Source organism: Streptomyces rhizosphaerihabitans, from assembly GCF_025399795.1.
GTDB lineage: Bacteria > Actinomycetota > Actinomycetes > Streptomycetales > Streptomycetaceae > Streptomyces > Streptomyces rhizosphaerihabitans.
Genome location: NZ_JAODTZ010000026.1, coordinates 1 through 115,343, shown reverse-complemented (window position 1 = coordinate 115,343; position 115,343 = coordinate 1). Strand labels below are relative to the sequence as shown.

Annotated in this window: 88 protein-coding genes and 9 pseudogenes; 40 read left to right on the top strand and 57 right to left on the bottom strand. The window is 69.5% G+C overall.

The features are described 5' to 3' along the window. Positions 1 to 22: 22 nt before the first annotated feature. A complete protein-coding gene (locus N4G66_RS25100) occupies positions 23 to 169 on the bottom strand; it encodes a hypothetical protein (protein WP_261706444.1) in 147 nt (48 codons plus the stop codon). A gap of 133 nt (positions 170 to 302) precedes the next feature. After that, the gene (locus N4G66_RS25095) at positions 303 to 890 is read right to left on the bottom strand and encodes a histidine phosphatase family protein (RefSeq protein ID WP_261706443.1); all 588 of its coding nucleotides are present in this window, start codon (positions 888 to 890) and stop codon (positions 303 to 305) included. Between the two features lie 481 nt (positions 891 to 1,371). Here N4G66_RS25095 and N4G66_RS25090 point away from each other — a divergent pair, with 481 nt between their 5' ends. Together N4G66_RS25090 and N4G66_RS25085 are read left to right on the top strand one after the other, a co-directional pair. Next, on the top strand, positions 1,372 to 2,097 hold the full coding sequence (locus tag N4G66_RS25090) for a GntR family transcriptional regulator (RefSeq protein WP_261706442.1): 726 nt from the start codon (positions 1,372 to 1,374) through the stop codon (positions 2,095 to 2,097). A gap of 14 nt (positions 2,098 to 2,111) precedes the next feature. Next, positions 2,112 to 2,345: pseudogene (locus N4G66_RS25085) on the top strand (alpha/beta fold hydrolase); the annotation flags it as partial. A gap of 108 nt (positions 2,346 to 2,453) precedes the next feature. Here the strand turns inward: N4G66_RS25085 and N4G66_RS25080 are convergent. After that, complete coding sequence (locus tag N4G66_RS25080; protein ID WP_261706441.1) at positions 2,454 to 3,338, bottom strand: class I SAM-dependent methyltransferase; 885 nt, start codon at positions 3,336 to 3,338, stop codon at positions 2,454 to 2,456. A 187-nt stretch (positions 3,339 to 3,525) separates the two neighbouring features. Between N4G66_RS25080 and N4G66_RS25075 the strand changes: the two genes are divergently transcribed. Beyond that, positions 3,526 to 5,112: an alpha-amylase family glycosyl hydrolase gene (locus N4G66_RS25075; protein WP_261706440.1), complete on the top strand. Its 1,587-nt coding sequence runs from the start codon at positions 3,526 to 3,528 to the stop codon at positions 5,110 to 5,112. A gap of 102 nt (positions 5,113 to 5,214) precedes the next feature. Here N4G66_RS25075 and N4G66_RS25070 read toward each other — a convergent pair whose 3' ends face one another. The 5 genes from N4G66_RS25070 to N4G66_RS25050 form a co-directional block, all read right to left on the bottom strand. Next, a complete protein-coding gene (locus N4G66_RS25070; RefSeq protein WP_391858878.1) occupies positions 5,215 to 6,531 on the bottom strand; it encodes an RNA polymerase sigma factor in 1,317 nt (438 codons plus the stop codon). Further along, positions 6,528 to 6,869, bottom strand: a complete 342-nt coding sequence (locus tag N4G66_RS25065; RefSeq protein ID WP_261706439.1) for a YciI family protein — start codon at positions 6,867 to 6,869, stop codon at positions 6,528 to 6,530. Before N4G66_RS25065 ends, N4G66_RS25070 begins: the two co-directional genes overlap by 4 nt. Beyond that, positions 6,866 to 7,615 (bottom strand): nuclear transport factor 2 family protein, encoded by a 750-nt coding sequence (locus N4G66_RS25060; RefSeq protein ID WP_261706438.1) that lies wholly within the window; start codon positions 7,613 to 7,615, stop codon positions 6,866 to 6,868. The genes N4G66_RS25065 and N4G66_RS25060 overlap by 4 nt, the downstream gene beginning before the upstream one ends. A gap of 213 nt (positions 7,616 to 7,828) precedes the next feature. Then, positions 7,829 to 9,082, bottom strand: coding sequence for a cytochrome P450 family protein (locus N4G66_RS25055; protein ID WP_261706437.1), 1,254 nt, complete (start codon positions 9,080 to 9,082; stop codon positions 7,829 to 7,831). 78 nt (positions 9,083 to 9,160) lie between these two features. Further along, positions 9,161 to 9,994: an alpha/beta fold hydrolase gene (locus N4G66_RS25050; RefSeq protein WP_261706436.1), complete on the bottom strand. Its 834-nt coding sequence runs from the start codon at positions 9,992 to 9,994 to the stop codon at positions 9,161 to 9,163. A 132-nt stretch (positions 9,995 to 10,126) separates the two neighbouring features. On the opposite strand from N4G66_RS25050, the gene N4G66_RS25045 reads away from it, so the two are divergent. Further along, a complete protein-coding gene (locus tag N4G66_RS25045; protein ID WP_261706435.1) occupies positions 10,127 to 10,576 on the top strand; it encodes a MarR family transcriptional regulator in 450 nt (149 codons plus the stop codon). Between the two features lie 127 nt (positions 10,577 to 10,703). Here N4G66_RS25045 and N4G66_RS25040 read toward each other — a convergent pair whose 3' ends face one another. Then, positions 10,704 to 11,369, bottom strand: coding sequence for an SDR family NAD(P)-dependent oxidoreductase (locus N4G66_RS25040; RefSeq protein ID WP_261706434.1), 666 nt, complete (start codon positions 11,367 to 11,369; stop codon positions 10,704 to 10,706). A 711-nt stretch (positions 11,370 to 12,080) separates the two neighbouring features. Between N4G66_RS25040 and rho the strand changes: the two genes are divergently transcribed. Both rho and N4G66_RS25030 read left to right on the top strand, forming a co-directional pair. Next, positions 12,081 to 13,256: a transcription termination factor Rho gene (gene rho, locus N4G66_RS25035; protein WP_391858877.1), complete on the top strand. Its 1,176-nt coding sequence runs from the start codon at positions 12,081 to 12,083 to the stop codon at positions 13,254 to 13,256. A gap of 89 nt (positions 13,257 to 13,345) precedes the next feature. After that, positions 13,346 to 14,254, top strand: a pseudogene (locus N4G66_RS25030) (serine hydrolase); the annotation flags it as partial. Positions 14,255 to 14,265: 11 nt separating this feature from the next. Here N4G66_RS25030 and N4G66_RS45705 read toward each other — a convergent pair. The 13 genes from N4G66_RS45705 to N4G66_RS24965 form a co-directional block, all read right to left on the bottom strand. Continuing rightward, on the bottom strand, positions 14,266 to 15,726 hold the full coding sequence (locus N4G66_RS45705; protein ID WP_315903688.1) for a glycosyltransferase 87 family protein: 1,461 nt from the start codon (positions 15,724 to 15,726) through the stop codon (positions 14,266 to 14,268). 170 nt (positions 15,727 to 15,896) lie between these two features. Further along, positions 15,897 to 17,303 (bottom strand): polyprenol phosphomannose-dependent alpha 1,6 mannosyltransferase MptB, encoded by a 1,407-nt coding sequence (gene mptB / locus N4G66_RS25020; RefSeq protein WP_261706431.1) that lies wholly within the window; start codon positions 17,301 to 17,303, stop codon positions 15,897 to 15,899. A gap of 315 nt (positions 17,304 to 17,618) precedes the next feature. Continuing rightward, positions 17,619 to 18,569, bottom strand: a complete 951-nt coding sequence (locus tag N4G66_RS25015; RefSeq protein ID WP_261706430.1) for a glutaminase — start codon at positions 18,567 to 18,569, stop codon at positions 17,619 to 17,621. A 369-nt stretch (positions 18,570 to 18,938) separates the two neighbouring features. Further along, positions 18,939 to 19,973, bottom strand: a complete 1,035-nt coding sequence (locus N4G66_RS25010) for an asparaginase (RefSeq protein ID WP_261706429.1) — start codon at positions 19,971 to 19,973, stop codon at positions 18,939 to 18,941. Next, positions 19,970 to 20,647: a FadR/GntR family transcriptional regulator gene (locus tag N4G66_RS25005; RefSeq protein WP_261706470.1), complete on the bottom strand. Its 678-nt coding sequence runs from the start codon at positions 20,645 to 20,647 to the stop codon at positions 19,970 to 19,972. Before N4G66_RS25005 ends, N4G66_RS25010 begins: the two co-directional genes overlap by 4 nt. 226 nt (positions 20,648 to 20,873) lie before the next feature. After that, positions 20,874 to 21,710, bottom strand: coding sequence for an undecaprenyl-diphosphate phosphatase (locus N4G66_RS25000; protein ID WP_261706428.1), 837 nt, complete (start codon positions 21,708 to 21,710; stop codon positions 20,874 to 20,876). Positions 21,711 to 21,793: 83 nt separating this feature from the next. Continuing rightward, complete coding sequence (gene crcB, locus N4G66_RS24995; RefSeq protein WP_261706427.1) at positions 21,794 to 22,168, bottom strand: fluoride efflux transporter CrcB; 375 nt, start codon at positions 22,166 to 22,168, stop codon at positions 21,794 to 21,796. Next, positions 22,165 to 22,575: a DUF190 domain-containing protein gene (locus N4G66_RS24990; protein ID WP_261706426.1), complete on the bottom strand. Its 411-nt coding sequence runs from the start codon at positions 22,573 to 22,575 to the stop codon at positions 22,165 to 22,167. Before N4G66_RS24990 ends, crcB (N4G66_RS24995) begins: the two co-directional genes overlap by 4 nt. After that, the gene (gene crcB, locus N4G66_RS24985) at positions 22,572 to 23,036 is read right to left on the bottom strand and encodes a fluoride efflux transporter CrcB (RefSeq protein WP_261706425.1); all 465 of its coding nucleotides are present in this window, start codon (positions 23,034 to 23,036) and stop codon (positions 22,572 to 22,574) included. Before crcB (N4G66_RS24985) ends, N4G66_RS24990 begins: the two co-directional genes overlap by 4 nt. Before the next feature lie 203 nt (positions 23,037 to 23,239). Further along, positions 23,240 to 24,220: an SMP-30/gluconolactonase/LRE family protein gene (locus N4G66_RS24980; RefSeq protein WP_261706424.1), complete on the bottom strand. Its 981-nt coding sequence runs from the start codon at positions 24,218 to 24,220 to the stop codon at positions 23,240 to 23,242. Between the two features lie 4 nt (positions 24,221 to 24,224). Beyond that, complete coding sequence (locus tag N4G66_RS24975; RefSeq protein WP_261706423.1) at positions 24,225 to 24,512, bottom strand: ArsR/SmtB family transcription factor; 288 nt, start codon at positions 24,510 to 24,512, stop codon at positions 24,225 to 24,227. Positions 24,513 to 24,656: 144 nt separating this feature from the next. Beyond that, positions 24,657 to 26,216: a glycoside hydrolase family 53 protein gene (locus tag N4G66_RS24970; RefSeq protein ID WP_261706469.1), complete on the bottom strand. Its 1,560-nt coding sequence runs from the start codon at positions 26,214 to 26,216 to the stop codon at positions 24,657 to 24,659. 735 nt (positions 26,217 to 26,951) lie between these two features. Beyond that, on the bottom strand, positions 26,952 to 28,973 hold the full coding sequence (locus tag N4G66_RS24965; protein ID WP_261706422.1) for a beta-galactosidase: 2,022 nt from the start codon (positions 28,971 to 28,973) through the stop codon (positions 26,952 to 26,954). A gap of 309 nt (positions 28,974 to 29,282) precedes the next feature. Here N4G66_RS24965 and N4G66_RS24960 point away from each other — a divergent pair, with 309 nt between their 5' ends. The 6 genes from N4G66_RS24960 to N4G66_RS24935 all read left to right on the top strand — a co-directional run bounded on the left by N4G66_RS24960 (position 29,283) and on the right by N4G66_RS24935 (position 34,609). Continuing rightward, positions 29,283 to 30,605, top strand: a complete 1,323-nt coding sequence (locus tag N4G66_RS24960; protein ID WP_261706421.1) for an ABC transporter substrate-binding protein — start codon at positions 29,283 to 29,285, stop codon at positions 30,603 to 30,605. Continuing rightward, complete coding sequence (locus tag N4G66_RS24955) at positions 30,602 to 31,525, top strand: carbohydrate ABC transporter permease (protein ID WP_261706420.1); 924 nt, start codon at positions 30,602 to 30,604, stop codon at positions 31,523 to 31,525. The genes N4G66_RS24960 and N4G66_RS24955 overlap by 4 nt, the downstream gene beginning before the upstream one ends. Continuing rightward, positions 31,522 to 32,427, top strand: a complete 906-nt coding sequence (locus N4G66_RS24950) for a carbohydrate ABC transporter permease (protein ID WP_261706419.1) — start codon at positions 31,522 to 31,524, stop codon at positions 32,425 to 32,427. The genes N4G66_RS24955 and N4G66_RS24950 overlap by 4 nt, the downstream gene beginning before the upstream one ends. Next, positions 32,424 to 33,455, top strand: coding sequence for a LacI family DNA-binding transcriptional regulator (locus tag N4G66_RS24945; protein WP_261706418.1), 1,032 nt, complete (start codon positions 32,424 to 32,426; stop codon positions 33,453 to 33,455). The genes N4G66_RS24950 and N4G66_RS24945 overlap by 4 nt, the downstream gene beginning before the upstream one ends. A 239-nt stretch (positions 33,456 to 33,694) precedes the next feature. Then, complete coding sequence (locus tag N4G66_RS24940) at positions 33,695 to 34,045, top strand: VOC family protein (RefSeq protein ID WP_261706417.1); 351 nt, start codon at positions 33,695 to 33,697, stop codon at positions 34,043 to 34,045. A 165-nt stretch (positions 34,046 to 34,210) separates the two neighbouring features. Beyond that, the gene (locus N4G66_RS24935) at positions 34,211 to 34,609 is read left to right on the top strand and encodes a MarR family winged helix-turn-helix transcriptional regulator (RefSeq protein WP_261706416.1); all 399 of its coding nucleotides are present in this window, start codon (positions 34,211 to 34,213) and stop codon (positions 34,607 to 34,609) included. A 58-nt stretch (positions 34,610 to 34,667) separates the two neighbouring features. Here N4G66_RS24935 and pqqB read toward each other — a convergent pair whose 3' ends face one another. The 3 genes from pqqB to N4G66_RS24920 all read right to left on the bottom strand — a co-directional run bounded on the left by pqqB (position 34,668) and on the right by N4G66_RS24920 (position 39,341). Continuing rightward, positions 34,668 to 35,561: a pyrroloquinoline quinone biosynthesis protein PqqB gene (gene pqqB, locus N4G66_RS24930; protein ID WP_261706415.1), complete on the bottom strand. Its 894-nt coding sequence runs from the start codon at positions 35,559 to 35,561 to the stop codon at positions 34,668 to 34,670. A gap of 167 nt (positions 35,562 to 35,728) precedes the next feature. After that, complete coding sequence (locus N4G66_RS24925) at positions 35,729 to 36,145, bottom strand: SseB family protein (RefSeq protein ID WP_261706414.1); 417 nt, start codon at positions 36,143 to 36,145, stop codon at positions 35,729 to 35,731. Positions 36,146 to 36,371: 226 nt separating this feature from the next. Beyond that, the gene (locus N4G66_RS24920; protein WP_261706413.1) at positions 36,372 to 39,341 is read right to left on the bottom strand and encodes a carbohydrate binding domain-containing protein; all 2,970 of its coding nucleotides are present in this window, start codon (positions 39,339 to 39,341) and stop codon (positions 36,372 to 36,374) included. A 439-nt stretch (positions 39,342 to 39,780) separates the two neighbouring features. Between N4G66_RS24920 and N4G66_RS24915 the strand changes: the two genes are divergently transcribed. Continuing rightward, positions 39,781 to 40,800, top strand: a complete 1,020-nt coding sequence (locus tag N4G66_RS24915) for a permease (RefSeq protein ID WP_261706412.1) — start codon at positions 39,781 to 39,783, stop codon at positions 40,798 to 40,800. Then, positions 40,797 to 41,717 carry a TIGR03943 family putative permease subunit gene (locus N4G66_RS24910; RefSeq protein ID WP_261706411.1) on the top strand — a complete coding sequence of 307 codons (921 nt, stop codon included), beginning with the start codon at positions 40,797 to 40,799 and terminating at the stop codon, positions 41,715 to 41,717. The genes N4G66_RS24915 and N4G66_RS24910 overlap by 4 nt, the downstream gene beginning before the upstream one ends. A 237-nt stretch (positions 41,718 to 41,954) precedes the next feature. Here the strand turns inward: N4G66_RS24910 and N4G66_RS24905 are convergent, their stop codons facing one another. Continuing rightward, the gene (locus N4G66_RS24905) at positions 41,955 to 42,728 is read right to left on the bottom strand and encodes a TetR/AcrR family transcriptional regulator (protein ID WP_261706410.1); all 774 of its coding nucleotides are present in this window, start codon (positions 42,726 to 42,728) and stop codon (positions 41,955 to 41,957) included. Positions 42,729 to 43,011: 283 nt separating this feature from the next. Here N4G66_RS24905 and N4G66_RS24900 point away from each other — a divergent pair, with 283 nt between their 5' ends. The 3 genes from N4G66_RS24900 to N4G66_RS24890 all read left to right on the top strand — a co-directional run bounded on the left by N4G66_RS24900 (position 43,012) and on the right by N4G66_RS24890 (position 48,327). Beyond that, the gene (locus tag N4G66_RS24900) at positions 43,012 to 44,724 is read left to right on the top strand and encodes an MFS transporter (RefSeq protein WP_261706409.1); all 1,713 of its coding nucleotides are present in this window, start codon (positions 43,012 to 43,014) and stop codon (positions 44,722 to 44,724) included. Between the two features lie 353 nt (positions 44,725 to 45,077). Beyond that, entirely contained in the window at positions 45,078 to 46,190 is a 1,113-nt protein-coding gene (locus N4G66_RS24895) for an aminotransferase class V-fold PLP-dependent enzyme (protein ID WP_261706408.1), read from the top strand. 625 nt (positions 46,191 to 46,815) lie between these two features. Further along, complete coding sequence (locus tag N4G66_RS24890) at positions 46,816 to 48,327, top strand: DUF4246 domain-containing protein (RefSeq protein WP_261706407.1); 1,512 nt, start codon at positions 46,816 to 46,818, stop codon at positions 48,325 to 48,327. A 339-nt stretch (positions 48,328 to 48,666) separates the two neighbouring features. On the opposite strand, the gene N4G66_RS24885 is transcribed toward N4G66_RS24890, so the two are convergent. Continuing rightward, positions 48,667 to 50,304, bottom strand: a complete 1,638-nt coding sequence (locus N4G66_RS24885; protein ID WP_261706406.1) for a caspase family protein — start codon at positions 50,302 to 50,304, stop codon at positions 48,667 to 48,669. 66 nt (positions 50,305 to 50,370) lie between these two features. On the opposite strand from N4G66_RS24885, the gene N4G66_RS24880 reads away from it, so the two are divergent. Further along, positions 50,371 to 50,781 (top strand): effector-associated constant component EACC1, encoded by a 411-nt coding sequence (locus N4G66_RS24880; RefSeq protein ID WP_261706405.1) that lies wholly within the window; start codon positions 50,371 to 50,373, stop codon positions 50,779 to 50,781. A gap of 308 nt (positions 50,782 to 51,089) precedes the next feature. On the opposite strand, the gene N4G66_RS24870 is transcribed toward N4G66_RS24880, so the two are convergent. Next, positions 51,090 to 51,500 carry a pentapeptide repeat-containing protein gene (locus N4G66_RS24870; protein ID WP_261706404.1) on the bottom strand — a complete coding sequence of 137 codons (411 nt, stop codon included), beginning with the start codon at positions 51,498 to 51,500 and terminating at the stop codon, positions 51,090 to 51,092. 198 nt (positions 51,501 to 51,698) lie between these two features. Here N4G66_RS24870 and N4G66_RS24865 point away from each other — a divergent pair. After that, a pseudogene (locus tag N4G66_RS24865) lies at positions 51,699 to 51,903 on the top strand (IS701 family transposase); the annotation flags it as partial. A gap of 171 nt (positions 51,904 to 52,074) precedes the next feature. On the opposite strand, the gene N4G66_RS24860 reads toward N4G66_RS24865, so the two are convergent. Further along, on the bottom strand, positions 52,075 to 52,908 hold the full coding sequence (locus N4G66_RS24860; protein ID WP_261706403.1) for a hypothetical protein: 834 nt from the start codon (positions 52,906 to 52,908) through the stop codon (positions 52,075 to 52,077). Positions 52,909 to 53,118: 210 nt separating this feature from the next. Next, entirely contained in the window at positions 53,119 to 53,274 is a 156-nt protein-coding gene (locus tag N4G66_RS24855; RefSeq protein WP_261706402.1) for a hypothetical protein, read from the bottom strand. A gap of 835 nt (positions 53,275 to 54,109) precedes the next feature. On the opposite strand from N4G66_RS24855, the gene N4G66_RS24850 reads away from it, so the two are divergent. Further along, a complete protein-coding gene (locus N4G66_RS24850; protein ID WP_261706401.1) occupies positions 54,110 to 55,768 on the top strand; it encodes a ricin-type beta-trefoil lectin domain protein in 1,659 nt (552 codons plus the stop codon). 472 nt (positions 55,769 to 56,240) lie between these two features. Here the strand turns inward: N4G66_RS24850 and N4G66_RS24845 are convergent, their stop codons facing one another. Beyond that, complete coding sequence (locus tag N4G66_RS24845; RefSeq protein WP_261706400.1) at positions 56,241 to 58,055, bottom strand: cellulase family glycosylhydrolase; 1,815 nt, start codon at positions 58,053 to 58,055, stop codon at positions 56,241 to 56,243. A gap of 748 nt (positions 58,056 to 58,803) precedes the next feature. Between N4G66_RS24845 and N4G66_RS24840 the strand changes: the two genes are divergently transcribed. Further along, positions 58,804 to 60,936 carry a glycoside hydrolase family 6 protein gene (locus tag N4G66_RS24840; RefSeq protein WP_261706399.1) on the top strand — a complete coding sequence of 711 codons (2,133 nt, stop codon included), beginning with the start codon at positions 58,804 to 58,806 and terminating at the stop codon, positions 60,934 to 60,936. A gap of 265 nt (positions 60,937 to 61,201) precedes the next feature. Here N4G66_RS24840 and N4G66_RS24835 read toward each other — a convergent pair whose 3' ends face one another. Both N4G66_RS24835 and N4G66_RS24830 read right to left on the bottom strand, forming a co-directional pair. Then, the gene (locus tag N4G66_RS24835; RefSeq protein WP_261706398.1) at positions 61,202 to 63,658 is read right to left on the bottom strand and encodes a S8 family serine peptidase; all 2,457 of its coding nucleotides are present in this window, start codon (positions 63,656 to 63,658) and stop codon (positions 61,202 to 61,204) included. Between the two features lie 234 nt (positions 63,659 to 63,892). After that, positions 63,893 to 65,554, bottom strand: a complete 1,662-nt coding sequence (locus N4G66_RS24830; protein WP_261706397.1) for a phospholipase — start codon at positions 65,552 to 65,554, stop codon at positions 63,893 to 63,895. Between the two features lie 188 nt (positions 65,555 to 65,742). Between N4G66_RS24830 and N4G66_RS24825 the strand changes: the two genes are divergently transcribed. After that, positions 65,743 to 66,450, top strand: a complete 708-nt coding sequence (locus N4G66_RS24825) for a hypothetical protein (RefSeq protein ID WP_261706396.1) — start codon at positions 65,743 to 65,745, stop codon at positions 66,448 to 66,450. Between the two features lie 81 nt (positions 66,451 to 66,531). Here the strand turns inward: N4G66_RS24825 and N4G66_RS24820 are convergent. Then, positions 66,532 to 66,874: pseudogene (locus N4G66_RS24820) on the bottom strand (acyl-CoA dehydrogenase); the annotation flags it as partial. 504 nt (positions 66,875 to 67,378) lie between these two features. Here N4G66_RS24820 and N4G66_RS24815 point away from each other — a divergent pair. Continuing rightward, a complete protein-coding gene (locus N4G66_RS24815; RefSeq protein ID WP_261706395.1) occupies positions 67,379 to 69,544 on the top strand; it encodes an ATP-binding SpoIIE family protein phosphatase in 2,166 nt (721 codons plus the stop codon). A gap of 170 nt (positions 69,545 to 69,714) precedes the next feature. On the opposite strand, the gene N4G66_RS24810 is transcribed toward N4G66_RS24815, so the two are convergent. Next, the gene (locus N4G66_RS24810) at positions 69,715 to 70,899 is read right to left on the bottom strand and encodes a type III polyketide synthase (protein ID WP_261706394.1); all 1,185 of its coding nucleotides are present in this window, start codon (positions 70,897 to 70,899) and stop codon (positions 69,715 to 69,717) included. A gap of 354 nt (positions 70,900 to 71,253) precedes the next feature. Here N4G66_RS24810 and N4G66_RS24805 point away from each other — a divergent pair, with 354 nt between their 5' ends. Next, a complete protein-coding gene (locus N4G66_RS24805) occupies positions 71,254 to 71,769 on the top strand; it encodes a CBS domain-containing protein (RefSeq protein WP_261706468.1) in 516 nt (171 codons plus the stop codon). 132 nt (positions 71,770 to 71,901) lie between these two features. On the opposite strand, the gene N4G66_RS24800 is transcribed toward N4G66_RS24805, so the two are convergent. After that, on the bottom strand, positions 71,902 to 72,039 hold the full coding sequence (locus N4G66_RS24800) for a hypothetical protein (RefSeq protein ID WP_261706393.1): 138 nt from the start codon (positions 72,037 to 72,039) through the stop codon (positions 71,902 to 71,904). Positions 72,040 to 72,263: 224 nt separating this feature from the next. Between N4G66_RS24800 and N4G66_RS24795 the strand changes: the two genes are divergently transcribed. The 3 genes from N4G66_RS24795 to N4G66_RS24785 all read left to right on the top strand — a co-directional run bounded on the left by N4G66_RS24795 (position 72,264) and on the right by N4G66_RS24785 (position 74,721). Next, on the top strand, positions 72,264 to 72,524 hold the full coding sequence (locus tag N4G66_RS24795; protein ID WP_391858880.1) for an SHOCT domain-containing protein: 261 nt from the start codon (positions 72,264 to 72,266) through the stop codon (positions 72,522 to 72,524). Positions 72,525 to 72,603: 79 nt separating this feature from the next. Beyond that, positions 72,604 to 73,020: a DUF6153 family protein gene (locus tag N4G66_RS24790; protein ID WP_261706392.1), complete on the top strand. Its 417-nt coding sequence runs from the start codon at positions 72,604 to 72,606 to the stop codon at positions 73,018 to 73,020. 75 nt (positions 73,021 to 73,095) lie between these two features. Further along, entirely contained in the window at positions 73,096 to 74,721 is a 1,626-nt protein-coding gene (locus N4G66_RS24785; protein WP_261706391.1) for a multicopper oxidase family protein, read from the top strand. A gap of 1,858 nt (positions 74,722 to 76,579) precedes the next feature. Here N4G66_RS24785 and N4G66_RS24780 read toward each other — a convergent pair. From N4G66_RS24780 to N4G66_RS24770, 3 genes are all read right to left on the bottom strand, one after another. After that, positions 76,580 to 78,202 carry an IS1182 family transposase gene (locus N4G66_RS24780; protein WP_261706390.1) on the bottom strand — a complete coding sequence of 541 codons (1,623 nt, stop codon included), beginning with the start codon at positions 78,200 to 78,202 and terminating at the stop codon, positions 76,580 to 76,582. A gap of 417 nt (positions 78,203 to 78,619) precedes the next feature. After that, on the bottom strand, positions 78,620 to 79,039 hold the full coding sequence (locus tag N4G66_RS24775) for a roadblock/LC7 domain-containing protein (protein ID WP_261706389.1): 420 nt from the start codon (positions 79,037 to 79,039) through the stop codon (positions 78,620 to 78,622). Beyond that, positions 79,039 to 81,177, bottom strand: coding sequence for a nitrate- and nitrite sensing domain-containing protein (locus tag N4G66_RS24770; protein ID WP_261706388.1), 2,139 nt, complete (start codon positions 81,175 to 81,177; stop codon positions 79,039 to 79,041). Before N4G66_RS24770 ends, N4G66_RS24775 begins: the two co-directional genes overlap by 1 nt. A gap of 360 nt (positions 81,178 to 81,537) precedes the next feature. On the opposite strand from N4G66_RS24770, the gene N4G66_RS24765 reads away from it, so the two are divergent. Beyond that, a complete protein-coding gene (locus N4G66_RS24765; RefSeq protein ID WP_261706387.1) occupies positions 81,538 to 81,675 on the top strand; it encodes a hypothetical protein in 138 nt (45 codons plus the stop codon). 255 nt (positions 81,676 to 81,930) lie between these two features. On the opposite strand, the gene N4G66_RS24760 is transcribed toward N4G66_RS24765, so the two are convergent. Then, positions 81,931 to 83,004: a hypothetical protein gene (locus N4G66_RS24760; protein ID WP_261706386.1), complete on the bottom strand. Its 1,074-nt coding sequence runs from the start codon at positions 83,002 to 83,004 to the stop codon at positions 81,931 to 81,933. 435 nt (positions 83,005 to 83,439) lie between these two features. On the opposite strand from N4G66_RS24760, the gene N4G66_RS24755 reads away from it, so the two are divergent. Together N4G66_RS24755 and N4G66_RS24750 are read left to right on the top strand one after the other, a co-directional pair. After that, the gene (locus tag N4G66_RS24755) at positions 83,440 to 83,580 is read left to right on the top strand and encodes a hypothetical protein (protein ID WP_261706385.1); all 141 of its coding nucleotides are present in this window, start codon (positions 83,440 to 83,442) and stop codon (positions 83,578 to 83,580) included. Between the two features lie 28 nt (positions 83,581 to 83,608). Next, complete coding sequence (locus tag N4G66_RS24750; RefSeq protein ID WP_261706384.1) at positions 83,609 to 84,142, top strand: GNAT family N-acetyltransferase; 534 nt, start codon at positions 83,609 to 83,611, stop codon at positions 84,140 to 84,142. 187 nt (positions 84,143 to 84,329) lie between these two features. Here N4G66_RS24750 and N4G66_RS24745 read toward each other — a convergent pair whose 3' ends face one another. Next, entirely contained in the window at positions 84,330 to 84,794 is a 465-nt protein-coding gene (locus N4G66_RS24745; protein WP_261706383.1) for a hypothetical protein, read from the bottom strand. A 260-nt stretch (positions 84,795 to 85,054) separates the two neighbouring features. Here N4G66_RS24745 and N4G66_RS24740 point away from each other — a divergent pair, with 260 nt between their 5' ends. Together N4G66_RS24740 and N4G66_RS24735 are read left to right on the top strand one after the other, a co-directional pair. Then, positions 85,055 to 85,552 (top strand): DUF485 domain-containing protein, encoded by a 498-nt coding sequence (locus tag N4G66_RS24740; RefSeq protein ID WP_261706382.1) that lies wholly within the window; start codon positions 85,055 to 85,057, stop codon positions 85,550 to 85,552. Beyond that, the gene (locus N4G66_RS24735; RefSeq protein WP_261706381.1) at positions 85,549 to 87,165 is read left to right on the top strand and encodes a sodium/solute symporter; all 1,617 of its coding nucleotides are present in this window, start codon (positions 85,549 to 85,551) and stop codon (positions 87,163 to 87,165) included. Before N4G66_RS24740 ends, N4G66_RS24735 begins: the two co-directional genes overlap by 4 nt. Before the next feature lie 150 nt (positions 87,166 to 87,315). On the opposite strand, the gene N4G66_RS24730 is transcribed toward N4G66_RS24735, so the two are convergent. From N4G66_RS24730 to N4G66_RS24705, 6 genes are all read right to left on the bottom strand, one after another. After that, on the bottom strand, positions 87,316 to 89,736 hold the full coding sequence (locus N4G66_RS24730) for a SpoIIE family protein phosphatase (protein WP_261706380.1): 2,421 nt from the start codon (positions 89,734 to 89,736) through the stop codon (positions 87,316 to 87,318). Positions 89,737 to 90,055: 319 nt separating this feature from the next. Then, positions 90,056 to 91,333: an ABC transporter substrate-binding protein gene (locus N4G66_RS24725; protein WP_261706379.1), complete on the bottom strand. Its 1,278-nt coding sequence runs from the start codon at positions 91,331 to 91,333 to the stop codon at positions 90,056 to 90,058. A gap of 5 nt (positions 91,334 to 91,338) precedes the next feature. After that, complete coding sequence (locus tag N4G66_RS24720; RefSeq protein ID WP_261706378.1) at positions 91,339 to 92,487, bottom strand: branched-chain amino acid ABC transporter permease; 1,149 nt, start codon at positions 92,485 to 92,487, stop codon at positions 91,339 to 91,341. Next, positions 92,484 to 93,374 (bottom strand): branched-chain amino acid ABC transporter permease, encoded by an 891-nt coding sequence (locus tag N4G66_RS24715; protein ID WP_261706377.1) that lies wholly within the window; start codon positions 93,372 to 93,374, stop codon positions 92,484 to 92,486. The genes N4G66_RS24720 and N4G66_RS24715 overlap by 4 nt, the downstream gene beginning before the upstream one ends. After that, positions 93,371 to 94,177 (bottom strand): ABC transporter ATP-binding protein, encoded by an 807-nt coding sequence (locus N4G66_RS24710; RefSeq protein WP_261706376.1) that lies wholly within the window; start codon positions 94,175 to 94,177, stop codon positions 93,371 to 93,373. The genes N4G66_RS24715 and N4G66_RS24710 overlap by 4 nt, the downstream gene beginning before the upstream one ends. Then, complete coding sequence (locus N4G66_RS24705; RefSeq protein ID WP_261706375.1) at positions 94,174 to 94,932, bottom strand: ABC transporter ATP-binding protein; 759 nt, start codon at positions 94,930 to 94,932, stop codon at positions 94,174 to 94,176. The genes N4G66_RS24710 and N4G66_RS24705 overlap by 4 nt, the downstream gene beginning before the upstream one ends. Before the next feature lie 188 nt (positions 94,933 to 95,120). On the opposite strand from N4G66_RS24705, the gene N4G66_RS24700 reads away from it, so the two are divergent. Both N4G66_RS24700 and N4G66_RS24695 read left to right on the top strand, forming a co-directional pair. Beyond that, the gene (locus N4G66_RS24700; RefSeq protein WP_261706374.1) at positions 95,121 to 96,416 is read left to right on the top strand and encodes a PucR family transcriptional regulator; all 1,296 of its coding nucleotides are present in this window, start codon (positions 95,121 to 95,123) and stop codon (positions 96,414 to 96,416) included. Then, complete coding sequence (locus N4G66_RS24695; RefSeq protein WP_261706373.1) at positions 96,413 to 97,078, top strand: TetR/AcrR family transcriptional regulator; 666 nt, start codon at positions 96,413 to 96,415, stop codon at positions 97,076 to 97,078. Before N4G66_RS24700 ends, N4G66_RS24695 begins: the two co-directional genes overlap by 4 nt. Before the next feature lie 280 nt (positions 97,079 to 97,358). Here the strand turns inward: N4G66_RS24695 and N4G66_RS24690 are convergent, their stop codons facing one another. The 5 genes from N4G66_RS24690 to N4G66_RS24670 form a co-directional block, all read right to left on the bottom strand. Continuing rightward, on the bottom strand, positions 97,359 to 98,141 hold the full coding sequence (locus N4G66_RS24690) for an SDR family oxidoreductase (RefSeq protein WP_261706372.1): 783 nt from the start codon (positions 98,139 to 98,141) through the stop codon (positions 97,359 to 97,361). Between the two features lies 1 nt (position 98,142). After that, entirely contained in the window at positions 98,143 to 99,411 is a 1,269-nt protein-coding gene (locus tag N4G66_RS24685) for an acyl-CoA dehydrogenase family protein (RefSeq protein ID WP_261706371.1), read from the bottom strand. Positions 99,412 to 99,643: 232 nt separating this feature from the next. Further along, positions 99,644 to 100,288: a TetR/AcrR family transcriptional regulator gene (locus tag N4G66_RS24680; RefSeq protein ID WP_261706370.1), complete on the bottom strand. Its 645-nt coding sequence runs from the start codon at positions 100,286 to 100,288 to the stop codon at positions 99,644 to 99,646. A gap of 238 nt (positions 100,289 to 100,526) precedes the next feature. Then, positions 100,527 to 101,174 carry an HAD family hydrolase gene (locus tag N4G66_RS24675; protein WP_261706369.1) on the bottom strand — a complete coding sequence of 216 codons (648 nt, stop codon included), beginning with the start codon at positions 101,172 to 101,174 and terminating at the stop codon, positions 100,527 to 100,529. 71 nt (positions 101,175 to 101,245) lie between these two features. Next, complete coding sequence (locus tag N4G66_RS24670) at positions 101,246 to 102,445, bottom strand: acetyl-CoA C-acyltransferase (RefSeq protein ID WP_261706368.1); 1,200 nt, start codon at positions 102,443 to 102,445, stop codon at positions 101,246 to 101,248. A gap of 450 nt (positions 102,446 to 102,895) precedes the next feature. Between N4G66_RS24670 and N4G66_RS24665 the strand changes: the two genes are divergently transcribed. Then, positions 102,896 to 103,276 (top strand): alpha/beta fold hydrolase, encoded by a 381-nt coding sequence (locus tag N4G66_RS24665; RefSeq protein ID WP_261706367.1) that lies wholly within the window; start codon positions 102,896 to 102,898, stop codon positions 103,274 to 103,276. A gap of 75 nt (positions 103,277 to 103,351) precedes the next feature. Here N4G66_RS24665 and N4G66_RS24660 read toward each other — a convergent pair whose 3' ends face one another. Then, positions 103,352 to 104,464, bottom strand: coding sequence for a catalase family protein (locus tag N4G66_RS24660; RefSeq protein WP_261706366.1), 1,113 nt, complete (start codon positions 104,462 to 104,464; stop codon positions 103,352 to 103,354). Positions 104,465 to 104,664: 200 nt separating this feature from the next. Between N4G66_RS24660 and N4G66_RS24655 the strand changes: the two are divergent. The 4 genes and pseudogenes from N4G66_RS24655 to N4G66_RS24640 all read left to right on the top strand — a co-directional run. Continuing rightward, positions 104,665 to 104,878: pseudogene (locus tag N4G66_RS24655) on the top strand (IS701 family transposase); the annotation flags it as partial. A gap of 2,205 nt (positions 104,879 to 107,083) precedes the next feature. Then, a complete protein-coding gene (locus N4G66_RS24650) occupies positions 107,084 to 107,215 on the top strand; it encodes a hypothetical protein (RefSeq protein WP_261706365.1) in 132 nt (43 codons plus the stop codon). Between the two features lie 1,797 nt (positions 107,216 to 109,012). Then, positions 109,013 to 109,354 (top strand): peptidoglycan-binding domain-containing protein, encoded by a 342-nt coding sequence (locus N4G66_RS24645; RefSeq protein WP_261706364.1) that lies wholly within the window; start codon positions 109,013 to 109,015, stop codon positions 109,352 to 109,354. A gap of 775 nt (positions 109,355 to 110,129) precedes the next feature. Further along, a pseudogene (locus tag N4G66_RS24640) lies at positions 110,130 to 110,411 on the top strand (NUDIX domain-containing protein); the annotation flags it as partial. Positions 110,412 to 110,662: 251 nt separating this feature from the next. Here N4G66_RS24640 and N4G66_RS24635 read toward each other — a convergent pair. Continuing rightward, the gene (locus N4G66_RS24635; protein ID WP_261706363.1) at positions 110,663 to 111,583 is read right to left on the bottom strand and encodes a helix-turn-helix transcriptional regulator; all 921 of its coding nucleotides are present in this window, start codon (positions 111,581 to 111,583) and stop codon (positions 110,663 to 110,665) included. 244 nt (positions 111,584 to 111,827) lie between these two features. Here N4G66_RS24635 and N4G66_RS24630 point away from each other — a divergent pair, with 244 nt between their 5' ends. After that, the gene (locus N4G66_RS24630; protein WP_261706362.1) at positions 111,828 to 112,349 is read left to right on the top strand and encodes a hypothetical protein; all 522 of its coding nucleotides are present in this window, start codon (positions 111,828 to 111,830) and stop codon (positions 112,347 to 112,349) included. A gap of 43 nt (positions 112,350 to 112,392) precedes the next feature. Here N4G66_RS24630 and N4G66_RS24625 read toward each other — a convergent pair. From N4G66_RS24625 to N4G66_RS24615, 3 pseudogenes are all read right to left on the bottom strand, one after another. Next, positions 112,393 to 113,165, bottom strand: a pseudogene (locus N4G66_RS24625) (enoyl-CoA hydratase/isomerase family protein). Beyond that, positions 113,162 to 113,574, bottom strand: a pseudogene (locus N4G66_RS24620) (Zn-ribbon domain-containing OB-fold protein). The pseudogenes N4G66_RS24625 and N4G66_RS24620 overlap by 4 nt, the downstream one beginning before the upstream one ends. A 94-nt stretch (positions 113,575 to 113,668) precedes the next feature. Further along, a pseudogene (locus N4G66_RS24615) lies at positions 113,669 to 114,734 on the bottom strand (thiolase C-terminal domain-containing protein); the annotation flags it as partial. Positions 114,735 to 115,343 lie beyond the last annotated feature (609 nt).

Below are 115,343 nucleotides of genomic sequence, written 5' to 3'. Positions count from 1 at the left end.
GCCGGAGCAGGCCACGGCCCCCTCATTTGCCCACCGGCACGCGCACGAGCCTGCCGTCGCCGCCGGCTCCCGGGGCGAGGGTGCCCAGAGAACAACTCGCGCTGGTGGCGGCGAGGGTGCAGGTGCCCGTGCTGGAAGTCGCCGAGACGCTGAAGTCGATCTGGCCCATGAAGCGGTCTGCGCCGAGCAGTTCGCGCTCGGTGAGGATCTTGTCGATGACTGCGGATGTCGCCGCCGATGAGGCCCAGGGCCATGAACAGGCCGAGGCGGCCGGCGCGCTCGGCGCTCGCGGGAGGGTGCCCCTACGGGACGTTCCACGCGGCGACGAAGGGCTGCTCCTCCTCGGTGGCCAGGAAGCTGAGAGTGCCTGGATGCGGGTGGCCGAGCAGTCGGCCGGCGGACGCGTCGAGGCCGAGCCAGCGCACGGTGAGCACCCGCGCCAGATGACCGTGCGCGACAACGGCGACGTCGCCATCGGCCAACAACGGCCGGATCCGGTCCAGCACCGCGTCCGTGCGCGCGCCCACCTGCTGGAGTTGTTCGCCGGGATGGGCCGCGTCGCCGGGCATGACGCCGTCCCGCCACAGGTCCCATCCAGGCCTCGCCTCCTGGATCTGCGCCGCGGTCAGGCCCTCATAGCCGCCGTAGTCCCACTCCAACAGGTCGGGATCGGCCCGTACGTCGGTCAGGGCCGCCAACTCGGCCGTCCGCACAGCACGGCTCAACGGGCTGCTGAACACGGCGGCCAGATGGCGTCGGGCAAGTCTCGGAGCGAGCGACTTGGCTGTGGCCTCGCCTGCGTCGGTAAGCGGAATGTCAGTGCGGCCGGCGTGCCGGCCCGACAGGCTCCATTCGGTCTGACCGTGCCTGATCAGTATCAGTTCACCCATGGCGGCGCACGATATCTGATCATGCGGCACGGCCCTCGACTCCGGCGGCACGACAGGCACTGTTCGCCGCGTGGTGTTCGCCCGCCGTTTCCCGCGCGGCGGGCGAGTTCACGGCGCGTTGCTGTCATACGGCTCCCGTCGGCTCCAACAGGCGGGTCAACGGCCCGTACAGGCTCAGCCCGAGGACTTTCGGACACTGCGGGTTCGACGGCTCTCGCAATCTCGTGGGCCCGGAAGCGGGGTCTTGGCGGGGTGCGTGATGAGCCGCGCGGGCCCGCGCATCGCAGTCGACCCAAGGGAGTCGGCGCTCGTCGACGCCCCGTGTGGCACGTTCCGGGAGCGGCCCGTGCCGACCGGGGGCGCGGGCTGAAATCGGCCGAAGTACCCGGACACCCTTTCCTGGTGGTTTAGACCAATGCTAGATGTGGTGGCGCACCGAGTCCACACGGCTACGTTTTGTCACCACGCAGGAGGCGCGGACATGGCCCGCACCACCCATCCGTCCGACCACGAACCGCTCTACGCGCGGATCGCCGCGCAACTGCTCGGCGAGCTGCGCGACGGGATCATCCCGCCCGGCGAACGCCTGCCGGGAGAACGTGAGTTGGCCACCCGGTTCGGCGTCAGCCGGGAGACCGTACGGCAGGCGTTGCAGATGCTGCGACGCGACGGTCAGGTCTCCACCGACCGGCGTGGCAGCCATGCGACGCTGTCCGGCACCGGCGCCGAGCACGTCCCGTCGCTCGACTTCCCCGTCGGCGCTCACACCGGCGAACCCGACGGGTGCAGGCGAACCACCGTGACCTGGGAGGCTCCCCCACCGGAACATGCCGAAGCCCTCGGACTCGCCCCGCTGCGGGCGACGTTGGTCCACCGCTACGAGTCGGCCGCCACCGACGGCAGCGGGCTGCGCTCGGCCGTGACCTCCTTCTCCGCGATCGCGGTGACCGAGGTCGAGGAGCTCGCCCGCTACCGCGACCGCGCGGACGGCCACGCCTCGGCACAGCTGTCACGTGCCTACGACTGGATGCGCAAGGCGGGTCTGACCCTGCACCACCGGGACGCGATCACCCGGCTCCCGCAGTCGGTGCGGGTCACCCGGCGCGTTCACGACCAGTACGACCGGCCACTGGAGATCACCGACCTGACCGTGGACGCCCAACAGGACGCACTGGTCTACGAGTTCACGCTCCCGGCGGCCAAGTGAGCTCCCGGGTTCCATTCTCGGAGACCGACTTCGCCGAGGACCTCGCCGAGATCGACGTCCCGACGCTCATCGCGCACGGCAACGGCAACAGCAACGGCAACGACATCGTGCCGATCGCCGCCGCCCTCAAGACGGCCCAGCTGGTCAAGGACGCGGAACTGAAGGTGTATCCGGGCGCACCGCACGGCCTGGTGGGCGAGTCCGAGCGGGCCTTCGACGCCGATCCGCTCGAGTTCGTCCGCGCCTGACGGGCGACCGCCCGCGCGGACATCGGTCTCACGCCCCTCGGTGCGCCGCCGAGGGGCGTGAACCGGCGTCCTCCCCGGACGGGAGAGCCTCCGGAGCCGGCCCGCCCGTCATGCGCCTCCGGCCGACCGTCCCGAGGTGCCCTCGCGCGTGGCCACGACCGAGGTGTCCTCGTCGCGCGTGGCCACGACCATCCGGGCCCGCGGGCTGCCGTCCCGTCGACGGCCGAACTCGGTCAGCGCGTGAAGCTCCGTCCGGAATCCGGCCCGCGCCAGCTCCCGCTCCACGTCGTCGAGCCGGAACGCGCGGTAGTACATGACGAAGGTCGGACGCCGGACGGCGTTGCGCACCCGCATCACCGTGTCGAAGCCCAGCAGGGCCCAGTACCAGGGCGAGCCGGGCCGCGGCGGAGCCATGACCGGGAACGCGAAACGGCCACCGGGACGCAGGACGGCATGGACCCCGGCGAACAGACCAGGCAGTTCGCGCGGCAGAAAGTGCCCGAAGGCACCGAAGCTCACGACCAGGTCGAACGCGGGCGCGAAGGGGAGGGCGCGGGCGTCTCCGCGCACCCAGGCGACCGACGGCGGCCCGTCGTCGCGCCTCGCCGCCGAGGACGGTCCCCCGCCGGCGCACCTCACCGCCGGGGACAGCGAGTCGTCGGCGCACCTCACCGCCGAGGACAGCGAGTCGTCGGCGCCGAACCGCGAGCGTCCGACCGTCAGCATGCCCGTACTGATGTCGACGCCGGTGACGCTCTCCCGGCACAGGTCGCGCAGGACCTCCATGCCCGCGCCGGTACCGCAGCAGAGGTCGAGTCCCGCGCCGAACGGTCCGATCGGCGCGAGGGCCCGGCCCACCGCTTCGAGGATCGCGTCCGGAGTCCGGAACGGCGTGTGGTCGAACTTGGGCGAGAGCAGGTCGTAGCCGTGTTCGATCGACGAGAGGGCCTGTACGGCCAGTTCGCGGAGGGTAGGACCTTGCGGGGTGAACATCTCGCCGAGCTTAGGGGCTGCGGTTCGGATCGGGTCGCAGAGTGCGGAGGGTGCAGAGGGGCGCAAAGGGCGCGGAGGATGCCTGCTCGGCTGGAGTGCCCCCGCGCCCGCGGCATGATTCGAACGACAGTCGAACGGCAGCCTGTGGGGCAGCGGACACCGGGTGCGCTGATCTATCGTCCCGGACATGACCTCGTTCCGCCCCGCCCCCGCCTGGCTGGCCGACGCCGTCTTTTACCAGATCTACCCGCAGTCGTTCGCCGACTCGAACGGCGACGGCATCGGCGACTTCGACGGAATCACCGCACACCTCGACCACCTCGCATGGCTCGGCGTCAACACCGTTTGGCTCAACCCGTGTTTCGTGTCCCCGTTCGGCGACGCCGGATACGACGTCGCCGACTACCTGGACGTCGCTCCCCGCTACGGCTCGTCCGACGACCTCGCCCGCCTCGTCGACGAGGCGGGCCGCCACGGCATCCGTGTTCTCCTCGACCTCGTGGCGGGTCACACCTCCGACCAACACCCCTGGTTCCGCGCCGCGATGGACGATCCGGCCGACGACCGGTACATCTGGGCGCCCGAGGGCTCGCCGGACGGCTTCGTCCCCTCCCCCGGGACGCGCCCGGGGGCGTATCTGCCGAATTTCTTCGCGTTCCAGCCCGCCCTCAACTTCGGTTACGGGCGCACCCATCCGGCCGAACCCTGGCGCGGGCCGGTCGACTCGGAGGGCCCGCGCGCCAACCGCGCCGAACTACGCAGGGTCATGGACCACTGGCTGGGTCTCGGACTGTCCGGCTTCCGTGTGGACATGGCCGCCTCGCTCGTGAAGGACGATCCGGGCAAGAAGGAAACAGCAGCGATCTGGACGGAGTTGCGCCACTGGCTGGACGGCACCCATCCGGACGCCGTGCTGCTCTCGGAGTGGGGCGAACCCGAGGTGTCCGTCCCCGCGGGGTTCCACGCGGACTTCTTCCTCCAGTTCGGCGGCCCCACCGACGGGCTCGCCCTGCGCTCGCTCTGGAGCAACGGCGAGGGCACGGTCAACGAGGCCTGGGACCCGCTCGACTGCTTCTTCGACGCCGAGGGCCGAGGCTCCCCGCGCCCCTTCGTGGAAGCCTGGCGCGGTGCGGCCTCCACGCTCGGTGAGGACGGGTTCATCGCGCTCCCCACCTCCAACCACGACTTCTCGCGGCTCAACTGCGGCCCCCGCACGGCCGGTCAGCTGCCCGCCGCCTTCGCCTTCCAGCTGACCTGGCCGACCCTTCCGGCGATCTACTACGGCGACGAGATCGGCATGCGCCACCTTCCGGGACTTCCCGGGAAGGAGGGCAGCGTGCTGGGACCGCGCTACAACCGCGCTGGTTCCCGTACCCCGATGCAGTGGGACGCCGGCCCCAACGCCGGATTCTCCACGGCTCCCGCCGACCGCCTCTACCTCCCCCTCGACCCGTCCCCGGACCGCCCGACGGTCGCCGCCCAACTGGCCGACGACACCTCGCTCCTTCATCTCGTACGCCGCCTGATCGCGTTGCGCGCCGGCACGCCGGAGCTGGGGCCGGGCGGCTCGGTGGAGGTGGTACACGCCGGGTATCCGTTCGTGTACGTGCGGGGCGGCCGGTACCTCGTCGTGGTCAACCCCCGCCGAGAGCAAGCGAGTTGTCGCTACGACGGCGCCGAGGGCGGCCGCCCGCTGGAAGCCACCGGCATCCGGATCGACGCCGGCACCATCAGCGCGCGGGGATTCGGCTACGGCATCTTCGAACTCGCATAAGGCCCACCGACGTAGGCCCCCCACCGGCCCAGGGCCCCACCGGCGTCGGGGCCCCACCGGCGTCGGGGCCTCCGGCGCAGGGGTCCCACCGACGAAGGGCCCCTACACCGATCGGCACTCCGCGAGCCGCTTCTCCAGAAATCTCCGCTCGGCCGCGTTCTCCACCAGATCGAGTGCCCTCTCGTAGGCCTCGGCGGCCTCCGTCGTGCGTCCGGCCCGGCGCAGCAGGTCCGCGCGGGTGGCGGGCAGCAGGTGGTACGCGTCCAGCTCGCCCTCCCCCTCCAGTTCGGCGACCAGGGCCAGCCCGGCGTCGGTGCCTTCGGCCATGCCCACGGCGACCGCTCGGTTGAGCCGGACCACGGCGGAGGGCACGAAGCGTCGGAGCTCGCCGTAGAGGGCCGCGATGTCGGCCCAGTCCGTCTCCTCGGCCGTGCCCGCGGTGGTGTGGCAGGCCGCGATCGCGGCCTGGATCTGGTACGGGCCCGGGCGCCCGCGGCGCAGGGCGGTCTCCAGCAGTGCGGCACCCTCCTCGGCCTCGGACCTGTCCCAGGCAGTACGGTCCTGGTCCTCCAGGGTCACCAGATCGCCGGAGGCGTCGACGCGCGTTCCGCGCCGGGCGTCGTGCAGCAGCAACAGCGCCAGCAGACCGACGACTTCCGGCTCGTCGGGCATCAGACGGGCCAGGACGCGGGCAAGACGGATCGCCTCGGCGCAGAGGTTCGTGCGCACCAGATCGGCACCGGCCGTGGCGGCGTACCCCTCGTTGAAGAGCAGGTAGAGGACGCCGAGGACGCCCGTGGTGCGTTCGGGCAGGAGGTGCGCGGGCGGTACGCGGTACGGGATGCCCGCGTTGCGGATCTTCCGTTTGGCACGCACCAGCCGCTGCGCCATGGTCGCCTCGGGGACGAGGAAGGCGTGCGCGATCTCGGGAGTGGTCAGCCCGGCCAGGGCACGCAGGGTGAGCGCCACCCGGGCCTCGATGGGCAGCGCCGGGTGGCAGCAGGTGAAGATCAGCCGCAGCCGGTCGTCGCGGACTCCGCTCCCGTCGTCGAATTCCGAGTCGTAACGGCCGTCGCAGGGGTCGTGGGGACCATAGGCGCTGTACGGGTCATAGGTGCCGTACGGGTCGTACGGCTCCTCGTCGCGTGTCGACACCGCCACCTCCCGCAGCTTCTGCGCACCGACCGCCTCCCGGCGCAGCACGTCCAGGGCGCGGTTGCGCGCGGTCGTGGTCAGCCAGGCGCCGGGGCGGCGCGGTACTCCGTCGCGCCGCCACCGGTCGAGTGCCTGGGCGAAGGCGTCCTGCGCGCACTCCTCGGCGAGGTCCCAGTCGCCGGTCACCCGGATCAGGGTGGCGACGACCTGGCCCCACTCCTCGCGGAACGCGGCGGCGACCGCCTCCTCGACTTCGTCGTTCACTCCCAGAGCGGCCGCACCTCCACGGAACCGCCGCCCAGCGCCGCCGGGTGCCGGGACGCGAGCGCGATGGCCTCGTCGAGGTCGGCGACCTCGATGATGTCGATGCCCGCGACGTACTCCTTCGATTCGACGAAGGGGCCGTCGCTGAGCAGGACCTCGTCGCCCTGGACCCGGACGGTGGTGGCGTCGCTCGCAGGTCGTAGCCGGGCGCCGCCCTTCACGAGGTCACGGTCGCGCACCTCTTGGAGGTACGAGGTGAACCGGGGGTCGTCGGCGATCTCCTCGGGACCGGGTTCCTCGCCACCGACCGGCGTGCAGAGGAACAGGGCGTACTTCATGGCCGGAGCTCCCCGGTCCCCGGCATGTCGGCGGGCGACGACGGCACCGACGTGTGCTGATGGACGATCTGCCAGCGGTCGCCGGCCGCGCGGTAGCCCGTGGTGACGCGTGCGGTGGTGTCCAGGGTTCCGCCGTCCACGAGCGGGGCGCGCAGGCGCACCAGGGCATGGCTGAACGCGACGCTCTCGTCGATGCGCAGACGGAAGTCGAGCACCTCGCGGTCGACGGGTCCTGCGAGCGTGGAGAACCACTGCTCCTCCGCCTTGCGCAGGGCGTCGGCGCCACTCCGCTCCAGGCCGCTCACGGGGTGGAAGACCTCGACGTCGGGGGCGTAGCAGGCCATCGCCCGCTCGATGTCACGCTCGCGGACGGCCTCGGTGAGCTCCGCGTCGAGGCGGCGGATCTCCGCTTCGGCGTCCCCGTCGTCCCAGAACGCGCGGACCTCCATGGCGCCGATGGTCGCGACCGGGTGTTTCGCGGCGGCCTCGATCGCCTCCTCCATGTCGGCGCAGTCGAGGATGTCGAAGCCGGCGACGTACTCCTTCGTCTCGGCGAACGGCCCGTCGGTGCGCAGCACTTCGCCGTCGCGCACCCGGACGGTGACCGCCTCGGCGGGCAGCCGGAGCCGGTGACCGTGCAGCCGTACGCCGCGCTCGGCGCCCAGCTCCTCGACCCAGGGTTCGACGGGCGCCATGCCGGAGGCGTCAGCTGTGTCGTCGCCGCAGACCAGCAGCATGTACTTCATGGTTCCTCCCGGTGCTCATGAGCTTCCTACACCCCACCGACGAACGGCGCCGCGGCGAATCGACAGGCCGTGCCGATTTTTGTTCGCGGGTGGCCAGGACACGTGCGGCGAGGCACACGCGGCCGGACCGGTTCACCGGATTCGGGCACGCGTGGGGCCCGGGACGCGAGCCCCGGCCCGGCGCGTCCTCGTACCCGGCCGGGGTACCCGGCGTCAGAGGCGGGAGGCTCCCGGCCGCACGGGAAGGGCCCGGACGCTGTTGCCCACGAAGCTGGCGTGCCGGGTGAGCTCCGCCTCGGACACGGCGAGGTCGAGGTCGGGGAAGCGGGTGAACAGCCGCTCCAGGGCGATGGTGGCCTCCATTCGGGCGAGCGGCGCGCCCAGGCAGTAGTGGGCGCCGTGCCCGAGGGAGAGGTGTCGGACGGCGCCGGGCCGCGCGGCGCGGGTGATGTCGAAGCGGTCGGCGTCGGGACCGTGCGCGGCCCGGTCGCGGCCCGCGGCCGAGTAGCCGGCGAGGACGGGCGTGCCCCGGGGAATGACGGTCCCGTCGACGGTCAGGTCCCGCACCGGGTAGCGGAACGGGAAGTAGCTGACGGGCGCGTCCCACCGCAGGGTCTCCTCGACGACGTCCGCCCAGCTCGACTCGCCCTTCCGGACCGCCTCCAGCTGGTCCCGGTGCCCGCACAACGCGCGTACGGCGTTGGTGATCAGGTTCAGTGTGGTCTCGTGCCCGGCGATGATCATGAGGACCAGGGTGCCGATGAGTTCCTGCTGGCTGAGCCTGTCGCCCTCCTCGTCCCGGGCGGCGATCAGCGCGCTGGTGAGGTCGTCGCCGGGGTTCTCGGCACGCGCGGCGGCGACGGCGCTCAGCACGGCCACCAGTTCGCGGTTCGCGGCGACGGCCTGCTCGGGGCCGATGTCGGTGGCGACGACCTGGTTCGACAGATGGTGGAGCCGGTCGAGGTACTCGGCGTCGACACCGAGGAGTTCGCCGATGACGCCCATCGGCAGCGGGAGCGCGAAGTGCCGGCGCAGGTCGGCCACTCCCCCGCCCTCCTGTGCCGCCGCGTGCAGGCCGTCGAGCAGCCCGGAGGTCAACTCCTCGATGCGGGGACGCAGTTGCTCGACGCGTCGGACGGTGAACGCCTTGCTGACGAGGGATCGCAGCCGCCGGTGGTCGTCACCGTCGGCGGTCGTCATCCCCTGCACGGTGGCGAAGGTCAGCAGCGGCCAGCCGGCGGCTATGTTTCCCTCGCGCAGTGCCGTGAAGTGCTGGGCCCCCTTGGCGACATCAGGGTGCGCGAGGAACTCCTTCAAAGCCTCGTGCCCGAGCACCGCCGCGCCTTCCACCGCGCCGGGCATCACCACCGTCGCGACGGCGCCCCGCGCGAGCAGCCGCTCGTTGTCGGCGTGCGGGCAGCCGCCCGCCGGGTCCATGCGGTGCGGCGTGACGGGCGAGGTGTCCACCGTGTTCTCCTTGCTGCTGGGCCGGGTTGGCGGTCGTACGACACCGTCGGGCGCCGTACGACGATCGATTGTGCCTGCTCAGAGCAGCGTGCGCAGCAGCTCGGCGAAGCCCTTCGGGTGGGTCAGGTTGCCGTTGTGGCCACCGGGGAAGTGGACCGGTCGGGCACCGAGTCCGGCGGCCAGCTCCTCGGCGCAGCGGTAGTCGAACACCTGGGGCGGTGTGGTGCGTCCCGCCGCCGGCACGACACGGACCGGCCCGCCCTTGAGCGCGCCGATCTCGTCCGGCCCGAGTTCGGCCCTGCTCATGGTGAGTGCGTCGTGGTCGATGAAGAACGTGAAGTTCGCCTCCCGGGAGGCGTCCAACGGGACCGTCCTGGCGCCCGGTTCGACTTCCTGGCGTGCCGGGTCGATACCGAGTATCTCGCCGATCCTGCGTACCCCGGCAACCCATCCGTCACGGTGGAAGACCTCCCGCATCTCGTCCAACTCCCGCCGCGCGCGGATCCTTTCGGCGTCGGGCAGCATGCCGGGGATGGCCGGCTCATGGGCGACCAGGACGCTCAGCCGCTCGGGATGCCGCTGGGCGAGGCGGAGTCCGATGACGGCACCCATGCTGCAGCCGAGCATCAGCGCGGGCCCGTCAGCGAGGTGGAGCAGCAGCCGGTGCACGTCGTCCACGTGCTCGTCGAGTGTGGCGCCGCGGGCCGGATCGTCGAGAAGGCTGCGGGACAGACCACGCCGGTCGTACGTGACGACGGTGTACGCGTCGACGAGGTGGTCGACCATCGCGTCGCTGCGGTTGGCGTCGCCCTCACCGCTCTGCGAGACGAGCAACAGGGGTCCGGCACCGCGCACTTCGTAGTAGAGGGTGGCGCCGGGGACTGACAGGTGGCCGGTACGGGTGACATGCATGGCGGGCTCCTCCTGTGGATGAACGCGGACCCCTTTCGGTCCCGCGATGCCGTCGAACGTACTCCATCATTTTTGATGCATCAAGGAAGATGCATTATTTCTGATGCATCTTCCTTGATGTAATCTGCGGCCATGAACGGAGCGGAACTCTTCCTTCTGGGCCGGACCCTGATGAAGATCGGCGAGGAGGCCATCCCCACCGAGGGGGTCGGCCCGCGGTCCACGAGCACCCGGTCCATGCTGATCGTGATGCTCGACGTGTACGCCCACGCCGATACGACGGTCGGCGAGGTCGCCGTCCGTACCGGCCTGCCGCAGAGCGCCGTGTCCGCGTGCGTCGCACGGCTCAAGGAAGCGGGCTCTGTCCTCACCGCGACCGATCCCGCCGACCGCCGCCGCTCACTGATCTGGCGGAACCCGGAGGTCACCGGCCGCCGGGCCGAGGTCGCGGCGAGCCCGGTCGACAAGGCTCTGGGCGCCGCCCTCGGCACCGATGACGGCGCGACCATCGCCGAGACGGTCACCCTGCTGGAACAGCTCGCCGAACGGCTGTCGCCGGACGTCCTCGGTCGCCTGCGCTGACGCCGTACCCGCTCGGCATCCCGCACCGCGAGGCCCGCAGTCGTCCGGGGTAGACCCGGCGGCCGACGGCCGCCCCTCCGCCGTCCTCACCTCGGGCAGGGCTCAGGTCAGGCCCGGCCGAGGAGTGTCAGCCGTCGAGGTCGTCGGCGAAGTGCCGGAATCCGTGGCGGTCCCGGTGCATGCCCCACAGCGCCTCCGCGAGCACGTCCGGGTCCTTCCTCGGATGCCCGGGAACGATCGCGCCGGGAATGATGAGCTGCCCCACGTGGATGCCGTCGCCGGCGAGGGTGTCGTGCAGCAGATGGCCGTACGCGCTCTCGGCGGCGAACGCGATCGAGGTGCCGGCCCGGTCGGCGTGCGGGATCACCGCGCTGCCGCCGTTGACCAGGAGGACGGTGCCGCGGCCGAGCGAGCGCATCCCGGGCAGCACCTGCCGGACGGCGGCGACGGGCCCGTAGACGGAGAGCTCGATCGGGCCGACCATGTCGTCAGGGCGGGTCTCCAGGACCGGCCGCATGAAGTCCGGGGACGGGACCGGACTGTACTGGAGCACCTCGATCGGACTCAGGGCTCCGCACACGGCGTCCAGGGCCGCCGCGAGAGCCTTCGGGTCGCGTACGTCGGCGGCGAAACCGCGTGCCGTGACTCCGACGTCGGCGAGCTCGGCGGCGAGACCGTCCACCCGCTCCTGGCTGCGCGAGACGAGCGCGACGTGGAAGCCCTCGCGGCCGAACCGCCTGGCCACGGCGGCACCGAGACCGGGGCCGGCTCCGACGATGGCGATCGTGGTCATGGTCCTCACCTCGGTGATCCGATCGGGTCGAAAGAACCGGCGAGCCGCTCGAAGGCGGTCTGTTCAGGGTAGGTGCGCCGACGGCGAAGCGACACCGCACGCCCGGAGCGCGGACGCCTCTCTCCCCGAGCGCGGCTACCGCGCACCCGGTGCGCGGACCCGCCGGCGGGGCTCGCCGGTACGCCCTGGCGGTTTTCGGCCGGGGCGGCATCACGGACCGGCCGCCACGGCTCGTGCCCGGTGGCACCGGATCGGCCGATGGCCGCCCGTCGGTCCGGGATCCTTCCCGCCGGACCCGAGCGCGCGGGTTCGACGCCCCCCAACCGCCGAGGCCGGGGGCGAGCAAGCTCCGCTGCGGCACGACCACTTGGGCGCGGCCGGCGCGGCGCGACCGCGCCTTCACCTGCGACGACGGGCCCGCCACCGACGGCGCCACCGAGCGGTCCGCGTGACTGAGACGCGGATCACGGCCGAACCGGTCACATCGGTGGTACTCTCACATCAGCACTCGTGTACGCCTCTTCTTCCAGGCGCCGGTGCCAGTTCCTTTCTCCCGCTGTGACGCCGTCGATTCCGACCGGTGGACCAGCTTCTCGGCACCACCTCCCGAGTACGGCCAGGGATCGCTCCCGTCGTATCCGAGGTGATGTTCCCGCCGCACCGAGGCGCGCCCCGCGCCCTCTCTTCGCGGCCTCCCCCCCTTCCTTGCGCATGCCACATGCATTCCCGTCCGCGAAAGGACATCCCATGACCACCACACTCGAACGCCCCTCTGTACAGCAGCGGCCCCAAACCCAGGTCGCCACCGGTGTCCTCGACATCGACGGCAACGGGAAGGGGCACCTGCGCTCCGCGAACTGCCTGCCCTCGTCCACCGACCTCCAGGTCTCCCCCGCGCTGATCCGCCGTCACGGACTGCGCAAGGGCGACACCGTGGAAGGTGTGCGCGGCGCTTCCCGGATCCTCACCGAGGTCGACCGGATCAACGGCCGTACGCCCGAAGAGCTGCGCCGCCGCCCGCACTTCGGCGACCTCACCCCGCTGCACCCGCGTGACCGGCTCCGGCTGGAACACCCGGCGAGCGGACTGACAGGCCGCGTCGTCGACCTGGTCTCACCGGTCGGCAAGGGCCAGCGCGGTCTGATCGTCGCCCCGCCCAAGACCGGCAAGACGGTGCTGCTCCAGCAGATCGCCGCCGCCGTGGCCGGCAACCACCCCGAATGCCATCTGATGGTGGTGCTGCTCGACGAACGGCCCGAGGAGGTCACCGACATGCGGCGCTCCGTACGCGGCGAGGTCTACGCCTCCACGTTCGACCAGACGCCGAAGCAGCACATCGCGCTCGCCGAGCTCGTCATCGAGCGGGCCAAGCGGCTCGTCGAAGCGGGCCAGGACGTCGTGATCCTGCTCGACTCGCTCACCCGGCTGTGCCGGGCGCACAACAACGCGGCCGCCGCCGGCGGCCGCACCCTCAGCGGCGGTGTCGACGCCGCCGCGCTCCAGGGCCCCAAGCGGCTGTTCGGCGCGGCGCGCCTCGCCGAGGAGGGCGGCTCGCTCACCATCCTCGCCACCGCCCTGGTGGAGACCGGTTCCCGCGCCGACGACTTCTTCTTCGAGGAGCTCAAGGGCACCGGCAACATGGAGCTCCGGCTCGACCGGACCCTGGCCGCCCGGCGCGTCTTCCCCGCGGTCGACATCACCCCCTCCGGTACCCGCCGCGAGGAACTCCTGTTTTCCACCGCCGAGTTGGCCGCCACGCGAGGACTGCGCCGCGTCCTGCGCACGCGGGACGGGCAGGCCGGCCTGGAAACACTCCTGGAGCGGCTGCGCGCCACCCCGGACAACGCCGCCTTCCTGCGCCAGGTTCAGCCCACTCTCCCCTCCTGACCCCCCGCGCCTGCGGCATCCGGGTGCTCGACGCCGCCACTCGGCCCGGCCATCCCGGCGTGTCGCGAGTCCATTCCTACGTTTGCGGTATGACTATCGGATTCTCATTCCGGGCTGCCGCTTCTCGCTCCGCGGTCACGCGTGCCGCCCTCTCCTGCTCCGCCGTCTGCGTGGTCGGTGTGCTGGCCACCGCGCAGAGCCCGGCCGCCGCACTCACCGAAGCCGCCCCCGGGGCGCCGCAGCCGGCCGTGTCGCCACCCTCGTCGCTCTACGAACCAGGGACCCAGGTACGCCCCAGGGCCGGGGCGCCCGAGGTTCCCGAGGACATCTCCGCGCTGTCATGGGTGGTGGCCGACGCCCGCACCGGCGATGTGCTCGCCGCGCACAACGCGCACCGCAGGCTGCCGCCCGCCAGCACCCTCAAGACCCTGTTCGCCCTCACCGTCCTCCCAACGCTGCCCGGCAGCACCCGGCACACCGTCAAGGAGGAGGAGCTGGAGGGCATCGGCGCGGGCAGCAGCATGGTCGGCGTGGCCGAGGGAATCACCTACCGCGTGGCGGACCTGTGGCGCGGCGTCTTCCTCAACTCCGGCAACGACGCCGTGCACGTGCTCGCCGCGATGAACGGCGGCTGGACGAGCACCGCCGCCCAGATGCAGGCCAAGGCCCGCTCTCTCGGCGCCCGCGACACCCACGTCGTATCGCCCGACGGGTACGACACACCCGGGCAGGTCTCGTCGGCGTACGACCTGGCGGTGTTCGGGCGCGCCGGGCTGCGCAACCCCGACTTCGCGCGCTACTGCTCCACCGCCGAGGCGATGTTCCCCGGCGACAGCGGCTCCTCGTACGGGATCCAGAACACCAACCGGCTGCTCACCGGCGCGAACGGGGTGGAGCCGTACCCGGGTCTGATCGGTGTCAAGAACGGCTACACCACGAACGCGGGCAACACCCTGGTCGCCGCCGCCGAGCACGGCACGCGCACCCTCGTCGTCACGGTGATGAACCCTCAGGCGGGCGGCGGGCTGGCCGTGTACGAAGAGGCACGCTCACTGCTCGACTGGGGCTTCGAGGCGGACGGCCTGGTCGATCCCGTGGGAACGCTCGTCGACACACGTGCCGTACCGGCGGCCGGTCCCTCCGCCCCGGCCAGGTCCACCGCACGGCCCGGTCGTGCCGCTCGCCCCGTGGCCACCGCCCGGCCCGTGACCAGCGCACCGGCCGTGGCCGCCGCGCCTCCGGACGACGCGGGACCCGGCTGGTCCGACGCGGCCGAGATCGCGGGCGCGGGCGCGCTGGGCGCCGCGGGCGTCGCTCTCGCCCTGCGGCTCAAGGCGGGCCGGGCCAAACGCGGCTGACCGACGGGCAGCCACAGCAGCAGCCCGAGCGTGATCCACGTATAGGTGTTGCTGCCGAGGAAACCGTCGAGGCCCGACGCGTCGTCGAACCACAGCCACACCACGCTGCTGCACAGCACCGCGTACAGGGCCGCCGCGACCCGCAACCGGCGCCGGTGCAGCAGCACGGCGAAGGACGGCAGCAGCCAGACGAGGTGGTGCACCCAGGTGATCGGGCTGACGAGACAGGCCGCGAGCCCGGTGAGGGCGAAAGCCGCGGTCCAGTCCTCGTCGGCCAGGGCACGCGAGGTCCGCCGCGCCCAGACGCACAGGACCAGCAGGGCCAGTGTCGCCCACAGGGCCCTGTTCGGTTCCTCCGGTGCCACGAGCCGGGCCAGCACACCCTGCAACGACTGGTTGGAGACATAGGCGAGGCGCCCGATGCGGCTCGTGTCCCACAACGCGTCGGTCCAGTAGAAGCGCGAGGCGTCCGGTGCCGCCCAGGCCGCCAGCGCGGTGGCCGCCAGCGCGACGGCCGTGGCGACACCGGCGGCGCGCCAGCGACGGCCGAGCAGCAGCAGTGCGATGAAGAGTGCCGGGGTGAGCTTGATCGCCGCGGCGAGGCCGATGCCGACGCCCGCCCGACGGCCGCGGCCGCTGGACAGCAGCCAGGCGTCGCTCAGCACCAGAGCGAGCAGCACCAGGTTGACCTGGCCGAAGCTGAAGGTGTCACGGACCGGTTCAAACAGCGCCAGCAGACAGGCCGTCAGGGCGAAACCGAACCAGCCGTAGCGGCGCAGTGCGGGGCCGACCAGGATGCCCACCACGGAGGCCAGGGCGGCGACGTTGAACAGCAGCCCGACGGCGATCGCCGTGCTCAGCCCGACCAGTGCCATCGGCAGCATGCCGACGGCCGCGAACGGCGGATAGGTGAAGCCGTACGTCGTTCCCGGCACCCGGTAGTCGTAGACACTGCCGCCGTGGTGGACCCAGGTGTCGACCGCCCCGTAGTACACGCGCAGGTCGAACCAGTCGCGCAGCAGCGGCACGGTGGCCGTGAACACCCCGACGACGACGGCCAGTCCGAGGACGAGCAGGAGCCGCCGACGATCGGTGCTCAGCAGTGCCGCCATGCCACTGGGACCCTGCCTGCCGCCGAGACCCTGTCTGCCGCTCGGCACCTTCACGCCCGTCGTCCCCCTCGTCGTGCTCGTCGTGCTCGTCGTGCTCGTCGTGCTCGTCGTGCTCGTCGTGCTCGTCGCCGTCGTACCGCTCGGGCCCGGTCCGTTCTTCGTGTCCCCCGTCATGCCGTCCGCTCCAGTCCCGGTGACGGCGGCTGCGCCGCCTGGTGGGCCTGCCAGAGCACGACGACGGCGAGCACGCCCCCGGAGACGGCGAGGATCACCTGTCCGGCGTCCGCCGGCGACCCGCTCGGCAGCACCGCGAGCGCGAGCACCGCGCTGGCGGCGGCGACCCTGCTCCGCACCGAACCGGTGGGCGCCGCCGCCGCGATGAGGAACAGGCCCCACAGTGCGTACCAGGGCCGGACGGCCGGGCCGAACACCGCCACCGCGGCGAGGCTCAGGCCGAGCGCGTAGACCGGGTGCGGGCGCAGCCGCAGCCATATGAAGAGCAGCAGGCCCACCGTCGCCACGAGCCCGGCCGCGTGCCAGGCGGGCATCGCGAGCGGCGCGAGTCCGCTGCCGAGCTTCTGGAGCAGGGCGCCGGTGGCGCGCCCGAGGACGCTGGTGGGTGACCAGTTGTGCGGCGAGACAGGGGTCTTCAGGGCGGCTATCCAGCCGTATCCCGTACCGGCCACCGCCGTCGCGGCGACCGTCGTCGCGACCGCGACCACCACGGTCGTCACGGTGGCCCGCGCGATCCCCCGGCGCCCCTGCCCGCGCCCGCGCAGCGCGATCACCGCCACCAGGCCGAGCACGGCGGGCGCCTTGACGAGTGCGGCGAGGGTGACCAGGACGATGCCCACGACGGGCCATCGGCCGCGCGCGGCCACCAGGCCGACACCCAGCAGACCGAGCATGATGGCGTCGTTGTGAGCGCCGGCCACCAGGTGCAGCAGGACCAACGGGTTGAGCGCGCCCAGCCAGAGCGCGGCGGCCGGATCGGCGCCGCTGTGCCGGGCGAGGCGGGGCAGGGCCGCCGCCATCAGAGCGACGCCGAGCAGCGCGACCATGCGCATACCGAAGAGTCCGGCCGGTATCTCCCCGCGGGTCAGCGCCGACAGGCCGCGGGCGACGGCGAGGAAGACCGGCCCGTACGGTGTCGTCGTCTGCTGCCACACGGGCGCCACCTCGTCGGCTAGCGGGCCGCCGAGTTGCGCGGGCCCGTACACGTACACGTCGATGTGGGCGTCGACCATGGCGCCCTGCGCGAGATAGCTGTAGACGTCCCGGCTGAACAGCGGTGGCGCGAGCAGCAGCGGCGCCGCCCAGGTGGCCAGAACGAGCAACAGGGAACGCGGGGCCGGCGGTTCGGGGCCGCGTACGACGGTGCCCAGCAGCGCCCACGCGGCTATCAGCAGAACAACGCCGAAGTACACCCCGACCAGGCCCAGTACGGCCCGCCCCGACTCGGGGGCGAGGAGGTCGCGCGCGGGCAGGGCCCCCGCGGTCTCGCCGCCCAGCGCGAGGAAGGCGGTACCGGCCAGGCCCAGAGCCTGGCAGCGGCGGAGATCGACGGGAAAAGCCATGGCCAACACTCCGCAAGCGTGTCAACGCCGGGTGGCCGGAAGGCGACGCGGCACTCTCCTGACGGGGTCCGGCACGTGACCGCCGTGTGGTGGACACGAAATCCGGGGGTGTCGGGGCAGCGGCGAGCGCCGTGCCACCAGCACGGGCCTTGCGATCGGCGCGGGCCGGGCAGTCGGCGCGGGCCTGATCATCAGCCCGCGCCGGATGGTCGGCGCGCATCAGGCGATCGTCGCGGGTGGCGTGATCGGCGTGTGTCGGGGGAACGTCGCGAGTGAGGTGATCGGCGTGTGTCGGGCGACCGTCGTGGGCCTGCCCTAGAACACCGACAGACCGGTCAGCGTCGTGAAGCGGTCCAGGGCTGCCACGCCCGCCACCGAGTTGCCGCGTTCGTCGAGGCCCGGGCTCCAGACGCACAGGGTCAAGCGGCCCGGCACCACGGCGATGATGCCGCCGCCCACCCCGCTCTTGCCCGGCAGCCCGACCCGGTAGGCGAAGTCGCCCGCGGCGTCGTACGTCCCGCACGTCAGCATGATCGCGTTGATCTGTTTGGCCTGGCTCATAGCGAGCAGCCGGCCGCCGTCGGCACGAATGCCGTGCCGGGCCAGGAATCCGGTGGCGAGGGCGAGGTCGGCGCAGGACGCGGCGATCGAGCACTGGAGGAAGTACTGCTCGAGCAGGACCGGCACCGGGTTGTCGATGTTGCCGTACGACGCCATGAAGTGGCCGAGTGCCGCGTTGCGGTCGCCGTTCGCGGTCTCGGAGGCGGCGATGTCCTTGTCGAAGTCGAGCTGCGCGTTGCCGCTCTCGGCCCGCAGGAACTCCAGCAGGGTGCCGGCCGCGTCGCCGGTCCGGGTCTGCAGCCGGTCGGTGACGACGAGGGCTCCCGCGTTGATGAACGGGTTGCGCGGGATGCCGTTCTCGTATTCCAGCTGCACCAGGGAGTTGAACGGATTGCCGGAGGGCTCCCGCCCGACGTGCTCCCACAGTGCGTCGCCCTCGCGGGCCAGGTCGAGGGCGAGCGTGAAGACCTTCGTGATGGACTGGGTGGAGAACGGCTGCCGCCAGTCCCCCACCCCGTACACCGTGCCGTCGAGCTCCGCGACGGCCATGCCGAAGCGCCGTGGGTCGCAGGCGGCCAGCGCCGGAATGTAGTCGGCGGGCCGCCCGCGTCCCGGCGTCTGCGCGATCTCGGTGGCGATGCGCTCCAGGACCGGCTGGAAGGTCAGGGAGGACGGATACGACGAATTCGCGGGCATGATCGCCATTGTGCCGCCCACTCGGTCCCACGGCTCATCGATGCGGACCGTCCCGGGGACCTCGCCCCCTGCGTCAGGCGCTCGTCCCGGCCCTGGTGTTCCGGCCCAGGTTCGGACAATGCCCGGTGGAGCTTGCCCCCTTGCATCCGAACCTCGTCCCGGCCGTGGGCGTCCCGGCCCAGGCTCGAACGACGGCCGACGAACTCTGTTCCCCCGTGTCCGACCATCGTCTGGCCCAGGGCGTCCTGGCCGCCGCTGTTCGTGCTTCCACCGGCCTCGGGCCGCCGTGGGCCGCCGAACCGCCTCGGGCGTCAACAGGCCGATTTGCACGATGAGTCGGGGGTCACCGCGGCCGGTTGCGAATGCTGTCGGCGTACGTCAGGCGTACGCAGGCCGGTCGAGCGCGCCGAGGGCGCGGACGGGCCGGACGCTGCCGACCACCGCGCCGCCGCCGAGGAGGGGCGCGCCCGCGAACTCGGCGAGGGCGGCCGGGTCGACCCCGGCCCGTGCCAGGGCCGCGGCGGCCACCGGGACACGCGCCCGGTCGGCGCCGTCGGCGATCTTCACGGCGACGGCGCGGCCGTCGGGCAGCGCCGCGACCTGGACGCCCTCGAAACCGTCCTTGGCGAGCAGCCCCGGCACCGCGCGCATCAGAGCGGCGACGTCACGCCCGGACCCGGAGGCCATCTCGGCGTGCTCGCGCATCGCGTCGGCCACCCGGGCCTCGGGGGTGCCCGGCGCGGCGGTGGCGATCCGGACGGCGGCGCGGGCGAGGCCTTGGAGCGAGACGGAGAACAGGGGCGCGCCGCAGCCGTCGACGGTGACCTGGGCGACGGCCTGTCCGGTGAGGTCCTCGACGGTGGCGGCGATCGCCCGCTGGAGCGGGTGCGCCGGGTCGAGGTAGTCGTCGAGCGACCAGTCGTTGAGGCGGGCGGTGTACAGCATGGCCGCGTGCTTGCCGGAGCAGTTCTGGGCGAGCCGGGAGGGCATCCGGCGGTCGCGTATCCAGGTCTCCCGGACGACCGGGTCGAAGGGCAGGTCGGGGATGTTGCGCAGGCGCTGCTCGGACAGCCCGGCCGTCTCCAGGATGCGCCGGGTGCCGGCGAGATGCCGTTCCTCGCCGGAGTGGCTGGCCGCGGCGAGCGCGAGCAGTTCGCCGTCCAGCGGGAGCCCGGCGCGCAGCATCGCCACGGCCTGTACGGGCTTGAGTGCCGAACGTGGGTAGAAGGCCGCCTCGATGTCGCCGATGCGGAGTTCCACGCCGCCGTCGGCACCCAGGACGACGACCGAGCCGTAGTGGATGCCCTCGATCACGCCGCCGCGTACGAGGTGGGCGACGGGCGCGTGCAGGGGTTCGCGGATCACGGGGGCCGCCGCGACGGGCGGACCTCCGTGCGTCAGGGTCGGGTTCACGCGTCGGGTCCGCCTTTCGTGGGGGTGTCCGTGCGCCCGGGGCGCACGATGGAGGTGAGCGCGGTGTCCACCCGGTCGAGGTGGTGGGACATGGCCTCGACCGCGTCCTGTTCACTGCCGTCGACCAGTGCTTCGACGATCGCCCGGTGTTCCCGGTTCGACTGCTCCCGGCGGCCGCCGAGGTCGTTCAGGAAGGCCGACTGACGGGCCAGCGCGTCCCGGATCTCCTCGATGACACGGCGGAAGACCGGGTTCTGGGAGGCCTCGGCGATGGCGATGTGGAAGATCGTGTCCATGGCGACCCAGGCCGTGGTGTCGGTCTCCCGCTCCATCCGGTCGAGCAGGTGGGCGAGGTGGTCGAGGTTCTCCGGGGTGCGGCGCACGGCCGCGTAGCCGGCGACGGGGATCTCGACATGGCGCCGTACTTCGAGGAGGTCGCCGGCCGCGTAGTCGCCGAAGGTGGGGTCCTGGACCGCGTCGGCCACCACGAAGGTGCCCTTGCCGGTACGGGACACCGTCAGGCCCATCACCTGGAGGGCCCGCAGCGCCTCGCGCAGCACGGGGCGGCTGACCTCCAGGCGGCGGCAGAGCTCGGCCTCGGAGGGGAGCTTGTCGCCGACGGCGTGGTCGCCTCGCTCGATGGCGTCGCGGAGGTGGGTGAGCACCGCTTCCATGGCGCTGACACGCCGCGGCACCGCCCCACCTGTCTGGCTGTCTGACAGGTTCACGGACGCGATACTCCGGGCGGCCGAAGGGGATGTCAAGCGGGGTGCGAGGAAGGACACAGAGGAAGAACACAGGGGCGCGAAGCCTGGAAATCGGCTTCGCGCCCCTGTGAGCGGCTTGTTCACGCCCTGGGACAGGCTCGCACCGGCGCCCTGGGCTGTCAGCTGTCAGCTGTCAGCTGTCGATGATGCCCGCGCCCAGCAGCCCGAAGAGCAGCACGCCGATGATGATGCGGTAGATCACGAAGGCGTTGAAGGAGTGCTTGGCGACGAACTTCAGCAGCCAGGCGATCGAGGCGTAGGCGACGACGAACGACACGACGGTGCCGACGATCAGCGGAGCGGCGCCCACTCCGGTGCCCAGGGCGTCCTTCAGCTCGTACAGACCCGCGCCGGTGAGGGCCGGGATGCCGAGGAAGAAGGAGAGCCGGGTGGCGGCGACGCGGTCCAGGTCGAGGATGAGGCCCGTCGACATGGTGGCGCCGGAGCGCGAGAAGCCGGGGAAAAGCAGGGCGAGGATCTGGGAGCTGCCGACCAGCATCGCGTCCTTGAACGAGACGTCGTCCTCACCGCGCTTGTGGCGGCCCATCTGGTCGGCCGCCCACATCACGGCACTGCCCGCGATCAACGAGCCCGCGACCACCCACAGGGAGGCCAGCGGACCCTCGATGAGCGGCTTGGCCGCGAGACCCACGGCCACGATCGGGATCGTCGCGTAGATGACCCACCAGGCGAACTTGTAGTCGTGGTTGTGCCGCTCGTCCTTGTTGCGCAGCCCGCGTCCCCAGGCGGAGACGATCCGCACGATGTCCTTGAAGAAGTACACGAGCACGGCGGCGATCGCGCCGACCTGGATGACCGCGGAGAAGCCGACGACGGCGTCGTCGTCGACGGGGATGTTCATCAGCCCCTCGGTGATCTTGAGGTGACCGGTCGAGGACACGGGAAGGAATTCGGTCACCCCCTCGACGACTCCGAGGACGACGGCCTGACCGACGTTGATGACGCTCATGGGATCCAGTTCTGAGGAGTTGGTCGACAGTGCTGTAGACGGTGCAGGAGACAGTGTTACCTATGCGCGCGGACGCCCGTCATCTACGTCCACAAAGCTTGCGCAAACGAGACCCCGGCGAACGCCGCGCCGAGGCCCGCCGTCACGCTCACGATCACGTTGGCGGCAGCGTAGAACCCCGCACCGGTCTCGGTCAGCCGCAGGGTCTCGTACGAGAACGTCGAGTACGTGGTCAGCGCCCCGCACAGACCGGTCCCGATCAGCAGTTGCAGGTGTTCGGACACCTGACCGGCCGAGGCGGCACCGGTCAGCAGACCGAGAACCAGGCACCCTGTCACGTTCACGACGAGGGTGCCCCAGGGGAAGACCGTATCGTGCTTCAGCTGTACCGCCCGGTCGGTCAGATGGCGCAGGGGTGCGCCGACCGCGGCACCGACGATCACCAGCAGCCAGTTCACAACGACTTCTCACCCTTCCCAGGCAGATCGCCGGCGGCGGCTGTGGTGCCCGGGGAGCCCTCGGGGGTGCGGTCCCGTCCCCCGTAATGGATGGCCTCGCAGTCGTCGAGGATCACCAGGCCCTCGGTGACGAGTTCGTCGAGCTGCGGCAGGAAGGCCCGCACGCGCGCCTCGGTGTCCACGACGATCACGGCCACCGGAAGGTCCTCGCTCAGCGAGAGCAGGCGCGAGGTGTGGATGAGGGAGGAGGTGCCGAAACCCTCGATGCCCCGGAAGACGCTGGCGCCCGCGAGGCCCGCCGCGTGGGCGCGGTGCACGATCTCCGCGTAGAGCGGCTTGTGGTGCCAGGTGTCGTTCTCGCCGATGAAGATCGTCATCCGCAGGGCGCTGCCCGTCAGTCTTGTCATCGCCGCCTCCACGCCAGGGCGCGGCGGGTCGCCGTCACCGCGAGCCACATCGCTGCGAGCGCCGCGCACAGGGTCGCGGCGAGATAGCCGAGCCCGGTGCCCGGGTGGCCCGTGCCGACCAGTTTCCGGATGTCGACGGCGTACGTCGAGAAGGTGGTGAAGCCGCCGAGGACTCCGGTGCCGAAGAAGGGACGCACCAGGCGGTGCGCCCTCCACGCGTCGGTGATCAGCACCATGAAGACGCCGATCACGGCGCAGCCCACGACATTGACCGTGAACGTGGTCCAGGGGAAGGCGCCGTCCGGTGTGGGCCACAGCCGCGCCGCTCCGTACCGGGCCGTGGCGCCGATGGCCCCGCCGAGGGCGACCACCGCGACGACCGGACCCTGGCCCCGCCAGGGAGACGCCACGCGCGCGGGCGTGCCGGATTCGCCGACGCGCTCGGGATGCGGGACTGTCATGTGTCTGGCGCTCCTACTCGCCGGGCCGGTGCGGGCACACAGCATCGCAAGCAGGGACCGTCGGCGGCATCCGTGCCGCGGTTCGGGTACGGCGGGCCCCACCGCCGCGCCGCAATGCAAGATCGCGGCCGGTGAACAGGGTAACGCCGGGGGCTCGGGCCGCGCACACCCGGCCCGTCCCTCGAAAGGCCTCGCGCGGCGGCTCAGTCGGAGGTGCCGGGCAGATCACAGACCGCGAGGCCCCGCTCCCAGATGCTTCCGAGAATCAGCAGGCCGTCGGCCTCACAGACGCTGGTGACCATACGGAACCGCGCACGGCGGCTTTCCAGGTGATGCACGACGCCGCCCGCGTCGTCGACCGCGAGGACACCCGTGGTGCCCGGCGGACGGAAGGGAGCGCGCACGGCGACCCGGGCCGCAACGCGCCGAACGGCCGGGCCCCGGCGGTGCAGGAGTTCCAGGGCGCCTACGCGGGGCCCCGCCAGTGCCACCCAGATCGGGCCGTCGGGGGCCCGCCAGAGATTGTCCGGCTGGCCCGGGAGGTCGTCGACGAAGGTCTCGGCCTGGCCCGCCCGCGGTCCGGTGAGCCAGTAGCGGACGAGGCGCCACGCGCCGGTCTCCGCGACGACGAGGAAGGACTCGTCTGCCGAGGAGGCGAGACCGTTGGCGAACTGCAGTCCCTCCAGCAGCACTTCGGGTTCCGTCTCCCCCGGTGCGAGGCGCAGCAGGCAGCCGGATCCGGTGTGTTCGACGAGATCGCCGATCCACTGCTTCAGGGGGTAACTCCGGCTGGAGACGGTGAAGTACACCGTGCCGTCCGAGAGGGCGACCACGTTGCTGCAGAAGCGCAGCGGGACACCGGCGACCCGGTCGGCGAGGACGCGCACGACTCCGTCCCCGAGCCCGATCCGCAGCAGCCCACGCTCGGCGTCGCACACCAGCAGAGCGTTGTCCGGGAGGAGTTCGAGGCCCAGCGGTCTGCCGCCCGTCTCGGCGACGACGCGGACGCCGACGCGGTCGGGATCACCGAGCCCGTCGACGCGTACGATGCGGCCGTCCTCCAGACCGGTCAGCACCCCGCCCCGGGGGTCGGCCACCACGTCCTCGGGGCCACGGCCGCCGAGGGGCACGACGAGCCGGGGTGCGAGTGCGGTGTGTCCCGTCGCCGCGGACCGTTGTCCCACGTGTCTACCAGCCCTTCTCGAAGTAGTGCGTGACCTCGGCGATGCGGTACTCGTCGCGGCGGTAGTAGGTCCGCCGTCCCACCTTCTTGGCGCGCAGCAGTCCGACGCCGGTGAGGAGGTCGAGATGGGTGCGTGCCACGGCCCGGCTCACACCGAGTTTGACGGCGAGTGCCTCGGGGCTGACGCCGTCCTCGACGAGGTCGCCGCGGCGCTGCGGCGGGAAGTGCACCACGGGGTTCCGCAACCACTCCAGGATGTCCAGTCGTTGCCCATTGACGGGCCCCTTCAGCATCTCGTCCCCCTCCGTCGCGGCGGTCTCCCGCTACTGTCCCGCAGCCCGGGGTGGCACGCACGGCCTTCCACGACCCTGGCCGGAGCCTAACTGCTCCGAAAGGGCGCGGGGCCCGGCCGCACCGGCGGCCGGGCCCCGCCAGGCTCAGCGGTGACTGAACAGGGACATGGCCGGAAGCGCCTTGTCGTCGAAGCCGAACAGGGCCTGGTTCTCCCATCCGTTGCCGGACGTCGCGTCGGCCGGGTCCCAGCCGTTGCCGGTGACCGCCGTCCAGGTGGCCTCCCAGTAGAAGACGCCGAGACCGCGGCCGTTCGGCACGGCCTCCACGATGTTCATCACGTCCCGCAGCCAGTTGGACTGCCCGGTGGTCGTGGCCGCGTAGCCGGAGACCAGTTCGGCGGTCGTGTCGATCTGGTTGGTGAGCGCGTCGTCGCTGTCCAGACGGAAGGGGTAGGCCGTCTCGGCGACGAAGACCGGCTTGCTGTAGCGGGCGGCCGCGTCGTCCAGGGTGGTCTGGAAGTCGTAGAGCGAGCCGTGCCAGTAGCCGTAGTAGGACAGGCCGATGGCGTCGAACTTCACGCCGTTGGCGAGGGCGGTGTCGAACCACCAGCGGGTGCCGGTGAGGTCCCCGCCCTTGGCGAGGTGCAGGGCCACGACGGTCGAGGAGCTGACCGCCTTGGCTGCGTCGTAGCCGGAGTTGAGCAGTCCGGCGAGCTGCGCGAAGTTGTCCGTGGAACCCTCGGACCAGAGCATGCCGCCGTTGATCTCGTTGCCGATCTGCACCATGTCGGCCGTGGTGCCCTGCGCCTTCAGGGAGTTGAGGACGTCATACGTGTGGTTGTAGACGTCGGTCTTGAGCTGGCTGTACGAGTGCCCGGCCCAGGCGGCCGGCTTGGTCTGGGTGCCGGGGTCGGCCCAGGTGTCCGAGTAGTGGAAGTCGACCAGGAGCTTCATGCCCTGCGCCTTGATGCGCTTGGCCATCGCGAGGACGCGGGCCTTGTTGTTGTAGCCGTCGGCCGGGTTCACCCAGACCTTGAGGCGCGCGTAGTTCATCCCGGCGGACTTGAGGATGGCGAGCGCGTCGCCGGTGGTGCCGGAACTGGTCTTGTAGACCCCGCCGTAGGCCTCGCTCTTGGCGAGGGAGGAGATGTCGGAGCCCTTGACGGTCAGTCCGGTGGTGCCAGAGGTGAACGTCAGGTCGTCGACGTTGATCCAGTTTCCGGCGTTGGCGTCGGAGTAGACGCTGATCGTGCACTGGTTGCCCGTCACGGCGACGGGCACGACCAGGTGGATCCACCCGCTGGTGGAGACCGGCAGATCGGTGCGCTGCTCGGTGCCGCCGCAGTTCTTCAGGGCGAGGTAGGCGGAGTTCTGTCCGCCGCCCGAGCGCACCCACGCGGTGAGTTTGTAGTTCCCGTTGGTCAGCCCTGTGAGGGTCTGGTAGGTCTCCACCTTGTAGGCCGAGGCGGAGTAGTGGCTGAGGCGGTAACTCCCGCCGTGGCCACCGGCCTCGACGTACGAGGCGCCGGTGGTGCCGGACTCCGACCAGCCGCTGGGCACGGCGGCGCCGGTCCCGTCGGCCTCGAACCCGGCGTTGGTCAGGGTGCTCGCCGCCTGCGCGGTCTGCGCGGGGAGGGCCGTGAGGGCGAGCCCGGCCGCGAGCGGCAGCAGCAAGGCCCTGAGTGTGCGTCTGGGATGGAACATCATCGTCCGTCGTCCCTTCGACGTGGTGGGGAGAGGGTGCCCCCGGTGGATCCGGGGGCGGCCCCTCCGCCCGCGGCTACTTGGCTCACACGGGCGGAGGGGAGTCGGCTCACCGCCGAGTCCCTTGACTCGGACGGCTGTTGGACCGACCGGGGGGTTGTGGAACCCGTCCGGGCGGGGGGATCACCGGGTTGTGCCCCGGCGGGATCGGGGCGGTCACCGGGTCGCGCGACCCGGACGGCTCGGTTCGATTCGGAACAGCCGCTGGATTGCGGCCCCGACGGCTGTGGGGTTGCCGGGTCGCGGCCCCGACGGGGTGGGGGCAGTCGCCGGATTGCGGGCCGACAACTCGGGGCAGTCACCGGGTTGCGACCCCGACGACCGGGGTGTCGTCGCCCGGCGCGGCCCCAACGGCTGAGGGGCCGTCGCCAGGTCCGCAACCCGGCGATGGTCGTTCCTTACGCCGGGCCGCAACCCGGCGGTGTCGGTGACGCCGCCGGGTTGCGGCCCGGACGACTTCGGTGACGCCACCGGATCGGCGGACCCGGCGGCGTGTGCGGTTCGGCCGGATCGGCGGAACCGGTGGCATCTGGTGCGGTCACTCGGCTCACCGCCCCGGCCGGCCGCCGGAGCTCGCCACCGGGGCGGGCCGGGCCACAGGCAAGTCCCGTGAGCCGGAGGCCGGTTGGCCGCCCGGTCACACGCCTCGGACGGCCCGCTCGACCGGCGGCCCCGTCAGCGGTCGAGGCGGACGACCCGGACGGCGCCCGCCGGGACAGCGAGGCGGCCGGCGGCGCGTTCGCCCGTCAGAAGCTCGGTGCCGTGCGCGTCCAGCGGCACCTTGGCGTCCGACGAGGTGTGGTTGACGGCGAAGACGTAGGTGCCCGACTCGCCGGTGCGACGCACCACTTCGACATCGCGGGGCAGATCCGCGCGCGGCGCGATGCGCGCGTCTTCGGCCACCCAGCCGATCAGGGCGTCGAGTCCCCCGGCTCCGAGGCGCGTCGACACGTACCAGGCCGAGCCGGCGCCGCTCTGATGCCGGGTGACCGCCGGGTGGCCGGCGGTGAGCCCGTCGGCGTACGTCCAGACGGTCTCGGCGCCGCGCGGCACCACGAACTCGGTCCACACGTCGCCGGTGAGTTCGGATCCGTCGGGCCCGGTGATCCGGACGAGCTCGCCTTGAAGCAGCGGGGAGAACTCCTCGACGGTCAGGCCGAGTACGTCCCGCAGGGCGCCGGGGTGGGGGCCCTCGTGCACGGCGTCGTGCTCGTCGACGATGCCGGAGAAGTACGAGACGAGCAGGGTGCCACCGTTGTCGACGTACTCCCTGAGATTGTTCCCCGCGGCCTCGGTCATCAGATAGAGCGCGGGTACGACGACAAGGGGATAGGCTGACAAGTCGGCTTCCGGGTGCGCGAAGTCGACCGTGAGGTGGCGGTCGTAGAGGGCCTCGTAGAAGGCGTCGGCGCGCTCGCGTGCGTCGTGGTCCTCGCTGGGACGCCACTGCAGGCTCTGCGCCCACCACGACTGCCAGTCCCACAGCACGGCCACGTCGGCGACCGTGCGGGTTCCCTTGACGGCGGCCAACGAGTCGATGGACGCGCCGAGTTCGACGACCTCGCGCCACACGCGTGAGTCGGTGCCGGCGTGCGGCAGCATCGAGGAGTGGAACTTCTCGGCGCCGCGCCGGGACTGCCGCCACTGGAAGAACATGGCGCCCTCGGAGCCGCGCGCCACGTGGGAGAGGGAGTTGCGGGCCATCTGTCCGGGCGCCTTGGCGGGGTTGCGGGGCTGCCAGTTGACGCCCGAGGTGGAGTGTTCGAGGAGCAGCCAGGGCGCGCCGCCCGCGACCGATCGGGTGAGGTCGGCGGCCATCGCGAGGTTCACGTGGGTGCGGCGGCCGTCGGTCATCAGGTAGTGGTCGTTGGTGACCAGGTCGACCTCGCGGCCCCATGCCCAGTAGTCGACGGAGTCGCACTGGCTGAGGGCCGTCATGAAGTTGGTGGTCACCGGGATGCCGGGCGCGAGGCGGTGCAGGATGTCCCGCTCGGCCACGAAGTTCTCGCGCATGGTCGTGTCGGCGAACCTCTTGTAGTCCAGCGCCTGCGCGGGATTGCCGACGGTCGGGGTGATGCGCGGCGGGTCGACCTGGTCGAAGCCGGCGTAGCGCTGGCCCCAGAAGGCGGTTCCCCAGGCCTCGTTGAGCTCGTCGATGGTGCCGTAGGTGGTGGTCAGCCAGGTGCGGAAGTGCGCGGCGCAGGAATCGCAGTAGCAGGCGGAGACGGGGACGCCGTACTCGTTGTGGACGTGCCACAGGGCGAGTGCGGGGTGGTCGGCGTACCGGGTCGCGAGCCGTGTGGTGATGGAGGCGGCTGCCGCCCGGTAGTCGCTGTTGCTGTGGCAGATGGCGCCGCGTGATCCGAAGGCGTAGCGGGTGCCGTCGGCGGCAACGGGGAGCGCTTCAGGGTGTTCGCGGTAGAACCAGGCGGGCGGTGCGACGGTCGGGGTGCCCAGGTCCGCGCGTATGCCGTTCTTGTGCAGCAGGTCGAGCAGGCGGTCGAGCCAGCCGAACTCGTAAGTGCCCGGAACCGGTTCGAGCAGCGCCCAGGAGAAGATCCCGACGCTCACCATCGTGACGCCTGCCTCGCGCATCAACCGGACATCCTCGGGCCAGACGCTTTCCGGCCACTGCTCGGGGTTGTAGTCCCCACCGAAGGCGAGCCCGGTGAGGCCCTTGGGGTTGGTCTCCGGCATGGATCTCTCCCATGTAATCGATCATTTGGGAACGTGCACACACAGCGCCAGCGGCGTGAGCCCAACATAACCGCACAGCAACAACCATTGACAAGTGTCCGGGATGTTTCTCTACTGTGAACGCTCACAGAAGCACCGCGAGTGTGCCGAAGGAGGCGCTCCGGTGTCGAGAGGCGACTGTGCGAAGGCCCTGAGGGTCGAGAACACGGTCGCGGTCCCGGTACCGGCAGACGCGCCCCAACGCGACCCGCGCAAGAACAGGGCAGGCCTCCGCAGCAGGCGGAGGCCCAGGTCAGGGGAGAACGTTCCATGCCCATCACGAAGCACAACCGCCTCGTGGCCAGCACCATCGCCGTCGTCCTCGGCGCCACCTCGCTCGCCGCCTGCGGCTCGTCGGACGACGACAAGAGCGCATCCCAGTCCGGACCCGCGACACTGACGTTCTGGACCTGGGCGCCGGGCATGGACAAGGTCGTCGACCTCTGGAACAAGGGGCCGGGGAAGCAGCAGCAGATCACCGTCGAGGTGAAGAAGCAGGCCTCGGGCGACACGCTCATCACCAAGATCCTCACCGCGCACAAGGCGAAGAAGGCACCGGACCTGGTCCAGGCCGAGTACCAGGCGCTGCCGACGCTGGTCAGCAACGACGCGCTCGCCGACATAGCCGCCGAGTCGAAGGAGGCGAAGACCAAGTTCGCCGACGGCGTGTGGCAGCAGACGACGCTGGGTACGGACGCGGTCTACGCGATCCCGCAGGACATCGGCCCGATGATGTTCTACTACCGCGCGGACCTGTTCAAGAAGTACGGCCTGACGGTTCCGACGACCTGGGAGCAGTTCGCCGAGACCGCCCGCGCGCTGAAGAAGAAGGCGCCGGACAAGGCCCTGACCACCTTCTCCGCCAACGACTCCGGCCAGTTCGCCGGTCTGGCCCAGCAGGCGGGTGCCAAGTGGTGGACCGCCTCCGGCGACAAGTGGAAGGTCGGCATCGACGACGCGGCCACCCGGAAGGTCGCCGACTTCTGGGGCGGTCTCGTCAAGGAGGGCGCGATCGACAACCAGCCGATGTACCAGCCGGCCTGGAACAAGGCGCTGAACACCGGCAAGGAGATCGCCTGGGTCAGCGCGGTGTGGGCGCCCGGCACCCTGACCACGGCGGCCCCGCAGACCACGGGCAAGTGGGCGATGGCCCCGCTGCCGCAGTGGTCAGCCGGCGAGAACGTCACCGGCAGCTGGGGCGGCTCCTCGACGGCCGTCACCACGGACTCCCCGCACAAGGCGGCCGCCGCGAAGTTCGCCGCCTGGCTGAACACGGACCCGCAGGCGGTGGCCGCGCTGGCCAAGGAGAGCGGCATCTACCCGGCGTCCACGAGCGCGCAGACCAGTGACGCGTTCGCGCAGCCGCCGGCCTTCTTCTCCAACCAGCCGGACTTCTACACCAAGGCCTCGGAGATCGCCAAGACCACCGCGCCGTCCGCGTGGGGCCCGAACGTGAACGTGGCCTACACGTCCTTCAACGACGCCTTCGGCGCCGCCGCGAAGAACAAGTCGGACTTCGGCGCCGCCCTGAAGACCATGCAGGACGCCACTGTCGCCGACCTCAAGAAGCAGGGCTTCGGGGTCGCTCAGTGACGACCGCACGCCGGAAGCCGTACGGGGTCAAGGGGGCCCCGTACGGTTTTCTCCTCCCCGCGACGATCCTCTTCGTCCTCTTCTTCGCACTGCCCATCGGCTACGCGATCTGGCTGAGCCTGCACAAGGTCCAGGTCAAGGGCCTCGGCCTGGGCGCCGGTGCCCGCAACGAAGTCTGGGCGGGCCTCAGGAACTACACCGACGCGCTGACCGACAGCGAGTTGGTCGCCGGCGCGCTGCGCGTGGCGGGCTATGGCCTCATCGTCGTGCCGGTGATGCTCGGCCTCGCGCTGGTCTTCGCGCTGATGCTCGATGCGGAGAAGGTGCGCCTCGCGCCCTTCACCCGGCTCGCGATCTTCCTGCCGTACGCCATCCCCGGCGTCGTGGCGGCCCTCCTGTGGGGATTCCTGTACCTCCCGGACGTCAGCCCCTTCTACTTCATTCTCGGCAAACTGGGCCTGCCGCAGCCGAACCTGCTGGACGGCGGCCCGCTGTTCCTCGCTCTGTCGAACATCGCGGTGTGGGGCGGCACCGGCTTCAACATGATCGTCATCTACACCTCGCTCCAGGCCATCCCGGCCGAGGTGCGCGAGGCGGCGAAGCTGGACGGCGCCGGCCCGCTGCAGACCGCCCTGCGGATCAAGATCCCGATGGTGGCGCCCTCCCTGGTGCTCACCTTCTTCTTCTCGATCATCGCCACGCTCCAGGTGTTCAGCGAGCCGACCACCCTCAAACCCCTCACCAACTCCGTCTCCACGACCTGGAGTCCGCTGATGAAGGTCTACCGGGACGCGTTCAACACCGGTGACATCTACGCGGCCGCCGCCGAGGCCGTGATCATCGCCGTGGTCACGCTGGTCCTGTCCTTCGGTTTCCTGCGCGCCGCGAACTCCCGTACCAAGCAGGAGGAAGCACGATGAGTTCTCTTGCCGTCCGCAAGGCCGCACCGGCCGCGGGCACCACCCCCGGCACCGCCCAGGGACCGCCCCTGCGCGGCCGGATCGCCCTGGTCCCCACCCTCACTCTGCTGCTCGGCGCGCTCTACTGTCTGCTGCCCGTCGCCTGGGTGGTGATCGCGGCCACCAAGTCGGGCCGCGAGCTGTTCTCGACGTTCACCTTCCTGCCGGGCACCGGGTTCACCCAGAACATCAAGGACCTCAGCGCCTACCGCGACGGCATCTACTGGAAGTGGATGGGCAACTCCGCGCTCTACGCCGGGCTCGGCGCCCTGCTGTCGACGGCTGTCTCGGCGGTCAGCGGCTACGCCCTCGCGATCTACCGCTTCCGGGGCCGCGAGACCATCTTCAATGTACTGATGGCGGGCGTGCTGATGCCGCCGGTGATCCTCGCGATCCCGCAGTACCTGCTTATGGCCAAGGCGGACCTGACGGACTCGTACGCGTCGGTGCTGCTGCCTCTCGTCCTGTCCCCGTACGGCGTGTACCTCGCCCGGATCTACGCCGCCGCGGCCGTCCCCGGTGACGTGGTCGAGGCCGGGCGGATGGACGGCGCCGGCGAGTGGCGGATCTTCACCCGGGTCGCGCTGCCCATGATGGTGCCCGGTCTGGTGACGGTCTTCCTGTTCCAGTTCGTGGCCGTGTGGAACAACTTCCTGCTCCCCTACATCATGCTCAGCGACGACGAGAAGTTCCCGATCACGCTCGGCCTGTTCACCCTCCTCGAACAGGGCTCCAACACCCCGGCCCTGTACACCCTGGTGATCACCGGCGCCCTGCTCGCGATCATCCCGCTGGTCGCGCTGTTCCTGGTCATCCAGCGCTTCTGGAGCCTCGACCTGCTGTCCGGAGCCGTAAAGTCATGACCATGAGCAACACGGGGGGTCGGCGCAAGCCGCCGACGATCCATGACGTCGCGCGCGAGGCCGGTGTCTCACGAGGCACCGTGTCACGCGTACTCAACGGCGGGCACTATGTGAGCCCCACGGCGGCGGAGGCGGTCAACGCCGCCATCCGCAGGACGGGCTACGTCGTGAACCGGCACGCCCGTTCGCTGATCACCGGACGGTCCGACTCGGTCGGCTTCCTGCTGACCGAGCCCCAGGAGCGGTTCTTCGAGGACCCGAACTTCAACGTCCTGCTGCGCGGCTGCACCCAGGCGCTCGCCGCGCACGACGTCCCGCTCCTGTTGATGCTCGCAGGCACCCAGGACGAACGGCGGCGCATCACCCGGTACATCACGGCGGGCCATGTCGACGGGGTGCTGCTGGTCTCCAGCCACTCCGGCGATCCGGTCGCCGAGCAGTTGCGCGAGGCCGGTGTGCCGCTCGTCGCGTGCGGAAAGCCCATCGGCCTCGGTTCCAAGGTGAGTTACGTGGCCGCCGACGACCGGGACGGTGCCCGGGACATGGTCACGCACCTGCTCTCCCTCGGGCGGCGCCGTATCGGAATGGTCACCGGCCCGCTGGACACCCCCGGCGGTGTCGAGCGCCTCGCCGGCTACCGGGAGGTGCTCGCCGAGGCGGGCGTCGAGGCCGACGACCGGCTCATCGCCTCCGGCGACTACAGCCGCGCCAGCGGTGAGGCGGGCGCCGAACGGCTCCTCGAGAGCGCCCCGGACATGGACGCCGTGTTCGTCGCCTCCGATCTGATGGCCCAGGGCGTGCTGGCCGCGCTGCGCAAGGCCGGCCGCCGGGTCCCGGAGGACGTCTCGGTCGGCGGCTTCGACGACTCCCCCGCCGCCACGGCCGCCACCCCGGCCCTCACCACCATCCGCCAGCCCTGGGACCGCATCAGCTCCGAGATGGTCCGGGTCCTCCTCGCTCAGATCGGCGGCGAGGACCCGGCGGCGGTGATCCTGCCGACGGAACTGGTGCGCCGCGAGTCCACCTGAGGGCCGCACCGGAGCACACCGGGGCGCACCCGAGCGGCCGCCCCGAGCGGGCCCCGGAAACGCAGGGGCCCCGGGACCGGATCTCCCCGGGGCCCGGCCCCGCTCCGGGGAGGTCCGGCGCACCGGTCAGGATTCGAGAAGCCATACGCGCCTCCCCCCGCTTAGCGTGAAAGGACCGTCGGAACACCGGCGACACGACAGCCGGCCGACGCGGCCGCCACCCACCACGAGGAGTCGGGATGACCACCGGAGTCAAGACGATCATCTACCCCGTCAAGGACATCGCGAAGGCAAAGGCCCTGTTCACCGCGCTGCTGGGGGTGGAACCGTACGTGGACGAGCCGTACTACGTCGGTTTCAAGGACGCGGGTCAGGATGTCGGCCTCGACCCGAACGGCCACGCCAAGGGGCTGACCGGGCCGGTCCCCTTCTGGCACGTCGACGACATCAAGGAGTCCCTGTCGGTCCTGCTCGGCGCCGGCGCCGAGACGCTCCAGGAGCTCCAGGACGTGGGCAACGGGAGGCTGGTCGCGTCGGTGAAGGACGCGGAGGGCAACCAGGTCGGGCTGATCCAGGACCCCACCACCTGACAGCCAGGCCTGCCTGGCCCTCCGGATGCGGGCGAGCGGCCTCTGGACACGGGCCGACGACGACCGGATGCGGCCAACGGTGACCGAGTGCGGGCGAACGGTGACCGATGCAGACGCACTAGTTGCACACTCAATCAATGGCCCGATCTCTGTTACCGTTCAGTTATGGCAACGAAGACGCCCGATGCCCGGCTGGAGGACCAGTGGCGGGACATCCTGTCGGTGCACGCGCGCACGATGTGCGAGATCGACCGCGCGTTGCATCCGCACGGCCTGGGAGCCAGTGACTTCGAGGTCCTGGACATCCTCGCCTCGGAGACCGCCACCGAGTCCGGCGAGCAGTGCCGGGTGCAGAACATCGCGGGCCGGGTCCATCTGAGCCAGAGCGCGCTGTCCCGGCTCATCGGCCGGCTGGAGAAGGACGGCCTGGTGGAACGCACCGTCTGCCAGGAGGACCGCCGCGGGGTGTGGGTCGCCCTCACCCAGAAGGGCCGCGACCTGCACGCCGAGGTGCTCCCCCTGCAGCGGTCCGTGCTCGCCCGCATGCTGCGGCCGCACGACTGATCTCCTCCACAGCCTTCCTCCACCGCCCTTCGCCGCGGTCCTTCGCACCCGGCCTCCGCTACAGCACGAACTCCGCTCCGTCCGGCAGGATTTCGGCGCCGGCCCCGGTCACCGACGCACAGGCGTCCGTGGCCGGGTCGAGCAGCGGGTTCGTGCTGTCGAGGTGGGTATAGACAACGCGTGCGTCCGGATGCCGCGCCAGCGCGGCCAGGCTGCCGTCCACGCCGGAGACCGGGAGGTGCCCGGGAAGGCGCTCCTTGGACTTCCGCCCATGGGATCCCCGCACCGCCGTGTCCGTCCCCTCGGTCGCATAGAAGGTGCCGTCGAGCAGGACGCAGGTCGCCCCGGTGAACAGGCCGTCCAGCGCGGGTGTCCATTCCCCCAGGCAGGGCGCGTAGACGAGCACACCCCCGCTGGTCAGGTCCTCGATCCGGTACGCCGTCATCCAGCGGTCGTCGTCGGCGGCGGTCCCGGCGATGTGCCCGGGGGCCTTGGAACCGACCGCGTGGGCGCTGACGACCAGTCCCCCGGCCAGGACGAATCCGCCCTCGGTCAGACTGTCCGCCCATTCCCACAAGGTGTGGCGGTCGAGCAGGGTGCGCAACGGCGAGAGCGCGTCGAGGACCGGGGGCGCGGCGTAGACCTTCAGTCCCGGGGCGCCGCGCAGCACGGCCAGTCCCATGACGTGATCGGCCTCGGCGTCCGTCAGCAGGACGCCGCACACGGGTGTGCCCCTGGGCCCGGGGGCGAGCGCGGGGGTGGCGTTCAGCTGCGTACGCACGTCGGGTGAGGCGTTGAGCAGCCACCAGTCGCGGGAGTTGCCGCTGACGGCGACGCACTCCTGGGTGCGTGCGGGGAGTTTTCCGTCGCGGGCCGCCGAGCAGAGCCCGCAGGCACAGTTCCACTGAGGGAAGCCGCCGTCGGCGGCGGTGCCCAGCAGGACGACTCTCAAGGGAAACCCCACTCCTCGGCGGCGGCCTTTCCAGGGATCTTCCCCCTCAGGACGGGCCGGGCCACTCCACGGCAAGGAGCAATTCCGGACGTCCTTCACCCGCACGCCGACCCGACGGCCCCCGGGGCGGGGCCGTGGGCGGAGCCCGCGTCGCGCGGCCGTCAGCCTTACGGACGCGCCAGCAGTGTGCGTACGCCCTCGGAGGTGAGGGTCAGGCCGTGCGGCGAGGCGGCGTCGATCGTGAGGGCCAGATCGTCCGACGGCCACTGGGAGGCGAGCGCGCCGAGCGGCACGAGCCGGTAGCGCGAGACGGAGGGGAGGAGCTCGGCCAGCTCCAGCTCGGAGGTGAACACCGGAACCACCTGTCCGCCGCCGGGCTGGTCGAGGACCGGCAGCGCGACGGCATGGGGATCGGCGATGTCCGCGTCGGTGGCGTCGTCCGGCACGGGCACCAGTACGTCGCTGGCGGCGAGCGTGTCCAGCGCCGCGGTGTCGTCGGTGTTCGCGGCGAGGGTGTCCAGGGCCTCCTGGGCGGGTGTCGCCGTGGGTGCGGTGGGGTGGTGGTTGTTCAAGGGCGTGTCCATGACGGGATCCCCGGGTAGTGGCGGGCGGGCGGCCACCCGGGCCGGTCTGGCTCCCGGGCGTATCGACGGTCGCGTACCCAACGCTCACCACGCCATTCATCCTGGCTCCCGTCGGGCGCGGAAGCGGCGATCACGATGTCCCGTGCGGGCGTGGGGCGCCCGGTGCGATCACGGTGATCGCCGCTCCTGTGACCCGTCGGCCGGTCGCGGGCCGGTCGCGGGCCGCCTACTTGAGGTAGGGCCCGTCGGTTCCGATCCTGCCGGGGCCGTTGAGCACGTACACCCGAAGGTTTCCCTTCCCGGGCGCGGCCACCGACAGTGTGCCGCCGGAGACGGTCTTCACGTCACCGGTGACGGCATCCGTGTACGTGCCGTTCGGGACGCCGGTGAAGGTAGCGTCGCCGGTGACCGTGACCAGGGCGAAACTGTCGGTCGAGCCACTGGTGTAGCGGCGCTTGAAGGCCATCGAGCCGGTGATGCCGTCCGTCGAGTACTGGCCCGACTGCAGGGCCGGGATCGCCCGGCGGATCTGGTTGAGCCGCTGCAGGTGCTTGACCAGCGGCTGCGCGAGGGTCGTCGCGACCTCGCCGCTCGCGGAGTCGGCCTTTCCGAAGTCGGAGGCCGTGACGCTGCCCGCGAGATGGTCGCCGTAGTACGCGCGCCCGGTCGTCGCCAGCGGGCAGGTCGGCCCGCAGTCGATCTGCTTGCCCTTCTGGAACTCGATCTCCGAGCCGTAGTACAGCGTGGGGATGCCGCGGAAGGTCCACATCAGCGCCATGTTCTCGGCCCAGGCGTCGGTGCCGCCGCTGTAGCGGGTGCTCGACTTGTTCGGTCCGTAGTCGTGACTGTCGACGTAGACGACGTTGTACGTGGCGTCGTTGACGGAGTCGTCGGAGTCCTTGCCGTTGTTGTACGCGTTCTGCGCGTCACCGAAGTTCATGTGCATGCGCATGTCGATGATGTTCATGCCGGAGAACTGGCTGCGGTCCGGGGTGTGGTAGCTGTTCCCGCTCAGGAAGGCGTTGGTGGAGGTGGGCTGGCTGCCCGTGCCCAGCTGCTCCTCGTAGTTGTACTGCTCGATGGCGGCCGTCTCGTCGTCCGCGCTGTACTCCTTGCGTTCCTTCCAGGTGTAGAACTGCGCGGAGTGGTTCACCGAGCCGCGGTTCCATTTGTCGTTGACGAAGGCGCCCACTTCGCCGAAGACGAAGAAGTTCTTCGCGGCGTCCGTGCCGAAGCGCTGGGTGACCCGGTCGTAGATGGCGGGCAGGAAGCGGCGGTTCCAGGTGACGCGCGGGATGTGGACGGCGGTGTCCACACGGAATCCGTCGACGCCCATGTCGATGTACTTGTCGTACGCGCCGATCAGGTAGTTCTGGACGGTGGCGTTCTCGGTGTTGAAGTCGGCGAGGTCCTCGTGCAGCCAGCACGAACGGGAGTCCTCGCCCTCCCAGTTGCCGATCCAGCACTGGTGGTAGTACGCCTTCGGGAACATCCCCGAAGTGGGGCTGGGCCACTGGCAGTTGTACACGGTGTAGCCCTCGGCACTCTTGCCCCCGGTGGGCTTGCCCCAGTTGAGGCAGGTGTTCCCGGAGGGTTCGGCGGTCGACCACAGGTCGCCGTTGTAGTACGACTTGCCCGACTTGGGCTCGACGGTCAGGCCGTCGTACTCGAAGCCCTCGTTCTTCTCGTCGTAGTACCAGCTCCACTGGGAGTCGCGTACGCCGTATACGGTCGGCGTGAACAGGCCCTTCGCTCCCCAGCGGGAGCTGTGGTTGTAGACCACGTCCTGGTAGATCTTCATGCCCTTGGCGTGGGCCGCGTTGATCAGGTCCTGGTAGGAGGCTCCGGCCGACTCCAGCCGCGGGTCGACCTTGTAGAAGTCGTAGCCGTGATAGCCGTGGTAGTCGTAGTCCGAGCGGTTGAGGACGACCGGGGTGATCCAGACGGCCGAGAATCCGAGCGCCTTGATGTAGTCGAGTTTGTCGACGAGACCCTTGAAGTCCCCTCGGAACATGGGGTCGTTGTTGGCCGCGTTGCCCGACTTGACGTCCTGGCTGCCGCCGCGGTTGTTGGAACTGTCGCCGTCGTAGAAGCGGGCGGTGAGGACGAAGTAGATCGGGTCCTTGCGCGGATCGGTGCCGAGCGGCGTCCCCGAGGCCGGCGCGGGAGCCTTCTCGCCGGTCGTGACGGGGGCCGCGGAGGAGGCGGGCGAGGTGTTCCCGGCCGCGTCGACGGCCTTCACCGTGTAGGTGTAGGTGGTGTTCTCCTCAAGTCCCGTGTCGGAGTACACGGTCGAGCCGATGTCGGTGACGACGGTTCCCGACGTGCCGCCCGTGCGCGTGAGCTGATACTTCGTCACGGCGGTGTCGTCGGTCGCCGGGTTCCAGCTCACCACCACCGAGGTGTTGGTGGCGGTCGCCGTGACGCCTGTGGGAGTGGTCGGTGCCTGGGCGTCGGGCACTTCGGCGGCGCACGGGTCCGTGGCGCCGGCGGTGACGGTCCGATCCTTCACGGTCGTGGTGCCCGACGGGATCGTGTAGTCGGCGCTGTTGTTGTTGTCCCAGACGCCGTTGCCGTTGTTGAAGGCCGCCTTGAGCGAGGTCGCCGTACCGATGTCGAGGGTCTTCTTCCACCAGCCGGTGCAGGCGGTCTCCATGCCGACGCCGGGGACCGTCGTCCAGGAGCCGCCGGTGGGCGCGTAGTGGATGTTGGCCGTGGTCCAGCCGGACGTGGCGGTCGAGTAGTAGACGGTGGCCTGGTTGCCGCTTCCCGAGCCGGTGTCGGCGCACGGGTCACTGTGGGCGATCACACCGTCCTTGACGGTGATGGTGCCGGTGCCCAGCGCGTAGTTGTTGCCGCCGTTGTTGTCCCAGGTGCCGCTTCCGTTGTTGAAGGTGGCCTGCAGCCCGGCGGCCGAGCCGAGGTCGACGGTCTCCTTCACCCAGTCGGTGCAGGCCGCCTCCATCTTCACCCCCGGCACGGTGGTCCAGGAGCCGCCGTCCGGGGCGTAGTGCAGGTACGTGGTGGGCCAGTTCTTGGTCTTCGTGTAGTAGAAGACGGTCGTCGTCGCGGACGTGGCGGCCGTTTTCTCCACGGGGACGGATCCCGCGTTCGGCGGGGTCAGTCCGAACAGTCCGGACACCGCGACGAGCGCCACCAGCATGCGTAGCGGCGGCCGTTGGGGTCTGCGTCTCATGGGGCGTCTCCAATGCGGGTCCGGGGGGAGGGAGTTGCCTTGCAAGAAGAACCGGCAAGTTCCTGAAAGCCCTTGCGGCCCGGAAGCTACAGGTACATGACAGTGACGTAAAGAGATGTCACAACGACCGCGACACGAGGCGGAGACAGACGAGCGGTGGTGGCCGTCGTCCCGCCGGGTCCACCGGGGACCCGGCGGGACGACGGCCACGCCGGGACCCACCCGCTTGCGCCGTCCGGACGTGTCCGGTGGAAGATGGCCCAGCCACTCACGACGGCCGAGGGGCGTGAGCCGACTCCCCCGGTCCGGCGAAGGTCAAGAATCCCCCGGGCGCAGGCAATCCCGCCGACGCCCGGTGAGAAGCTGTGGCCGAGCCGGCGTATTCAAGGCGGAAGGGCAACGGCAGCCGCGCCCCTCCCCGACCGGAGGTAGCTCAAGCGTGACCATCACCGAGGAAGCCCCGCCTCCGGTTCACCGGCAGGACGAGGACGACCGCCAGGGCCGTAAGGGCTGGAACTTCAACTCCCCGCTCGCCCTGACCATGCTCCTGCTGCTGGTCATCGCATCGCAGGGGCCGATCCGCGGAGCGCTGTCCGCGCCGGTGATGCAGAGCTGGATGACCGTGTTCGTCGCGGTGGTGGTCCAGGCCCTGCCCTTCCTCGTGCTCGGTGTGCTGCTGTCCGCGGTCATCGCGGTGTTCGTCCCGCCGTCGTTCTTCGCCCGCGCACTGCCGAAACGGCCGGCGCTCGCAGTGCCGGTCGCCGGGATGGCCGGGGCGATCCTGCCCGGCTGCGAATGCGCCTCCGTGCCGGTCGCCGGGGCGCTGGTGCGGCGCGGTGTCACTCCGGCAGCGGCCCTGGCGTTCCTGCTGTCCGCCCCGGCGATCAACCCGATCGTGCTGACCGCCACCGCCGTCGCCTTCCCCCGGAACCCGGAGATGGTTCTGGCCCGCTTCGTCGCGAGTCTCCTCGTGGCCTGCGTGATGGGCTGGCTGTGGCAGCGTCTCGGCCGCACCGACTGGCTGCGTCCGCCGGCCCGCCCCGCACACGACGGCCTCGGCAAGGGGGCGGCGTTCTGGGGGTCGGTGCGGCACGACGTGATGCACGCGGGCGGATTCCTCGTACTGGGCGCGATGGCCGCGGCCACGCTCAAGTCGGTCGTACCGGCGAGCTGGCTGCACGCCGCGGCCGGGAATCCGGTCGTGTCGATCCTGGCCCTGGCGATCCTGGCCGTACTGCTGTCGATCTGCTCCGAGGCCGACGCGTTCGTGGTCTCCTCACTGACCCAGTTCTCGCTCACCGCCCGGCTGGCGTTCCTCGTCGTCGGACCGATGATCGACCTGAAGCTCTTCGCCATGCAGGTCGGCACATTCGGCCGCGGCTTCGCGGTACGGTTCGCGCCCACCACCTTCGCCCTCGCGATCCTCATGTCCGTACTGATCGGGGCGGTGCTCCTGTGAACCGGCAGGCACAGGCGGCCGTGCTCTTCCTCATCGGCGCGGCAGTGCTGCACGCGAGCGTCACCGACCTCTATCTGCGGTACGTCAAGGCCGGGTTGCGGCCCCTGCTGCTCGCGGCCGGCGTGGTGCTGATCGTCACGGCCCTCGCCACGGTCTGGTACGAGATACGCGAGCACCGGAAGGCTTCCGCCGACCGCCCCGGCGACCGGCGTGACGGAGCGCGGGCGCCCGAGCGGGAGATCCGTGACGCACACGCCGACACGGACACCGGCGCGGACGCGCACGGCCGCACGGGCGAGCACGAGCGCGCGTCCTGGCACGGGGACGAGCACTCGGACCGGCACAGGGACGAGCACGCAGACGGGCACACGGACAGCCATGGACACGGAGACGGCCATGGGCACGGGCATCGCGAACCACGTGTCTCCTGGCTCCTCGTCCTCCCGCTGCTCGCACTCATCCTGGTAGCCCCGCCCGCCCTCGGCTCCTACAGCGCGATGCGCGCCGGTACGGCGCTCCAGGCGCCCTTCGGCTACTCCAAGCTGCCCGCCGGCGACCCGGTCACTCTCGGCCTGGTCGACTACGCGGGCCGGGCGGCGTACGACCACGGACGCTCCCTCGGCGGCCGGCAGATCAAGATCACCGGCTTCGTCGCACTCGACCGGGCCGGCACGCCCTATCTCGTCCGCATGGCGCTCAACTGCTGTGCTGCCGACGCCCAGCCGGTCAAGATCGGCCTGTCCGGGCGGATTCCGCCCGTCCTGCGGCCCGACACCTGGCTCGAGGTCACCGGCGGCTACACCGGCAAGCGCACGAAGGACCCGGTCAACGGCGGCATCATCCCGTTCCTCGACGTGAGCTCGGCGAGGCCGGTCCCGACACCGCGCGATCCCTACGACGAGAGCTGGAACAACTGAGGCGAGAGCGGCGGGAGGTCCGCAGCGCCCTGCCGTGGCCGCGAGCCAGGGCCGCCGCGAGCGGGACGCGGGACGCGGGACGCGGGACGCGGGACGCGGGACGCGGGACGCGGGACGCGGGACGCGGGACGCGGGACGCGGGACGGTGTCACAGATCGGCCGGTGTCCAGAACCGGACAGGTGGCCGGAGCCTGCCAGTTGGCCGGAGCCCGGAGCCGGGCAAGCGTCCCTGCTCCCTCAGGCCTCCGGGTCCGGCAGATAGCTCGCCAGGCCGCGCAGCATGATCTCCAGACCGATGTCGAACCTCTCGTCGGAGGAGTCCGTCACCATCACCCCGGACAGGGCGCGCAGGTGGGGGAAGTCCGCTTCGGGCAGGGACGCGAAGTAGTTCTGCATGTCGTCGGCCATCTCACGCCAGTCGGGGCGGGCCAGGGAGGAACCGTCGCCGGTGTGCTGGGCGGCCCGGTCCTGCCACATGCCCTCCTCCAGCACGAACCCGTCGATGTAGGTGGAGATGAGGTCACCGGCCTCCGCCGCGATGCGGTCGGGCAGTCCGGCGGTGCGGAAGACGGCGAGCAACGACTCGACGTGCGGCAGCAGTTCGGCGGTGAAGGGGACATGGGCCATGGAGATCCTGGCCATGTCCCGATGGGACAGCAGGCGCCGTCGCCAGGAACGGGCGTACTCGCGCACCTGCTCCCGCCACCGCTCGGGGTCGGGTTCGGGCATCGTGAAGCTGTCGAAGAGGCGGGTGTACATCAGCTCCAGGAGGTCGTCCTTGGAGCTGATGTAGGCGTAGAGGGCGGAGACCGTGACCCCCAGTTCGGCGGCCACCTGGCGCATGGACAGCCCGTCGAGCCCTGACCGGTCCAGCACGGTGAACGCGGCCTCGACGATGCGTTCGCGCGACAGCGGCGCCCGTGCGGGGGCGACCCGGGCGCGAACGGAACGCTCGCGCTCCCAGGGGGACGGCGGAGGTTGTGCGGGGGTGCCGGCGGCCGCGTCGCTCATGAGGACAGTCTAGGCGCCGGGAGAGCAGTGTTCTCTCTCGGAGAGCGGCGTTCACTCCGCCTCAACGCGATATATCTTGTCCACGCCGTCGAGTTGCGCTATATCTTAATGAACGCCGTTCTCTTAATGAGCACTGTTCTGTTAAGGTGAACAGCGTTCTCCGGCGTCTGATCCTTCTCCATCCTTCATCTCCCTCCGTGACGGCAAGCCGGGCAGTCACACCCATCCGCCCCACCGCGCCCGCGGGTCGTCACCCGGCGCGGCCTCTTCACGAGGAGTTCCGATGTCCACCACCGGTGTCGCGTCCGCCGAGACGCCCATCGACTCACCAGCGCCCTACCGGTGGCGCTGGGCTGCGCTGTTCGTGATCCTCGCGGCCGAGGTGATGGACCTCCTCGACGCCGTCGTCACGAACATCGCCGGGCCCTCCATGCGAGCCGACCTCGGTGGCGGCGCGTCCACCCTGCAGTGGCTCGCGGCCGCCTACACCCTCTCGATGGCCATCGGGCTCGTCACCGGAGGGCGGCTCGGGGACATTCACGGGCGCCGCACGATGTTCCTGGTCGGAGCCGCCGGCTTCACCCTGGGTTCGCTGCTGTGCGCGGTGTCCGTGTCGCCCGGGATGCTGATCGGCGCGCGGGTCGTACAGGGCCTGTTCGGCGCGGTGATGCTGCCCCAGGGCCTCGGCATGATCAAGGAGATGTTCCCGCCGAAGGAGTCGCAGAAGGCCTTCGGCATGTTCGGCCCGGTCATGGGTCTGTCCGCGGTGTGCGGGCCGATCCTGGCGGGCTGGCTCGTGGACGCCGACTACTTCGGCACCGGCTGGCGCATGATCTTCCTGATCAACCTGCCGCTGGGTGCCGCGGCGATCCTCGGCGCCGTGCGCTACCTGCCGAAGGGCCGGTCCGAAACCAAGCCACAGCTCGACATCCTCGGCATGCTCCTGGTCGCACTGGCCGCTCTGCTCATCATCTTCCCGCTGGTGCAGGGCCGTGAGTACGACTGGCCGGTGTGGACGTTCGTGATGATGGGCGCCTCGGTGATCGTCTTCGTCGTCTTCGGGCGGTACGAGTCGAGCCGCAGCAAAGCAGGCCGGGACCCTCTGGTCGTCCCCAGCCTCTTCCGCAAGCGCGGCTTCAGCGGCGGCATGATCCTCGGACTGGTCTTCTTCTCGGCCATGCAGGGCTTCATGCTGGTGTTCAACCTCTACACCCAGATCGGCCTCGGCTACGCGCCGCTCAAGGCAGGCCTGGTGATGGTGCCCTGGTCGGGCGGCATGATCGTCGGCTTCGGGCTCGCTCAGGGCGTCACCAAGTTCGGACGGGCCGTCCTTCAGGCGGGCACGCTGGTCATGGCGGTCGGCGTGTTCGGCGTTTGGCTGACCCTCGACATGGTGGGCGGCGGCGTCGGCCCCTGGCAGCTCCTGCCGTCGCTGCTCGTCACGGGCATCGGAATGGGCCTGCTCATGGCGCCGTTCTTCGACATCGTGCTCGCCAGCGTCGAACAGCACGAGACCGGTTCGGCGTCCGGCACGATGACCGCGGTGCAGCAGCTCGGCGGCGCCTTCGGCGTGGCCATCCTCGGCACCGTGTTCTTCGGCCTGCTGGGCGGCGGGATCGCCACCGCCGTCGACCACCGCGCCGACGGCCTGCGGGAGCAGTTGACCGCCGCGCACCTCGCGCCCGCGGCTCAGGAGCGCATCGTGGCGGATCTGCGGACGTGCACCTCGGACCGCGCTGTCGCCAAGGATCCTGCCGCGACCCCGGCGTCCTGCGCGCGCCTGGAGAAGGACACCCGGTCGGCCGCGACCTCGCCCCAGGCCGGCGCCCGGATATCCGCCGCGCTGCAGGACACCGCGTCGTCGGCCTTCCGGAGCGGTTTCGGCTCCGTCATGCAGACGGTGCTCTGGATCGTCGCCGGCATGCTCGCCCTGACCTTCCTGCTCGCGTTCCTCCTGCCGCGCCACGCGCGCCCCGAGGAATCCGCGGGACACTGAGCCCCGGCTTCATCGCAGGCCGCGTCGGTATCGGCGTCGGCGAACGGGACGGCCGGGCACCCCTCCAGGGGTGCCCGGCCGTCCCGTTCGCCATGCGGGCCGACACCCCGGGTGGTACACGGACCGACACCCCGGGCGCACCCCGGGCCGGTCGTAGCGGAGTACGGCGCGTACCGTGCAGGCGGGTGAGACACGCCCAGGACGACGAAAAACAGTACGCCGGCGTGCCGGTCCGTCACCCCCGCGGCACCGCTCACCAGACGGATCCGCTGTCATACCCGACCGACCCCGACCGCCCCGGCCAACCCTGACCGACCCGTCCCGACCCGCACCGTCCCGGAAGGACGAGCCCCGTGATCACGTCGTACGCAGCCCACTTCGACACGCCCGCCGGGTACCTCGACTTCGCACGGTTCGGTCCCCCGTCGCGGGACGCCGTGGCCGCCACCACGCGGGCCATGGAGGAGTCCGCCCGCGCCGATCACACCACCGTGGACGGCCTGATGCGCGCGGAAGCGCTCGCCCGGGACACGGCCGCGCGCCTCGCGGGCACCGACCGCCGGCACACCGTGCTGCTCCCGAACGCGTCCACCGGCCTGTTCCACGCAGCCCTCGGCATCAGAGAGGGCGTGGTCCTCGCACCGCGCACCGACTTCCCTGCCAACCACTATCCGTGGCGCCGAACCGCCGACCTGGGCCGGGCCACACCGTGCTGGCTCGATCCGGCGCCCGGCAGCGGGGTCACCCCCGACCTGGTCCGTGCCGCACTGACCGACGACGTCGTCGCCGTGTCCGTCAGCGCCGTGGACTTCCGCACCGGCTTCCGCGCCGACCTGGCGGCACTGCGTGAGGCGATCGGACCCGACCGACTGCTGATCGTGGACGCCATCCAGGCGTTCGGTGTGACCGAGATGGCCTGGGACGCGGCCGACGTAGTGGTGGCGGGCGGTCAGAAGTGGCTGCGATCGGGCTGGGCCACCGGCTTCGCCGCCCTGTCCGATCGCGCGCTGGAGTCCCTCGAACCGGTCCTCACCGGCTGGACGGGCGTGGAGGACGTCGGCCTCTTCGACGGTACGGAACATCCGCCCGCGCCGGACGCGCAACGATGGTCGATCACCAACCTCAGCCCGGTGACGGCAGCAGCGTTCGCGGCCGCGCTGGACCTCGTCGAGCAGCACACCGTCACGGCGATCGAGGCCGCCGTCGCCGAACGGATCGCCGAACTCACCGAGACCGTCACGGAACACGGCGGCCGCGTCCTCTCCCCCGCCGACCCGACCCGGCGCGCGGGCATCCTCTCCTTCACCATGCCGGACCACGATCCGACCGTCGTCGCGAAGGCGCTGCACGCCGAGGGCGTCACCCCGACGGTCCGCGCCGACTCGCTCCGCTTCTCCCCGCACGCCTCGACCCCGCCGGAGGCATCCGAACGGGTGTCGGCGGCTCTGTCGTCACTGGTGAACTGATTCCACGTCAGCCGAGGGATGTGGCGGGACAGTTCCGCCTGGGCTCCTGGGTCGTCTTGGCCGACGCGAAGCGCATCAGGGTGGGGCAGGGTTCCAACGACCGCACCACAAGCGCACAAGATCGAGTTCCAGCGCCCGGCTCAGCCGCACATGCCCGCAGCTTCCCCATCTGAGTGCCCACCGCCTGACCACGGGCCCGGCACCATCGCAGCCTGCCATCCGCGCTTCTCCGTACTGAAGCAAAGGACTACGGTGTCAGCCCCAGGATCGCCAAACCTCCGATGTCGAAGATCCTTCCCCCTTTGTCCTGAGCCCGACTTCCGATCCGTGTCGGTGCCAGACGGTCTCCGCGACCCCGGGGGCCCGGGACCCGGGGGCAGGCAAGAAATACGACCCACTTCTTTCAGAATCCATGGATGAACTCGTCGGCCCTATTTGGTCCCTGAACGAATTTCATCCTCTGCGGCAGGGGTGAAACTGCCTTGTGGTGGCGGCAGTCCGGGCATCACGCGACCAAGTCGAGGCCCTGGCTCCCGGACCAGCGACGACAGGGGCCACGGCCGCGGTGTCAGTCTGCTGAAGTATCCTTCCCGCCACCGCACACCGACTGGGAGGACCGAGAGAATTGACTGGCCTGGCTGCTTTCCCACTGCCCTTTCATGCTGCCCGTTCCATATCGTTCGCGACACCGCGAACGCTGCGGGAACTTCAGATGATGCAGTGCAGCGCACACATTCGGGCGAAGCCGACGTGGTTCGACAAGATGAACGATGCCGACATCGTGGCCAGGTGGACGCATGAGGCGGTCGCCCAGGGCCTCACCGAAGCGCAAGTTTCGTACGTGCTTGCCGAACTCGCGCATTACGCCGCGCTGCGGGACGGCCGAACCGGCGTCGAGGTGTCCGCCGTCGACGGGGTGTGGCAGTCGGACACACTGGTCGACGACAAGCTCAGATCCCGGCTGCGCGAGGCGGTTCGGGTTCTGGAACAGGTGCCCGAAGCAGAACGGGACTGGCATCCCGGATCCGACGGCCAGGTACTGGATCTGGTTCATCCCTCACTGTTCTGTCTGGTGAGAGGGGTGAGCGGCGAGCCCGAGCGGGCATGGCAGAACCCGACGAACCGCTACTCGAAGTACGAGTTCTCGGAGAAATTCCAGTGGCTCCCCACGGACGTCGACGTCCGTGACGACGGCGATGTCACCTTCCGTTCGTACGTCAACAACGTCCACCCCGAGACTCATCGCGAACTCGCCTCCGTCCTGCCGGACTTGTTCGCACGCATGCGCCCGCTGCTGGAGAACGTGCTCACCGATCTGCGCCATCCGCGACCCTTGCGGATCGAGGCCAATCCTTACGGGTGGTACGAGTCGCGGGAGCCGGAGTATCCGGACAAGTCCTCCTACAGTGATGGTGAGGCCTACGAAGAAGCCTTCCGTGCATGGGAAGAGGCCCATGACCTCTGGTGGGAGACCCGCCGCCCGACCATCCCGGACGCCCCGGCCTTCACCCGGCCCGAGTTGCCTGACGAATCCGCCCGAGTCGACCTGCGCGGTCGCCGTCTCCAGGTCATCGTCAAGCTCGCCACCATTCATCTCACCCCGGACAAGCCCGAGTACCCCGGCGGTTCCTGGCATGTCGAGGGGATGTTGAACGAGCGGATCGTCTCGACCGGCATCTACTACTGGGACAGCGAGAACATCACCGAAAGTCGGCTGAGCTTCCGGGCCGCACTCGACGACCCGAACTACGAACAGAATGACGACAACGGGCTGCGCGAGGTCTACGGCCTGGAGGACGAAGACGCACTGAACCAGCTGCTGGGATCGGCATCGACCCCAGCGGGCCGCTGCCTGGCGTTCCCGAACATCCTGCAACACCGCGTCGGCTCATTCCGCCTCACGGACCACACCCGCCCGGGACATCGCAAGATTCTCGCCTTCTTCCTGGTCGACCCATCGGAAGAGATCACCTCGACATCCGACGTGCCACCACAACAACCCTGGTCCGACGCCTCGACCATGACGCTTGAACAGGCCAAGGCCTACCGCGAACAACTCATGCAGGAACGCAAGTTCTTCGTCGACGAACACAACGAGCAGCTCTACGAACGAGAATTCTCGCTCTGCGAGCACTGAATCCTCCCGGTCACTGCGCCAGCCTGCGGGCGATCATCTCCATGATCCGGCTCGCGGGTTGGGGCATGCGCAGGTCGTGGTGCGAGGCGTCCACGTCGTACCCTCGACGGTACCGAGGACGTAGGGCCGCCATCCGGGCGCGCGCAGGTCTACATCCACCGACTCGCCACGGATCTGAGCTCACGGCGGAAGCAACCCGACGTACGCGCGTTTCTTCACGCCGTCCGCGGCATCGATCGTCCCGTCCCTGCGTGACCGGGCCTACCCTTTCGGGAGATCAACGCCGCGACTGAGGTCCGACCGTCTGCGGCGCCGACGGCGGTCAGGCGTCACCACGCGTCAGGTGCTCCGGCGGTCGAGGTTGCGCAACGGTCGCTCAAGAGCGTCCACGACGGCGCCGGGAAGCATGAGGAGCGTGCGGCAAGCCAGAGAGGGTACGCCCTGCGCCGGCCGGGTGCCGTCGCCGAGCGCGGCGCTCACCAGCGCAAGGCCGGCACCGTACATGCTCAATACCGGAAAGTCGCCGTGAATTGCGAAGCTCATCACAGCTGGAAGCAGCGTCAGAGCGCTGACGGCGCCGAGTTCCCAGTCCAGGGCGCGCCGGGACCAGAACCACAGCATGGCGGCACTGATCAGCCATTGGACCACCGGCAGTCCGTCGAATGTGTCGAATCCGAGATCCTCGGGCGACGTGAACGCCCCTATCAGCGACACCACCGTACCGGCGAGGAACATTACGTCGTGGGCCTGACGCATGATTGTCGCGATGAAGAGGAATCCCATGGTGCTCTGCAACAAGGTCAGTTCCCAGGAGCCCACGTGCACGGCGAACGCCGAGAAAGTCCACAAGAGGCCGAATGCGACTCCGAGGAGGTACCGGACACTCCTCAGGGCACTGCGCAGCCGTGAGGTCTGGGAGGTCAGGGATTCTCCGCCACAAGTGAGGGCGTAGAGAAGCGCCGTGAGACCGCAGACCTGAAAAAATGGTTCCTCGTCCTCGTACACGGTTAAATAGCCGTACGTCGCAGGATCATTGATCCAAGCTCTCCAGGCGAGCCAGGAAAACAATCCCACCAGCAGGCTCGCGACCAGGGCCATTCTCCAGGGCGACCGATCTCCCAACGATGGGCCTTCCACCTGGGCGTTGCCGGGGACGATGCTGGGGAACCGGTGTGCCAGCTTCTTCGACAGATATGATGCCGACTCCCTTGGAGAGTCGTGTCGTTCCCGCTCCATTTCCGCGCCTGTCTCGTCAGTCCGACGGACAGGACGCTTGGCGATGATCTCGTCTCCCACTCCCTTGAGTGACGCCTGAGGCAGCGGTACGCCTTCCGGAATGGTCTCCAGAGTGTGGTTGTATACGTCCCTCACCGCGACTGATGCTGTATGCGGCCTCGGCGACGCTTCTCTCAGTGCTTCGACAAGCGCGCGGGTGAAAGGACTCGGACTGTCCGCCCTTTCCGCGTCGCGCGCAAGCTCGGTGGCACCGGAAGCCGTAATGACGAATCGCCCTTTACCGTTGCCGTCAAGCATTTCGGGCGTGACCTTCGGAGCAACTCCCTTGAAGGCACCGGAGTGGCAGCAGTCGAGGATGACGATACGGCTGCGTGCTGGAGAGGTGTCCAGCATCTCCGTGAGGTCCTCGCCCGAGAAACTGGTCGACCTCAGTTCATGGAGTGCCGTGTTGCGTGCACAGAGGTGAACGTTCGATCGCCCCTTCTTTCCGTGTCCGCTGTAGTAGAAAAGAAGCACGTCGTCGGGGTTGCAACCACTGAAGAACCGCTCGGTCGTTCTGGAGATCTCGTCCTTGTCCCCATCGAACACGACTTCCACGTTCTCGGGTACGAAGAGTCCCGTCTCAGGATCCGTGAGCGCGGACCACATCGCCAACCCGTCTCGTACCGGCCCGTTAAGTCTTGGCAGCCTCGTTGGCTCCAGCGGAAAGACCGCGTTGCATACCAGCAAAGCCCGGTACATAGCGCTCCCACCCCCCTAGGATCGGCTCAGCGTACTCGCTCGGCGAGGGGAAGAGGGTTCGAGTACATGTCGAGCATTGAAGTGGTTGTTCAGTTGACGGTGGAGGGGATCGATCCCGATCATCCGCTGGTCGAGCAGGCTCAGACCGAGTTCCGAGAACACGCTGAGGACGTTGCCGGTCTCCTCATCGAGGAGCGCTCGACTCCGGTCACAGGCCAGAAGGGTGCGCTGACCGAACTGGCGATCCTCTTCACTTCATCCCGTGCAGGCTCCGCCGTCGTCAACCTGATCAAGGTCTGGCTGGAACGGGATCAAAAGCGGTCGGTGGAGGTGACGGTGACGAAGCCCGGTGAGCAGCCTTTCACGGTCCGAGCATCCGGTGAGAAGATTTCGCTGAGCGTTCTCGAGGAGAGCTTCAAAACAGCGGTGCAGGGGGCGGTGCAGCAGTCGGCAGCTCCTGGGGACAGCGGAGACTGACATACGGCGTTGGACCGGAGTCGGTGCCGGGCGTCCTCAACGGACGGCGGTGCTTGTCGTCCATCGCGAGCCGTCCCAATGCGCCCAATTCACCGAAGGGAGCGTGTGGAGGCGGCGGGGCCGGACACCGGCCTCGGTCCGGTCCCGAGGCCGACGCCGGCTGGTCACCGCTGCGCAGCCGACGACCTGAGCAAAAACATCCCACCACGCGACGCCCTTCCGCAGCACGTAGACGATGCCAGCCAGAGCGACTCGGTCCGGTACCGGCAACCGCCCAGGATCGCGGCAGCGATGTTGTCCACCGCGGACTACCAACCGATGACGTCATCGTGTTGGACGTTGCGCAGGATCGCTCCGTCGAGCCGGGCTCCGGTGATGTTGGTGAGGCCGTGCGGTGGTCGACCGGTGTTCACTTGGCCGAACGTGGCGTAGGTGAGATCAGCACCGCGCAGATCGGCGTCGCGGAGATCGCAGCCGGACAGGCTCGCTCCGCGTAGTGAGGCTCCCCGCAGGTCTGCACGGCTCAGATCGCAGAACATGAACGAGCAGCCGTCGAGGCCGGCGTGACGTAGGTCGGCTCCCTTGAACGAGCATCGGGTGAATCGCAACTGTGACGTCCTCGTAGAGACCAGGTCCGCGCCGGCGAAGTCCTCCCCGCTCAGGGCGGTGCAGTAAGGGAGTGCGGTGAGTCGTTGCCTGGGGTTCAGGGGCGTGTCCATGGGCGCCAGCCTGCCAGTCGGCCCGGAAGTCGGCCCGCGGGTTCTCCGCGACCGGACGCGAGAGTGGTGCGGCCACCGCTGGTCATCCGAGTGTGAAGACCAATGATCTTGCGGCGACTGCGGGGTACCGCGTAGACGCTGCCCACTGGCAGGCGATGTTCGAGGTCCTGATGAGCCGGAGCCGGCCGGTTCACGCGCATCGAACCCCGGGGCCAGGCGAGGGACTTGGTCCTGGTCCTGCTGTCGGACTCGCCCCGCAAGAACTGCTGGACGATCGCCATGCGGCGCACAGGCCGGCCCACACGGCCTGCAGCACCTGCTCGGCCGGGCAGAGTGGGATGCCGACGCCGTGCGCGATGACGTTCGCGAGTACATGCTGGACCGTCTGCACGACGAGGATTCGTGCCGCTGGCCTCCGTCGACCCGATGCAGGTCGGCGAAGGCCACTGCCTCCAGCCGGACGGGGGGAACCGACGAAATGCGGTGCTGGGGTGACGGAACAGGCGGGCCGCAAGGTCGGTCGGCTGCGCGGCATCGGCTCTCACGGGACTCGCAGTGTTGCGTCGGGGCTCCGCTAGCCGAGCTTTTGCAGCACCTCGGCGATGGTGGCCCGGTACGTCCGCAGCGCCTGCAGCCCGGCGGCGTAGCGGTCGCGGTGCCGTGTGATGTCCACGGCCTGCTTATGCGCCCGTACGGTGTGCCAGAGCTCGGCCGTATGGTGACGGCGCTTGCAGGTGACGTCCGCGACGGCGGTGGCCCGCTCCCGCTGCGCATGCCGGGTGTTGCCGTCGCTGTCCCGCTTCCAGGCGGTGTCCGTGTACGCCGCGACGGGGTCGGGATAGCGCGTGAATCCTTGTTCTGCGACACAACGGGACCACACATCCCAGGCCGCGCGGAGGCGCGGGTCGCGCTTGACCGCCTTGTCGACCTCGATCGCCCGTGTGCTTGCGTAGAGCCAGTCCCGCTTGAGGTCGATGCCGCGCAGCAGCCGCCGGCTCGCCTCGGCGCTGCAGGCGGGGAGGTCCGCGTACTCGGCGTTGGTCATCCGGCGGCCCATCGGCCGCAGGGCCAGAGACTTTGCCGGATCCCAGCCGTAGCCCCAGCGGCGGGCGGTGCCGAGATCCAGGACGCCGTAGTCGGTGCCGACTGCGGTGGCGACGACGGGGTCGCCGGGGTAGCGGGGGTCGAGCGGGAAGTCCGGGTGACCGCGCCCCGCCATGCACTGCCGGACCAGCAACGCCGATGCCCGCTGTGATCGCTGGTAGTCCTGCGGCGTGTAGTCGTAGCGGTCGGCAGGCAGGGGGCCGAGGTCCGACACCGTACGGATGACCTCCGGTCGTCCTGGACCGGAGACACAGACCGCCGCCAGCACCGCCACGGCACCCAGCCGCCACCCCCGCCTCGTCATGCGAAGAGATGCTAGCGAGCGGTGTGCAGCGCTCGACCGTCGCCCCGCCAACTCAGCTACGCACGCCAGGACTTCAAGCGACAGAAGCTCGATCAGGCGACACCTGTCGAGCAGCTCTCCAGACTCACGTACCGCGATCCTGGGAGCCGGGTCGCGGTGCCCTGGCCCATTCCGCGACTTCGAGCATCCAGGATTCGTCGACGTGCAGGATCACGCGGCGGTGCCGGGCCGCGGGTTGGCGTACGGGGCGTCGAGCTGCCGCTCCAAGTCGTCGGGGAAGCTGCCATGCGCATCGATGATCCGCTGGGCGGCCGCCGTGCCGGCGGCACGGGCACCGGTGGTGTCGTCGATGATGAGCCGCTCCACGTAGCGGTTGAAGTCCAGCTGACGGCGGTCTCAAGGCTGTGGAGCTCATGGAGGTCGGTGGCTCAGGACGTCTCGGCCACCGCAACAGGCTTCGGCTGCAACGAGAACTTGCCGAGAGCGGCCGAATGACTTGCTGCGGCTGGGCAACCGACCTGCTCCGCAGGCACGTCTCGCCGGCTCACGCTCTCGCACAGCACGTACACCATGCCTCGCAGTGCAGCCCGGTCGTCCGCAGGCAACCGTCCGGGATACCGATGCCTCCTGCGCGGACGAGGAGGCAACGGTGGGGGGTGCCACGCGTTTCCGCAGGTCATCCGGCACAAGGTCGGCGGAAACATCGGATCCTGCCGACGCAGCACCCAACTGCCGAGCCTCACAGCATCAGGCGGTCACAGAGCGACTCAAGGACGCATGAACCGCCCTCCGAGGACAGAGCCACGGAGATCGGTTCCTCCAAGTCGAGGTCCGTCGCACAGCCTTGACGGCATTGGTCCGGTCCAATAGCGTCGCCCCCGCACAGAACTCCACACGGCTCAACACCCGCCAGCCGTCACCTGCGCTGATGGTGCGTCCGCTGTTCAAGGGGCGGGAGCCCGGCCGCCCGCTGTGGGCCTGCCTGTCCACGGCAGCCCAGGTGCCGGTCCTCGCCTGTTCGTCGTCATCCAGATCATCAAGTGCGTGTGCACTGCTCACCGTTGATGGAGAGCGCCGGGGCGGCGTAGCGGACGGACACGATCACGCCTTTTCTTCGAAGGTCGGACATATGCAATTATCCTCTGCAAGATCACGACGCCGCGGATGGAAGAGAGCGCTGACCCTGATTCCCGTCGTCGTGGTGACGGTGGCGGCCACCGTCACCGGGACGCTGAACGCCGAAGCGGCAGTGCCCCCGACGCCGTCGGGCTTCACGCTCACCTGGAGCGACGACTTCAACGGTGCGTCCGGCACCGGCATCGACCAGAGCCTGTGGAAGTACGACACCGGGCCGGGCAGCAATTTCGGCACCGGTGAGATCGAGACCATGACCAACAGCACCTCGAACGTCTCTTACGACGGCCAGGGGCATCTGGTGCTCCAGGCGCTGCACTCCGGTTCCGACCCGCGGGGCGGATGGACCTCCGGGCGCGTGGAGACCCAGTCGGCGGCCTTCGGCGCCCCGGCCGGCGGAGTCGTACGTATCGAGTCAGTCCTCCAGCAGCCCAACGTCACCACCGCCAACGGCGCGGGCTACTGGCCGGCGTTCTGGATGCTCGGCGCACCGCTGCGCGACGGTGTGACCTGGCCGAAGTCCGGCGAGATCGACATCATGGAGGACATCAACGGCCGCAGCTCCGACTTCAGCACCCTCCACTGCGGCGTGAACCCGGGCGGGCCGTGCAACGAGTCGACCGGCATCGGCTCGGGTGAACGCGCCTGTGCCGGCTGCCAGACCGGCTTCCACGACTACGCGGCGGAGATCGACCGCTCGGTGTCGCCGGAGCAGATCAGGTTCTACCTCGACGGGAACAACTTCTTCACCGTCAACGCCAACCAGGTGGACGCGACGACCTGGTCCGACGCGGTCGACCACCCCTTCTTCATCATCTACGACCTGGCTATCGGCGGCGGCTTCCCGGACGCCTTCGGTGGGGGCCCGAACGCGTCGACGGTCTCCGGCGGCAAACTGGTCGTCGACTCGGTGGCCGTCTACAACAAGGGGCCTGGCTCCGGGGGTGGCGGCGGCGGTTCGTCGACCGGCCAGACGATCACCGGACCCGGCGGCAAGTGTGTCGATGTGGCTGGTGACGACACCGGCGGCGACGGCACCGCGGTGCAGCTGTGGGACTGCCAGTCGGCGGCCAAGGACCAGCACTGGACCTGGAGCGGCCAGACCCTCCAGACCCTCGGCAAATGCCTGGACATCGCCGGTGGCAACAGCGCCGCGGGTACAAAGTTGCAGCTCGCCACGTGCAACAGCGGCGGCTACCAGGCATGGGTGCGGCAGACCGACGGTTCGCTGAGGAACCCGGCCAGCGGCCGGTGCATCGACTCGCCGTCGGGCGCCACCGCGAACGGCACACGCCTCCAGATCTGGGACTGCAACAGCTCCGGCGCCCAGAACTTCGCCATCGGTACCCCGATCTACGGACCGGGCGGCAAGTGCGTGGACGTGGCAGGTGACGACACCGGCGGTGACGGCACCGCGGTCCAGCTGTGGGACTGCCAGCAGGCGACCTCCCTCGACCAGAAGTGGACGTGGAACGGTCAGACCCTGCGCACGCTGGGCAAGTGCCTGGACATCGCAGGCGGTGTCAACGCGGCAGGCACAAAGCTCCAGTTGGCCGGCTGCAACGGCGGTGCCTACCAGAACTGGGTCGCCAACGCCGATGGCTCGATGTCCAACCCGGCCACCGGCCGGTGCATCGACTCACCGTCGGGCGCCACCGCGAACGGCACACGCCTCCAGATCTGGGACTGCAACAGCTCCAGCGCCCAGAAATTCGCCCTGGCATAAGAGGGAGGAGGCTCACGCCCCCCGGCAGAAGCCCCCTCTTTCCCCGTCCCGGACAAGTCCTCTTTGCAGCTTGCTTGTTCTGGGATACCGGCGATCCCCGGTGTGAGCGGATCGCCGGTATCCCGCACACGGGTGGCTCCAGATCCTGCGCGAACTGAGGCCGGGTACATCGAAGGGCAGCACCTCAGCCGGTGAGGCTCTTCGATGTATCGCCGGTGAGCACTGGCGCAGGACACGAGTCGCGAGTCCGTCAGGGGTTGACCCACCACGATTTCCGACGGGTGACTCGGTGGTGTGGAGGGCTGGGTTCCTCTCCGTCCGGCGGATGCAAGACGGCGCTGTCCGTCCCGAAGGCGGGGAGGACGTCGTGTCCCGCTTCGGCCGCGTGCCGCCGCACGGAGAGGCTGACCATGTCGTCTGCCGCACCGTGCGGCGTGCTGCGGTCCGGCCGAGACGGCCCCGGGCAATCTCGCTATCCGGCTCGGCAGCTCAGGACCGGCGTACCGGCGCCCCCTGGTGCCGCGCCGAACCCGAAGCCGGTCGAGGCGCCGGCCGCGATGGCGCCGTTGTGGTCGGCGTTGTTCGCGGTCACCGTCCTGCCCACCTGGCTGTAGGAGGCGTTCCACATCGCGGAGATGGTCTGGCTGCCCGGCCACTCCCACGTGACCTGCCACGACCTGGTCGTCGAGGAGCCCGTGTTGGTGACCGTGACGTCGGCGTTGAATCCACTGCCCCAGTCGCTGCTCACCTTGTAGGTGGCGGTGCATCCGCTGGAGCCGCCCCCGGTGCCGGTGGTCGTCGCGCTGACCGACGCGGAGGCCGCGGAGGTGTTGCCTGCCGCGTCGCGAGCCCGCACGGTGTAGTCGTAGCGGGTCCCCGCGGTGAGGCCCGTGTCGGTGAAGGACGTGCCTGTGGCCTCACCCGCCTTGGCGGTGCCACGGTAGACGTCGTAACCGGTCACCCCGGTGTCGTCCGTGGAGGCTTTCCACGACAGGGACACACTCGCCGCGGTGCTACCGGTCACGGCCAGTCCGGTCGGTGCCGAGGGCGCGGTCGAGTCTCCGCCCGTCCCACCTCCGGTGAAGCCCGGGGCCTTGACGGATGCCAGGTAGCCGTCCTTCACGGTGTCCACGGTCTGCCAGTCGTCCTTGAGGATGCCTCCCGTGTCGCCGGAGTTCGGATTCCACGACCAGAAGGTCCAGTTGAAGCTGTCGGCCCCGTATGTGCTGGTGGGGCGCAGGTAGTCGACGAGCGCCGCGAGCCACTTCTGGTCGACCGTCGACTGGAGGGTGGTGCCGAACTCGCCGAGCCAGACGGGGGCGATGTTCTGTTTGAAGATGTAGCCCCAGTACTTGTCCCAGACGGCCGGCATGTTCGCCGGGAACGACGGGTCGCTGAACCACGGTTGCTGCGCGACGCTGGTGGCGTAGTCGTGGGCCGAGTAGACCAGGCGGTTGGCGACACTCAGTCGCACCGGCGCGGCGGCGACGCCGGCGAGATTGCCGCCCCACCAGGTGCTCTGACCGTTCACCGTCTGGACGCCCTCGACGAAGATCAGCAGGCTGGGGTTGACGGACAGGACCGCGTTGCCGGCCCGCTCCGCCGCGAGCCGCCAGTCGGTACTGGTGTCCCCACATCCCCAGCAGGCGGGATCGTGCGGCTCGTTGTGCAGGTCGATGCCAATCACGGCGGTGTTGCCCTGGTACCGCGTCGCCAGGGCCTTGAGGTCGGCGATCCAGGTCGCCTCGGGTACGGCGGAGGTGTACCAGAGCGCCGACTGGGCCGAGGAGTCGGGCCGGTGACGGTCGAGTACGACCTTGAGGCCGATCGAGCCCGCGTAGCCGACGATCTTGTCCATCACCTGGAGCGAGTTGAGGCCTTGCAGGTCGGAGTTCAGACCGTTGGCGTAGGTGATGCCGTTGGGCTGGGTGCCCTTGAAGATGTCGTCGCTGTAGGGCAGGCGGATGGTGTTGTAGCCCAGGGTCTTCATCTGGTCGATCATCGACTTGTAGTCACGCGACCAGAGGCCGTGCGCAACGTAGTTGGACGTCTCGAACCCGAACCAGTTGATGCCCGCCATGCGCACCGGCTGGTTCTGCGCGTCAAGGATCCGGCGGCCCTCGGTGTGCCAGTATCCGGCGCCCGACGCGGCTGCCGCGGGCGCCGGGGACGAGGCGGCGGCCGCCTGCGCGGGCACCGCCACGGTGAGCGGAACGAGGGCCGCGAGGGCCGCGGTGAGGAGCGCAACCAGGGTGCGCCGGACGCGAAATGAGGGTGGGTGACGCATGGTGGGGGGGTCCTCTCCGGGTGGGAGCGCTCCCATTCTTGGGCGCGCGTTTCCGGGCGGGCAGGCGGATGGGCATCCGGCATGGCGGCTCCCGCGGACCGGCAGGAGTGTCCCGCTCCCGACGGCCGGCTCGTCGAAGCCGGACTGCGCACATGGAAGCCACTAAGCGTGTTCGCGTCAATACCTCACGCGGCGATTGCCCCTCCGTGGGGTTGTCGACCGTGAGAACGCTCCGTTCGGGCCACGCCCGCGCCGCTGCGGCCGCGGAGGCGCCCCCGCCTTCCGGATTCTCCGCGGGAAGCTCCCCGTATCCCCCACGCCTTCACGCCCGCCGCGACCCGGCCTGCAACCGCGCGGCCCGCGAGCGAGCACGCCACGGGCTCGATACGTGACGGAGCGTCAGCAACCCATCTTTTGCACGAGTGTTGACATCCGAAGGCCAAACGTCGCACCTTGGGAGCGCTCCCACCCGCAGTCCCTGTCCCCGCCGTCACATCAGTGACCGTGCACCGTTCACGCGCACCGGCAAGATGCCGGTCCACGTCCGGACGACGCCGCGGCTCGCTCATGTTCGGCGGCCCTCCAGCTCCAGCTTGCGCGACGCACCCGGTCGCACCTTCGTCATGTCTGAACGCAACGCCCGTCCGGCGGAGTTCCGTCCGGTGTGCCCGAGCCGCGGCACACCGGGTGGCCGCCCGGCGACCCCGCACGCCGACCGTACCCGCCTGCTCTCCCCAGGAGATGGCCGATGCCTTCCCGTAGACCCGACTCCACCGTGCGCCGAAGCGGACCGAAGCGGACCGCCGCTCTGGCCGTCGGTGCCCTCCTCGGAGCCCTGTCCGTCGCCACCCTTCCGACCACCGCGACCGCGGCCGCCAAACTCGACAATCCCTACGTCGGCGCGAAGGCCTACGTGAATCCCGACTGGTCGGCCAAGGCGGCAGCCGAGCCGGGCGGTTCGGCCGTCTCCGACCAGCCCACCTTCGTCTGGCTGGACCGGATGGCCGCGATCCAGGGCACCGCCGACGCCCGTGGCCTGAAGGCGCACCTCGACGCGGCCAAGGCGCAGGGCGCCAACCTCGTCCAGTTGGTCATCTACGACCTTCCGGGACGGGACTGTGCGGCCCTCGCCTCCAACGGCGAACTCGGTCCCGACGACCTGGCCACCTACCAGAGCAATTACATCGACCCGATCGCGGCGATCCTCGCCGACCCGGCCTACGCGAGCCTGCGGATAGTCAACCTCATCGAGCCCGACTCGCTGCCCAACCTCGTGACCAACGCGGGCGGCACCGCCGGCTCCACGACCCAGTGCGCCACCATGAAGGCGAACGGCAACTACGAGAAGGGCGTCGGTTACGCCCTCCACAAGCTCGGCGCTCTGCCCAACGCCTACAACTACATCGACGCCGGCCACCACGGCTGGCTCGGCTGGGACAGCAACCTCACGCCGTCGGCCCAGGAGTTCAAGAAGGCCGCCACCACCAACGGCGCCACCGTGAACGATGTGACGGGCTTCATCGTGAACACCGCGAACTACTCCGCCACCAAAGAGCCGTACGTCAAGGTGACGGACACGGTCAACGGGCAGACGGTGCGCCAGTCGAAATGGATCGACTGGAACCAGTACGACGACGAGAGCTCGTACGCACAGGGCCTGCGCACCGCGCTCGTCGCGCAGGGCTTCGACGCCGGCATCGGCATGCTCATCGACACCTCGCGCAACGGCTGGGGCGGTTCGGCCCGGCCGACCGGTCCCGGCCCGACGACCAGCGTCGACGCCTACGTGGACGGCGGTCGCATCGACCGGCGCATCCACGCCGGAAACTGGTGCAACCAGAGCGGGGCAGGTCTCGGCGAGCGCCCGGCGACCGCACCCGACACCGGAATCGACGCCTATGTGTGGGCCAAGCCGCCGGGCGAGTCCGACGGGGCCAGCCAGGCCGTCGACAACGACGAGGGCAAGGGCTTCGACCGGATGTGCGACCCCACGTACACCGGGAACGGGCGCAACGGGAACAACCTCACCGGAGCACTGGCCAACTCCCCGCTCGCCGGGCACTGGTTCTCCGCCCAGTTCCGTCAACTGCTCGCCAACGCCAACCCGCCCTTGAGCGGATCGGGTGGCGGTGGCGGTGACACGCAGGCCCCGACCGTTCCCGGCGGTCTGGCGGTCAGCTCCACGACGAGCAACAGCGCCACCCTGAGCTGGAGCGCGTCCACGGACAACACCGCGGTCACCGGATACGACGTCTACCGCGACGGCACCAAGGTCGGCAGCGCCACCACCACGTCCTACACCGACAGCGCGCTCGCCGCCTCCACCACCTACACGTACACCGTCAAGGCCAAGGACGCGGCCGGCAACGTCTCGGCCTCGTCCGCGGCGGTGTCCGCCACCACCAAGGCATCGGGTGGAGGAGGCGGCACCCCGGGCCTCAAGGCGCAGTACAAGAACAACGACTCCTCCACCGGTGACAACGGGATCAGGCCCGGCCTCAAGCTCGTCAACGGCGGTTCCGGCGCCGTCGACCTGTCCAAGGTGACCATCCGCTACTGGTTCACCGGGGAGTCCTCCTCCGCCGGCTACCAGACCTTCTGCGACTGGGCGCAGCTCGGCTGTTCCACGGTGAAGACTTCGGTGAGCGCCGTTTCCCCGAGCCGCACGGGCGCGGACCACTACCTGGAGGTGGGCTTCAACTCCGGTTCGCTGGCGGCCGGAGCGGACAGCGGTGATCTGCAGCTGCGCATGGCCAAGTCGGACTGGTCGAACTTCGACGAGTCGAACGACTACAGCCGGGGCGCCAACACCTCCTACGCGGATGCGGCCAAGGTGACCGTGTACGTGTCGGGCGCCCTCGTCTGGGGCACCGAGCCGTAGAGCGGGCAGAACGGACAGGGGCCGGGGCGGTGACGCTCCGGCCCTCACGCCGTCCGTGCAGGACGCCGCCGCTCGTCGGGACAAGCTCGACGCGGCCCGAGCGGTCATGGGATAGCCCACCGCCGAACCCTGAAGACCTTTACGGGACAAGCCTATGACTGGCTCCCGGTTTGTGGAGCCTCAACACACACTGCCGGGTGGCGGTGTGTTCCGCCACCCGGCCTTTGTGTTTCAGGTGTGCCCTGTCAGGTGATCGTGTCGGGGATCAGGTGGTTTTGGTCCGGTCCCAGGTCCAGGAGCCGGTGCCCGAGTCCCAGACCTTGACGGGGTTGTTGAAGTCGGTGCCCGTGGAGGTGAAGGTCCACAGGGCGGAGTGACCGCGCCCGTCGGAGGTGTTGGCGTACTTGTACAGAGCGCCTACGTCCGACTTGCCGTCACCGTTGAAGTCACCGGCCACGAGCTTGCTGTTGTCCGCCGTCCAGGAACCGGTACCCGAATCCCAGAGCTTGACGGGCTTGTTGAAGCCGGCACCATTGGAGGTGAAGGTCCACAAGGCCGAGTGACCACGCCCGTCGGAGGTGTTGGCGTACTTGTACAGAGCACCTACGTCCGACTTGCCGTCACCGTTGAAGTCACCGGCCACCAGTTCGCTGTTGTCCCAGTGCCAGTCGCCGGTGTCGGAGTCCCAGAGCTTGACGGGCTTGTTGAAGCCGGCGCCGGTGGAGGTGAAGGTCCACAGAGCCGAGTGACCGCGCCCGTCGGAAGTGTCCGCGTACTTGTACAGAGCACCTACGTCCGACTTGCCGTCACCGTTGAAGTCACCGGCCACGAGCTTGCTGTTGTCCGCCGTCCAGGAACCGGTACCCGAATCCCAGAGCTTGACGGGCTTGTTGAAGCCGGCGCCGGTGGAGGTGAAGGTCCACAGAGCCGAGTGACCGCGCCCGTCGGAAGTGTTGGCGTACTTGTACAGAGCGCCAACGTCCGACTTGCCGTCACCGTTGAAGTCACCGGCCACCAGTTCGCTGTTGTCCCAGTCCCAGTCGCCGGTGCCCGAGTCCCAGACCTTGACCGGGTTGTTGAAGTCGGTGCCGGTGGAGGTGAAGGTCCACAGAGCCGAGTGACCACGTCCGTCGGAGGTGTCGGCGTACTTGTACAGGACGGCGGCGTCGGAATTGCCGTCGCCGTTGAAGTCACCGGAGAGGGTCTTGCTGAGGCTCCAGTTCCAGGACCCGGTGCCCGAATCCCACTGCTTCACCGGGTTGTTGAAGCCGCTGCCGTTCGAGGTCTGCAGCCACAGGGCGGAGTGGCTGGTGCCGTCGGAGTTGGCTCCGTAGTCGTACAGGTAGGCGGCGTCGGACCTGCCGTCGCCGTTGAAGTCACCGGGCTTGTCCGACCTGTGGCTGAGTGCCTGGCCGATGTCGATGCGGGGGGTGCTGGCGCCGGTATAGGTGATGGGCTTTCCCGTAGTCTTCAACAGCGCTTCGAGGGACTCGATGCTTCTGGTGGGGAACGCCTGCCGAAGGACCGCGAGGGCACCGGCCACGTGCGGGGCGGCCATGGAGGTGCCGGCTTTGGAGGCGTATCCGCCGCCGGGGACGGAGGAGACGATGCTGGTGCCGGGAGCGAAGACGTCGACCAGCGGGCCGCGGTTGGTGAAGGCAGCCAGTTCATCGTCGTCGGTCGTGGCACCGACCGCGAGAGCGGAGGAGACGCAGGCGGGCGAGCTGACCGCGTCGGTGTATCCATTGTTCCCGGCCGCGACGACGGTGGCGACACCCGCGTCGAGCAGCTGATCGATCACCGCCTGGTGCGGGTCGTCCTCACAGGCGGTGGTGTACCGGCCGCTGCCGAGGCTGAGGTTGGCCGCGACGAGCGGGATCCCGGACTGCTTGAGTTCCCACACCTTCTCGAGCGCCGAGAGCTGGGCGCTGGTGAAGCTCAGGACACACGGTGCGGCGCCGGCTCCGCAGTAGTCCTCCGAGGTGAACTCGCTGAAGACCTGGATGGCGACGATGTCGGCACCGGGGGCGACACCGCGAGCCGGGGCTCCGGTGATGCCCTCACCGTTGCCCGCGGCGATACCGGCCACGTGGGTTCCGTGGTCGCATTCGGTGATGGTCGCGCACGGCCCGGTCTCGGAGTCGGCCGAGCCGGTGCCCTCCTGCTCCTCGGTGCCGTTGGGGCACAGACTGGTGGCGGAGTAGTCGGCGTCGATCGGTGAGAAGCACGCCTCGGCGACGACCCGTCCCTTGAGGAAGGGGTGATGGGTGGCAACTCCCGTGTCCAGGACGGCGATCGCACTGCCCGCTCCGGTCAGCCCCGCAGCGGCGGGTGAGGTTCCGCCGATGAGGGGCACGCTCTCGTTCAGTGACGGCGGCACCGGAGTGTCCTCGGTGACACTGACCACGTTGCTCTGGGCGGCCAGTTTTTCCAGGCCGGCCTGGTCCACCTTGACCGTGACCAACGGCAGGGTCTCGAAGGTCTGCACCGTCTTACCGGTATCGGCCGCGGCGGACAGGTCCGCACGCTGCTTGGTGAGGACGTTGACGCGGACCTTTCCGCCGTTCGCGGTCTTGTCGTAGAGCGGCGGATCGATGGTGGCGGGGGTGGCTTCAGCGGCTGTCGGGGGGCTCGGTGGCGCGGACGCCTGGGCCGGTATCGCAGCGCTGAGGGAGATGGCCGTCATCGCGGTGACGACCGTCATCCAACTCGTTCTCTTCATGACGCCTCGGTGAGCAGGGGGCTTGTCCTGGCCCGGCCGGTGGGGAGGCAGGCGTGACTCAGCCCGGAGCGACGTGTGGGGGAGCAGCGGTACGGTGCGAAAGAGGATGCACGGGCTCGCCGGGAAGGAGAGCCGGGCGGTGCGAGGTCCGCACCACCCGGCTCTGTCATGCCTGATCGGCATGCCCGGTCGTGATGTCGTGCGGCGCCCCGTCAGAGGGCACCGCGACCTCGATCAGGTCGCGTTGGCGCCGTTCTTCGGATTGCCCTTCCAGCCCACGGCCTTGTAGTAGGCGTACGCGAGGGCGTAGCACTTCGGTCTCGTCGTGATGAAGTAGTGCTTGCAGCTGTACGTCTTCATCGTCGTGTAGAAGACGCTGTCGACGGCCGACTTCTGGCTGCGGTCGAGGTAGTACTTGTAGCCCTTGTACGTGTTGCCGATCAGGCCGTAGCCGTAGTCGTGCGTGTCGCACGCGGTCCGGAAGCTGAAGCCGTACGGGCTGCTGATGTTGGGACCGGGGGTGCTGCAACCGTCATAGCTGATGCCCATGACCCAGTGTTTGGTCGGCGTCTGCTTCCAAGACGGCTTGTGCCAGCCGTAGTGCGCGGCCCACGCGGCGCAGCCGCTCTCGAGGTACCACATCCAGTCCACCGCGCGGTCGCAGTGGCGGGGGTAGGCCTGCGGGTCGGTGATCTCTCCATCGGAGAAGTCCGTCGCCGGCGGGGCGGTGGCGGCCTCGTCGGTGATGCCGGCCGCACCCACGAGGGGCGACTCGGCGGTCGGACGCGCGGGGCCGACAGGCTCGACGTTCGGGGAGGCCGAACTGCCCGGGAAGGTCAGGTCCCAGTTGCCGTTGGACGGCGAGGTGACGTCGGAGACCCGTCCGGTGGAGTCGTAGGCGTACGAGGAGACCGGCTCGGTGCCCTCGGCCGGGTTGGCCACCGAACTCAGCAGACCTGAGGCGTCGTAGGAGTACCGCGCGAGCGTCTGCGTCGTCGCACCGGTGGTGACGCTGACCTCCTTGGCGCGCCCGTTGAACTCACCGGGAGTCGTGCCGTTGGCCGTCGTGGCGGTCGAGTAGGTGACCTTCAGCAACTGCTGCGGGGCCTCCCCTGCGGCAGCCTCAGTGACGGTGGAAACCCGACCCTTGGTGTCATAGGCGACGGTGGAGAGACTGCCGTCGGCCACGGTGCCCACCCCTGTGACACGCCAGGTGTCGGTACCCGAGGCGGCCTGCTTCCAGGTGTAGGTGGGAGTCAGCTTGTCGATGCCGACGGGAGCGTCGGCGTCGGTGTCCGCGGACTGATCCGCGTCCGCGGCCGAGGCGGCCATGTTGACGGTCTCGACGATGGTGGACACCAGGGTGCCTGTCGCCTCGTCGAACTTGGTGGTCTCGGTGAGCTTGTCGCCCTCGGCGGTCGCGTACTTCTTGACGCCGCCACCGCTCGGGGAGTCGACACTGCTCTTCAGAGCGTAGGTGATCGGGGTGTTCGTGGTGAGGTCGGTGACGACGACGGAGTCGGTCTTCCGCTCCAACTGGCGGTCGAGCTGGCCCCCCACGAACTCGGCTTCCCAGCCCGGACCGAAGACGCCCATGTCCGCGCGGGACGCGGGTGCGGACTCCGGCCTGGCGACATCGCCCGCCTGAGCGCTGACAGTGTGACTGCGGCTCATGAGGCCTTCTGTCACGTCCGTCTCGTAGATCTCGAAGGACTGGTCCGCGGTCGAGTACAGACCGGGACCGACCTGCTGGGTTTCGCCGTCCGCCAGCGGCGGATCGACGACTGCGGCCGCCGCGGCGGGCGACGCACCCGAAGGTGCCGCCCCCGCCACCCCCTGCGGCAGCAGTAGAGATAAGGACAGCGCGGCAAACACGGGCAGCGCAATTCTGCGCACGAGTTCCCCCCTCGTGTTGGAAATGTGAATGACCGTTCAAGGAACGGTCGGCGGGGCGGTCGGGCCGCCTCGCCTGGTGCGACAGCAGAGCTTCCAGGACGCCGGGGACCACGGCAACAGCCGCCGCCGTACCTGGGACGGTGGGACATCCCACCCCTGTTGACCTGTGGAAACAGGGAAACGCTGGGATGCCGTCCTGGGACGCGGAGACGAATCGCGCCGTGTCGGCCGACCATCGGATGCGGCGACGTCGCTCGTCAGTCGCCGGTTTCCGCGTTGCCGCCCTCGCCGCTCCGGCGCTTTCCGGCTGCGGAAGTGACGAACCGAGCGGCGATGGACCACAGGGCGGCCCGCCCAAGAACGCCGGCTCCAAGGTGAGTGCCGCGTCGTCGTCGGCCGAGCAGGCTGCGTTCGCGGCGATGCTCGCCAAGGTCGCGCAGCCGTGTTCTTCGACCGACGGGGCTGCCTCGGGACCGACCGGCAAGAACGCGTCGGGGCCGACTGGCAAGAAGCCGACCGGTCCGGACGGCGAGCAGAGCCTCCCCTCTGGAGAGCCCCCTCCGACCGACCCGATCGGGCCCGGCGCCCCGACAGGGCCCGAGGCGGAGTTGAACGACCGCGACCGGTGCGCGGGCGTCCAGCACGAACAGCGCATCGTCCAGGCGCTGCAGGCGGTCTCGGAGCCCACCCCTGCCAAGGTCCGCAAGGCCCTCGACAGCCTCGGCTACATCGACGAACGCATCCACGGCCTCAAGCAGGACAGCGAGGCCACGCGCTTCCACCTCGACCTGCGCGAGAGCGGCGGCCGACTTCGCGAGGCGGGTCTGGCCGCGGACGAGGCGGCGGATATGACCCTATGTACAGCCCCCCGCCACCGGAGCGTTCACGGTCACTGACTCCGGCTCGTCAAGGTGACGCTGGGGCGTAGAGGGGCAGGCCGGCGCCCGCTATGAAACCGACGACGGCCTCGGGCCGACACTGGAGCAGATGTCGGTGCCGTGGGTCTTCTCGGACAGACCGAAGGCGAAGACCTCTCCCTGGGTGAGGAGTTCCGCAGCGCGGGAGCGGGCGGCGGGGTGGTCGCTCTGCCAGACCGGACCGAGGCGGAGGATCGTGACCTGCCAGGCGTACCAGCGGTCCAGGCCGTAGCAGCCCAGGAACTCGTTGAGCGCGGCGATCCGGGCGGTGTCCCACCGCTTGTCCGGTTCCCCCTCCCCCGCAACGGCGACGGCGCCAGAAAGTGGCGAACAGGTTCTCCTTCGCTGCGAAGGAGAGGAAGTCACCGAGCCACGCGCGGGTCCGGTCGTCCTCGATCAGCCACTCCAGACGCGACACCGACACCCATGGCTCAACACCACCGGCACCCCAAAAGCAACGGCATTGGAGCGGATGACCCAGGGGGTGGTGCCACCGGTCCCGAGAGGCGCTGTCGGAGATGCTGATGAGAGGTCCGGCTACCGCCCCGCCGAGCGCAATGCCCGGCATCCCGCGGGCGGCAGGTCTGCACAACGTGGGGCGGCCTGATCATGCTGCTCCTGTGCGCGCCTCTACAGCGAACTCGGACTGGCCATCACCGTCGGCGCCGGCGCCCGGTGGTCCTGCGGCGGTCGTCGCATCCTGGCGGGCGACGCCCCCGGCAAGGTGGAGCACGGCCCCACCGGCCGCGGCATTCCTCATGGTCAGCGTTCACCGCGCGATCCGCTGGTGTGGGCGAAGCGACCCCCGGTGTTATTCAATGAGGTGTGCGGTCAGGGATCTCGGTGCCCCGACGCACGGGTCCGAGTGCAGCCCCGGCGCTGCGCCGGGGATTGCTGAGGGAGCCGCATGGACTCCACACCCTCCCCCTCGTCCTCTTCGCCGTTTGACCAGGTCAGCAGCGCCCTGGGGCGCTACATCCCGCGCGGCGGAGCGGCAGCGGCGGCCGGTCCTGCGAACGCGCGGGGCGACCGCGCCACCAGCCAACGCGTACCCGACAACCCGGCAGCCGACCGTCAGGATCAGATTCTCGGCGTGGTCATCCTGAACAGGGATCTGAGAATCACCCGCAGCAATCTGGACGCCCCCGTATTCGCGGGTCTGGACGCCGTGGCCGGGAGTCGTTTCGCCGATCTCCTGCCCGCCGGGGACGTACCGACGGTCACACGGCGGTTGCGGCAGGTCCTGGAGATCGGTGAGGCACACGTCGCCCGGATCCAGCGCCTGCGGCGCGCCGACGGGTCGGAGCTGGTGGTCTCGCTGAGCATCCTGCCCGCCGCAGCGCCTCAGGAGGGCTTGACCGTCTCCGTGATCGCCATGGCCAGGAGGCTGCACCTGTACGCCGCCGAGACCGCGATCGGCACCTCGCTGGACATCGGCGAGACCGCGCAGTCGCTGGCGGAGTCCCTGCTGGCTTGGGGAGACGTGGCCGCCGTCGACCTCGACTTCGCCGTGTGGACGGGCGAGGGAGTCACCGAGCACGCGCAGGGGCGCATCCGGCTACGGCGGGCAGCCCTGGTGCCGGACCGGGCGTGGCCCGAGGGTTACGTGACTCCGGGCGGCGATCTTCCGAGCGACGCGAGTCGCCTGCTGGCACAGGCGGTACGGCGGGACGATGCCCCGCAGCCCATCGTCATACCCGACCGCGAGGCGGTCGAGCGGCTGCTCGGCAGTCAGCGGGTGATCCGTGCCCTGGTGCCCGGTGACCGGTCGGCGAGTGTGGCGTGCGTACCGCTGGTCCTGGACGGCGCGCCACCCGTCGTGCTGGGCGTGGCGGAGGTCTGGCGGCGGGCGGACCGCCCCTTCCACGACAGCGAGTTGTTCGACCTGCAGGAACTGGTGGCCAGGACCGCCCATCACGTCGACCTGGCCCGTCAACACCAGCGCGAGCACACACAGGTGCTGGCGTTGCAGCGCCGGCTGCTGCCCCGGACCGGCGGCCACACCATTGAGATCGCCAGCGTCTACCAGCCCGCCACCCCCGACAGCGCGGGCGTCGGCGGCGACTGGGTGAACAGCTTTCCGCTGCCGGACGGCCGTACCGCGCTGGTGGTCGGTGACGTCGTCGGGCACGGCCTGGGAGCCGCGGCAACCATGGGCCAGCTGAGCATGGAGGCCCGTGCGCTGCTGTCCGCGGGGCTGGCACCCGACGAGGTGCTGGAGCACCTGGACGAGACCGTGACGCTGCTGGACGACGCGGAGTCCGGGCTGGCGGCCGGCTACAGCGCCCTCGGCTCCACCTGCTGCATCGCCCTCTACGACCCGGTCAGCCACCACGTGGCGCTCTCCAGCGCGGGCCACCTCCCTCCGGTCCTGGTGCTTCCGAACGGGCACGCAGGCCCGCTCGCGGTCCACCCTCACCCCGGTCTGGGCGCCGAGTTCGCGCTGCGGGAACCGTTCGACGTACACACGTTCGATGCGCCCCCGGGCTCCCTGCTCGCCCTCTACACCGACGGCCTGGTGGAGGATCCGGCCCTGTCGATCGACGAGGGCATCAGCAGGTTGACGGATGCCGTGTCCTCGGTGCACCCCTGGGATGCCCTGCAGCAGGCCGCACGGCACGTCGTCTCCGCGCTGGCGCCCGTGCGCCAGCGCGACGACGTGACCCTGCTGCTCGCGCGCATGATCGGCTACCGCAAGGGGGACACCGCGACCTGGCGGCTACCCGCTCGCGACGACGCGCCCGCCCGTGCCCGCGCGCGCGTCTCCGCACTGCTGCGGCAATGGCACACCAGGAGCGACACCCAGGACGACGTGCGGCTGCTGGTCAGCGAGCTGGTCACGAACGCGGTGCGCTTTGCCGCCGGTCCCATCACGATACGACTGATCAGGGCCGGTGGTCACGGCCTGCTGTGCGAGGTGGGCGACACCGGCAACGGCAGGCCGCGTCTGAGCCGGAACGGCCTCCTCGACGACGGCGGGCGTGGCCTGCACATCGTGCACCGGCTCACCACCCGGTGGGGTGTGCGGTGGACGGACACCGGCAAGGTGGTCTGGGCGGAAGTCGCAAGATGACGCGGCTGCGGAGCGGGGCGCGGCCGGGCGTACGCGAGCGCGGCGGGGGCAGGGGCGGCGTGCGCGTCAGCCGGCACCCCCGACGGTACGGACGGCGCCCTCAGCGGTACCGGTGGCGCAACCGGTAATGCGGGCGGCCCGTTCGCTGCTACGGGTGGCGCGGGCTCTCACTACAGCCACTCCCCTTCCAGGGCGGTGGCGGTGAGGCCCGGTGCCGCCGCGTACAGGACGGCGCGACTGCCCGACTTCTGTCCGGCGTCGTGCGCCCGCCTCAGGATGTCGAACACGGCGGCGCCTCCGCGGTTGCCGCTGGTGTAGCTGTCCCGGCTGTAGTCCAGCAGCCCGGACGGCCATGCGTCGGGCATCGTCTGCTCCATGTACTCCAGCACCCGGGTCCCGCCGGGGTGCGCGAGCAGCACGTCGGGGTGCCAGGAGTCGGGGTCGTCCTGGTAACGGACGCGCAGCCACTCCCACATCGCGGTGACCGTCTCCTGTACGGCGCGCGGCCCGCGCCGGTCCATCACGAAGTGGGTGCCGTCCGCCCGTGTTTCCAGGCAGTGCAGGTCTTGGGTGTCGGGCACGGTGTGGTGCCAGGCCGCGTCCAGCCGCAGGACCGACTCCCGCCTCGGGCGGCCCGTGACCACCGCGGCGACCGCGGTGTCCGCGAACAGCAACCGGACGATCAGGGACTCGAGGGTGTCGTCCGCGGGCTGGTAGGTCGTGCTCAGCGCCTCCGCGATCACGACCAGGACCACCCGATCGGGGTCCGCGGCCACGAGATCAGCCGCCAGGGCCAGGGAGCGGGTCCCCGCAACACAGGCCCACTGCGTGGCCGGCAGCAGCATCACGTCGTTGCGGAGCGCAAGCTTGTTGGCCAGGGCGATGTCCAGGCCAGGCAGCGCCGGGGTGGTGGAGTGACTGGTGATCAGGCAGTCGATGTCTGCGACGTCCAGCCCTGCGATCTGCAGGGCCCCGCGCGCCGCACGCTCCCCGTAGGACTGTACGGCCTCCCAGGCCGGCGCGGTGCGCTCCTGGACGGTCTGCGGCGCGGGTATCGCCTCGAGGGCGGCAATCACGCGGTCCACGTCCTGCTGGGTGAACCCGTCGCGTGCCAGCGCCTCTTGGGCGGTCCCGATGCCGACAGCCTGCAGGCCGCTGCCGTCGCCGGGCGCGACGGCGGTCTCCAGCGGCAGCATCCACCCGCGGGTCTCGATGCCCGTACTGGCCGCGATGCCGTCGATCCGCGGCGCCCACGCCGCATGCGGGTGCCGGTCGCGCACCTCCGCCACGATCTGGCGGGTCTCCACGGCGTGCTCGCCGTGTATCACGGCAGGAGGACAGAGGTAAGCGGCCATGATGGGCACCTTTCCAGGGGAACGAGGAGGAACGTCACGAGGGCTGTGTCATGGGCCGCTTCGGAACTTCGCGCCCATGCCGACGGGCTCCACTTCGGGAGTCGCTGTCCAGGTCGAGCATGGACACAAAAGGGGCATTTACGCTGTGACTAAGACAACTTGGGCGGTCCCTGGGGGCGTGATACGGCACACACCGCCGAAACAGAGGGGCCCTCAGGGCGGTTCCACAGACCTTGCCTGACTCACCGTCAGCCAGGGGGTTTGTCAGGTCCGGGCGCGCACCGCCGGCTGGCTGGTGCCGGTGCCCGCCGTGACGGTCCCGTGGAGGCGGCTCTGCCGGAGGCCACCCGGCTGATGACGCGACACGGCATCGAACGACTCCCGGTGGTCGACGAAAAGGACCGGCTCGTCGGCATCGTCAGCCGCCGCGACCTGCTCCAGGTCTTCCTGCGCTCCGCCGAGGAGATCTGGCAGGCCGTGCGACGTGAGGTGTTCGCCGACGCGCTCCGGGTCAGCCCCCAGATCTCCGAAGTCGCCGTCCACGACGGCGCGGTCACGCTCACCGAGCGGCTGGAAAGCGGCGCAGCGCCGCCGTCGCGTGGGTCCGACGCGCCCGCTGGACGGTGTCGTCGAGGTCGTGCACGACCTCACCTACCGCTTTCGACGACAGGCAGACACAGGCCACCGGACCGACCGAGCACGGAATGGCCGACGACTGGCTGCGCGGGCCATGAGCCCATGGACCTCACCCACTGTCGGCCGGCCTTGCGGCCACGGGGGGCAAAGGCCCTCGGACATGGCCGAGATGGCCCACCGGGCGTGTGCGGGGGCGGCCGGGGCTCCGGGATGCAGGTTCCGAGTTGTGTGTGAACCGGTTGGTTCTCATATGAGACGGGAGCTCTTTGAAGGAACCGGGCGTATTACTGGTCTCTCGTATTGCCGCATAGGCAGTGTTACCGGCATATCGCCGACCTGGAGATCGCAGTCGGCTACTTAGAACCCCTACGCAGTGGCGCATATAAGAATCAAACCCTCACCAAGGCGGGCGGTACGGGCGCGGCGCGGGCCGAAGAAATACCAGCCCAGCGCGCCAAGGAGTGCGGCGGCCAGCGCCACCACGACGATGCCGGCAGTATCCACAGATCTCCTCTCTGTCCTCGTGCTGGGCTACCTCGCAGACTCCTCCGGGACACCCTGCGGGGAGGTAAGGGCCCAACGGCCCAGACGTGTTGACCGTTTCGGCTCATGACGGGGCGGCGGGCCGGGGCCACGGTGGAAGTGAGGCATAGGGAAGCCGCAGGCACCAGGCCCGCATTCCACAGCCGCGAGGAAGTGGGTGACCGTGATGTTGTGGTACGACCACGATCCCAGCAGATGGGGCTGGGCCGCCATGTCAGTCGGCATGGTCGCTTTTCTGGGCACTGATCATCACTTTCGGCGTCCTGCTCTTCAGGGCCCTGGCCCGGCCGGAGAGGACCGAGACACCGAGGACCGGTGCTCCGTCGTCCGGGGCCGAGCAGCTTCTCGCCGAACGCTTCGCCTGCGGAGAGATCGACGAGGACGAATACCACCGCCGCCTGGCCGTCCTGCGCCACGACGACGGCCCCCGGCTCAGCAAGAGCTGACCCGGTAGCCGACGGACACGCTTACCCCCTAGGGGTAATATGCTGATCCAGCAATCATGACACTCACCAGGTGGAGCGCATGACGATTCGGTCGGCTCGCGGCGGCTGCATAGCCGTCCGCTGGGCGTACGGGGTGTTCCTCACCCTGTGCGTCGCGCTGGCCGTCCTCTTCCACCATGAGATGCCCTCGATGGACGTCTCCTCCATGCCGGACTCCGCTCACGCCGGTCACATGATGCCCGTGATGCCGGACAAGACGGCACCGTCGGTCTCCGGCCTCACCGCCCACAACGCCGACGGCTGCGCCTGCTCGATGCCGGGCATGCAGCACTGCACCACGGCGAACGTCGACTCCTTTCAGCTCGCCCTGCCCGGCCAGACGGCATTCGACCCGCTGGTGAACCTCCGACACGCCGCAGCGGGGCGCGCACCCGGCGCCGCGGCGGTCGGCCGCGCCCCACCCGACCTCTTCGTCCTCTCCCAACTGCGCATATAGGCCGCGCCGGACGGCGCGCGATGTGCCGTCCCTCCGCGACCACATCGGCAGTTTCGAATCAGAGGACCCGACACAATGAACAGCATCAACCGTCGCTCCGTCCTGCTCGCAGGACTGGGAGTCGCAGGTGCCGGCGCGCTCACCGCCTGCAGCAGCGGCTCCGGTTCCGGCAGCGGCGACGCCCTCGTCGGCCCGTCCGGCTCGGCGGTCGCCGCCGCTGAGAACAAGCGCAGCAACACAGGACGGCAGACGAAGCTCACCCTGACGGCGGCTCCCGCGACGATCGACCTGGGCGGTGGCGTCATGCCCAAGACCTGGGCTTTCGACGGACGCACCCCGGGCAAGGAGGTCCGGCTGTCCGTCGGCGACACCCTGGTCGCCGAGCTGTCCAACCAGCTCCCGGACAAGACGGCCACGTCGATCCACTGGCACGGCATCGCGCTGCGCAACGACATGGACGGCGTGCCGCCCGCCACCCAGACCGCCGTCCGGGCCGGCTCCACGTTCACGTACCGCTTCATCGCCGACGCCCCGGGCACGTACTTCTTCCACCCGCACATCGGCGTCCAGCTCGACCGCGGCCTGTACGCCCCGCTGATCGTCGAGGACCCCAAGGAGACCCTCGCCTACGACGACGAGTGGGTCGTCCTCCTCGACGACTGGGTCGACGGTGTCACCGGCACCCCGGACCAGGTCTTCGCCGAACTCAAGCGGGGCATGGCCGACATGAGCGGCATGGACATGAGCGGCCCGAGCCCCAGCGGCTCGGACGATATTGGGGACATGGGCGGGATGGACATGGGCGGGATGGACATGGGCGGTTCCTCCTCCGCTTCCGCCTCGCCGTCCCATGGCATGTCCAAGAAGTTCATGCTGATGGGCGCCACCAGCAAGCTGCTCGGCGGCGACGCCGGCGACGTGAAGTACCCGCACCACCTGGTCAACGGGCGCGTGGCGGCCGACCCGGACGTCTACACCGGCAAGCCCGGCAAGCGGGTACGGCTTCGGATCATCAACGCGGGCTCGGACACCGCCTACCGAGTGGCCCTCGGCGGGCACACACTCACCATCACCCACACCGACGGCTTCCCCGTCCAGCACCAGGAAGTCGACGCCCTGCTGATCGGCATGGGCGAGCGTTACGACGTCCTCGTCACCCTCGGCGACGGCGTCTTCCCCCTCGTCGCGCTGGCCGAGGGCAAGAACTCGAACGGCCTGGCCCTGGTGCGCACGGGCTCGGGGAGCGCGCCGAAAGCGACCGTCCGCCCGAAGGAGCTCGACGGCATGATCATGACGGCGTCCCAGCTGCGCGCCGCCGACGACGTACGCCTGAAGTCCGCGAAGGCCGACGTCACACACCAGATCAAACTGACCGGCAACATGATGAAGTACGACTGGGCCATCAACGGCATGCCGTTCGACATGAAGGATCCCGAGGCGCATCCGATCGTCATCGAAGAGGGCCGACGCGTTCGGCTCGACTTCGTCAACGACACCGAGATGTGGCACCCCATGCACCTGCACGGCCACACGTACCAGCTCGGCAAATCGGGGCCGCGCAAGGACACCGCGATCATACTGCCCAAGAGGAAGCTGTCCGTCTTCCTGGACGCGGACAACCCGGGCCAGTGGATGTTGCACTGCCACAACGCGTACCACGGCGAGGCCGGGATGATGGCGAACGTCGCCTATCGGGCCTGACCCCTCGTTCGCCCCGCCCGGACGGGCCCGTCGTCTGCCCGACGGGCTCACCCGGGCGGGGCGTGAACGGCTCTTCAGCTTTCCGGCCCTTGTATGCGACCGCGATCACGCACGGGGGCGGCGCCGTACAGCCGTTGACGAGAAAGTCGAGGTGCCGGGCTGTCTGCGCAGTAGGTGGATCACAGAAGGCACTGAGACCGCGAGCCGGGTCCCCCTCCCAAGATCCGGACCATACCCGGGCCGACGTCTGCCCATAGCCCTCCACACAGCGCATTTGCGCTGTTCAGAGTCATGCAGACGGTGTACCACCAGCAGACGAAGAATCTGCCGGGACGAACGCGCACCACGCCCAGGTGCAGCACCTTGCCCATGCCCACGGCGGCTGAGCGGCAAGGCCGGGCTCGGTCTCTCAGCCCGGTCACCTACCACGCAACGACTCTGAGCCGATCAACCCCAGATGTCCGAGTTCAACGGAGCGTAGTCAGCACCAAGTCAGCACGGGACAGGTGAAGACGGGTGATGACGTGGACTTTTGGTCAGCACCAAACCAGCACGGGAGTCAGCACCGCACCGTCAAATCACCCCGAACTGCGCGTCCCGGACGGCGCTCGTTTCGACCACCTCCGGGCCCCTGAACCGCCCTTCCGTGAGCCGGCATGGCGGCCGCACGCATAACCACCCCTCGAACTATGTTGCCCCACCACATGTGCCCCTGACGTGCATCTTCCTACCGTGTGCCGACACGTACCCGTCCCCACCGCACACGAGGAAGTGGCGCACATGGCCTCCGGAACCACCGCTCCCCCGACACCCGGCAACCTCAAGCGCATCGTCGCCGCGTCCCTCATCGGCACGACCATCGAGTGGTACGACAACTCATCCGACCGGAGCTAGGACCTGCGGTTTCGCCTCATCGGCGGCCTGAAAGTCAGCACCGAACCAGCACCGGAACTCGACCGTGCTGGTTGGGGCAACAGGCGAGAGCTCGACTCAGCACGAGGGAGAGGGGCCAGCGGCCGACAGGTCTCACAGACAGTAGTCGAGATCCCGTCTCGCAGGCGACCCATCGTGTGTCGCTCCGTTATCGGGCATGCACGATCTGGCCTCATCGGCAAGCCGTTCACCTCCCGCCGACCGGTCGGCGCACCGTCCTACGGACGGACCCTGCTGACGAGCGCTACTACGACACTGCCGGGCTCGTCGACCCTCGCGCATTCCACCGACAAAGGCGCTATCTGGATTCGTAGCGTTCCCTCATGCCACGAACCATACCGAGCTGCGCCGACCGGGAACTGATGAGCAAGCCGCAGCCTCCGGCTATCCGGTCAGCGCCGCCCAGCTTGAGGCTGGCGCAAGCATGGCCCCCTTCCCGCCCACGGGCCGATTACATGGGCCGGGTGAGTGCATCGTCCGTATCAAGAGGCGTTCCCGGTTCAGCCAGTTCGGACCGGTGCGGTTCCACTTCACCGACAGCGCGGACTTGGAGGCCGGCACCGCCGTTGCCCGTGGAGTCATGAAGACCCTACGGCTGACCCTTCGGACGGAACAGGGAGGCCAACTCCTCCTCACACGGTGGGGTCACCTATCCGACGAATGGCTTCTTACGGAGACCGATCCGGAACGGAGCCCGGCGCCCGAGATACTCGGCCGGGTCACCGTGAGCACCGTCGACGCGTGGCTCGGATTGCAGCGGTACGCAGTCGAAACGAATCCCCGCCTGGACGCCTCCGAACGACGGACCGTCGTTGCCTCGTTCGTCTGTCTGCACCTGCTCCGCCGGCCTCCGGGTGACAGCGCCGCACCGGTGTGAGAGGGGGCCTAGTACCAATGCCGTGACTCTGTTGGTGATCTCGGGCGGTCAGGTGATCGTGAATCCCGCTGTGTTGCAGAGAGTTCGGAAGCGGGGTGCCCGGCGGGCTGATGAGGTGGTGTCGTACCAGTCGGCGAGACGGCTGAGGTTGCAGGCCATGGCGGTCAGGACGTGCTGCACGTGGGTGCGGGCCAGGCCTCGATAGCGGGCTCTGCGCAGGCCGTGAGTTCGGACGTTTTGCGAGAGGGTGGCCTCGATGCCCGCGCGGATCGCGTACCGACGTTGCCACTGCTCGGTCTGCTGGTCGAGCCGATTGCGCATCTGGATCTCGTGCAGTGCCCGCGGCAGCACTGCGACGGAGCGGGCGCGAGTGGCGGAGGAGGTGCACCGGGCACGGTCTGGGCAGGGCCGGCAGTCGGTCTCGGTGAAGCGGGCCTGAAGATAGGTGTGGCCGGAGATATTCAGCTTGGTCCAGGACGCACTGGTCGCACCGCGCGGGCAGATGGCCTGCTCGTTGACCCAGTCGATGGTGAAGGCCGCCTTGTCGAAGCCCGAGCCTTCTTTGGCCTGGCGGCTGCTGTCGGCGAGGATCGGGCCGAGCAGTGTGATGCCGTGGACGCGCTGGGCCCGCTCGACGTGGGCGGGAGTGAGGTAGGCGGTGTCCACGATGTGCTCGGCGGGAGCCAGGCGACGGGCGGCGAGGTCGTCGTGGATCTTCCCGGTCAACTGCCCATCCTGGACGGGAGCAATGGTGGTGGCCACGTGCACCACCAGGTGCGGCAGGTCCTGATCACACGACGCGGTGAAATGAACCCGGTATCCGCTCCACTCGACACCACGTTTGACGCAGTAGTGCGCGTCCGTGTCATACGGGGAGTCGAACCGCAGGGAGGCCGGCGGCAGGGCAGTGCCCTCCCGCCAGCGCAGCTGCCCCTCGCGATCCCAGTAGTACTGGTGGATCCGGACCTGCCGCAGGATCTCCACCTGCCGCAGCATCCGCAGACGGGGTGGGGCGTCGGCCGCCCAGGCCGCGGTGAGGAGTTTCTGCCCGTCCCGGCCGAACTCCTCGGCGCGTTCGCGCACCGCTACCTTGCCGCCCGGGACTTTCCCGATCTCGACTTTCCGGCCGTACCGCTTGGCCCACTCGGGCTCGATCAGCGGCACCAGCCAGTCCGGATCGGCCTCGGCGATCTCCTCCAGAACAGCCCGCACGCTCTCGCCCGCCAACTCCAGCCGACTCAACCGCCGCACCGCCGCCAGGACATGGGTGGCGTCGGTACGCTGTCGGCCCCGCCCCTTCAGCAGCCCGGCCGCCACCAAGCGGTCCAGCATCAACTGCAGCAGCTGATCGGCCCGGTCGCCCTCGGCCAACCGGCCCCGGAACTCGCTGAGCATCGAATAGTCAAACCCCGGATCGTCCAGTTCGAGGCCCAGCCCGTACTTCCAGTCGATCCTCGTGCGCACCGCATCCGCCGCCGCACGGTCCGAAAGGTTCTCCGCGAACTGCAGCACCGACACCAGCGCCAACCGCCCTGGCGAGAAACCCGGTCGGCCATCGGCCGGATACAGGTGAGTGAAGTCCTCGTCGGCGAACACCACATCCAGCCGGTCCCGCATCAGCATCACCGGCGTTCCCCTCGGACACGCCGCCCACGCCGTCCGGACCGTCATCGGGGGAATCCGCTGGAAACTTGCCGGACGCATCGACACCGTCCACCGCCCCTAAACCGAGGCCGCCCCGCTACCGACCAGCCAACCACCACCAGCGACCGCCGTCACCACCCCGCCAAGATCACCAACAGAGTCACGGCATTGGGCCTAGTCTTGGTGCCCGGACGGTTCACCGGGTCGTGTTTGGGTGTCAGCGCGGTCGCGGGAGGAAGGCGACTTAAAGCAGGTGTCGCAGGTTCGCATCCTGCCGGGGGCACAGAGAAACACCGGGCCAGAGGCCCTTCTGTCCAGCGGACAGGAGGGCCTCTGCGCTCGTGGCACACATCTCGTATGGCACGCGTGCGGTGGGCGCGGGGACGTTGGGGATCTGTCGCGGATGCAGTGTCCTGAGACGCAGGTAGCCGGAGCGCGCCGCAACTATCCCGCGGCCAGGGGAGCGGAGTGGAGTTCGCGTACCAACTGCGGGGTGAGCAGTTCTCCGGCGCGGTCGGCGAGGATGGCCATCTCATAGCCGACCAGGCCGACGTCACACCCCTCGGCGGCGAGGACGCCGAGGCAGCTGCCGTCGCGGATGCGACCCACCATGAGGAAGCCCCCGAGCATTTCGATCATGACGAGTTTCATGCCGCGGAAGCCGTGTGCGGTGGACGCGTTCTGGGCGAGGCTGGTGATGCCGGAGACGACGGCGGCGAGGTGGTCAGCGCGATCTCGGCCGAGGCTGTCCGAGGCAGCCATGAGCAGGCCGTCGGTGGAGACGGCGACGGCATCGGTGACGCCGTCGGCGGTGCGTACGAACTCCGAGATGAGCCAGCCGAAATTCTGGATGGCGGTGGTCACTATGACGCTCCTTGTGTGCTTCGGGCCTCGGCGCGGGCGACACCTGCTCGGAAGCCGTTGAGCAGGGAGGAGACAGCGGGCCTGGCGGGCGGGGGTGAGACGGAGGGGGCTTCCACGGGGGCGAGCAGGCGTCCGGGGAGGGCGAGGAGTGCGGACAGGCCTCCGCCGGTGGTGTCGAAGAGGTGGACTTGGGCACCTTCGCCGAGGCGGTGGGTGAGTCGGCCGACGACGAGGTGGCCGAGGAACCGAGTGGGGTCGGCGAGGAAAGCTTCCTCGCCGACGTCGGAGAGGCGGGCGTTGGCACGCTCCTTGTCGGCTTCGGACATGCCGATGCCGTGGTCGACGACAGCGAAGCAATACGTGTCGTCCTCGGTGTCGTACCAGCCGTGAACCTCGACCGGTTCGGTCGGTGGCGAGAAAGTCAGCCCGTTCTCGATGAGTTCGGCAAGGAGGTGGGCGACATCGGCGACGGCGTGCCCGCGCACCCGCACTGGCTCCATGGTGGCGATCAGGACCCGTCGGTACTGCTCCACCTCGGCGACGGCGGACTGGACAACTTCCAGGCCGTCGGCGGGGGCTGCCGTGGGCTGCGGCGAATTCTGCCCGACCAGGACCAGAAGGCTTTCGGCGTTGCGCCGCATACGGGTGGCGAGGTGGTCGAGCTCGAACAGCTCGGCGAGGGCGTCCGGGTCGAGTTCCTGCCGTTCCAGGCGGGTGATGAGCCTGAGCTGACGACGCACGAGGTTCTGGTTGCGGCGGCCGAGATTGGCGAGCGATTCGGTGGTGTTGCGGCGCAGGCCGGCCTGTTGGGCGGCCAGGTGGAGGGCGGTGTGTTCCACCTGGTGCAGGGACGCTGCGACCTCGGCGATCTCCGCCGCGCCGCCCAGCAGCCGTGAATCGGGGTTGTCCGGCGCGTCCGCCGGCGAAAGGAGCTCAGCATGGTCCTGCGGGGACTGCTGGATACGGGCGACGGTCGCGGGCAGCCGGTGCCGCGCCACGTCGTGGGCAGTCTCGGCAAGCGCGCCCAGCGGGCGCGTGAGGGAACGGGAGGCAAAGGCGGCGAGGCTCGCGACGAGGCCGGCCATGAGCGCTCCCGCGATGAGATAAGCGGCGAGGCCGATCTCGGCGTCGTGGCTGAGCCGGTTGGCCCGGTCCCTCGCATCGTCACCGACCGACTGCTGGACGGCGTACAGATCGTCGACGAGTACGGTCATCGCATCCCACCAGGCGCCGGCGTCGGCGTGCAGCGCGGAGCCATCGGCGGCGCCTTCCGCCCGGCTCTCGTAGACGGTGGCGCGTTCGGCGTCCTCGGTGCCGAAGGCGTTCTTCAGAGCCGCGCGCTGGGGTGCGGTGGCGATCTGCCGGAAACGGGCGAGGGCGGCAACGCGCGTAGCACGTACCTCGGCGAACGTGAGGTACTCGCGGCCGTGAAAGCCGCCTTCGGCGAACACGCCATTGAGGAGGCCGCGTTCGAGAGCGACCGACTCCTTGGCGGCGGCCAGTTCCCGCAACGCCGCGAGCCCGTCGAGCAATTGACGGTCGGCGCCAGTCGCGGTTTCCGCTACCTGGTCGACGGCGTTGAGAGCTTCGACGGCGGTGGTGTAGAAGTTCAGGGTCACGGCCCGGTCTGCGGTGCCTGTTTCGGCGCTGCCCCTGTCGGTAGCGGCCCGGATGTCGGCAAGGCCCTGCAAGTGCCGCTGGACAACATCCTCGACGGTGCTTTCGCGGCGCATTGCGCGCAGTGCCGTGTCAACGCGCTTGCGAGTAGCGGCGAGTGGTGGGCCGAAATCCTCCTCACCTCCCAACAGACCGTTGGTCAGGCCGCGTTCGCGTTGCAGCTGGTGTACCAGGGCCTGGATTCGCAGGCTGAGACCAACCTCGGAACGGGTCGTCCGGGCGTCACCGAAGGCCACGGCGCGGCCGTGCACGGCGAGACCGGCCACCGCCAGCAGCAGGCAGATCGGGACCGTGATGACCACCACCACACGGCCCCTGATGCTGCGCCAGCCAGGCATCGGCCGACGGCCGGGAGGCGTTCGGCCACTGCGGCGGCGCCCCGAACTGCCCTTGCCTAAAACACTCTTGCCGATTGCATCAAACCTGCCTAGCGCCAGCCGTACTGGCGTCCACACCCTCATAGTCACGAAGCTAGTCCGACCGCCGTAGCGGCCGGTTTCCAACCTGTAAGGCTGCTTGGGAAATTCAGTTGCGCCGCCCTCACAGCGCGGGCCAAGAGACTGTGACCGTGGATGACATGACAAGTGGTGCCAGACACCGGCCACTGCCCAGCACATGAGGAGCCGTGGTCGGGCGTACAGCGTGTCCCAGCGCAAGGAGAAGCAAGCCAAGGGTATGAGGCACAAGAAGCGCTAGCCCAGACTGACATCCACGAAAATGCCCCAAGGTCAGTGCCCGGCAGAACCATTGAGGCTCTGAGGCTGAGCAGGTGCGGGGAAATTGACAGGCTCCCGTGGGCCACGGTCGCTACCCTCGGACCCGTGAGTGAGGACTGCCGGCGCACAGCGAACTTCCGAGTCCATCTGGTGCCGGCGGTCCTGGCTCTGGCCAACCCGCCGTGGCAGCGGGACGTGTGGCTCGATCCATCGACTTTCGAGAACCTGGACTCCTGGGCTTGATCCGCTTTGACGGACATCTGAGATCAGGGGTACTGATGGCAACCGCCCAGCCGACCGGCCCGCTCCCTGCCTACCCGCCGGGCGCTTCATAGACCACGACGACGCCGTGCGAGAAGTTGAGCTCGGAGCCTCCGCCACCGGCTGCGATGGATCCGGCGCCCCACACTTCGTGCGTGTCCGGCACCTGGACAAGGTCCGTGAGCGCCAACTTCTGGGCCCGGTCGAAGTCGGTGATCTCACCGGTCTTCCCCGGTATCAGGGGCGTCGTGCCGATGCTTTCGTACGTGCCGTCGGCGCGAAGTCGAGTCCGTGGGAAGAGCAGGCCCTGGGCGCCGTCCGGGGCGACTGGTAGGGACCAGATGAGCTGGTCCCTACCAGTCGGCCGTCCCTCCCAGCGGCTGCCGTCCCAGTGGGCGAGGACGGGGCCTCGTCCTGTCCCTCATCGGGATCGTCGCCCGGGTAGGACTGCGTGCCGACCGCCCACATGCCGGCCGGCCCGGCCGGTACCACGTCACTCAGGACCGCGCTCCGGTCGTCGCCGGGGCCCGCATCCGCCGGAGGCTGGAATTGCGGGGTCGGGACGAGCCGCCAGCCGCGGCCGTCATAGTGCATCGCGGCCGGCTTGGCGCGGCGGCCTGCGATGCCGGGGCTCACCCGCGCGCCGGGGGCGCTGCCGACCGCCCAGATGTCGTCGGGCGCCCGCCCGTCGATCGCGTCCGCTCGGGCCGGCAGCCGGGCCTCGATCCATTGCGCGCCGCTCCAGTGCCAGACCGTCTGCTCCTCGACAGGCCATTCCCACGGGTACTCGCCGGCCTGCGTCCCTGTCAGCAGCCACACGTCGTCGGGGGCGAAGACGGCCGCGTCCTTGACCTGGTCGGTCATCCGCGGTGGCAGGGGCACGTCCCGCCAACGGCTGCCGTCCCAGCGGGCGATGACCGGGTCGACGCCCCGGGTGCCGGCCGGGTTGCCGGTGCCGAAGAACCAGGTGTTCCCCGGCCCGGACGACGCCAGTTCGACCTGGGCCGGCCCACTGAGCTTGGGCAGGTCGGCAGCGGCGTCGTAGTCCCGCCGCTGGCGGCCGTCGTAGTGGACGAAGAAGGTCTTGTCCCAGTCGTCTCCGGCGGCACCGACCGCCCATGCGTCTTGGTCGGAAGCGACAGACAGAGCTCTCAGCTCCGCGTTGTCCGCCTTGCTGGAATAGGCAACCTTCCACGCGCCCGCCTTCGCCGAAGGACTCGGGGACGCAGTCTTCGACTTCGTCGTCGAAGGCGTCTTGCCGTCCGCGTCCCGGGCCTGGCCGCCGCAAGCCGTGAGCAGGGTCAGGCACAAGACGGCACCGGCGACCCGCGCGATTTCCGGCCGCGGGAGTCGATTGCCATGACGGACCTCCAAGCTGGGGGGAGATCGCGGGAGTCCACGCATCAACGAAAATGCCCGCTCCAGATGATCACCGAGCAGGGCAGGTGTCAATGGTCACCCACGGCGACAAAAAGACCTCCGACGTGCCTGGTCGGGCATCTCCTGGCCGTCCTCCACACCTCCTCTCCCTGAGCGGTCACCGACGACGAAGACGAGACGCCCGGCCGCGACCTGCCCGGCCGGCGCCGCGAAGGCCGCGCCGGTCGCCCATTGCGAAGCGGCTGCCGAGCAGGCTTCCTCGCAGCGTGTCCCGGCCGGGCGCTGGATGATGGGCTGCCGCCCGAGACAAGGAACCTTTTGGTCGGCAGTACATCAGCACCGGAGTCACCGCAGCGCCTCCGAACCATGCACGAATCACGCCGCTCGAACAGCCTCCTTCCCAGCCTCGCCGAGGCCATCGCGGAGCCCCCCGGAACCAACTCCATGGTGGGCATGCGCACTCCCGTTTCCACGGCCGATCTGCTCAGCCGCATCCGCCGCATGTAGGCGTTTCCCGATGCGTAATACTCTCCTAATGAATTCAGGTATTACGCCCAGGAGTGGGCCGATCGCGATACGCAGGGCCGTCGCGCGGGACGCCAAACGGCTCACGCGGCTCGTGCGTGGTTCGCGCGCCTACGAAGGGCGGTACTCGGCCATGGTCGCGGACTACCGGGTCGGTCCCGACTACATCGAGACCCACCGCGTCTTCGTAGCCGTCGCCGCCGACGAGCACGAAAACCGTGTCCTCGGGTTCTACTCGCTCGTCCTCGTCCCACCTGAGCTTGACCTGCTGTTCGTCGCCAATGGAGCACAAGGACGTGGCATCGGACGGCTGCTCATCGCGCACCTGAAGTCCGAGGCCCGCACCGAGGGCCTCGACCGCGTCCGGGTGGTGTCGCACCCTCCCGCCGAGGGCTTCTACCGCAGCGTGGGTGCGGTGCACACCGGGACCGCGACCGCGAACCCACCCGCTGTGATGTGGGACCGTCCCGAGTTCGCGTTCCTCATTCCGCCTGACGCGGCGAGGGCACCGGGCAAGATCCTCCACGGCGGTCGCATTCGGTGACCAATGCACTGCCGGGGGTGAGAGCCACCTCGTTGAAGTAACTCGTGCCCAAGTGCAAGGGTGGCGACTGTGCTCCGGTACGGGTGCCGACGACATACGCCTGCCCGGTCGATCAGCCACCGACGAAAGCAGACTGCGCCCGTATTCGAGCAGGAGCAGGTCGGCGGCGGTCCCCCGGACGGTCATATCAACGGTGCCCTCGGTCAGGTGGGCCGTCCTTCAATGCCCCTACGTCCAGCAGGCCGAAGTAGGCGGTCATCCCGGGCATGCCCAGTGCGCCCAGATACGTCGAGGGCGGCGCGAGGGCGGTGTCGATCTTCATGGCGCCCTTGCCGTCGGAGACCACGTGCTCCTGGACGCCGAACATTCCGACCACGTGATCACCCGGCTGGAAGTCGGGGTGGTTGGAGGCGGTGACCTCGATGACCGATCCGGCGCGCATCACCTCACCGATGGCCACCGGCGGCAGGTAGGAGGGGCGGTCGTCCAGCCAGCCCCGCATCGCCGGGTCCAGGGAGATGACGCGTGTGCGGCCCGCGAACCGGTCCGGGCCCGGTCCCTCGACGGGCCCTGCACAGTGCTCCCAGTCATCGGGTTGCACCTCGCCCACGGGGCGGGCTGAGAGACGGATCTGGCGGTTGGTCGCGGACATCGCGCCTCCTGTCGTTGCGGCTCCCTCTGACCATACCGACCAGTAGGTACGTCGGTGGTCGTGACATGCGACACAGGCCGCCCCGCCCGGCGAGCACCTATGGTTCGTGGGCCGTCGACCGACAGCGCCAGCCGGATATCACGTCGAGCCCAAAACGTGACGCCCCACAGACTGTCCGGCATACCAACCAGTCGGTATCGTGCGCCGCCACGCCTCCCCCCAGCCCTCCACGGAACCGAGCCGAGCCGGAAGGCCACGCGATGACATATCCCCATGACCAGCGGTACCCGCAGCAGGAATGGCCGCAGCCGCGGACCGAGCCGTACGGCCGTGCCCATCGGTACGAGTCGTACGGGCGGGATCCGGGGCAGGAGCCCTCCCCGTCCGGATACGACGACGCCGCGTACGACTGGTACGGGCAAGCCGCCCAGCAGGAACCGTACGCGCACGAGACGCATCGGCACAGCGCCGACCTGGCAGCCCTCCGCTCGGCCTACCGCGTGCTCCGCCGGGTCTCCACGATCACCGCACTCGGCTCCTTCGTGGTGTACGTGCTGCTGTCCTGCTACGCACCGGAGCTGATGGGGGCCAGGATCACCGGAGAGCTGAGCCTTGGAATCGCCCTGGGGATCCTTCAGCTCGTCGTCACCTTCGCGGCGGTTTTCTCGTACGAACGCAGCGCACAACGCTCGGTGGACCCGTTGGCCCGCGCCGTCAGGGAGCGGGCAGCCGACCGGCCCGCGGGGGTGGCGAGATGACCGACTTCGACTCCGGGTCGCAGGCCACCGTCCTCGTCCTCTTCACCGCCCTGGTCACCGTCACGCTGCTGATGTGCGTGATGACGGGACCGGACCGCGACGACCTGACGAACTACTACACCGGCTACCTTTCGCTCACCCCGTTCAAGAACGGCCTGGCCATCGCGGGCGACTACATCTCCGCGGCCACGGTGCTGAGTACCAGCGGCATCATCGCGCTCGCCGGATACGACGGCTACGTCCTCACGGTCAGCACCGCCTTGTCTCTGGTGCTGCTGATGTTCCTGCTGGCCGAACCTCTGCGCAACGCAGGCAGGTTCACCATGGGCGACGTCCTGGCCCGCACCATGCCCGGGCGGGCCGTGCGAATCGCTTCCTGCGTCGTGACCCTTTCGGCGACCCTGCCCTTCCTTGTCGTCCAGCTCTCCGGGGCCGGGTCGCTGCTCACCTTCATCCTGAACATCCCGCACGGGGCGGGCGCCAGGACGGCATGCATCGTCATCGTCGGCAGCCTGATGATCATTTACGCGGCGCTCGGCGGTATGCGGGGAACCGCGCTTCTTCAGATGATCAAGATCGTCATCCTGCTCGGCACCAGCGTCGTCGTCGCCGCCCTGGTCCTGCACCGCTTCGGCTGGAACCCCGGCGACCTGCTCAGGGCCGCCCAGCACGGCAGCGGCGCGGGCCCCGCCTTTCTTCAGCAGGGCCTTCAGTTGGGCACCTCGGCCGGCGACCGGCTGGACTTCGCCGGTCTCCAGATCACCGTGGTCCTCGGCGTGGCCTGCCTGCCCCACATCACCATGCGTCTGTACTCCGCGCAGGACGTACCGGCCGTGCGTCGCTCCATGTCGTGGGCCGTCGGCACGGTCACCACCTTCTGCCTGCTCGTGATCATCTTGGGTACGGGCGCGGCAGCCCTGGTGGGATCGCGGTCCATCACTGCGGCCGACCCGCACGGCAGGACGGCGGTGCTCATGCTGTCGCAGGTGCTCGGCGGGGCCCCCGCCTCCGCGGGTGCGACGATTCTCTACTCGGCCGTGGCGGGAATGGTGTTCATCACTCTGCTGTCCTCGGTCGCGGGGATGACCCTGGCCGCGGCATCGTCGCTCGCCCACGACCTGTTCGCCCATGCGGCGCGACGGGGACAGGCGGAGCCGCGTACGGAGATGACGGTGGCGGCGTGGACGAGCGTGGCCGTGGGAACCGTGGCCATCGGGCTCGCCACCCTGGTCCAAAAATGGGACGTCGGCGTGCTGACCACTCTGGCCGTCTGCATCGGGGCATCCGCGGTGGCTCCCGCGCTGACCTACTCCCTGTTCTGGAGAGGATTCACGCGCACCGGCCTGCTCGCCACCCTCTATGGCGGCACGGCCTGCGCACTGGTGCTGATGATCTTTTCCAAGGCCGTCTCGGGCACGCCGTCGGCCGTCTTCCCGAACGCCGACTTCCATTGGTTCCCCATGCAGTCCACCGGACTGGTCTCCATCCCGTTCGGCTACCTGGCGGGCTGGCTGGGCAGCCGGCTGGACCACCGGCGCCGCGCCGCTGACAGCCGGGAGAGCCGACTGCTGTACGAGGAGAGCGAGGAGCGTCTGCTCGCCGCAGCCGAATGACCGAGGTGGCGGGGGCGGACCGAGCAGGCTGCCCCGCCCCCGCCGCCGCAGTCCGCCCTGGGGCCCAAGCCCCCGCACGGGGCCCCATGGCAGCCAGATGCCGACACGCGCGCCGCTGTGTGAGGCGGCGACCGAAATGGCCTGCGACGGTCAGGTGAGCATGCCGGCCAGCGGTTGCTCGGTCCACACCGTTTTGCCTTCGCGGGTGTAGCGGGTGCCCCAGCGTTCGGTCATCTGGGCCACCAGGAACAGACCGCGCCCGCCCTCGTCGGTGGTACGGGCGCGGCGCAGGTGTGGTGAGGTGTGGCTGGTGTCGCTGACCTCGCACACCAGAGACCGTTCACGGATCAGCCGCAGGGTCGCAGGGCCGCTGGCGTAACGGTAGACATTGGTGATCAGTTCGCTGGCGATCAACTCGGTGGTGAACGCCAAGTGCTCCAGCCCCCATTCCGTCAGCTTGGCCGAGGTCAACGCCCGGGCCCGGGCGGCGCTGGCAGGCTCCAGCGGCAGACTCCACGAGGCGACATCGTCCGGTGGCAGGACGTGGGTGCGGGCGATCAGCAGAGCGACATCGTCGATGGGGCGCGATGGCACGAGCGAGTCGACCACCGCTTGGCATGTCCGTTCCAGTGCGTCCGCAGGGCGGGAGAGCGCCGCACACAGTTTGGTCAGGCCGATGTCGGCATCGATGTGGCGTTCGCCGATGACTCCGTTGGTGTACAGGCACAGCAGGCTTCCCTCGGCCAGCTCGATCTCCCGGGCCTCGAACGGCAGCCCGCCCAGGCCGAGCGGCGGGCCGGCGGGCAGGTCGAGCGGTGCCGCCTGTCCGTCCGGAGCCGTCACCACCGGCGGCGGGTGGCCGGCACGGGCCACGGAGCAGCGCCGGGATACCGGGTCGTATACGGCGTAAAGGCACGTGGCGCCGACTACCTGCTCGCCCACGGGCCGTTCGCCGGCCCCCTCCTGTTCGGCCGCCAGCAGGGTGACCAGGTCGTCCAGGCGGGAGAGGACCTCGTCCGGTTCCAGGTCGAGGCTGGCGAGCGTATGTACGGCGGTACGCAGCCGGCCCATGGTGGCGGCAGCATGGATGCCGCGTCCCACCACGTCGCCGACGACGAGGGCGACCCGGGCCCCGGACAGCGGAATGACGTCGAACCAGTCGCCGCCCAGACCCGGTGCCGCGCTGGCCGGCAGGTAGCGCAGGGCCACCTCGACGGCCGACTGGTCCGGAACCGCCCGGGGCAGAAGGCTGCTCTGCAAGGTGAACGCGGTCTGCTGCTGCTGGGTGAAGCGCCGGGCGTTGTCGACGGCAACGGCGGCGCGCGAGGCGAGTTCCTGGGCGAGGGTGAGATCGTCTGCCTCGAAGGGATCGGGGCGGAGCGAACGCCACAGGGTCATCACACCCAGCACCAGGCCACGCGCGGCAAGAGGTACCACGATCAGCGAGTGGACGCCCAGGTCCGGAGCGTGGACCCCCTGGTGGCCTTTCACTGAGAACCAGTCGGGCGAAAGAACCGGTTCCAGGACGGGCCGCCCTTCGGCCAGGCATCTGGCCTGGGGTGTGTCGGGCCCGAACTCCACCGGCTCCCCCTCGGGGTGGGACGGGCCGGGTTGCTGGGCGCCGACGCTGCAGGCACCCACTCGTACCACAGGCCCTGCGATGGCCTGCGCCAGTTCCTCACCGCGCGTCACCGGCTGAAGCAGGTCCACTGACGCATGGTCGGCGAGGTGAGGCACCATCACCTCGGCGAGTTCACGAGCGGTCTCTGCCACGTCGAGGGTGGTTCCGATACGGCTGCCGGCCTGGTCGAGGAGCGCGAGCCGACGCTGGGCCCGATGGCGTTCGGTGATGTCCTCGATCATCTCGGCCACACCCAGGATGCGGCCGGAGGGGTCCTCCATCCGGAAGGACGAGACCATCGCGACCCGCTCCTGTGCCGGGTCCCGCTCCAGGCGAACGAACTGCTCCGAGTAGACCAACGGTCTTCCGGTCTCCATCACCTGGCGCACACGGTCCACGGCCTTGCGTGCGTCATCGGCTACGAGGAAACAGCCCGTGGGCAGCCCCCGGAAGTCCGCTGCCGGGACGCCGGTGACGCGTTCGATGGCCCGGTTGACCCGGAGAAGAGTCAGGTCGGGCCCGTGGACGACCAGGCCGACCGGGCTCCGGCGGTACAACCCGTCGAGAACCGCGCGGTCTCTTTGCCACTCCAGGAGGTCAGCCGCGAGTGCCCCGGCAAGAATCCACTCACGGACCCGGTCATGGCGTGAGAGCGCATGGGCCCTGAGCCCCATCTCGACGAGTGTCCCGTCGCGGTGCCGCACCTTGAGCACGCCGAACCAGCCGCCGGCTCTCCTGCAGTTTGCCGCGGCCTCCGTGACAGTCGGCAGATCACGAGGATCGACAAGGACCTCGAATGCCGGACGCCCGATCACGGCCGCGTCCGGATGGCCGAGCAGTTCCTGGGCCCGCCGGTTCCATCCGACCACGACTCCCCGGTCGTCGAGCACCGCCAGGGCGGCGAAGTGCGGGGCGAACGGATCGTCGTGGCTTGCGCTGAACTCCGTCATCCGCATCTCCACCGCCGGCTGACCCGCTGATACACCTAAGCCTAGTGAACCCGGTGGGGCCGCGCGCGCGCCGACCGCGGCCGGCGCGGGTGATCACGGCAGGCCCGCCGGTCCGCTGTCAGCGGCCCGCGGACACCCAGCCTGGTGTGGCTCCTGCGCGTCCGCTGGACAGCGAGCCTCCTCTACGGCCGGCGGCCCGGTCCGGCGCCGCCGTGCCCGGCGGACGTCGGATCGCAGGCACGCACGGCTCCGGGCTCCGGTGACGGGGCGAGGGCGGTCCCCAGGCGTCGGGGCATCGACGCGGACCGCCCCCGCCGGCTCACTTCGCCGCCGGGCCGAACTCCTTGCGGGTGTCGACCGGCTTACCGAACAGCTGCCACCGCTCGCCCTTGAACCGCATCAGCTGCATCGTCTCCAGCGGGAAGGCGTCACCGTGGCCGGTGGACATGGTGACCCCGGGCAGCAGCATGCCCACCTTCACGTCTTTCAGGCTGCGCACCGCGTCCCGCAGTCCTTCCCTGGTCGGGCACTTCATCGCGTCCAGGGCCTGGTGCAGGCTGGAGGCGACGGCCCAGCCGTAGGCGTTGAACTGGTTGGCCGGGTCGGCGTCGGGTGCGTACTTGTGCAGCGCGTCCTTGTACGCCTTCATCTCCGGGTCGGCGGCCCACTGCGGGTCGGCGGGGTCCTTGAAGTAGGTGGCCGAGACCACGCCTTGGACGTTCTTGAACCCGACCGGCTTGAGCACGGCGGCGGACGAGGCCACGTTGTTCACGATGTGCAGCGGGTTCCACTTGGTGTTCTTGGCGTCGGCGGCGAGGGCCTGGCTGCCGAACTTGGGGGTGGTGACATCCAGCAGCACGTCCGCCTTGGAGCGTGCGAGGCTCGCCATCTGTGCCGACACGGAGGGGTCCGTGACCTCGTAGCTCTCCTCGGCGACCACCTTGACGCCGCTGCCGGCGACGGCCTTCTTGAACCCGCCGAGCAGGTCCTTGCCGAAGTCGTCGTTCTGGTAGAGGACCGCGACCTTGGCCTTGGGCCTCGCGTCCTTGAGGTACTTGGCGTACACGCGTGCCTCGGCCACGTAGTTGGGCTGCCAGCCGATGGTCCAGGGGTGCTGGTCGCCCGTGCCCCAGGCGGAGGCACCCGTCGCGACGAAGGGCTGCGGCACCTTCTGCTTGTTGAGGTAGTCCCACACGGCTGCCGTGGACGGGGTGCCCAGGGTCTGGAACACCGCGAAGACCTTTTCCTGCTCGACGAGTCTGCGGGCCTCCTCGACCGCCTTGGGCGGCTGGTAGCCGTCGTCGCGGACGACGAACTCGACCTTGCGGCCGTCTATGCCGCCCTTGTCGTTGACGTGACTGAAGTAGGCGGCCACGCCCTTGCTGATAGTGCCGTACGCGGAGGCAGGTCCCGACAGCGGGTAGATCCCACCCAGCTTGATGGTCTTGTCGGTGATGCCGGTGGTCTGCTGGCCCTTGCACGCGCCACCGGCGGTGGTGTCCTGGGCGTCCTGACCTCGCTGGCTGCTGCAGGCGGTCGCGGTGAGCAGTGCGGCGGTCGCGGCCGCGGCCGCCCGCAGAGCGGTCGTCTTGCGCATGTGGTTCATTCCTTTTCCGTGCGGGGCGGTGCGCCCACGGGTTCGGCGTCGACAACTGCGGGGTCCGCAGGAGTGTGGGTCTCGGAGGGTCCGGACAGGGCCTGGGACTCCGGCTCCGCATCGGGCGCGGATTCGGCCTCCGGCATCCGGTCGAGGGCAGCGGTGGTGCGAGGCGGGCGACGGGCGACTGCGCCCAGGACACGGCCCGGCAGACCGGCCAGTCCCGTCGGGGCCACGAACATCACCGTGATGATCAGCAGGCCGAACACCACTCCCGGCGCCGCCTCGCTGACGTCCTGGGACACGCTCGGCACGTACATCACGAACGCCGCCCCCAACAGGGGTCCGTACAGCGAGCCGAGACCCCCGACCACCAGGCCGGCCAGCAGTGTGATGGACAGAACGAAGCTGAAGGAGTCGGGCGAGACGAAGCCGATCACCCAGGTGTACAGACACCCGGCGACACCCGCGAACATCGCGCTCCACGCGAAGGCGAGGGTCTTGTGCAGCGACAGCCGCACACCCATGACCTCGGCGGCGCTCTCGTTGTCCCGCACGGCCAGCAGTGCCCGGCCGACCCGGGACCGCAGCAGGTTGCGGGCGAGCAGCAGGGCCACCGCGGTGACGGCGAGGACGACGAAGTACATCCACTGGTCCTCGGCCAGCCCGCTCCACGCCGGCGGCTGCATCTTGTTCACGGTCAGCCCCATGGAGCCGCCCGTCACCGGTTCGAGCCGCTTGAGCAGGGGCGGCAGAAACACCGCGAACGATAGTGTGACCAGGGCCAGGTACAGCCCGCGCAGTCGCAGCGCGGGCACGCCGAACCCGAGGCCCAGCAGGAAGCATCCGGCGGCCGCGGCCGGCAGCGTGGCCAGGTGGCTGGTGTCGTACCGGTCGAGCATGACCGCCGCCGTGTAGGCGCCCGCCGCGAAGAACGCGCCGTGCCCGAGCGAGATCTGCCCGCCGAAGCCGGTCAGCAGGTTCAGGCCGGACAGCGCCACGGCGTACACGAGCACCATGGTCAGCTGGAAGACCTGGAAGGGGGCGAAGTAGAACGGTGCGCCGACGGCGACCGCCGCCGCCACGAGGACGGTGAGCGTGGGCCGCAGCCACCGGACCCGATCGGTGCCGAGCGACGCTGTGATGGTGCTCATGCGCGCTCCACCGCCGCCCGTCCGAAGAGGCCCTGTGGCCGCACCAGCAGCACCGCCAGAATGATCACCAAGGGGACGCCCACCTTCAGATCGGCGCCGATCACGTCCACGTACGCCCCGGTCAGGGTCTCGGCGACACCCACGAACAGGCCGCCGACGACCGCGCCGACCGGGCTGTCGAAGCCTCCGAGGGTGGCCGCGGCGAACGCGTAGATCAGCACCCCGCCCATCATGTTGGGCTCCAGGAACAGCACCGGGGCGACGAGCACGCCCGACACCGCGCCGACCGTCGCAGCCAGGCCCCAGCCGAGCATGAGCACCCAACCCACCCGGATGCCCGACAGCCGGGCGGAGGCCGGATTGCAGGCGACCGCCCGCATCACCAGGCCGATGGAGGTGTGCTGGAACAGCAGATACAGCAGGCCCATCACGACGGCCACCACACCGATGATCCCGAGCGTCGACCAGTCCATACGCACACCGGACACGTCGAGTCCGCCGTCGGGGAAGGGCTGCGGGAAGTCCTTCACGGTGAACGACCAGATCAGACCGGCCAGCGCGTTGACGAAGATGAACAGGCCGACCGTGACGATGACCACCGTCAGCTCGGGCGCGCCCTGTACGGGGCGGATGACGATCCGCTCTAGCAGCATGCCGCCGGCGAAGGACACCGCGAGGGTGGCCGGCAGTGCCAGCCAGTACGGCATCCCGGACGCCACCAGCTGCCAGGCGACGTACGTCGAGAGCATGGCCAGCTCGCCCTGCGCGAAGTTGACGATCCCCGTGAAACGGTGGATCAGTACCAGGGCCAGCGCCAGGCTGGCGTACACGGCGCCGGAGCCCAGTCCTTCCACCACTTGCTGGAGCAGATCGGTCACGGCGCTCACCCGGCCTTCCGGGAGAGGACGGAGACCCCGAGGTACACCTCGGCGACCTGCCCGTCCTCGCGGATCTGTCCGGCCGGTCCGGACAGCACCAGGCGGCCGGCCTCCAGTACATGGGCCCTGTGCGCGATATCCAGCGCGAGCTGGGCGTTCTGCTCGACGACGACCACGGTGGTGCGTTCCTCCTCGTTGACGGCACGGACGATCTCGAACAGCTCGCGGGTGACCAGCGGCGCGAGCCCCAGGGACGGCTCGTCCAGGAGCAGCAGCGAGGGCCGCAGCATCAGCGCCCTGCCGACGGCGAGCATCTGCTGCTCGCCGCCGCTGAGGCTGCCGGCAGCCTGCCGCGACCGCTGGCGCAGCTTGGGGAAGTAGTCGTAGATCCGTTCCAGGTCGGCCACCACGGCCGCACGCTCGGTGCGGCCCCGCCGCCGCGGGCCGGTGCGCAGGTGGGCGCCGATGCGCAGGTTCTCCTCGACGGTCAGGTCGTTGAAGGTGCCTCGGCCCTCGGGCACATGCGCCACACCGAGCCTGGCGGCCTGCTCGGGCGAGCGGCCCAGGAGTTCCGTGCCGTTCAGGGTGACCGACCCGCGACCGCGGACCATGCCGCACAGCGCCCGCAGCGTCGTGGTCTTGCCCGCGCCGTTGGGTCCGAGAATCGCGCACACCTCACCGCGGGCGACGGAGAAGTCGAGTCCCTGCAACACGCGGGCCTGGCCGTATCCGGCGTACAGGTCGGAGACCTTCAGGAAGTCCCGCTCCGCACCCGCCGCGGCCTCGGTGCTGCCGGTGGTGGGCTCGCTCACGCGGCCACCCCCAGGTACGCCTCGACGACCGCCGGGTCGCGCTGGATCTCCTCCGGCGTGCCCTCGGCGATCTTGCGGCCGAAGTCGAGGCAGACCACCTTGTCGCACAGGCCCATCACGAAGGCCATGTGGTGTTCGACCACAACGAGCGTGAGGTCGAACTCCTGGCGCACCGAGCGGACCAGATCCGCGAATTGGTCCACCTCGCCATGGCTGAGCCCGTTGACGGGTTCGTCGAGCAACAGCAGCCGGGGCCGTACCGCGAGCGCCCGGGCGAGTTCGACGCGTTTGAGCGTGCCGAACGGCAGTCCGGAGGCGGGATGGTCGGCGACGTCCGCCAGGCCGAGCCGCCATAGCAAGTCGTCCGCCTGGTCACGTAGTGCCCTCTCCTCCCGCCGGACGCGGGGCAGCCGGAGCGCCGCGGCGAGGTGTCCGGTGCGCCCCCGGCTGTGGGCGCCGACCATGACGTTCTCCCGGACCGTGAGCTGCGGGAACAGGCCCAGGTTCTGGAAGGTGCGGGCGATGCCGCGCCCGGCCACGGCGTGCGGGGGGAGAGCGAGCAGGTCCTCGTCCTCGAACCGCACCTCTCCCCCGTCGGGAGCGCAGCGCCTGGTGAGGCAGTTGAACAAGGTGGTCTTGCCGGCTCCGTTCGGCCCGATGAGCCCTACGGCGGTGCCCGGCTCGACGGTGAAAGCGACACCGTCCAATGCCGTGATCCCGCCGAAGCGCACGGTGATGTCTTCGACCGCGAGCATGAGTGACGCCCTTTCCGACGTGCTGGGGGGTGGGCGAGCGTCACAGTAGGTGGGGGCGTCGCGGGCGCACATTGGGTGTGAGCACCCAACTTCTCGGTGGCCGAACTGTGCGCCGCGCACAGGTGCCGGGAGATGTCTCACGTGGAACCTGTTGACGAAGCACGAGGAGGGCGGCGACGATCGGCCCCATGCCGCGCGGTCCCGCACTGGGCAATCCCCGACTCTCCGAACCGCTCCGCCGGGAGCGGCGGCGGATCCTGCACGCCGTCCACGACCGGGTCGAGGAGGTGGCGGAGACCGCCGTCGAGGTGATGCGCACGGAGATCCCGTCGTACGCACTGCAGGACGAACGGTTCTTCGGCGACGTACGGGACCAGGTGCTCGAGCACTACCGGATGCAGTTGGCGGCGCTGGCCGGCGATCGGGACATGGCCCCCGAAGACCTGGTCTTCAGCCGCGCGGCAGCGATGCGCCGAGCACGTGCCGGGTTCGCCCTGGAGGACTGGATCAGTGCCTTCCGGGTCGGCCGGCAGGTGCTGTGGGACGCGCTGCTGGACTGCGCGGGCACGTCCGCCGAGGCCCAGCAGGCCGCGCTGTCCCTCGTCACCCCGCTGATGCGGTACGTCGACTACGCCAGCACCCATGCCGCGCAGGCTTACGTCGAGTACCAGCAGCACGTGGTGGCGGACGCGGACCGGGAGCGCCGCGATCTCCTGGACCAGCTCCTGGCCGGGGTGGCACCCACGCGCGGTCCACTGATGGCCGCGGCTCAGGCGTACGGCGTCGGACCGCGCTCACCGATGATGGCGGTCGTGGCGGTGTGCGTCGGCGACACCCGCACCGGCGACCCGACCTCGGCCGAGAACGGGTATGCCGCCAGCGCGTCGATCAGCGTCGCCGGGCCCTGGGCCGGCAGAACGCTGGTCGTCGTGCGCCACGGCGAGGTGGTGGCCGTGCCCGTGGTCCGGGCCGGCATGGCCGCAGAGGACATATGCGCCCACTTCGAGACCGTGCAGCGGCGGCTCGCGCGGGCCGGAACCATGCTCTCCATGGGGATCAGTACGGTCGCCCAGGGCGCAGGTGAACTGCCCCGTGCCTACCAGGAGGCGCGGGCCGCCCTCGACCTGGTGCCAAGCGGGGGCGGGGTGGCAGCACTGCCACGGCTGTCCCCGTTCGACTACCTGGCGCTGCGCGCCGACGACCTCGCGCGCCAGCTGGTCGATCCCCGGGTGCGGTCGATGCTGGAGGAGGACCGCAGACGCGGCGACACGCTGGCCGCCACCATACGGACCTTCGCGGAGGCGGACCTCAACCTGCGGCTGGCCGCCGAGCGCTTGCGGGTGCACCACAACACGGCGCACTACCGGTTGCGCCGGATCGAGGAACGCACCGGCCGCAATCCGCGCCGGATCGCCGACCTCCTGGAACTACTGGTCGCCCTCGCCATCCGCGACGGGGCCGAGGAAGGCGGGGAAGGCGAATGAGCGGCATGGTGGAGTCCGACGGGACCGAAGCGGCACGTCAGCTGCCGGGCGGGCAGGGGGACATGGGTGTGCCCGAGGAATACGCCGGGCAGGACGGAAGCCTCCGGCGCACGTTGCTCGACGCCGCGCTGGAGGTGTTCGCCGAGCGCGGTTACACCGACGCCGGTCTCACCGAGATCGCGGCGCGCTGCGGCATCCCGGTGGGCAGCCTCTTTCAGCACTACGGCGGAAAGCGAGGGCTGTATCTCGCCCTGTGGGAGGAGTTCCGGGAGGAGCAGGAGCGTCGAACCGCGGCCACACTGACCGCCGAGCGCAACCGCGGTGTGGAGGACCCCGTCGCCCTCTTCATGGCGGGAGCCAGGGCCTACCTGGAGGGTGCCTGGGACAACCGGAGGCTCGGCAGACTCCTCGTGGAGGACGACGGCCCCGCGGGCTTCGACGCGCTGCGCCGACAGTGGGACCGCGCATGGGTACGGCGCAACGCCCGGCTCCTGGAGATCGACGAGCGGCGACGCGCCGGCCGGGTCAGGGTGAGCGTGCTGACCACCGTCATCGGAGGAACGGCGCGCGAGTTGGGTGACTGCGGGGACGAAACGGAAGCCCGCGAGATCGTGGACGAGGTGTGCGGCATCCTGATCCATCTGTCGGCGCCGCCCGGCTGAAACGCCGGGCACCGGGCGGAGGCGACAGGACCGGCCCCAGCCCGACGACGCCTCACTCCCCGGACAACCCGCGCCGAGCGCCGCCATCGACCTCGCCCGCCGCCCCCACGCCGATGACCTCCTCACGGAGCTGCCTCAGGGCAACAGCGGCCACGGGGGTGTACGCCTCGGCGTCGATCGCGACGAGGTCCGGGCCAGGACCTGTCCGGCCGGTCAAGTTGCAGGAAAGGGACGGCGCCTGTCCGGCGCTGCGTCTGCGGCGTGATCGGCCGGCCAGGCCCTAGACGCCGGTGTCGGCTCCCTGCCGGAACGGGAGCGCGTCACCGAGAAGCTGGCCGCCGTCGATCACCATCGTCTCGCCGGTGATCCAACTCGCGGCGTCCGAGACGAGAAAGGCGACCGCCGAGGCGATGTCGGCCGGCTCCCCTATGCGCCCGAGTGCCGTCGCGGCGGACAGGGCCTGCTCATGGTCCTTCCACAGAGCCGCGGCCAGCTTCGTGCGCACCACACCCGGCGCCACCGCGTTGACGCGAACCTTGGGCGAGAGTTCCAGGGCCAGTTGCTTCGTGAGGTGGATCAGTGCGGCCTTCGACGCGTTGTACAACCCGATGTTCGCCTCGAAGGTCATGCCGCCTACCGAGGCGGTGTTGACGACGGCGCCGCCGTGCTCGCCCATCCAGGCCCGAACGGCCAGCCCCGTCCACAGGACAGGAGCCCACACGTTCACGTCGAAGGTCTTGGCGAACCGGACGTGGTCCTGGTCGATGACGGGTCCGAAGGCCGGGTTGGTCCCCGCGTTGTTGACGAGGATGTCGAGGCTTCCGAAGCGCTCGAGCGTCAGATCGACGCAGCGCCGGGCCGCTTCTTCGTCGACCGCGTGCGCACCGACGCCGATCGCCGTGCCACCGACCTGGGCCGCGGCGGCGTCCGCCGCCTCCTGGGACCGGGAGGTGAGGACGACGTTTCCGCCGGCGGCGGCGATGGCCTGGGCGATCGCCAACCCGATACCGCGGGAGGCGCCCGTGACGACGGCGGTGCGACCGCTGAGGTCCAGCCCTGCCATTTCAGTTCACCCCTGCCTTGTGGCCGCCGGGAGTGTCCGTGCTGCTCGCCGTCGTGGTGGCCCCGTCGCGGTACCGCCGCAGTTCCTGCCTGGCGATGGCCCGCTTGTGGACCTCGTCGGGACCGTCCGCCAGCCGCAGTGTCCGCAGCTGCGCGTACATCATCGCCAACGGGAAGTCCTCGGTCACTCCGGCTGCTCCATGCACCTGGATCGCGCGGTCGATGATCTTCAAAGCGATGTTCGGGGCGGCCACCTTGATGGCCGCGATCTCGGTGCGCGCTTCCTTGTTCCCGACCGTGTCCATCAGATACGCGGCCTTGAGCGTGAGCAGCCGGATCATCTCGATGTCGATGCGCGCTTCCGCGATCCAGTCCTGGATGTTGGACCGTTCGGCGACCGGACTACCGAATGTCACCCGTGACTGCGCGCGCCGGCACATCAGCTCCAGCGCCCGCTCGGCCGCGCCGATGGCCCGCATGCAGTGGTGGATACGACCGGGCCCGAGCCGGGCCTGGCTGATCGCGAAACCCTCACCCTCGCCCTTGAGGAGGTCCTTGGCCGGCACCCGTACGTCGGCGAAGTCGATTTCGGCGTGCCCCTCACGGTCCTGGTAGCCGAACACCGGCAGGCCGCGCATCACCGTGATCCCGGGGGCGTCGATGGGGACGACCATCATCGACTGCTGCCTGTGCGGAGCAGCGCCGGGGTCCGTCTTCCCCATGACGATGAGCACCTTGCAGTTGCGGTGCAGGGCATTGGAGGCGAACCACTTGCGGCCGTTGAGCACGTACTCGTCGCCGTCGCGCTCCATCCGCAACTCGATGTTGGTGGCGTCGGAGCTGGCGACACGCGGCTCGGTCATCGCGAAGGCCGAGGCCATCGTGCCGTCGAGCAGGGGCTTGAGGTACTTCTCCTTGTGCTCGTCGCTGCCGAACAGCGTGAGCACCTCCATGTTCCCGGTGTCGGGAGCGTTGCAGTTGCACGCTTCTGGGGCGATGTGACTGCGCCCCATGATCTCCGCCAGCGGTGCGTACTCGAGGTTCGTCAGCCCGGGGCCCCACTCCGGGTGCGGGTGAAACAGGTTCCAGAGTCCGCGCCTTCGCGCCTCCGCCTTGAGGTCCTCGATGATCGGCGGCTGGAAGTGCGGGTCACCCGACGCGCGCATCTGCACGTGGTACACCGCCTCAGCGGGGTAGACGTGTGCATCCATGAACTCGAGCAGATCCGCCTGGTATTTCTTGGCGCGATCCCGTATCTCGAACAGGGACATCTGAGCTCCTGACGGGTTGGCGTGCGAAGCCGGGGCACGGCCGAGAGCCGGCGTGACCGTGCTCTTGTCGAACTTTATAATTGAATCTGGCGTCAAGTTCAACAGCGGGGGACACGGCGACGCGCGAAGAAGACCGCCTACCTCCCGCGGAGGGGACGACAAAGGGAGCCGAGAAATGAGAAGCACCCGGCAGTACCGGGTGCGGTGGGCCAGGCTGTCCAGGCTGCCGGGGTCAGCGGTGGCCGGGGAACCGAAGGGCGTTCGCCCAGAGACGGGTGACCGTGGACACGAGCCCCTCGAAGTCCACCGGTACACCTTCTTCTTGCCGTTCGCCGACCACGAAGGCGTTGTAGGCCAGGACGCTGACCATGCCCGACAGGGCACGGGAGGCCATCATCGGATCGACCCCACGGTCCGCGACATCCCGCGCCTGCAGGTCGGCGATGCCGCGGGCATTGCGGCAGATGAACGCGTCAGCGCGCCGGCTCCGGAACTCGCGGAACTCCGGCTCCACTTGTGCGACCTGCTCAAGGAGGGCCATCAGCTTCGCATTCCGCTTGTATGCCTCGAGATACGCGCGGTTGCTCGCCTCGAGCACCGCATAGGGATCGTCGGTACCCTGCACCCGGCCCATGCCGGGGTGCATCATGTCCTCCTGCGCCTCCAGGAGGACGGCGGCGAGGACCTCCTCCTTGTTGGCGAAGTAGGTGTAAAAGGATCCCGCCGCACATTGAGCTTCTTTGGTGATGTCGGTCAGGCGAGTGTCGAGGTAGCCGTCCCGTTCGAACACCTTCCGCGCGGCCTTCACCAATGCGGCCCGTGTCCGCGCTCCGCGCTTCGTCGTAGGCGGCTCGCGAAGGTTCGAGAGGGGCGCCACGGGAGGTGCGTACTCGCCGTCGATCTCCTCGGGCCCAGTCGTGTCCATTCCGGAAACGGTACTTGAATCCGACGCCATAGTCACAAACGCGAGACTGATCCCTGGCGCCGCGCAGCGCAATGGTGTCGACAGTGACAGCCCATGGGGGCGCACAGGATCGAAATCGCTGATCGTGGGCGGCGCCTGCCGAGGATGCGAGCCGGTGGCCGTGCGGGTCTCACCCTCGCCGAATCAGCGATCAGGCGGTGATCCCGAAGCGTTCGGCGAGTTGGCGGCGAGTGTCGGCGGCGGCGGTGTGCAGTACGCCCCCGATTCCGATCCGTGCCGCTCCGTCGAGGTTCTGCTGCAGATCGTCGATCATGACTGCCTCTTCGGGGTCGATGCCCAGGCGTTCACATGCGATCGCGTAGATCCGCCGGGAGGGCTTGCGGATCCCGACCTCCGCGGAGATCACGACCGCATCGGCAACAGCGGAGAGGTCGACGCCGTCGTAGGTTCTGGTACCGAACGAATTGGACACGAGCGCAACGGGACGGCCGGCGGCTCGAAGATCACCGAGCAGCGCGAGCATGTCCTGGTCGATCGACATGCCCGCCTGCATCCGGGCCGTGAGCCCCTCGGCCGGTACGTCTGCGCCGTGGACGCGGAGGCGTTCGGCGAATCCCCGCTCGAAGCCCCCGGCGTCGAGACGGCCGCACTCGTGATCGGCCAGGAGGGTGCGTGATCGCTGGTCCCGGGCGAGGAGATCGAGCGGCAGGCGCGGGTCGCCGCCCAGCGAGGCGCCGAAGGCGGTGAAAGCCTGCAGCACACTGGAGGTGATGACCCCACCGAAGTCCACCAGGACCGCGGTTCGGGGTTTTGCCGCCGACTTCGACACGGTATCCACGTCTCTCCTCACGATCGGCCTGCTGCCGCGCAATCGGACGGCAGCCACGTTCTCCAGCAGGGATGGGGACCTCAGACGACCTCGAACAGTCCGGCTGCACCCATTCCGCCGCCGACACACATCGAGATCACCACATACCGAACACCCCGGCGCTTCCCCTCGACGAGGGCATGCCCCACCAGCCGGGCACCGGTCATTCCGTACGGATGACCGACCGAGATGGCGCCGCCATCGACGTTGAACCGCTCCGGATCGATGTGCAGCTCGTCCCGGCAGTACAACGCCTGGGAGGCGAACGCCTCGTTGAGTTCCCACAGACCGATGTCGTCGATGGTGAGGTTGTGCTGCTTCAGCAGTTTCGGAATGGCGAACACCGGGCCGATGCCCATCTCGTCCGGCCCGCATCCGGCAACGGTCATACCCCGGTAGACACCGAGCGGTTCCAGTCCGCGGCGTTCGGCCTCCCTCGACTCCATCAGCACCGACACCGAAGCCCCGTCCGACAACTGCGAGGAGTTGCCCGCCGTCACACTGGAGCGCGCGCTCACCCGACCGTCGGGCAGCACCGGGGCCAACCCGGCCAGGCCTTCGAGTGTCGTCGACTCCCGGTTGCCCTCGTCCCGGGCCAGGCTGAACTCCTCGTCCCGCACCTCCCCCGACTGCTTGTCGAGAACCTTCTTGGTGCTGGTGAGCGCGACGATCTCCCGGTCGAACCGGCCGGCCTCCTGCGCCGCCGCGGTGCGCTGCTGCGACACCAGCGCGAACTCGTCCTGACGTTCCCGGCTCACGCCGTAGCGTTCGGCGACGATCTCCGCCGTCTGCAACATCGGCATGTAGATGCTCGGCTTGTGCTCGACCAGCCAGGGATCTGTCATGCGATGGGTGTTCATGTGGTCGTTCTGCACCAGGGAGATCGACTCGACGCCGCCGCCGACTGCGACCTGCATGCCGTCCGTGACAATCTGCTTGGCGGCCGTCGCCACGGCCATCAGGCCCGACGAGCACTGCCGGTCGATCGTCATCCCCGACACGACGTCCGGAAGTCCGGCACGGAGAGCAGCTTGACGCGCGACATTGAAACCCGAGGACCCCTGCTGCACCGCGCAACCGAAGATCACATCCTCGACCTCGCCTCCCTCGAGCCCGGCGCGTCGCACCGCGTGTGAAAGGGCATGAGCGGCAAGCTCCTGCGCCTGGGTGTCGTTGAACGCGCCGCGGTAGGCCTTTCCGATCGGCGTCCGTGCCGTCGAAACGATGACTGCTTCCCTCATGTCGCCTCACTGTTTCCTTTTGGTCCGGTTCGTCCGGGAGCTTCGGGGCTGGGATTCCGAGCGCCGGCAGGGGGCGCCGAAAGCCAACTGTCTTGCGGAGATGGCTCATTGACCGTCTCCTCGAGCGGCCTTTGACGTGAGTCATGGCCGCAGCAGCGACAGGGAGTCGGCCTTCCGATCGTTATAGTTGAATTCGGCGTCATGTTCAACGGTGGCCAGGTCTTGACAGCCACCCTCCCCATCTGAGGCTACCGACCAGTCGGTATGAAGAGGCGGATCCGGCCCGCCTGAGCCTCTCCCCGAGTACGGGCGTGTTCGACGCGATCGTGGCGGGTCCGCCCGGAGGCCGCCCAGTGCTGCTGCACGGCTTCCCGCAGACGGGGCTGGTTCGGCAACGACAGATCGCGGCTTCGGCCGCGCGCGGCTACCGGGTGGTGGCACCCGACCAGCGTGGGTATTCCCCCCGGCGCCCGGCCCCAGCGACCCGAGGACTATCGCATCAGCCTTCTCGTCAACGATGTGGTCGCGATCACCGAGGAACTGGGCTGGGCGGCGTTCGACCTGGTCGGCCATGACCGGGGAGGCGCGGCGGCTTGGTGGACCGCTCACTCCCACCCCGGCCGCGTACGCACCCTGCCGGTTGCCTCGACCCCGCACCCCGGCGCTCTGACCACCACCCTGCGCACCTACCAGGATCAGCGCAAACGCTCGCACTACATGATCGACTGGCGCGAAACACCCACGACCGAAGAGCGCCTGCTCGCCCACGACGCCCAAGAGCTTCGCGACCTCTACGCCGGAAAGATCCCGCAGGACAGTGCCGAGGCCTAAGTGCGTCACCTACCCCAGCCGGGCGCTCTGACCGCGGCTCTGAACTGGTACCGGGCCGGCCGCCACCTCGACAGCTCAGCCCAGCAGCTCAGCGCTGCCGGCCGGTTCGCGCCGCTCTTGCCCGTTGACGCGGTGCCGTTCGATGGACGAGCGCCGGTACACCTCCTGCCGCACCCGCTGAATCTCGCCGATGGGCCGGTGGTCCTCGCGTGAACGCCACGGCGTGATCGACGTGGCGTCGGCGGCCGCCAGGTTGTCGTACCCGCCGATAGCCTGGCGCGGGAGATCCACCCGGGCGACCGTCACCCAGGGGGACAGGTCATCGGGCCACTTGACGGACGTGTTGTCCACCGGCATACGGGCCAGATCGGTGTTGAGCTGGACCTGGAGCTCGAAGGAGTGGTCTCGCTCCGCGGCCTCGGCCACCAGGGTGCGGCGGAATGCCTCATTGTCCGCGCGCACGTCCACGATCTGCTGCGTGATGGAGGCCAGGGACACGGCGGTCGGCACGGTACGGATCTTGGCGATGTGTTCGCCGTACCGGAAGGCGCCCATGCTGTTGTAGCTGTACGACAGCAGGTTCCTGCGCGGGACACCGGTGAACGACAGCATGGCGAGCAGTTCGTCCCACAGCCAGCTGTCGGGATCGGTGAGCGTCAGCCGGCGGGTCAGGAACTCCGCCATCCAGGTCTTGCGGCGGGCTGGGTCCACGAGGGCCTCGGGCAATTCGGCGAACAAATCCTCGATCACCATGTAGTCGTAGGCCGTGTTCGCGAAGAAGACATCGTTGTTGATCAGGTTGAGGTCGAAGGTGCCGCTGTCTCGTTCGTCGTCCAGCAGCGAGGGGCCGGCAACTCCGAACAGCTTGATGCCCATTCCGCAAGCCGCGCCCAGCTGGTGGTCGGGGCGGTCGTGACCCAAGCCGTTCGAGTAGCGGACGACGGCGTCGTACGCGGTCGGCCGTTCGAAGATTCCCTGCCGGTAGAAGCCAGGATTGTCACCAACCGTGACCGTGGCCTTGAGGAGGCCGTAGGTCTTGCCGTGGGCCGTGCGGACAGCGCGGCCGACGGTCTCGCGCTCGACCGAGGCGCGAGTACGACGCGCCACCTGAGCGATGACTGCTTCCATCTCCTCCTGGTAGGAAGGGCGTTCGATGGGCCGGTAGTCCTCGTAGCGAACAGGATTCATTGTGCCGCCTCCCTCTCGTGGTGTACTGCACACAGACGCTAGTACGCAATTTAATTGTGCACAACATAACTGTGGGCGATCGCACGTTCCCAGCACCGAATCGTCGGTGCCGGCTACTCGTCGGCGCCCAGTGCGTGGGATGCGGATCAGAGGGACGACGGACAGAAATGAACGGCTCCCACAAGCAGTCCAGTCACTACCTGGTCTGTCCAGCCAAGGTCCGCTGGCGCATCGAGCACGACTACCGCGAACTCAACACGGCCTGGGCCCGGACCACTTCGAAAGCCGATCCTGGCCGGCCGGCACCACCACGTCACCCTCGTGACCGCCGCCCGCGTCTTCCTCACCGAACAGCGCCTCGCCCCAAAAGCACCCGGACCGGTCTCACCCTCTACCAAGTCCTCGACACCCTCCGGGGACGTTCCGAGGTGCTGGACCGGTGTCTGCACCACCTGCCACCAAGCCGCCCCCTGCCAACCTGGTGTGCCGCGCGTTGGGGCGGCCGCCGCAACCCCATGACCACTGGAAGCGCGAGACCCACCTCTTCACGGCGCACCGGGGCAACCGATCACCGTTCAGAATTGCCGATGTTCGCGTCCTCGTCGCCAGTGCCCGGGCCGGTGAGGGTGACGCCATCGCCACCGTTGAACTCCTGGTCACAGTCCACGTGCCGCACGTCGTTGACGGCAGACGGGTGCGCAGCTGTGGCCTCTGTTGGCGCTGGCGAGCCCGCTGCCGATCAGGCGGATGCCGTGCGCGGACCAGGTGGAGGGTTCTGTGCTGGGGAGCCCTGCCAGTGTTTCAGCCACCGGCTTCCCCTTTGCTGCTCGGTGAGCCACTAACTGGTAGAAGAGGCGCTGATGCTGCCGGAAGGACTGACGGAAGGACTGGCGGAGGAACTGGCGGAGGGCCTCGCGGAAGGGGTTGCCGTCTGTGAGGGCGAGCTGGGGCGGCGGCCGCTGGAGGCTCGGGGGGTCGGCTTCGCCTTCACTGGTGGCGGCGCACTGGTGGTGGCGGGAGGCCGAGAGACCGGTGACGTGCTGCGAGTCGCCGTTGGCAGAGGACGCCGGATCCCGTCACCGTTTGGGTCCCGGACGCCCTTTCGGGCCGGGTGCGTGGTCACACGCTCCGGTGAAGCCTGTGAATCGGGAACGCGGACCCCGGGCTCTTCGGGGGACGGCTGTTCCGGGATCGAGGCTGCTCGTGGGGCCGTCGACTGGGGAAACACCGATGCGGTAGCCAGGCCTCCGAGGAGGGTGAAGGCGGCTGCGGCAAGAGACCGGACGGCATACTTCTTCAGCCGCGCCGGACGGTCGTACCGGTCAGCCGACAGGTCCTGCGAGGCAGTCGGTGACCCGGGAAGGGGCGACCCGGAGGAGCTCGGTCCCCGACTCAAGCGGACCTCCGGCATCGCGGTCTCGACGGCCGGAGCACCGCCTCTCCGATCGCTCAGCTGTGCCGTGCCGGGGTCGTATGCCCCACACTCTGGGCAGGTAACGGCGCCGTTGAGCGTGCGGCTGCACGGGATGCAGTAGTCCATGAAGCGACCGTCCTCAGTCCTTGAGTTGACGGGAGCGAAGGTGCACCCAACCCGGGTAGCAGTCAGCGGTGGGGAGACGCCGCTTGGTTTGTTTCGGACCAATCTTTGACATGTACGAACCTCACTTACCGGTCTAGAGGTGGGTCACCGGTTACTGGGGTCAACGGGGTGCATCGAATGAGTGCTCACCCGCAGGCTGAAAAGTGGGGTATGTAACTCTGCTGGAAGGGACGTTGATGACCGGGACGGCGCGGCAGCCTCGGCGCTACGAGCCGAACGGTTGCGGCTCGATCCGGGCCGAGTGCTGCTCACTTCCCACGGCTCGACGTCCCCTGGGCGCAATTTCTTCGCTCCTGCGATGTCCTGGGGCAAGGTGGTCAGGCTGAGGAGTCCCACGGGCAGCAGCAACCGCACTGCGACCACAGCCGGTCGTCTCGGCGGCCGCCGAGTCTGCTCCCACCTTCGAGACCTGCCAGACCGCGGGAGGGAAACCAGAATTGAGCACTTACCGGCATGGAGGTGAGGTGCGCCAGACTGCCGGGGCCGACGCGGCGACAGCGGTCGCATCAGCGTCGACGCTGCGGAACACCACCCTGATCACGCAGCACGCGGCCAGGTTGTGAGCACCCGGGTCAGGGGGTCGGACCGCGCAGCCGCACGGCCCGGCACCTTCCGGCCATCCAGCGGTGCCGGTCGAGGGGCAATTGTTCAGGGGCAGTTGACGGCCGGGTCCCCTGTGTCACGGTTGCAGGTGTCGAAGCCGAGGCCGCCGTCGAGGGTGTCGTTGCCGGCATTGCCGTTGATGGTGTAGTTGGCGGCCAGTCTGGAAATGGTGTCGTTGCCGGGTCCCTTGGAGTGCAGTCGCCGGACGGTGCGACGGTGTCCCTGATGCTGTTGCCGGTCTGCCCAACGGTGATGCTGTTGCCCCGCCCCACCCCGGAAGTGACGGTGATGGTGGTGCCGGTCTTGTTCACCAGCGTGGCGAGAATCCCTGCCGGCCGTGCTGCGGCAGCCGCGGTGGATGCGTCCGTGAGGTACAGAATGAAACCGCGCACCGTGGCCAGAAGCGCGACGGTGCGATGGACCGTCCTTCTCAAGACCTGCCCCCTCACTGGGAAGCCGCGCTGAAGGTGGAGTCGACCATGCGCACCGGTTACGAGCACGGCTTCCGGGTGATCACTCTGACCGACTGCGTCGCCGCCACCTCGTAGGAGAAGCAGGACAACGCCATCGCCTACAACTTCTCGATGTTCTCGCTGCCGATGGCCTCTGCCGATGTCATCGCCGCCCTGTAGCCCCGCCGTCGCCCGCCCCAGCGGTTTGGCCGGCCAGAGGCGCTCCTTCGGCTTCGGTCGCCCGCCGTCGGCCGCCCTAGTGCGCAGGCAGTTGACATCGTCTGGACCCTGAAGCGCGCACCCGTAGCGCTCGGCCAGGCGTCGCATGACGGCGGCCTCGTTGACGTTGTGCCGGTGACGATCAGGGACAGTTCGAAGGGCAGCCCCGAGGCACTGCCACGGTTGCCCCTTCTTCCGGTGCGCCGTCGATCGGCTGTCTGTCGCCCACGTCCCTCCCGATACGGCCGGGAGACGGCGTGTTGACCACGTCTGCCTCGTCATCCCTGCCGGATGGCCGAGACGCTTCTGTTCGCCGTCCGGTTCCAGGTCCACTGCGGCGGCCTCACCGGGCCAGGTATGTGTCGCGGTATGTGATGTGCTGGCACCTCACTGGCCGTGAGAGCCGGTGGTGGCATGAGCAAGCAGGGTGAGCGCAGCGTCTGAGGCGGTTCCCGGTGCGGTCGTGGCCACAACGAGGGCGTGATCCGGTGAATGTGAGGGGTCGAGCATCTTTGGGTGATGGTCACCCGGCCGATCCAAGGGTCGTGCAATTCCAGCATGGCGTGTCACAGGCACGGACGCGGACGCGGTGATCGATCCACAGTTCGGCGAATTCGGGGCTCTGTAGAACGAGATGTGCGGCTGTACCACCGCCCGGGCTCTGGATGAGGCGTGGGTTACATACCGGCCGCAGGATGAAAACAAAGCCGCGCGGCCTACGTATTGCCTCCCTGAGAAGAAGAGGGAAACCCGCCACCGGGGCGCCCTGCGCAGAGGCCCTCGCAGTGATCACGACCCTACACCTGGTACCTGACCGCCGCTGATGAAAGAAATGGGCCGTCAGAAACAAGACGAACTGAGGAGGACTCGGTGGGTCGCCACGACGCCAGCCCTGAGCGGACTCCCGGCTCGGACCCTGACATCGCGCAAGGGATCAGAGACTCCTTCCAAGCCGTGCTGGACGCTTTGGATGCCGCACGCGCCGACCTCCTGCGCGACGAGAACCAGGAACACGTCGAGGGCCCGTCTCAGCTCCAGAGCCGGCACGGTCACCCGACCGGGGATGCCCCCTTTCCCCAGCCGCCCTCGTCCCCGTCGACCCCGGCTTCCTCCGCATCCGGCCGGGCACTGCCAGTCAGACGTGTGTCGTCTGGCACGCCACCAGAGCGTCCCGGGCTCCACCGCCCAACTGCCAATGAATCGCTGCCGACTGGCGGCCTGCGCCAGGACACCCCGCAGGCTGTAATGGCGGAGCCGCCGGGGCTGCCCAGAGGGCTGGAGGCCGTCCCGCCCCCGTCGATGGGAAAGCCGCCGACGGCCGGTGGACCGGACCCGGAGGCTGTCGCACCAGCCGTGGCTCTCCCAACTCCGGCTCCCTGGCAGGAAAGCGCGTCGAGTAGGAGCCCTCGGCCGGGCACCGCTTGGTCGGACGTCCCCCACTGTCCTGCCGTCCCGTTCGACCAGCTCGACACGGCGCCCTTAAGGGGATCTGCGCCATCCGCCCGCGCACACGGGAGGAAGACCGGCGGCAGACGGCGGCGATTCACCAGCCGCAGGGACCTGCGAATCACCGGAATCTTCGGGCTGGGCGCGGCGAGCGGATTGATCCTCGCCACTTGGCTGCTGACCTACCACAACGCCGACCCCGCGACCTCCTCTTCGCCTCCCCGGCACATGGAATCCCCACTGCCGACGACTCCCGCGCCGAAGGACCCCTCCCTCCCGACTGAAGGGCAGTCGAACCGCCCGCCGCACGGCACACCAGACCCGCCGCTCCCTGAAATCCCGGGCACGGGCGTCCTGCGCCAAGACGACAGCGGCCATGGCGTCTACGAGTTGCAGGTACGTCTCCTGCAGATACCCGGCATCTACGACGGTGGGCCGATCGACGGCCGCTACGACGCGGAGGTCCGAGCGGCAGTGACCCTGTTTCAGAAGCGGTACGGGATCCGCGGCGATGAGACCGGGGTCTACGGCGACAACACACGTTTTGCCCTCATGCTGCGGACCAAATAGCCAGCGACAGAAGGACGGGGTATCAGGATCAACGTCGGCGCCAGTCCCCTCGCAGGAACGCGCCCCAACTGCGGCAGGGTCGGCGCCACCTACCCCGCAGCGGCTCGTCGAGGTTGCGGATGCGGTGACGTGTGTCCAGAGAGCCGGACGAGTGTCCACCTCGGGGAACCGATGAGGTGACGAGGGCCCCCATGACTCCATCATCTGCGCTTGCGGCGCAGGACTTTTTCCCCGTGCCAGCGGCAGACGTTGAGGGCGAAGTGTCAGCCCGTAGTGCTCCGCGCGGGCGACGACGCTCGCGGCGGGACCAGTGCGCGGCGCACGAAGCGCAGGCGACGGCCCGCCGGGGCGCTCGGCCTGTTCGCGACCACCGAAGCACTCTCCGTGCTGATCGAGACGGCGCACGACACGAGCCGGCTGCCCGCAGCGATCTCGGCCGTGACCGTACTGGCCGCGACGGCCGCACTGCGGTCCCTGCTCGGCATCGCCATCCAGGCCCTGTCCACCCGGCTCTCCCCGCGCGTCTCCCGCGAGGCGGAGTACAAGATGCTGGAAGCGGCGACCAACGCGGAACAGGCCGCCTACGACCACCCCGGCTTCAACGACCGGTTCGACGCCGCCGAGCGCGGCGTCGACGCAAGCCGGGACATGATCGGCCAGTCCCAGAACTACATCGCCTCCCTGGCCACCCTGATCGCCGCCGCCGTGGTCATCGCCAGCCTCTACCCGCTGCTTCTGCCCCTGCTGCTCCTGGCCTCTTCCCGACGGTGCCGCCCGGGAGTTGTACGAGGAGACCGGCGTCACCGTCGACCCGGCTCACCTGCGCATGGTTCACACCGTGCACCATCGGCAGGACACGCAGGTGGAGCGGATCGGCTTCTTCTTCGAGGCCACCGAATGGGAGGGGCAGCCCGTCAACAAGGAGCCCGAGAAATGCCTCGCCGTTGAGTGGTTCACCGTGCATGACCTGCCCGACGACATCATCGAGTACCCGGCAGTCGTTCTACGCGGCTACCTCGGCGACGACAGCCCTCTCACAGAACACGGCTGGCAGTAGACCAACCCCGCCTTCTCCACTCCTCCGCGTCGCCATGACGGAGGGCTCACGGCTCAGGAAGGGGGAGAGTTGGGCCCGCTGGTGAGGTGGGGCGGCGTACGGGCGAAAGCAGCGGCTTCTCCGGCGGCCCCGGATCCGGAGGGGCCGCCGAGCCTGCCGAAATCACCGAGGCCGCTCTGGCCCCGCAAACAGCCCGCCGACGGGAGGGGGTCCGGCCCCGGTGCTGCACGTCGGTCCGGACGGACCACGCCTCACCCGGACGTGACGCGAGCCGACGCCCGCCCCCGCACGATGAAGGCGGCGATGTCGTGGGTGGGGCAGCACCCCGGCAGGACCGGCCCGTGATCCGGTGACGTGCACCAGATGCCACTGTCGGCTTCCCCTCCCTCCGCGCCGGACGGATCCGGCTCGATGGCATAGACGATGAGCATCTGGTCCGGGTCCTCAGGAAGGAGCAGCGTGCGGAAGGTGGCGGTGAGAGGACCGAGCAGGGGGTGCTGGAGGCGGTAGGCGCCGTGCATGGGGTCGACGACGTCCTGTTCGCGCCACAGCCGCCGGAAGTCGGAGTCTGTCGCCGCCAGTTCCGCGATGAACGCGTTGGTCTCCTCGTCCTCGGGATGGCGGCCCACTTCCAGACGCAGCCAGGCGACGACGTGCCGTGCCATGACCGGCCAGTCGAGCACCAGTTTCCGGATGGCGGGCTGCCCGTACACGAGAAGGGCCAGGTTGCGCTCCGGCACGGGGGCGAAATCGAGGAAGATCTTCGAGGCGGGGCAGTTCCACGCCAACACCTGAGTCCGTCGCCCCAGGGCGAACACGGCGGTGTCCGGCATGTTGTCCAGCAGCCACTGGGTACCCTCCGAGACCCGCTCGGCGGCGAGTGGCCGGCTCCGGTCGGGGTGGGCGAGGTTGTGCAGATGGACCCGCTCCAACTCGTCCAGCCGCAGTGCGCGGGCGACCGCGTCGAGCACAGAGGCGGAGACCTTGTCGTTGCGCCCCTGTTCCAGCCGTATGTAGTAGTCGATCCCGATCCCGGCCAGCTGTGCCAGTTCCTCGCGCCGTAGCCCCGGCACCCGGCGCACCCCTCCGAACGTCGGCACGCCCACCTCGGACGGGCTCAGCCGGGCGCGTCTGGACTGGAGGAAGGAGCGGAGTTCGGTGCGTCTGTTCATAGCCTCTCCTGGCCGGATTCACCTGGCCGGAATCCTAGACAGGCCACCTGTGCGGAACGGGACCGAGGGCGGACTCACAGCGAAAGGGCGTGAGCCAGGGGCCAGTTGGACCCCTCCCACATGCCCGGACGATCCGAGAGGCTGGATCTGCGCGCCCTTCGGCCCGTGCGGGGGATACGGGCCGAGGGCGCTGCGCGTCAGCAGAAGATGACGCACCACAGAGGCACCACGGAAAGGTATGCGCATGATGGTCAAGGTCCGGCGTACGGCAACAGCGGCGGCCGCGTTTCTGCTCGCTTTCGGAGGTATGAGCGCGTTGACGGTCGGTCCCGCCTACGCGGAGGACTACGCCTGCACCAGCTACCAGGACAAGACCTTCCCCACACCTGGGAGCAACGTGGAAGTCTCGATCAAACTGTGCATCGAGCACTACTCGGAGGGCGGGTACGAGGCCACCGCCTACTACAAGTGGTCGGGAAGCGGTGGCACGGATCTCGACGACAACCGGAAGTTCGACCGGTTCGACCTCCAGGTGCGGGTCGAACAGCACGACCCCGACATCGGCGACATCATCCAGGCGTCGCGTGTCTGCGACGTGAGGTACGACATCAACACGTCAGGCGATGGGAGCGGCTTCTGCCCGAAGTGGTACAGCCACAGCAGAGCGCTCACCTGGAGCGCCGACGGGACCGTCACGTACGACATCGACCGCGACGGCGAGGGCGCGTACACCTGGAACCTGGGCGGCTCCCCGCAGATCGACTGACCGGAGGGCCTGGAGGATCCCGGTCCCGGCACGGTGCAGCGGCTCACCGAATCCGGGGTCGGGACGTCGGCCGTGCCGCGAACAGCGCCGCCTGCTCCTCGCCCGGCAGGTTCCCCAGCGCGATGAGATGCGGTGCCTGGGCCCAGCCCGCCCCGCGTGCCGCCTCGTTCGCCGCCCACAGGGCCCGGACCGTGCCCTGGACGCCGGTGGGCGGGTAGCCGGCGATGACGGCCGCGCAGGCTGTCGCGGCGGCCAACGCGCCGCCCGGCTCGGTGAGTTCGCTGACCAGGCCGATCTCGTACGCGCGCCGGCGGAGATCCGTTCCGCCGTGCCCATGAGCATCATGCGGGCGACCTCGCCGTACGGCATCCGCTGGGCCAGGAGCACCGACTCGTACGCGCTGACCATGCCGTACGTGGTGTGGGGGTCGAAGAACTCGGCGTCGGCGCCGGCGACGACGAACTCGGACTCCCCGAGCAGGTAGAAGGCCCCTCCGCAGGCCATCCCCTCCACGGCGGCGACGACCGGCTTCCACAGGTCGTTCGCCTTGGGGCCGACGGTGAGCAGCGGGTCGTCCTGCATATAGGGCGAGTCGGGCTGGGGGACCACCGCGTCGCAGTCCAGGCGGGTGGAGAAGGCCCGACCGCCGGCTCCGGTGAGGACGATCGCGCGGACCGTGTCGTCGAAGCGCAACTCCAGCCAGAGTGCGTTGAGTTCGCCGACCGTCGGCAAGTCGATCGCGTTGAGTCTCGTCGGGCGGTCGACGGTGACCACCGCCACCCCGGTGTCCTTGTCCGCGGCGAGTCGTACGGTCATGGGCGCTCCAGGATCCACTGGGGGAGACCGGCGGCGTCGAAGACGGCCTGGACCCGGGCGCCGATGCGGACGCGGTCGGGGGAGAGCGAGTCGAGGGGGCGCCCGCCTCGGTCACCAGGTTGCCCACCATCCGTATCCGGGGCGCTTCGGCCAGCTCGACGAGGATCACGTTGTACGGGGCCTGTGCCGCGTACTCCGGCAGGAGGGGCGGGTGCGGGACCACGTAGGACCAGATGCGGCCGCGGCGGGAGGTCGGACGCCACTCGGTCGCGAAGGACCGGCAGTGCGGGCAGCAGGGGCGGGGCGGGAAGCGGGGTTCGCCGCAGTCGGCGCAGGCCTGGACGCGGAGCTCGCCCTGGGCCGCGTACCGCCAGAAGGGGGCGCCGTCGGCGTCGGGCACGGGGGTCAGCGTCGCGGATTCAACTCCCTCGGATTCTGCGTCGGTTCGTCGGTTCCGTTCGGCGGTTCGATTCGTGGGTTTGGTTCCTCGGCCGGTTCCTTGGTCAGCTCCTCAGGAGGAGGGCGGAGGTCGGGACGCCCTCGCCTGCCGTGACCAGGCAGGTGGCGGCGCCGGGGACCTGGGCGGTGCTCGTCCCGCGCAGTTGCTTCACGCCCTCGTTGATCAGGTTGAACCCGTGGACGTAGGCCTCGCTGAGGCCGCCCCCGCCGGTGTTGAGGGGCAGCCGTCCGCCGGTCTCCAGGGCGCCGCCCTCGGTGAAGGCGCCGCCCTCGCCGCGGCCGCAGAAGCCGTAGCCCTCCAGGGAGAGCGGGACGAGGGGGTGAAGGCGTCGTAGATCTGGGCCACGTCGATGTCGTGCGGGGTGAAGTCGGCGTGTTTCCACAGGTGTCGGGCCGCCGCCCAGGCGGGGCCGGTGAGCGGGTCCTCGTTCCAGTAGTTGACCACGCCGTGGTGCTGGGCGGGCAGGCCCTGGGCGGCGGAGTGGACGTAGACGGGGGCCCGGCGGCAGTCGCGCGCCCGCTCCGCCGACACGATCACGCAGGCCAGCGCCCCGTCCGTCTCCAGGCAGTTGTCGTAGAGGCAGAGGGGCTCGCTGATCCACCGGGCGGTCATGTACATCTCGCGGGTCAGCGGGCGGTCGTACATGATCGCCGCCGGGTTCTGGTTGGCCCGGTTGCGGCAGGCGAGGGCGACGTTGAAGAGGTGGTCGCCGGTCGTGCCGTACTCGTGCATGTGGCGGCGGGCGAGCATGGCTATCTCGTCGGCGGGGCGCAGCAGGCCGAACGGGCGGGTCCACTGGGCCGGGGTGGGGAGCTGGACGGCCGTGTTGGTCCACGGGCGGGGCCCGCTGCCCCGCTTCCGCGACCGCCAGGCAACGCCGACGGTGGCCTGGCCGGCGGCGATGGCGGCGGCCAGGTGCGCGCGGTGGCGCAGGAGCCGCCGCCGAAGCCGACCTTGCTGAAGAAGGTCAGGTCGCCGAAGCCGACGGCCTTGGCCAGCTCGACCTCGTCGGTCTCCTCCATGGCGTAGGAGGCGAGGGCGTCGACCTCGCCCGGGGCGATCCCGGCATCGTCGAGGGCGGCCAGGACGGCCCGGCAGGGGCGTGTCCTCACCGCCTTTTTGTTCCGCATACTCAAGAGCGGAGAACCGGAGTACAACGGTGCCCCACCGGACACTGCACCCCGTCGTGGCCCACTGCGCACACAAGCCCCGCCGGAGCATCCCGGCGGGGCCTCGTCGTCTCACGCGCTATCACAACCGTCTCACCAACTGTGCGGACTCCCCCGGACTGTGAGGCTCTGAACTGGCATTACGCGCTTGTCCTGGATCAGCTGGACGCCCCTGGACGGTCGTTACGACCTGTGCCATGTCGTACCGCAGGACTCGCACGCCAACACCACAGATCACGGACCAAGATCCGGACCAGGTGCGGACCAACTCGGCCCAGCAGCAGACGATTCCACCCTTTACCGCAGGCCAGAGGTGATGGTGAGCGTGTACCACCAGCAGACGAAGAATCTGCCGGGACGAACGCGCACCGTGCCCAGGTGCAGCACCTTGCCCATGCCCACGGCGGCTGAGCGGCAAGGCCGGGCTCGGTCTCTCAGCCCGGTCACCTACCACGCAACGACTCTGAGCCGATCAACCCCAGATGTCCGAGTTCAACGGAGCGTAGTCAGCACCAAGTCAGCACGGGACAGGTGAAGACGGGTGATGAC

Excerpts from the sequence above, each read along its gene's own strand:
- N4G66_RS24740 (WP_261706382.1), top strand. The coding sequence starts at position 85,055 with ATGACATATCCCCATGACCAGCGGTACCCGCAGCAGGAATGGCCGCAG.
- rho (WP_391858877.1), top strand. The coding sequence starts at position 12,081 with ATGCCACATGCATTCCCGTCCGCGAAAGGACATCCCATGACCACCACA.
- N4G66_RS24835 (WP_261706398.1), bottom strand. The coding sequence starts at position 63,658 with ATGAAGAGAACGAGTTGGATGACGGTCGTCACCGCGATGACGGCCATC.
- N4G66_RS24750 (WP_261706384.1), top strand. The coding sequence starts at position 83,609 with ATGAATTCAGGTATTACGCCCAGGAGTGGGCCGATCGCGATACGCAGG.
- N4G66_RS25045 (WP_261706435.1), top strand. The coding sequence starts at position 10,127 with ATGAACGGAGCGGAACTCTTCCTTCTGGGCCGGACCCTGATGAAGATC.
- N4G66_RS24885 (WP_261706406.1), bottom strand. The coding sequence starts at position 50,304 with ATGTACCGGGCTTTGCTGGTATGCAACGCGGTCTTTCCGCTGGAGCCA.
- N4G66_RS24635 (WP_261706363.1), bottom strand. The coding sequence starts at position 111,583 with ATGAACAGACGCACCGAACTCCGCTCCTTCCTCCAGTCCAGACGCGCC.
- N4G66_RS24645 (WP_261706364.1), top strand. The coding sequence starts at position 109,013 with ATGGAATCCCCACTGCCGACGACTCCCGCGCCGAAGGACCCCTCCCTC.
- N4G66_RS24950 (WP_261706419.1), top strand. The coding sequence starts at position 31,522 with ATGAGTTCTCTTGCCGTCCGCAAGGCCGCACCGGCCGCGGGCACCACC.
- N4G66_RS24650 (WP_261706365.1), top strand. The coding sequence starts at position 107,084 with ATGGACCGTCCTTCTCAAGACCTGCCCCCTCACTGGGAAGCCGCGCTG.
- N4G66_RS24905 (WP_261706410.1), bottom strand. The coding sequence starts at position 42,728 with ATGAGCGACGCGGCCGCCGGCACCCCCGCACAACCTCCGCCGTCCCCC.
- N4G66_RS25040 (WP_261706434.1), bottom strand. The coding sequence starts at position 11,369 with ATGACCACGATCGCCATCGTCGGAGCCGGCCCCGGTCTCGGTGCCGCC.
- N4G66_RS24725 (WP_261706379.1), bottom strand. The coding sequence starts at position 91,333 with ATGCGCAAGACGACCGCTCTGCGGGCGGCCGCGGCCGCGACCGCCGCA.
- N4G66_RS24785 (WP_261706391.1), top strand. The coding sequence starts at position 73,096 with ATGAACAGCATCAACCGTCGCTCCGTCCTGCTCGCAGGACTGGGAGTC.
- N4G66_RS24970 (WP_261706469.1), bottom strand. The coding sequence starts at position 26,216 with ATGTTCCATCCCAGACGCACACTCAGGGCCTTGCTGCTGCCGCTCGCG.
- N4G66_RS24630 (WP_261706362.1), top strand. The coding sequence starts at position 111,828 with ATGATGGTCAAGGTCCGGCGTACGGCAACAGCGGCGGCCGCGTTTCTG.
- N4G66_RS24880 (WP_261706405.1), top strand. The coding sequence starts at position 50,371 with ATGTCGAGCATTGAAGTGGTTGTTCAGTTGACGGTGGAGGGGATCGAT.
- N4G66_RS24870 (WP_261706404.1), bottom strand. The coding sequence starts at position 51,500 with ATGGACACGCCCCTGAACCCCAGGCAACGACTCACCGCACTCCCTTAC.
- N4G66_RS24745 (WP_261706383.1), bottom strand. The coding sequence starts at position 84,794 with ATGTCCGCGACCAACCGCCAGATCCGTCTCTCAGCCCGCCCCGTGGGC.
- N4G66_RS24825 (WP_261706396.1), top strand. The coding sequence starts at position 65,743 with ATGCCGTCCTGGGACGCGGAGACGAATCGCGCCGTGTCGGCCGACCAT.
- N4G66_RS24975 (WP_261706423.1), bottom strand. The coding sequence starts at position 24,512 with ATGCTGAAGGGGCCCGTCAATGGGCAACGACTGGACATCCTGGAGTGG.
- N4G66_RS45705 (WP_315903688.1), bottom strand. The coding sequence starts at position 15,726 with ATGGCGGCACTGCTGAGCACCGATCGTCGGCGGCTCCTGCTCGTCCTC.
- N4G66_RS25060 (WP_261706438.1), bottom strand. The coding sequence starts at position 7,615 with ATGAAGTACATGCTGCTGGTCTGCGGCGACGACACAGCTGACGCCTCC.
- N4G66_RS24940 (WP_261706417.1), top strand. The coding sequence starts at position 33,695 with ATGACCACCGGAGTCAAGACGATCATCTACCCCGTCAAGGACATCGCG.
- N4G66_RS24730 (WP_261706380.1), bottom strand. The coding sequence starts at position 89,736 with ATGACGGAGTTCAGCGCAAGCCACGACGATCCGTTCGCCCCGCACTTC.
- N4G66_RS24925 (WP_261706414.1), bottom strand. The coding sequence starts at position 36,145 with ATGGACACGCCCTTGAACAACCACCACCCCACCGCACCCACGGCGACA.
- N4G66_RS24705 (WP_261706375.1), bottom strand. The coding sequence starts at position 94,932 with ATGCTCGCGGTCGAAGACATCACCGTGCGCTTCGGCGGGATCACGGCA.
- N4G66_RS24700 (WP_261706374.1), top strand. The coding sequence starts at position 95,121 with ATGCCGCGCGGTCCCGCACTGGGCAATCCCCGACTCTCCGAACCGCTC.
- N4G66_RS25015 (WP_261706430.1), bottom strand. The coding sequence starts at position 18,569 with ATGGCGATCATGCCCGCGAATTCGTCGTATCCGTCCTCCCTGACCTTC.
- N4G66_RS24990 (WP_261706426.1), bottom strand. The coding sequence starts at position 22,575 with ATGACAAGACTGACGGGCAGCGCCCTGCGGATGACGATCTTCATCGGC.
- N4G66_RS24720 (WP_261706378.1), bottom strand. The coding sequence starts at position 92,487 with ATGAGCACCATCACAGCGTCGCTCGGCACCGATCGGGTCCGGTGGCTG.
- N4G66_RS24690 (WP_261706372.1), bottom strand. The coding sequence starts at position 98,141 with ATGGCAGGGCTGGACCTCAGCGGTCGCACCGCCGTCGTCACGGGCGCC.
- N4G66_RS24935 (WP_261706416.1), top strand. The coding sequence starts at position 34,211 with ATGGCAACGAAGACGCCCGATGCCCGGCTGGAGGACCAGTGGCGGGAC.
- N4G66_RS24780 (WP_261706390.1), bottom strand. The coding sequence starts at position 78,202 with ATGACGGTCCGGACGGCGTGGGCGGCGTGTCCGAGGGGAACGCCGGTG.
- N4G66_RS25005 (WP_261706470.1), bottom strand. The coding sequence starts at position 20,647 with ATGGAAGCGGTGCTCACCCACCTCCGCGACGCCATCGAGCGAGGCGAC.
- N4G66_RS24965 (WP_261706422.1), bottom strand. The coding sequence starts at position 28,973 with ATGCCGGAGACCAACCCCAAGGGCCTCACCGGGCTCGCCTTCGGTGGG.
- N4G66_RS25000 (WP_261706428.1), bottom strand. The coding sequence starts at position 21,710 with ATGAGCGTCATCAACGTCGGTCAGGCCGTCGTCCTCGGAGTCGTCGAG.
- N4G66_RS24805 (WP_261706468.1), top strand. The coding sequence starts at position 71,254 with ATGACGCGACACGGCATCGAACGACTCCCGGTGGTCGACGAAAAGGAC.
- N4G66_RS24945 (WP_261706418.1), top strand. The coding sequence starts at position 32,424 with ATGACCATGAGCAACACGGGGGGTCGGCGCAAGCCGCCGACGATCCAT.
- N4G66_RS25090 (WP_261706442.1), top strand. The coding sequence starts at position 1,372 with ATGGCCCGCACCACCCATCCGTCCGACCACGAACCGCTCTACGCGCGG.
- N4G66_RS24845 (WP_261706400.1), bottom strand. The coding sequence starts at position 58,055 with ATGCGTCACCCACCCTCATTTCGCGTCCGGCGCACCCTGGTTGCGCTC.
- N4G66_RS25095 (WP_261706443.1), bottom strand. The coding sequence starts at position 890 with ATGGGTGAACTGATACTGATCAGGCACGGTCAGACCGAATGGAGCCTG.
- crcB (WP_261706425.1), bottom strand. The coding sequence starts at position 23,036 with ATGACAGTCCCGCATCCCGAGCGCGTCGGCGAATCCGGCACGCCCGCG.
- mptB (WP_261706431.1), bottom strand. The coding sequence starts at position 17,303 with ATGGCTTTTCCCGTCGATCTCCGCCGCTGCCAGGCTCTGGGCCTGGCC.
- N4G66_RS24920 (WP_261706413.1), bottom strand. The coding sequence starts at position 39,341 with ATGAGACGCAGACCCCAACGGCCGCCGCTACGCATGCTGGTGGCGCTC.
- N4G66_RS24685 (WP_261706371.1), bottom strand. The coding sequence starts at position 99,411 with ATGTCCCTGTTCGAGATACGGGATCGCGCCAAGAAATACCAGGCGGAT.
- N4G66_RS24695 (WP_261706373.1), top strand. The coding sequence starts at position 96,413 with ATGAGCGGCATGGTGGAGTCCGACGGGACCGAAGCGGCACGTCAGCTG.
- N4G66_RS25080 (WP_261706441.1), bottom strand. The coding sequence starts at position 3,338 with ATGTTCACCCCGCAAGGTCCTACCCTCCGCGAACTGGCCGTACAGGCC.
- N4G66_RS24860 (WP_261706403.1), bottom strand. The coding sequence starts at position 52,908 with ATGACGAGGCGGGGGTGGCGGCTGGGTGCCGTGGCGGTGCTGGCGGCG.
- N4G66_RS24660 (WP_261706366.1), bottom strand. The coding sequence starts at position 104,464 with ATGAATCCTGTTCGCTACGAGGACTACCGGCCCATCGAACGCCCTTCC.
- N4G66_RS24900 (WP_261706409.1), top strand. The coding sequence starts at position 43,012 with ATGTCCACCACCGGTGTCGCGTCCGCCGAGACGCCCATCGACTCACCA.
- N4G66_RS24840 (WP_261706399.1), top strand. The coding sequence starts at position 58,804 with ATGCCTTCCCGTAGACCCGACTCCACCGTGCGCCGAAGCGGACCGAAG.
- N4G66_RS24770 (WP_261706388.1), bottom strand. The coding sequence starts at position 81,177 with ATGAGGGTGTGGACGCCAGTACGGCTGGCGCTAGGCAGGTTTGATGCA.
- N4G66_RS24815 (WP_261706395.1), top strand. The coding sequence starts at position 67,379 with ATGGACTCCACACCCTCCCCCTCGTCCTCTTCGCCGTTTGACCAGGTC.
- N4G66_RS24670 (WP_261706368.1), bottom strand. The coding sequence starts at position 102,445 with ATGAGGGAAGCAGTCATCGTTTCGACGGCACGGACGCCGATCGGAAAG.
- N4G66_RS25065 (WP_261706439.1), bottom strand. The coding sequence starts at position 6,869 with ATGAAGTACGCCCTGTTCCTCTGCACGCCGGTCGGTGGCGAGGAACCC.
- N4G66_RS24735 (WP_261706381.1), top strand. The coding sequence starts at position 85,549 with ATGACCGACTTCGACTCCGGGTCGCAGGCCACCGTCCTCGTCCTCTTC.
- N4G66_RS24810 (WP_261706394.1), bottom strand. The coding sequence starts at position 70,899 with ATGGCCGCTTACCTCTGTCCTCCTGCCGTGATACACGGCGAGCACGCC.
- N4G66_RS25075 (WP_261706440.1), top strand. The coding sequence starts at position 3,526 with ATGACCTCGTTCCGCCCCGCCCCCGCCTGGCTGGCCGACGCCGTCTTT.
- N4G66_RS24755 (WP_261706385.1), top strand. The coding sequence starts at position 83,440 with ATGCACGAATCACGCCGCTCGAACAGCCTCCTTCCCAGCCTCGCCGAG.
- N4G66_RS25050 (WP_261706436.1), bottom strand. The coding sequence starts at position 9,994 with ATGCATGTCACCCGTACCGGCCACCTGTCAGTCCCCGGCGCCACCCTC.
- N4G66_RS24790 (WP_261706392.1), top strand. The coding sequence starts at position 72,604 with ATGACGATTCGGTCGGCTCGCGGCGGCTGCATAGCCGTCCGCTGGGCG.
- N4G66_RS24960 (WP_261706421.1), top strand. The coding sequence starts at position 29,283 with ATGCCCATCACGAAGCACAACCGCCTCGTGGCCAGCACCATCGCCGTC.
- N4G66_RS25100 (WP_261706444.1), bottom strand. The coding sequence starts at position 169 with ATGGGCCAGATCGACTTCAGCGTCTCGGCGACTTCCAGCACGGGCACC.